This window comes from Streptococcus sp. 21.1 (assembly GCF_016648635.1).
In the GTDB taxonomy this organism is placed as follows: Bacteria; Bacillota; Bacilli; order Lactobacillales; family Streptococcaceae; genus Streptococcus.
The window spans coordinates 115,344-230,686 of record NZ_JACLQL010000001.1; the positions used below are offsets into that span (position 1 = coordinate 115,344).

Genomic DNA, 115,343 nt, shown 5'->3' on the forward strand with positions numbered 1-115,343 from the left:
GACTTGCCGTATAGGATAACTTGGCCAAACTGATAAAGAATTAAACTCACACAATAAGCTAGGCCTGTTTGAAAACCGATAGCACCAACCGTCCATTTAAGATTGGCCATTTCACGCTTAATAGCTCCAATAGCCGCAAAACATGGGGCACAAAGTAAATTAAAGACTAAGAAGGAATAAGCTGCTAGGGAAGAATAATCTCCTCGTAAAGCCGCAGCTAAACCAGCTTCACTGCTATTATGATAGAGAATACCAAAGGTGGCAACAACAGTCTCCTTGGCAGCTAAGCCTGTAAGAGCCGCAACTGTTGCCTTCCAATTTCCAAATCCAAGTGGATCAAAAATCCAAGACAAACTCCTACCGAGAGTCGCCAAAATGCTGGCTTCCGTATCTACCGTATGTAGCGTAAAGTTGTAGTTAGACATAAACCAGATAAGAACTGTCAAACTGAAAATGATGGTTCCCGCACGTTTGACAAAACTCATAGCCTTACCAAAGGCATAGCGCAAAACTGACATGGCTTTAGGCCAATGGTAAGCAGGCAATTCCATTATAAACGGACTGGTTAGGCCACCCAAAAAACTCGTCTTTTTGAGGGCAATACCTGATAAGATAATGGCAGCCATCCCAATAAAATAAGTACTTGGTGCTACTAATGAGTTACTAGGGAAGAAAGCTCCAGCAATCAAGGCAATTATTTCCAACTTGGCCGAACAAGGCATGAAGGTTGCCGTCATAATGGTAATGCGACGGTCCCTTTCATTTTCAATAGTTCGACTAGACATAACCGCTGGAACCCCGCAACCTGTCGAAATCAACATGGGAATAAAGGATTTTCCAGAAAGCCCAAAACGTCGGAAAATACGGTCCATAACAAAGGCAATACGACTCATATATCCAATGTCCTCAAGCACACCCAAACAGATAAAGAGCACAAAAATTTGAGGAAGGAATCCTAGTACTGTCCCAATCCCAGCAACGATACCATCAACAATCAAAGACTTAAGCCAGTCCTGAACTTGAAGAAAGTCAAGACCAGAAGTTACCAAATCTGGAACATACTTACCAAAAAGCACATCGTTAGCCCAGTCTGTCCACATGGTTCCAACAGTTTGGATAGATAAGAAATAAACCAAATACATAACTGCTGCGAAAATTGGTAAAGCCAAAATACGGTTGGTAACAATCCTATCAATCTTATCTGACAAGGTCAGTGCAAAATCTTCCGTATGACTTTGAGCCATCTGACAAACACGTTCAATAAAGGCATAACGCTCATTAATGACAATTGACTCCGCATCTTCTGTGAAAATTTCCTCAGTGATACGAATGATATCTTTGATTTCTTTTCGTTGGAATGGGGACAAGTCTAGCTCATCCTCAACTAAAGCATCGTGTTCAAAGAGTTTAATGGCATAAAAACGCGCAGACCTTTGTGGCACCGAATTTCCCAAGACTTCTAAAATTTGTGAGATGGCAGCTTCTAACTTATCGTCATAAATTGGAAAAGCAATGTCGGCAACTGTAGAGGTTGTCGTATGAGCCGCCTTCTTCACTACCTGATCAACACCAGTTTGCTTGAGAGCGCTAGTGGCTACTACTGGTACACCTAGATGATAAGATAATTTATCAACATTAATCTGCTTTCCCTGAGCCTCTAAAACATCACTCATGTTAAGCGCTAAAGTGACTGGAATACCTGTCTCAATCAACTGCGTTGTCAGATAAAGGTTACGCTCCAAATTTGTTGCATCGACTACATTTAAAATGCTGTCTGCCCTTTGGCTCAACAAATAGTCACGCGCCACCTTTTCTTCAGGGCTATAGGGTGACATTGAGTAAATCCCTGGTAAATCCTGGATTTCTAAATCCTTATTCTTTTTGACCATACCACTTTTTCGTTCTACAGTAACACCCGGCCAGTTACCAACACGCTGATTGTTCCCTGTTATCAGGTTGAATAAACTGGTTTTACCACTATTAGGATTACCTATTAACGCAATTTCTGTCATTTTTCCACTCCCTCATCCAGCATGACCACACTAATCATTTGCGCTTCCGACTTGCGTAAGGTTAATTCATACCCTCTCAAGCTAATTTCTAGAGGATCTCCCAAAGGGGCTACCTTACGCAACAACACTCGAGTACGCTTTGTAATTCCCATATCCATAAGACGTCGTTTGGTTTCATTTGCTGAAAAAATATCAGTAACAATAGCCGAACGTCCAACTGGTAATTCAGAAAGAGGTATCTTTTCCTGATCTTCCTCGGCAGGTGCCAAATCAATCTTATCCAGAATCGACGCATCAAAGGCTAAGCGACTCCCTTTAACGATAATAATAGCACTGTTTTTGGTCTTAGTTACCACCTCAATCGTTTCACCGGCAGCCAACCCTAGGTTAGATAAGTGTAAAAGACTATCCTTAGGGAGGTTAATGCCAAGAATCCGGTAAGGCGTTTTTAAGGCCGCATCATATATGAGCATATTTCTTGACCTACTTTATTATTTTTGATACGGCATCATTATAGCATATTTATCCATCTTTTCCGCAATATTATCCTAAACAAGAATGATTCTAGAAAAGCAGAACACAAAAAGAAAAGGCCGGAAAAGTTCCAGCCTTCACAAACAACGTATACATACTTAATGAATATCTTACAAAACCTTACTCAAGAAATCCTTGGTACGATCTTCCTTAGTATTGTCGAAGATCTCTTGTGGTGTGCCTTCTTCAACAATGACACCGCCATCCATAAAGATGACACGATCTGCCACTTCATAAGCAAAGCCCATTTCGTGGGTAACAATTGCCATTGTCATCCCTGATTTAGCAAGGTCCTGCATAACTGCAAGAACTTCACCAACCATTTCTGGGTCAAGGGCTGATGTTGGTTCGTCAAACAAGAGAACATCTGGATCCATAGCCAAACCACGTGCGATAGCAATACGTTGTTGTTGACCACCTGATAGACTTGTTGGGTAGGCATCTGCCTTATCTTTCAAGCCAACCTTTTCTAAAAGTTCCATGGCTTTTGCTTCTGCATCAGCTTTAGAAACACCTTTAGTCTTAATTGGTGACAAGGTGATATTTTCTTTAACTGTCATATTAGGGAAGAGGTTAAACTGTTGGAAAACCATTCCCATCTTCTCACGCATTTTGAAAATGTCGTTATTTTTATCTGTAATATCCACACCTTCAAAGGAAATAACACCTTTTGTAGGTTTCTCAAGCAAGTTCATTGAGCGTAGGAAGGTTGATTTCCCTGATCCTGAAGGACCGATGATAACCACTACTTCACCCTTTTTAATATCTAGATCAATCCCTTTGAGAACTTCGTTCTTACCAAAATACTTGTGAAGATTTTTAATCTCAATAATTGTTTCTGCCATTATTTACGTCCCTCCCCAAGTCGTTTTTCCATTTGTTTCAAGAGTGCCGTCATAGCTGTTGTCACAATCAAATAATAGAAGGCTGCGAACAAGAGCGGCGTCAAGGTCAAGTAGGTTGTTGTTGCAACAGTTTGTGCACCATTCCACAATTCCATAACCCCGATGGTTTGCAAGAGCGAACTATCCTTGATAATAGTAACAAACTCGTTACCCAAGGCAGGCAAGATATTTTTAATGGCTTGAGGCAAGACCACATAACGCATGGTATTCCATGGACGGATACCAAGTGAGTAGGCAGCTTCAACCTGACCTTTAGGAATAGACTCGATACCTGCACGCACACTCTCAGAAATATAAGCACCACTGTTCAAAGAAAGGACGATAATACCTGGAACGATACGTGACAAATCAAGATTCAAAATACCAAACTGCACAGTTGGAAGGTTCATGTGGATAAGGTTAAAAGCAATCATAATCTGCACAACCATAGGAGTCCCACGGAAAACCCAAACATAAAGGCTTACCAACCACTCCAAAGGTTTGATTCCAGAACGTTTGGCCAAGGATACCAAAACCCCAAGAATGGTTCCGAAGAAGACCACGCAGACCGAAATCATAATTGTTACTAAGACACCATAGTTAAAGTAAGACCAAAACTGTGGTAGAAATGAAAAATTCATCTAGATACTCCTTACTAATATTCTTCAATATTATATCAGAAGACTGTATAATAATAAAGTATTTTCTTATAAATGCGATATTTCAGTATAAAAACTAAGTTATAGACCTAGCTAGCAAAACTCTTAAGCAATACACCTCATGTATTTCCAAGATGACACCACGCCAAAAGCTTTGCCAAGAATTTGAAGTACTGCCTGTTTTGACAAGTCATACAAGCATCACCCCATGCTTTCATCCTGATAAAAATGCCTGAAACTATCGAGTTTCAGGCATTCTGATTTTTGAAACCTTGTAAAGTTCCAAAATAATTTATTAGTAAAGCAAATCGTAGATTTCCATTGCAATCAAGTCAATGCTATCAAATGAATAAGATTCACGTGCTTCAACGTCACGCAATGTGAAAACTGGACCATTTTCAGGATCGTTGCTAAATGATACCTCGGCAACAACCACTCCTTCACGTTCGAAATTACGTTTCAAATTACCACCATCAGCCGCCATCATTTCAAGACGGTTAATGATTCTCACCAAATGTGATTCCATGTTATTTCTCCTATTAATTGTGTATTTCTTACTTATTTTATCACACTTATGGGAAAAATGGGGGAATTTTAAATATTTTTCAAGGAATTGTACATAATAGCCTTGATAGAATGCATACGATTCTCAGCTTCTTGGAAGATGATATCACTGTATTTTTGGAAGACTTGATCAGTGATTTCTAACTCTGCCAAACCATATTTGTCATAGATTTCTTGCCCAATTTGGGTATTAAGATCATGAAAGGCTGGGAGACAATGCATAACGATGACATCTGGATTTTCCGTCTTGGCAAGTAGGCCTTCATTAATTTGATAAGGCAGGAGTAAATCAATACGAGATTTAAAGTCTACTTCTTCACCCATAGATACCCAGACATCTGTATAAAGCATATCCACTCCCTTAACCTCTGAAATATCATCTGTAATGGTTAAATCGGCACCATTATTATGTTTCTGAGCTAGAGCTACAATTTCATCTTCGGGTTGCAGCACCTCTGGGGCAATAATCTTAACATTAACCCCTAAAATAGCCGAAGTGACCAAAAGTGAGTTGGCCATATTATTTCTACCATCTCCAATATAGGCAATAGTCAAGCCTTCCAAACTACCAAAACGCTCCTTCAAAGTCATGAAATCCGCAATCATTTGCGTTGGATGCCAGGTATCCGTCAAACCATTCCAGACCGGAACTCCTGAGTACTTAGCCAAATCCTCGACATCTTCTTGCTTAAACCCACGGTATTCGATTCCATCAAACATAGAACCAAGCACCTTGGCTGTATCAACTACAGATTCCTTTTTACCTAACTGAATGTCTCCAGCACCAAGGTAGGTCACATTCATACCTAGGTCCTGACCAGCCACTGTAAAAGCTGAGCGAGTTCTTGTGGATGTTTTTTCAAAAATCAAGGCAATATTTAAGCCATCTAAATATTTATGCGGAATTCTCTCCTTCTTTAACTGTTTAAATTTTATAGATAAATCGATCAACTCCTCAAGTTCCTGCTTGGTAAAGTCGATTTCTTTCAAAAATGATTTAGCTTGTGTCATAGGTATCTCTCTTTCGTTCTGAATAATATAAAAACATTATATAATATTTATACATTTTAGACAAGCGTTTTTGAATTAAAATTCAACGTTAGCACTCTTGTTAAGAGAGTGCCAAACCTAGATGCTTTTTACTTGCAATCTACCTTCCGCATGCTATAATGGAGTCATAGATTTGACCTTTTTTGACCAAGATTGTTTTCAATAAAGGTCTTTCCCAATTCAGATAGAAAAGAGGTACTGATATGCTCTGTCAAAACTGTAACCTTAATGAAGCTAGTATTCATTTGTATACCAATGTAAACGGTAATCAGCAACAAGTTGACCTCTGTCAAAATTGTTATAAAATCATGAAATCTGACCCAGAGAACCCCCTCAATCAATTCAATCAAACAGGAGGTTCCAACTTCTTCGATGATTTCTTCAGCGACCTAAATAACTTCCGTTCTTCTAACGGCGATCTTCCCAATACACCTCCAACACAAGAAGGTGGTAACCGAGGAAACGGTGGCAATACACAAGGGCCAGGCCGTCCAGGAGGACCACGCCAACAAGCTCCTCAACAGCCACAAGGTCTTCTTGAAGAGTTCGGCATTAACATCACTGACATCGCTCGTCGTGGAGACATTGATCCTGTTATTGGTCGTGACGAGGAAATCATTCGTGTCATCGAAATTCTTAACCGCCGTACCAAGAACAACCCCGTCCTCATCGGTGAACCCGGTGTCGGTAAGACTGCTGTTGTTGAAGGCCTAGCTCAAAAAATCGTTGACGGTAGCGTGCCACAAAAACTCCAAGGCAAACAAGTCATCCGTCTTGATGTGGTCAGCCTGGTTCAAGGGACTGGTATTCGTGGCCAATTTGAAGAACGCATGCAAAAACTCATGGAAGAAATTCGTCAACGTCAGGATGTTATCCTATTTATTGATGAAATCCATGAAATCGTAGGAGCTGGTAATGCTGGTGATGGCAATATGGATGCTGGAAACATCCTAAAACCTGCTCTTGCTCGTGGAGAACTTCAACTGGTCGGAGCAACAACACTCAACGAATACCGCATCATCGAAAAAGATGCCGCCCTAGAGCGTCGTATGCAACCAGTTAAGGTTGACGAACCAACGGTTGAGGAAACTATCACTATTTTGCGTGGTATTCAACCTAAATATCAGGACTACCACCACGTCAAATATACAGACGAAGCTATTACTGCAGCTGCAGAATTGTCCAACCGCTACATTCAAGACCGTTTCTTGCCAGACAAGGCCATCGACCTTCTCGATGAAGCAGGTTCTAAGATGAACTTGACCCTCAACTTTGTTGATCCTAAAGATATCGACAAACGTTTGATTGAGGCTGAAAACCTCAAGGCTCAAGCTACTCGTGACGAAGACTTTGAAAAAGCTGCCTATTTCCGTGATCAAATTGCCAAATACAAGGAAATGCAAAAACAAACCATCAAAGACCAAGATATGCCTGTCATCACAGAAAAACATATCGAAGCCATTGTGGAACAAAAAACCAATATTCCTGTCGGTGATTTGAAAGAAAAAGAACAATCACAACTTCTTAGTCTTGCTGATGATCTTAAATCACATGTTATCGGACAAGATGCCGCAGTTGATAAGATTGCCAAAGCCATCCGTCGTAATCGTGTTGGATTGGGTGCACCAAATCGCCCAATTGGTAGCTTCCTCTTCGTAGGTCCTACAGGAGTCGGTAAAACTGAACTCTCTAAACAATTAGCTATTGAACTCTTTGGTTCAGCTGACAGTATGATTCGTTTCGACATGTCAGAATACATGGAAAAACACGCCGTTGCCAAATTAGTCGGTGCCCCTCCAGGATATGTCGGTTACGACGAAGCTGGTCAGTTAACTGAAAAAGTCCGCCGTAATCCTTATTCACTCATTCTTCTAGATGAGGTTGAAAAAGCTCACCCAGACGTTCTTCACATGTTCCTCCAAGTTCTTGACGACGGTCGCTTGACTGATGGTCAAGGGCGAACTGTAAGTTTCAAGGATACCATCATCATCATGACTTCAAATGCTGGTACAGGTAAAGTAGAAGCTAGCGTTGGCTTTGGAGCTGCCCGTGAAAATCGTACCAATTCTGTGCTTAACCAGCTTGGAGATTTCTTCAGCCCTGAATTCATGAACCGTTTTGACGGTATTATCGAATTCTCTGCCCTTAGCAAGGAAAATCTCCTCACTATCGTGGACCTCATGCTTGATAATGTCAACCAACGCTTGGCTAATAACGGTATCCACCTCAGTGTAACTGAGAAAGTTAAGGAAAAATTGGTTGACCTTGGTTACGATCCTAAGATGGGTGCTCGACCACTACGTCGTACCATCCAAGATCATATTGAAGACGCTATTACTGACTTCTACCTTGAAAATCCAAACGAAAAAGATCTCAAGGCAGTCATGACTTCAAAAGGCCACATCACCATTAAGTCTGCTAAAAAAGCCGAAAAAACTGCTCAGAAAGCTGAGACAGCAAAAGAAACTGATTAAATAAAGAAACCAAGTCGCAATGGCTTGGTTTCTTTATCTTTTCATTTCCTATTTTCAAATTTATCCCTAATTCTGCCTAAATCAATAGGAAAATGAGCAAAATTTTAGTATAATATAGGCAAATAAACGTAAGGAGCAACTCATGAATCCAACATTTGGTGACAAGGTTGAGGGAGCTCATTATCAAACACGTTACGGTGTTTATGCTGTGATTCCTAACCAAGAAAAGACAAAGATTATTTTAGTCCAGGCTCCTAACGGAGCTTGGTTTCTCCCAGGTGGAGAGATCGAAGCAGGCGAGGATCACTATAGCGCATTAGAACGCGAGTTAATTGAAGAACTTGGGTTTACAGCCACTTTAGGCCAGTACTATGGCCAGGCTGATGAATACTTCTATTCAAGCCACCGTGACACTTACTATTACAATCCAGCCTATATTTATGAAGTTGTAGATTTTTCAAAAATTGGCAAACCTCTCGAAGATTTCAATAACCTGGCCTGGTTTCCAATTGACGAAGCCATTGCTAAACTTAAACGTGGCAGTCATAAATGGGGAATCGAACAATGGAAAGAAACTAACACAACAACTGGCAAATCCTAGGAGGAAACTATGAAACTCATTAATACGACCCGTACACACCAAGAACTTGTTCAAAACCAACTTGACAACACGGATGCCTTTCTCGTAGAGACCTACTCTGCTGGGAATACTGATGTTGTCTTTACACAAGCACCTAAGCATTATGAACTCTTGATTTCAAATAAACACCGTGCTGTTAAAGACAATGAATTAGAAGTTATCCGTGAATTCTTCCTCAAACGAAAAATCGACAAGGATATCGTTTTGATGGACAAACTCAGAACAGTACACACTGACAAATTGATTGAGATCTCATTCCCAACAACTGTATAAGACAAAACAAGCAATGGCTAATACCACTGCTTGTTTTTTTGTATGTTACAAAGCTTTCGAAGCTTGATCCAGAACTTCCATAACCTGACGACTATGTTCCAACTGCTTGGCAACACTGTCAAAATCCTTGGTCGCCACCATCTTTTCAAAAGCCACAAATTCATCATGCATACGATGTTGTAGACTATTGAGATTGACGACTCTCTCTTTCTGACCATTGAGGGTGACGCCAATCTCAGGGAGAGTGTTGGTTGCACCAAAAATGGTAATAGCTCCCTTATCTCCTTGAATAGTTGAACGAATCTCGGCACTACAGTCTTTAGCTCCAATGGCAACAGCCTTAAAGTGACCATAGTCCAAAACTAGAATTCCTGACGTATCCACTCCTCGCTCCACATTAGGTAGATATTCCACACGATTAGGCTTACCAAAGAGACCAACCAGGAGATGGATATTATAGATATTAAGATCTCTAAGTGCTCCCCCACCCATTTCAGGGTTGAAGGCAGGAGCAATCTCTCCTCGCTTAAAGGCATCGTAACGTGAAGAATATTGAGAATAATTGATATTCACAATCTTAATATCTCCAATATCAGACAAGGCTTCCTTAATCGCTGTAAAATTAGCCAAATATTGATTGGTAATAGCCTCCATCAAGAGAAGCTCTTTTTCTTGCGCAAGCTTAGCCAGCTCTTCAAACTCTTCCAAATGTAAGGTGAAAGGTTTCTCACAAATAACATGCTTGCCGGCCAAAAGTGCTTTCTTAGCATAATCATAGTGGGTATGGTTGGGCGTTCCCACATAAATCGTATCAACTTCTGGATTGGACAAAATCTCCTCATAATCACTAGTCGCCTGAGCCAAACCATATTGCTTAGCTAAAGCTTTAGCTTTGTCAAGTGATCGTGGTGTCGACATGATAGCTTTAAGCTCAATTCCTTCAATAGTAGTTAACACAGGAAGAACCTCTGTCACAATCATTCCTGTACCCAATAGTGCAAGTTTCATCAACTTACCTCCTTAATTTCTAATCTCTCTTTACAATGGTCCAAGCCCATATAGAGACTTATAATGAAAGAGGACTCAAATCGAAGTCCTCTAAAATTTAAGAACGTCCAAGCAGTTTCTTAACTCCTTGAATCGCTTTGTATTTAAGCGGTTGTGGATAATAGCGGAAGGTTCCCATCTTGCGAACAATGTAACCATTAAAGTTTTGTTTAAATCGCAAAACTCCATCTGAACCATCAAAAATCCCCATAATCCCAAGGAAATTATAGAAAGTAATACCACGTTTGATAGCTTGTGTCATCACATACTCTTGCAAGAGCGCTGGCGCATAAAACTTATTAAACTCAGGATAAGATCCACTAAAGAGATAAACAGCTTCTTGAGGGGTATAGACGAAAAGACTTCCAGCCAGAACAATGTCTTCCTGACCATACTTATCGATAAAGGCAGTTGCCTCTCCCTTACGAACATCAAAAGTCTCAAACTGACTTGATAGTTCTCTCAATTGGTTTTGCTTTTTCTCAGACTTTGGATTAGCCTCTAAATCAGCCTGGAGTTTAACAATTCTAGCCCCCAATTTAGCTTGATCACTTTCCAAATGGTCATAGTAATCTTGAAAATTCAGGGTAGCAACCATAAAATCAGCATTGTCACCAAAAGCATCATAAAAGTCTTGATAATAATCCAACGATTTATCACTATACTCACGACGATCAGAGGTCGCTGAAGTGATTTCTTTAAAAATGGATAACTCATCACGTTTCAGTTTTTTTAATTTAATCCCGAACGTTTTGGCTTTTTTAACCAGAGGTTTTCCCTTTTTACTAAAAGATTTGATGAGATCTTTTTCTTCAATCCCTGATAAATCCTTCACATAGTGCCAGTCAGGTTCACCACCAGGATAGCCTGTCTGTAAACCATCAAAGCTATAGCCTAAATCAGTCAACTGACTAATCAATTGCTTCTGCTCATCACTAGTTGGTTCACCATTACTATCAAAAGTTTGATAAGTATCATAAGGTTTGATTAATAGTTCAAGAGAACCATTTTCCTTAGCATAATCCTTCAAACCTTGGTAAAAGTCGCTTAGATGAGCTGTATTTGAGTGAATCGGTCCACAATTCACCTCCATACGAAGCCCACCAGTCATAGGCATGCTGTAGACAATTGCTGAGACTTCTAGCTGGTCTCCTTCTTTCCAAGCGACATAGCTAATGCTAAATCCACGTTTTTCAAGAAGCTTAGCCATTTCCTCAGTTTGCATAAAAGAACGCTCAGACACTTGTTGAGCATGTGTGTTAAATTCTTCTTTAGTTACTTGAATGAAGCTCATTTTTTTCCTTCCTAAAATGGATAAAGTAAATGACGAGTGAGATAAAAAGCAAGATGGCAAGTACTGCCACTAATGGCATTCGGATTGGACGGATATTAAGCAACAAATCTCCACTAACTGCATAAACAATCGATACTGGCGTCACTCCAATAAGTATCGCCAAAATCCTCGTCCTTGTGGGTAAATTCATTTGAACACAAGCATAATTGACCAGAGCTGATGGTATAAATGGAATAGAGAAGGCCAGTGAAATCCCAATAAAGCGATGCTTAAAGTTCTCAATATAGTTTAGAAGTTTCTCCATGCGTTTGGACTTCTCTGGCTTTTCAAGTCTTCTCAGAATTTCAAAACTAGTCAAATTCCCAAAAGTATTACCAATAATATTCATCGGAATCGCAAGCAAAGGGCCATAGAGTAGCCCAACAAAAATACAAAAAATAGAACTTGAAACTCCAGGAATAGCCGATGACAGAATCATGAGACTAAGAAGGATCAGTGCATTTTGGAAATTAGCCTGCTTAAAAACTTCTCTTAAAAAGGCTTGATCATGCTTAGCGTTGGTCCATTCCTTGATTAAGGGGATGAAGTTATTTAAAAGAGGCCATAAGAATACCAGTATTAAACCGGCTATCCCTATAAAAAATAGTCTTTTTTTGGTCATTACATCTCCATAATTTTAATCGCTCCTTTTATTATAACAAAAAAATGCCTTCATTGATTTAGAAAGGCATCTTTTACTGCGATTACTTATTAATCAAATTTGCTTGTGACTTGTTTTCCAAGGCACCATTTTTAAAGTTAAGGGTAAGGCTACCTGTTTCACCCTTCTTAGCAACAAGGTTCGAAGACCAAAGCGCTTGTGTCATTGTTGCATCTGAAGAGACTGCAATCGAATAAACATCAGGTGTACCAAGCGTTTTGACAGCATCGTCATAGCTAGTTCCATTTTTGAGATTTTCGTACATCTTCAGTGTGATTTTAGGATCACGGACGTAAGAAAAGTTTGAAATTGACTTAACGACAGTACTATTGTTAAAGAGTTTCGCAGTAACCACAACATTGTCATACTGCCAATTATAAACATCAAGCTTAGCATCTCCTGCCTGCTCCTGACCAGTTGATGAGGGCTCACCAAACCAGCCCTTCAAGCTATCAAGATTTGAGCCTCCTGAGAATTCTTGAGAAGCATTTGCCATGGTGATTTTATCAAAGTTCTGGCGAACATTCCCATGCTTAACAGTTAAAATCTTTGAAGCCTCATTATCCATAGACCCCTTCGTCTCAGTCTTAGACGAAGATTTTCCACAAGCAGCTAGAGTAAAAAGTGAGAGACCTAAAACGGTCAAAGACAAAAGTTTTTTCATAATAAATTCCTATATACACAAATAAAAGGCTGACGCCTCAAGTATTTATGGAGCCGGTGGGAGTCGAACCCACGTCCAAACACCTGCCAACATATTCGTCTACAACCATAGGTTATGTCTTTCATTTAACAGATAGACGACACATAACTCAAGCCTTCTATCTGCGAGCCTATAAATCTCTTTTCAACCAGTTAGGCAATGGTCAAACGTAGCTTATAAATCAATAAAACCTCTAAACAAACATAAGCAATCTGCTAGAAGTCACGCGAGCAGGTGTTTAGGCTGCTACAGCGTAAGAATTAGTATTTTTTGCAGTTATATTTAACTGAGCGTTTACGTCGCCACACGAGTCGCAGAATATGCCTCATAATGCCTGTCGAATCCGTAACGACCCCAATATGAGATACTGAGTATTATATCAAATTCTTTAATAAATTGCAAAAGATTAGCCAAACTGTCTCCCCCAATAAATCCACTATAGAGACGCTAATACAGTAGTCAACTTTGATTTTAGGATAAGCTAGTAGCCATTCATCTGTATGTTTGCCTTTTTCCTTTCAACACTAAAAGATTTTTTGGAATACTTTCACTAAAACTTAGCAACTAAAAAACGTTGAGCGAACAAATCTTTCAACGTTTTTCTTTTTGCACCCTAAGGGAATCGAACCCCTATCTCAAGAACCGGAATCTTACGTGATATCCATTACACTAAGGGTGCTAACAGTATACTATTATAGCATACTCTAAAATATAAAAAAAGACATGTTTCCATGTCTCATTATTATCTTACAATTCGATATCTCCGAAAAGATCCGCCATTGAGAATCCAGATTGAGTTTCTGGAAGTTCGTAGTCACGTTTTTCTTGACGTTTTGGACGACGTGGACGTGATTGACGTTTTTCGTTGTTTTCGCCTTCAGCGTTAGCTGGACGTTCTTCAAGAGCTTTGATAGAAAGTGATACACGTTCTGCATCAGCGTTTACTTCAAGAACTTTAACAGTAACGTCTTGACCTACTGAAAGAACATCTTTTGGATTTTCAACACGTTTGTGTGAAATTTGTGAGATGTGAACAAGTCCATCGATTCCTGGTAATACTTCAACGAAAGCACCAAAGTCAGTCAAACGTTTAACTTTACCTTCGATTACATCACCAGCAGCAAGTTTTTGTTCAACGCCATCCCATGGTCCAGGTGTTGTTGCTTTAAGTGAAAGTGAAACACGTCCTGCTTCTTCGTCGATAGCAAGAACTTTAACTTCAACTTCATCACCAACAGATACAACTGATTTAGGTGAAACGTTACGTTCGTGAGACAATTCAGTCACGTGAACAAGTCCGTCAACACCACCAAGGTCGATGAAAGCACCGAAGCTTGTCAAACGAGCAACTTTACCAGTTACTACTGAACCAACTTCAAGTTTAGAGAAGACTTCTTTACGAGCTTCTGCAGCTTCTGCTTCAACCACTTCACGACGTGAAAGGATGAAACGATTTTCAGCTGGATCAACTTCTTTAATTTTAGCGTCAAATTCTTGACCTACGAATTGTTCAGTGTTACGAACAAAACGAGTATCAATCATTGAAGCTGGAATAAATCCACGGAGTCCTTCAAATTCAACTGAAAGACCACCTTTAACAGCACGTGTTCCTTTAACAGTAACAACTTCTTCTTCACGACCAACAAGTTTATCCCAAGCTTTGCGAGCTTCCAAGCGTTTTTTAGATACAAGGTAAGTTACAGTATCAGTATCTTTACCAACAACTTGACGAAGAACAAGCACTTCAAGTGTTTCACCAACTTTAACAAGGTCTGCAACGTTTGCGTCACGGTCGTTTGTCAATTCACGACGTGTCAAAACACCTTCGATACCAGTTCCTTCGATAACAACATTTGCTTGATCATTATCTACTGAGATAACTTCAGCTGTTACAACGTCACCTGTGTTAACTTCGCTAACACTGTTTAGCAATTCTTCAAATTCGTTCATTCTAAAAAAATCCTCCAACAAGAGCCAGCCAATTCTGACCCTTGATAACAATATATTTTTCAAGGTACCCGCAAAGACAATTATTAACATAGACGGTGCCAATGCACCCGATACCTTTGACTGGGGTAGCTGGATTCGAACCAACGCATGAGGGAGTCAAAGTCCCTTGCCTTACCGCTTGGCTATACCCCAATAGCAAAATGCTATAAAAAAACATCTAAGCACTTGATATCGAATATTCCGATTCAGTTTCTTAGACATGGAGAGAGAGGGATTCGAACCCCCGAACCCGAAGGAGCGGATTTACAGTCCGCCGCGTTTAGCCTCTTCGCTATCTCTCCTTAAGAACAAGAAATAGTATAACACAGTTTCTTGACCAAAGCAAGCCTTTACTTTGGATTTTAATGATTAAGATTGTAGGCTTCGATAATGGCAGCTATTGCATCATCCATTTTCTTGTGGAAACCTGCTACGTTTTCTTTATCAACAACGGCAAACTTCCCATCGATTTCTACAATTTGTCCGATGACTTTCTTACCAACAAGAAGCTCAAAACCTTCAATGGTTGCTTTGTTTACAATGACTTTGGCATCTTTGATTTGGATTTCAATTTTTTTATCTTTTTTACTCATAGATTTATACCCGATACTTGGCTCGAGCCATCCTTTCTTAATGTATCTCCTTAATTCTACCGAAAAAGAAAAAAGCTTGCAAGAGCAAGCCTTAAAATAATCATTTATCTATTAAGAATTAGTCAACTTTGACAATCCATCCTTCTGGTGCTTCAACATCACCAAATTGGATACCTGTCAACTCATCATAAAGTTTACGTGTTACAGGACCTACTTCTGTTTCTGAGTAGAAGACATGGAAGTCATCACCATGTTGTACCCCACCAATTGGTGAGATAACGGCAGCTGTACCGCAGGCACCTGCTTCAACAAATTTATCCAATTCAGAAATCTTAACATCACCTTGGATAGCTTTCATGCCAAAGCGATTTTCAGCCAAGTAAAGCAATGAAAACTTGGTGATAGATGGCAAGATAGATGGGCTGAGTGGTGTAATGAATTCTTTATCGGCTGTGATACCAAAGAAGTTTGCAGAACCCACTTCTTCAATCTTAGTGTGAGTTGCTGGATCAAGGTAGATCACATCAGAGAAGTTACGGTCATGTGCAATCTTACCTGGCAACATACTTGCTGCGTAGTTACCACCAACCTTAGCAGCACCTGTACCATGTGGCGCAGCACGGTCATAATCATCTTGAATAAGGAAGTTTGTTGGAGCCAAACCACCTTTGAAGTAGTTACCTACTGGCATAGCAAAAATGGTAAAGATATACTCATCTGCTGGATGCACACCAATGATATCACCAACCCCAATCAACAATGGACGGAGATAAAGTGTTGCACCTGTACCATATGGTGGAACATATTCTTCATTTGCACGTACAACTTGTTTACATGCATCTACAAATTTGTCAACGGGAACTTGTGGCATCAAAAGACGATCCGCAGTACGTTGCAAACGTTTAGCATTTTCATCTGGACGGAACAATTGAATAGAGCCATCTTTAGTACGGTAAGCCTTGAGGCCTTCAAAAGCTTCTTGACCATAGTGAAGGGCTGGAGATGCTTCTGAAATATGCAAAGTCGCATCCTCAGTCAATTGCCCCTCATCCCATTTACCGTCTTTGTAATATGAGATATAACGGAATGGAAGTTTACTGTAATTAAATCCTAGATTTTCCCAGTCTAAATCAACTGTCATGTGTATATCCTCTTTTCTGTTACTATGTGCTTTCTAGTATAGTCCTTTTCATTGAAAATTTCAAGGTTATGTTGCAAAATTCTGACAATTCTTTTTAAAACACTTATTTTGCCCATCAAAGAAAAAAACTCTGCCCTCTAATAAGAGAACAAAGCTTTCTTATCTTTATCTTTCAATAATCTTGGCAGAAAAGACTTCTTTGTCTGCTAATCCTTCAATGAAGCTACCGTTGCTAGTACGGTCTGAAAGATTTAGAAGGGACAAGTCAACCTCTGCCGTTTCACCTGTTGTAGCTGTTACAAGCAAGGTCTGAGGAGTCTCTTCCACTGGTGTTGCTAGAAGATCTATCTCGCCACCAGCATTTTCCGTAAAGACTGGACCCGCAGTGAAGACACGGTGTGGTTTCGTCTTAAGCTCACGAAGAACTTGGAGACCTCGACCAGCTCGCTTAGCCTGTGGAATATCTGCTGTAGCTACACGTTTGAGACTAGCTCTTTGTGTCAGAAGGTAGAAACTTTGAGTATTTGCTACAAAAACAGCCTGAACGGTATCATCATCCTTAAGATTGATTGTCTTAACACCTGCTGCCTTGGCACCAACTACTGGCACTTCGTCCGCGTTAAAGCGAAGGGCATAACCCTTTTGAGTGATAATCATGATATCATCCAATTGAATTGGCGTAACCGTAACAATAAAATCACTATCATCCTTGAGTTTAGCGTATTTAACCGACTTAGACTTGTAGGTACGCCATGGCGTAAATTCCTTGCGTTCGAAACGTTTAATCTGACCCAGCTTGGTAGCTGCTAGGTAAGTACCTGTTTCAAAATCATCCAGGATTTCTGCGTAAAGCACTTCTTCATCCTTAGATAAATTGGTGATAGTTTGTGATAAATGCTCTCCCAAATCCTTCCAACGAATGTCTGGTAGCTCATGGATTGGACGATAAATCACATTGGCCTGATTAGTGAAAATCAAGAGGTGTTGTGTCGTCTTAGCTTGCTGAACCAGAATCAAATCATCATCATCACGTTTTCCGACTTCGTCAATCGTTGAAGCATTGAAAGAACGTGGGCTTGTACGTTTGACGTAACCACCGCGAGTGATGCTGACATAGGTTTCTTCTTCAACAATCAAACTTGCAGTATCAATTTCAATGGTCTTGGTTTCTGCTTGCAACTCTGAACGACGGTCATTACCAAATTTCTTCTTAATGTCACGGAGTTCACGTTTCATGACATTAAACATGGTACGCTCATCACCAATGATAGCAGCCAAGGTCGCGATTTGTTCACGTAAATCAGCTTCCTCATTTTGGAGGGTGACAATATCCGTATTGGTCAAACGATAAAGTTGCAAGGTCACGATAGCTTCTGCTTGTTCTTCTGAAAAATCATAGCTGACCTTAAGATTTTCCTTAGCATCAGCCTTATTTTCAGAAGCTCGGATAAGAGCGATAACCTCATCCAAAATAGAAATAACACGGATCAAACCTTCGACAATATGAAGACGTTTTTCAGCTTTTTCCTTGTCAAATTTTGAACGAGCAACGATAATATCACGACGGTGGGCAATGTAGCTAGATAAAATCTTTTGCAAGCCAACTTGACGTGGGGTGAAATTATCAATAGCCACCATGTTGAAATTGTAGTTGACCTGAAGATCCGTATATTTCAAAAGGTAGTTAAGAATAGTTTGGCTGTCAGCATCCTTCTTAAGTTCAATAGCAATACGTAACCCTGTACGGTCAGACTCATCACGAACTTCCGCAATACCTGGAACCTTGTTATTGACTCGAACATCATCGATTTTTTTAACAAGAACTGCCTTATTGACATCGTAAGGAATTTCAGTAACGATGATTTGTTCCTTGCCACCTTTGAGTTGTTCAATTTCAGTACGTGAACGCACAACGACGCGGCCCTTACCAGTTTCGTAGGCCTTACGAATCTCATCTTTACCCTGAATGATAGCCCCTGTTGGGAAATCTGGACCAGGCAAGAATTCCATCAATTTATCCAGTTTAGCAGATGGGTGATCAATCATGTAGACAACGGCATCGATGACCTCTGACAGATTATGCGGTGGAATATCTGTGGCATAACCAGCAGAAATCCCTGTAGCCCCATTAACCAAGAGGTTTGGAAAGGCGGCAGGTAATACGGTTGGTTCCTTCTCTGTATCATCAAAGTTCCAAGCCCAAGGAACGGTGTTTTTATCAATATCTTGAAGAAGGTAGCCAGCAATCTCTGACAAGCGCGCCTCTGTATAACGCATAGCCGCTGGTGGATCACCATCCATAGAACCGTTGTTACCGTGCATTTCAACTAAGATTTCACGATTCTTCCAGTCCTGGGACATACGCACCATGGCGTCATAAATGGAACTATCGCCATGTGGGTGAAAATTACCCATAATGTTACCCACCGACTTGGCAGATTTACGATAGCCCTTGTCATGGGTATTGCCATCCTTATTCATGGAATAAAGAATACGACGTTGAACGGGTTTCAAACCGTCACGAATGTCAGGAAGCGCACGCTCCTGAATAATGTATTTGGAGTAGCGTCCAAAACGCTCCCCCATGATGTCCTCAAGGGACATGTTTTGAATATTAGACATAAGATTTCTCTTTATTTTTTTAGTTTAAGTAATGATTTGAAATAATATAAAAGACAAATAGTAGATCCCCTACTTCACTGCAACACCTCTAATTACAATGTTGTTCCTTGACTTTGTAACTGTAGAAGAATGGTTTTCACCTTCCTAGTTTCTATTTCACCAATCACAAATTGAACCACTGTGCTTATCGCAATTAAAATGAAAGATACACAAGATAGTGTCAATGAAGTAGAAAGTTCCCCAAAGAATAAAATAAGGTTTAAAATTGTTAGACCGGTCATTATGGAGCCATTGATCACGAGAACTAGAGCTAATGGCATACGGAATAGCTTATAATGATAGATACTTTTTAAAAGAGATGTGATACTACAAACAACACTTAGGGGAGAAAAAACATAGACATAGTAGAAAGCCAATAACAACCCCGTGTAGGTCCTCTGTGAGAAGGGATTATCTATCAAAGATAGAAGGAAGGTTATCACTACTAGTATAGGCAAGATCAAAAAGCGTGTTTTTAGTGGTCTCTTTTTATAAACGCTTAAATAAGCTATTGCCCCTGCACATACAGGAAACACCACTTGAGGATAGTAAAGTAAAAAACTTAATACCTTAGATAACATAGGTTTACCTCATACTGTCTTTTCCTGACTTAGCAATATAGTCTTTATTTTTTTCATTTTCCTTTCCTCCTATTATAGTTTGAACAATACCAATTATCGCTAGGAGAAGAAAAATAAGGTACATAGATGAAGCAGGGAGAAATCCCAAAGACCCTTGTAAAAAGAGCAGATTGAGGAAAGCCAGTAATGTGGCAAAGAAACTATTAATAACTAGTAAGATTGAATATTTGGTTTGAAAGCGTATTTTGAAAGCGTATTAAATGTAGAAGACTTTTTATAAAAGCTATTAGCGAGAATGGCACATAAAACACTGAAAAGATCAACATATAGTAAAAAACAAATAATAAACCTGAGTATGGACTTCCAAAATAAGAATAGAGAGGATTATCCACCACGAAGATTATGAGGGAAACTATAGATAGAAGAAAAAGGATAAAAAAGCGTGTTTTTATAGGTCGTATGCCATAAAAAATTAAGTATATGGTAGAAACAATAACCATAAGAATAATAGCAGGAAAAGCTACATCTGCATGGTAAGCTAGGTAATCGATAACATTAAAATCCATTTTTCTACCTCCATTGATTTCTAGTCAATGACACTGCAAATAGTTAATAAACGATGTAGAAAATAATCAACTTGTTTCTTTATAATCCCAAGTATCTATTGATAGTAAGCGCTCTCCCTAACTCTATCTTATTACATTCCCTACTGGCCTGCAACTTAAAATGCGCCGCTTTCTTCCAAGGTAAATTTAACGTTATCTTCAATCCATTGACGGCGTGGTGCCGCCTTATCTCCCATAAGAACTGAGACACGACGTTCGGCACGCGCTAGGTCGTCAATAGTTACTCGGATAAGCGTTCTGGTCTCTGGATCCATAGTTGTTTCCCAAAGCTGGTCAGCATTCATCTCACCAAGCCCCTTGTAACGCTGGAGAATAGCTCCACGACCAAATTTTTGACGAAGTTCTTCAAGTTCCCCATCCGTCCAAGCATATTCGACAACTTCCTTCTTACCTTTCCCTTTGGACATCTTGTAAAGAGGAGGCAGAGCGATATAAACGTGTCCTGCTTCCACTAGTGGACGCATATAACGATAGAAGAAAGTAAGAAGCAAGGTCTGGATGTGAGCTCCATCGGTATCGGCATCGGTCATGATGATAATCTTGTCGTAGTTAATATCGTCAAGGTTAAAGTCAGCTCCAACTCCAGCACCGATAGTATAAATCATGGTATTGATTTCTTCGTTTTTGAGAATGTCTGCCATTTTGGCTTTCTCAGTGTTGAGGACCTTCCCTCGAAGAGGAAGAATGGCCTGGAATTTACGATCACGGCCTTGTTTGGCTGAACCGCCGGCAGAATCCCCTTCGACCAGATAAAGCTCATTTTTCTTAGCATTTTTAGACTGGGCTGGCGTCAATTTTCCTGACAAGAGTCCCTTGTCTTTTTTATTTTTCTTGCCATTTCGACTGGCATCACGAGCTTTTCTGGCAGCTTCACGGGCATCACGGGCCTTGATAGCCTTACGCACCAAGTTCGAAGCCAAATCTCCATTTTCCATAAGGAAGTAGGTCAAATGCTCTGAAACGATGCTATCCACAATAGGACGAGCTAAAGGAGATCCAAGTTTGTCCTTGGTTTGTCCTTCAAACTGAAGGTGTTCTTCAGGAACCAAGAGCGAGATAACTGCTGACAAGCCCTCACGGTAATCTGAGCCTTCAAGATTTTTATCTTTTTCTTTGAGAAGGCCTGTCTTACGGGCATAATCGTTAAAGGCCTTGGTAATAGCTGATTTAAAGCCTGTCTCGTGAGTACCGCCATCCTTAGTACGGACATTATTGACAAAGGAAAGGATATTATCAGAGTAACCGTCATTGTACTGAAGGGCTACTTCTAGGTGAAATTCCTGCTGGTCCCCATCAATATAGATGACTGGTGTCAGTGTTTCCTTGTCCTCATTCAAGTAAGATACAAAGTCTTGAACCCCATTTTCATAGTGGAATTCTTCACGAACTTCTTCTTCGCCACGCAAGTCTGTCAATGTCATAGTGACATTCTTAAGAAGGAAGGCTGATTCTTTGAGACGTTCTGAAATGGTGTTAAATTTGAAGTCAGTCGTTGAAAAGATACTAGCATCAGGCATAAAGGTAACTTTTGTACCTGTCTTAGATTTAGGTGCCTTGCCGATTTTTTCAAGTCCTGTTACAGGGTGACCCCCATTTTCAAAACGCTGACGATAAACACTACCGTCACGGGTAATTTCTACCTCAAGCCAGCTAGATAGCGCATTAACAACTGAAGAACCCACACCGTGAAGACCACCAGAAGTCTTATAACCACCCTGTCCAAATTTACCACCCGCGTGGAGAACAGTGAAAATAACTTCAACTGTTGGTTTACCCATGGCATGCATACCTGTCGGCATCCCACGTCCAGAGTCAGAAACAGAAACGGAACCATCCTTATTTAGGGTGACAGCGATGACATCACCAAAACCAGAAAGAGCTTCATCGACCGCATTGTCGACAATCTCCCAAACTAGGTGGTGAAGTCCTGTTCCATCCGTTGAGCCAATGTACATTCCTGGGCGCTTGCGAACCGCATCCAACCCTTCTAGTACCTGAATGGCATCATCATTATAATTATTTACATTTATTTCTTTTTTAGCCAAGAGTGACCTCCAAAATTTTCATCCTTATTATTTTATAAGTTTTCAGAAGAATTTGCAAAAGAAATCAAGAAAGTCCAAAAGATATCTTAAGGCTGACTGACTTTGTCAATTACTAGGCTGTATGCTATAATTATCTCATGAAAATCTTATTGTTAATCCTAATCGCCTACTTGTTAGGTTCCATTCAGACCGGCCTCTGGATTGGGAAACTATTCTTCCATACCAATCTTCGTGAGCATGGCTCTGGAAATACTGGAACAACCAATACCTTTCGTGTTCTAGGTAAGACTGCTGGTACCATCACCTTCTTGGTTGATATGTTCAAGGGGACTTTGGCTGTTCTGCTACCTATCTGGCTTGGTGTTACAGAGGTTTCACCTCTAATCATTGGTTTCTTTGCTATTATCGGACATGTTTTTCCAATCTTTGCTGGATTTAAAGGCGGGAAGGCTGTAGCGACAAGTGCAGGGGTGCTTCTTGGCTTTGCCCCACTCTACTGTGTATTCCTACTCTTGGTCTTTGCCCTAACACTCTATCTAACCAGCATGATTTCATTTTCAAGTGTCACTGCAGCAATTGTTGGACTTATTACCTTAGCTGTGTTTCCAGCCATCCATTTCTTACTAGATGGCTATGACCTTATTTTTACTGGGGTTCTTACCATCATGGCTTTGCTTATCATCTTCCGCCACACTGAAAATATGGGGCGCATCCGCAGGCATCAAGAAAACTTGGTACCTTTTGGACTTAATTTAACCAAACAAAACCCAAAGAAATAAACAATCCAGACCTACTAACCACTAGATTTACTAGTGGTTTTCTTGTTTTTCTAATCAAGCAATGCTTTCTAAAACAATAAAAAATCCGAAGGCTACACCTCGGATTTTTTTTAGGCTTAAGCTTTGAAGCTAACACCATTTTCTTTCAATTTTTTAACTGTCGCAGGTCCAACACCCTTGAGGGCAAGAACTTCTTCTTCAGTCACAGTAGCAAAAGCCTCTACTGAAGTCAAACCTTCATTATAAAGAGTTTCTACAAGGTTTGAACGAAGGCCTTCAACCTCTGGAAGTTCTGCAAAGGCTTCAAGACTAAGGTCTGTAGCTACCACTTCTTCCTTAGCAACTGTCTTAGTTTCAGCAACAGGTTGTGGTGCTACTGGTGGCACTGGTGGAACAGGCGCAACGGGTGGAACAGGGGCTTTAACATTATTGAAAAGTCCTTGTTTTTTCAAACGGCGTTTAAAAGCTTTCTTTTTATTTTTTACTTTAGCCATGTTTAGTTTTCTCCTATTTTGATAGACGATACCTTTCTATAAAGTAGTATCGCCATTTTCTTTTTCATCCTTTATTAATAGTGACGTTCCCCGAACAAGCCATCTGGCATATCATGGAAACCTTTGCCAGCACGATAGTTGGCAAACTTACCAATTAGGAAATTGTAAGCATCCAATTTAGCTTCATAGCGGTAACTTGCATCACGTGCACGTTCATCGCCGTCTTCTTCCCAGATTTTCTTGCTAGCGGCCAAGGCCGTTTCGTTTACTTTAACTTGGGTAACAACCCAGGCTTCGAAGTCTTTTAGAAATTCTTGTTCGTAGGTCATATTTTCCTCTTCATTTTAAAAACCAGCTTAACGCTGGCTTCATTTTCTACTAATAGTGTGTAGAGCTCATAGCCTTACAGTCTCCTATTATAACAAATAATTAGAAATTTGACTAGGTTCTAAACTCTGCATATAAGGCTTTAATGTCATTTGGACGTGTGCGGCAGCAACCACCTAAAATCTTAACCCCAAACTGATCATGCCAATCCTTGCTGTGTTCCACTAAGGTCAGAGCATCCTTATCCTTAGGTTTCCAAGTCTGCGTACTACCATCATAAACCTCACCTGAGTTGGGGTAAGTAATGAGGGCTTTTCCAGTATTTTTAAGAATAGCAAGAGCCTGATTATAGAGCAGAGGCGAACTACAGTTGATTCCTAGAGCCAAGATTTGGTCTGACTGGGAAACAAGCTGGGCAATCTCATCTAGAGAAGTCCCATCACTGATAGTGCCTGGTTCTTGGACTGTAAAACTGATATAAACTTCTGCTTCTGGAAATTCTTCAGCCAGAAGTTCATTCAAAGCTTGTGCTTCCAGACGATTAGGAATGGTTTCCAAAGCCAACAAATCGACACCCTGATTTAGGAGAATTTGAATGCGAGGGCGATGAAACTCCTTGAGAGCCTCTGTGGTAATCTGACCATAATCACCACTGTACTCAGAACCATTGGCCAAATAGGCTGCGTAAGGACCGACATCACCAGAGATCAATGGATAAGGACGCTTAGCTTTCTCAGTCTCATCTAAAGCTCCCCAGACCTTATCGCGTGCAGCCTTTGCCAACTGAACTGTCAAGGCAATAATCTGCTCCGCTTCTTTCTCAGTAAGTCCAGCGTCTATCAAGCCTGGTAAGGTTGCCTGATAAGACGATGTGGTAATCAAATCAGACCCAGCAGCTACATAGGTTTCATGGATTTTTTGAATAACTTCTGGCTTGTCAAGCAGGTACTTGGCTGACCAGAGTTTCCCAGAAATATCATAACCCAAGCTCTCCATCTCTGTTCCCAGAGCCCCATGAAGAATGAGGGGAGATTTATTCTCTAAATAGTCTTTAAATATTGCCATGCAAGGCCTCCTTACCATTTCTTAAAACGAAGGTAGTGATAGAGGTAGCAGAAAATCATAAAAGGAATACCAAAATAAAGTCCTGCCCGTTGTGAACTATCCCAAGCAATCCCAAGAACAGAAATGGCCAACAGAATGATTGTGATATAAGGTAGGATTGGATTAAAAGGCGTCTTGTAATCCAACTCATCATCAGAATGTTCTAAATTCCACTGTTTACGGAAGTTGATTTGTGCCATAGGAATAGAGAGCCAGACAACAACAACTGCAAAACCAGCGATTGATACCAAAGCTAGGTAAACTGTATCTGCTGCATAGATACTTGAAAAGAGCGATAAAACTGCTCCTGCCATAGAAATCAAAAGAGCTGTCATTGGAACACCATGCTTATTAATTTTCACTAGCTTTTTATTGAGCATCCCCTCATTGGCCAAAGACCACAGCATACGACTTGACGCATAAAGTCCAGAATTTCCAGCAGAAAGGATAGCTGTCAAGATAACAAAGTTCATGATGTCCGCTGCAAATGGAATCCCCATCTTGTCAAAGACATCAACAAAAGGTGCTGAGGATACCCCTGCTTCTTTCATGGGAAGAAGCGAAGCCAAGACCACAATGGTCAAGACAAAGAAGATAACCAAGCGTCCAATGGTCGTTTTAATAGCACGCGGAACAGCCTCTTTAGGATTATCTGTCTCACCAGCTGCGATACCGATTAACTCTGTTCCCGAAAAGGCGTAGTTAACCGCCAACATGACTGACACAATGGCAAGACCACCATTTGGAAAGAGACCATTAGCCGTCAAATGCTTGAACATAATAGCTTCACGATGACCATCAAAGCTGACCAAACCAAACATAGCCCCCAGACCTAGGATGATAAAAACCAAGATAGCAATAACCTTTATAGAAGAGAAGAAAGATTCCGCTTCCGCAAAAGACCTTACACTCAGAGCATTAATTCCAAAAATCACCAAGGCAAAGAAGGCCGCAAACATCCAAGCCGGAACTGATGGAAACCAACGTTGCATCAACATGGCAGCACCCAGAAATTCTGTTCCCAAGGCTACCGTCCAACAAATCCAATAAAGCCAAGCTACCGTAAAGCCGGTTCCCGGACTGATAAATTTAGTGGCATAGGTGTGAAAAGATCCTGTTACTGGCATGGCAACAGCTAACTCACCTAATGAAAGCATGACCAAGTAAACAACGATAGCCCCCACAAGATAAGATAGGATCGCACCAAGGGGTCCTGCTTGTGCAATCGTATAGCCTGAGCTAAGAAAGAGACCAGTACCAATGACACCACCTAGCGAGAGCATAAAGAGGTGGCGTGAGGTCATCTTCCGTTGGAACTGACCTTCATTTTCATAATTATGGTTTTCCATAGATTCCTCCAATATATGTGATAAAACAAGCTTATCACAATATCATCCCCTTGGATAATAGGTGGAAACTATCAAAGAGATAGACAAAAACTATCGCAAGAAAAAACTCGGATCTCTCCGAGCTTTTCTTACAATTCTGCCAAAATCGTATCCCATGCCTCGTCATAGCCGTCACGTGTGACAGATGAAAAAACGATGAAATGGTCATTTTTGTCGAAATTGAGTTTTTTCTTAATAATCGATTCGTGCTTGTTCCATTTTCCGCGAGGAATCTTGTCAGCCTTAGTCGCTACAACGATGACCGGAATTTCATAATACTTGAGAAATTCATACATTTGGATATCGTCTTGAGTTGGTTCATGTCGGAGGTCAACCAAGCTAACAACGACACGAAGATTATCTCGAGTCACGAGGTACTCCTCAATCATTTTGCCCCATTTGGCACGTTCTTTTTTAGACACACGGGCATAACCGTAACCTGGCACATCCACAAAACGAAGCTTATCGTCAATATTGTAGAAATTAAGCAACTGAGTTTTCCCTGGTTTTCCAGAAGTACGTGCTAGGTTTTTACGACCAAGAAGTGTATTGATAAAGCTTGATTTACCAACATTCGAGCGTCCTGCTAGGGCAACCTCAGGGAGGTCATCTTGGGGATAGTGGCTCTTATTCGCCGCACTGAGCAAAATCTCAGCATTGTGCGTATTTAGGACTTGTTCTTCAGCCATAGAACCTCCTTATGCTGTTTCCAAAACTGGAGCAGCTGTGCCGTCAACGGCTTCTTTTGTAATACGAACCTTAGTCACATCTTCCTGGCTAGGAATCTCAAACATGACATCCATCATGACTTCCTCAATGATAGAGCGAAGGCCACGCGCACCGGTCTTACGTTCAATTGCCTTACTTGCAATAGCTTCAAGAGCATCCTGGTCAAACTCCAGTTCAACCCCATCATAAGACAAGAGGGTTTGGTACTGTTTAACCAAGGCATTTCTAGGCTCTGTCAAGATACGAACCAAGTCGTCAACCGTTAACTGTTCAAGGGCCGCAAGGACTGGCAAACGTCCGATAAACTCAGGGATAAGACCGAATTTTTGAATATCTTCAGCCACAATTTCTTGCATGTATGATGAGTCATCATCAATTGCCTTATTATTTTGACCAAAACCAATGATTTTCTCACCAAGACGTTGCTTAACGATATCTTCGATACCATCAAAAGCACCACCAACGATAAAGAGAATATTCTTAGTATCAATTTGAATCATCTCTTGGTTAGGGTGTTTACGACCACCTTGAGGGGGAACGCTAGCTACTGTTCCTTCGATAATCTTCAAGAGGGCTTGTTGAACCCCTTCACCAGAAACGTCACGAGTGATTGATACATTTTCACCCTTTTTAGCAATCTTATCAATCTCGTCAACATAGATGATACCACGTTCCGCACGTTCAATATTGAAGTCTGCCGCTTGGATCAGTTTGAGGAGGATATTTTCCACGTCCTCACCCACATAACCTGCCTCTGTCAATGATGTTGCATCCGCAATCGCAAATGGAACATTCAAGCTACGAGCCAAGGTCTGAGCCAAGAAAGTCTTCCCTGAACCAGTTGGTCCAATCATGAGAATATTTGATTTTTGCAAATCCACATCATTGTCTTCACGACTTTCTGTGAAATTGATACGTTTATAGTGATTGTAAACAGCTACCGCCAAGGCACGTTTGGCACGGTCCTGCCCCACGACATAGTTGTTCAAAATATCTAAAAGTTCTTTTGGCTTCGGAGTTTCAGCCAAGTCAGCCAAAACTTCTTCTGCCATTTCCTCACGAATAATTTCTTGTGACAAGGCCACACATTCGTTACAGATAAAGACGCCATTCCCAGCGATAATTTTCTTTACTTCTTCTTGGTTTTTGCCACAAAATGAACAATAAACCATTTCTTCATTACGATTTCCAGCCATTTATTCCTCACTCTTTTCTAAAATAGGGTGCCATAGAAGGCGTGAATAGTATTGACAAGGTTAGTAAAAGCATTTAAAAAGAGAAAAACTGCTAACCCATAACGTTTCTTGCGAAAGGCAGGAATGGCAGAGAGGACACAAAGCACTCCCAATAATGCAGTAAATAACCCAAAAACACTACGTTGCATGAACCTAGTCTCCTTCTTTTTCATAGCGACTTATGCTAAAGTCGTAGGCATTTTTATCATCCTTGACCGCGCGGTCACGTGATACCTCTTTAAATGCCGTCATATCTAGTTGTGGAAAATACGTGTCTCCCTCTAAATCAGCCTCAATAGTTGTCTTGATGAGTGCATCATAATGTCCATCAAAAGCCTTGTAGACACCAGCACCACCAGCAATATAGAGGTCCTTATCTTGCTGTTCGAACCAAGCCAGAGCTTCCTCAACACTCGTAACGGTCGTCACACCCTCACAGTCGAAGTCCTTGTCTCTTGTCAAAATCAAGGTTTCACGTCCTGGTAGGCAACGACGGTTCATGCCATCAAAGGTCACACGTCCCATGAGAATTGCTGAGCCCATGGTCGTTTTCTTGAAATGTGCCAGTTCAGCAGGCAAGTGCCAAGGCATGGTGTGATTCTTCCCAATAACATGGTTATGAGCTTCCGCCCAAATAGCAATGAGTTGTTTAGACACAGTATTTCCTTTTCTTTTTAAGTTTACAATCCATTCTAACAAAAAAAGAGAAAAAGAGCTTGGAAAAAACTTTGCCAGCTCTTTATGGGCTTAAATCATAAGCATTTATTAAATTGCTAAGTCAAATTTGAGTTGAGGTTTAACAGGCTCATAGTCAACCAATTCAAAATCTTCTGGTTTGATATCAAAGAAATTCGTTCCATCAGGAACATTGAGGACCAAGCGTGGTTGGCAATCAGAGGGCTGACGTTTGAGCAGTTCTTCGGCTTGCTCAAATTGATTGTCATAGATATGGAGGTTGTTGATGAAATAAAAGAATTTACCAACTTTCCAACCAAAGTGCTTGGCAATCATCATCTGAAGAGCCACATACTGCATGGCATTAATATGATGAGCCACCAGCATATCGTTAGAACGTTGCGTCAAAGTGGCGTCCAAATAAATGTCCTCGCCCACACGACGAACGTCAAACATGGTTTGGAAGGCACAAGGCTGAAGTCCTGCTGTCTCCTCGAAGGCCTCGTAATCCCAAAGGGAGATGACATTACGGCGATTCCACGGATTAGCCTCCAACTGAGCCAACAAACGGTTAATAATATCGTGCTTCTTAACGACCGCCCCATAACGCTGACCAATCGAACGCTTGTCCCCATTATTAGCAGGTACGCCTTCAACTTCCCAGTCATTCCAATAATGCACATTATACTTATCTTCAAGGACATCTAGGCTATTTGACTGGTCTTGGTAAATCCAAAGCACTTCTTTGATAGCAGATTTGATAGCAATAGGACGAAGAGTGGTAATAGGAAACTCTCCCTTGCTCAAATCATATTCAGCAAAAGACCCTGTAATATATTTGGAATTGGCTGTAGTGCCATCCTTGTATTTAGGACGTGCTTGCTCCGACCAAACACCCTCTTCCATGATTTTAGTGATATTTTCTTTAAATATAGTGTCTGCTTTTGTCATGATTTTCCTCTTTATTCAATTGAAAACAAAGTATTTTTTGAGACTTTCCTTAAGTGATTACGGACGTCTGCGAACTTCCAAGACTAATTTTTGAGCCTATGGTCTCAAAAATTCCGAGTGTCTGTAAACAAAACACTTTATTTACGGACACTTATCTCACAGCGGAAAGTCTCACTTAACGCTCGCAATGATTTCAATATATAACAACAATTTTACTTTTCTAACATAGCTAAAAAACTAGTAGAGTGCCACTTCAATTTTACCTTATTCTAGTGCAAATGAGAAATATAAGCTATGGCAATACCCAAAGTAAGTCGTTTAAAATCCCCTAGTTCCTATCAAAAAATGAGATATAACTAACTATCAAAGTTTTTTCAAGGCGAAAGCGCTCTTTTATGGTAAAATCACTATAGATTAGTATCTTCTGGATACTCTACAATGAAGAAAAAAAGGAAACATCATATGTCTATTGGAATTGATAAGATTGGTTTTGCGACCAGTCAATATGTTCTAAACATGGCTGATCTCGCTCTTGCCCGTGGGGCGGAGCCTGAAAAATTCAGCAAGGGGCTGATGCTTGATGCAACCAGTATTACGCCGATTACAGAAGATATTGTGACGCTTGCCTCTGATGCGGCGGCTGATATTTTAAATGACGACGACAAAAAAGCTATCGATATGGTCATCGTGGCTACTGAGTCTTCCATTGACCAGTCAAAGGCTGCTGCTGTCTATGTTCACAGTCTTTTGGGGATTCAACCTTTTGCCCGTTCTTTTGAAATGAAGGAAGCTTGTTATGCTGCAACTGCTGGACTTAACTATGCTAAATTGCACGTGGCAGCCCACCCAGAGAGCAAAGTTCTGGTTATTGCCAGTGATATTGCCCGCTATGGTGTCGGATCTTCTGGTGAGTCAACCCAGGGAGCTGGTGCTGTAGCTATGCTAGTCAGTCAGAATCCACGTATTTTAGAGCTTACAGATGACAACGTGGCACAAACTCGTGATGTCATGGACTTCTGGCGTCCAAACTATAGTTCAACGCCTTATGTTCAAGGCATCTATTCAACCAAGCAGTACCTTGACAGTTTGAAGACAACTTGGGCAGCTTACCAAGAGCGTCATCAGGCTGACTTTGCTGATTTTGCAGCTTTTTGTCTCCACCTTCCTTATCCTAAGCTAGCTCTTAAGGGACTTAATAAGATTATTCCCAAAGATTTGAATCCCGAGAATAAAGAGCGTTTAACAAACAACTTTGATGCTTCAATTACCTATAGTCGTCAAATTGGAAATATCTATACAGGGTCACTTTATCTTGGACTTCTTTCATTGCTTGAACAGTCGCAAGACCTTAAAGCAGGAGATAAGATTGGCTTCTTCTCTTATGGTTCTGGAGCTGTCTCCGAAATTTTCTCAGGACGTCTGGTTGAGGGCTACAAAGACCTGATTCGTTCAGACCGTCTAGATACCTTTGCCAAACGTCACCCCTTGAGCGTTGCTGATTATGAAAAACTTTTCTATGAAGAGGCGCAGTTGGATGACACTGGCTCTACTCAATTCGCTGATTACCAAACCGGAGCTTTCCGTTTAACTGAAATCTCTGAACACCAACGTATCTATAAAGGAAATTAATATGACTAAACTCTCTTGGACTGGTTTTTCCAAGAAGACACCGCAAGAACGTAAAGAGCATTTGAAAAAGAATGCTCTTTTGTCTCAGGAAAATCAAGATCTTCTGGATAAGGACCAACAACTCACCCTTGAAACAGCCAACCAAATGGCTGAAAATGTTATTGGTCGATTTACACTTCCCTTTGCCGTTTGCCCAGATGTATTGGTAGACGGTGTGACCTATCAGGTTCCCATGGTTACCGAGGAACCCTCAGTTGTGGCTGCTGCTTCCTACGCTAGCAAGCTCATTAAGCGTTCTGGTGGTTTCACGACTACAATCCATGACCGTCAAATGATTGGCCAAGTTGCCCTCTTTGACGTTCCTGATAAGGATAATGCTTCAAGCAAAATTCAAGCAGCCAGTCAGGACCTTATAGAGATTGCCAAAGAGGCTCACCCTTCTATTGTTAAGCGTGGGGGTGGCCCTCGCAAGCTCTGGACTGAGACTAAAGGAGACTTCCTCATTGTCTATCTAGCCGTTGATACCCAAGAAGCCATGGGAGCCAATATGGTCAACACCATGATGGAAGCCCTGGTGCCAGAATTAGAAAACCTGTCAGAAGGTCAAAGCCTCATGGCTATTCTCTCAAATCTAGCCACTGAAAGTCTTGTGACAGCGACTTGTCGTCTTAGCACACGCTTCCTCAGTCGTAATAAGGAAGAGGCACATGACCTGGCTAAGAAAATGGAGATGGCCAGCCAACTGGCTCAGGTGGACCCCTACCGAGCAGCTACCCATAATAAGGGAATTTTCAATGGTATCGATGCCCTAGTTATCGCGACCGGAAACGATTGGCGAGCAGTTGAGGCCGGTAGCCATGCCTATGCAAGCAAGGATGGTAGCTACCGAGGTCTGTCCACATGGACTTATAATCAGGAATCTAAGGAACTAGTTGGAGAATTATCCCTCCCCATGCCAATCGCAACCCGTGGCGGTTCTATCGGACTTAACCCTAGTGCTTCTATCGCCCATGATTTGCTTAATCATCCAGATGCCAAAACCCTAGCCAGTATCATCGTCTCTCTTGGTTTGGCACAAAATTTGGCTGCTCTGAAAGCTCTGACTTCAACAGGAATACAAGCAGGACATATGAAACTCCAAGCCAAATCCCTGGCTTTGTTAGCTGGGGCCAGTCCTGAAGAAATGCCTCAAGTTTTGGCTGAACTTCTCAAAGCCAAACATATGAACCAAGAAACTGCACAAGCAATTTTGGAGAAACTCAGAAACCATAAGTAGTGGATCAGAAACAATAAAAAAATCACTCTGCCTAATCACATAAAAAATAAAGATGTTGGAAATTTTATCTCAACATCTTTTTCATATCTCACAAGTTCTGACTTGACTTGAATTTCTATAATGTTATAATCTAGTTATGAAAACTAGATTAAGAGGTTTTTATAATTTGACAACACAACAATACCCTCTCTGGGAAGAATTACCAGAGATTGAACTCTATTTGGATCAGGTTTTGCTCTATGTCAACCAGGTCACCCAAAGCACTTTGGGACCAAACGACAAGGGGTTAACCGCCTCTATGGTCAATAATTATGTCAAACATGGCCATGTCGCAAAACCCATCAAGAAAAAATATAATGCTGCTCAGGTAGCTAGACTTATTGTCATCACTAGTCTGAAGACCGTCTTTGAGATTTCTGAGATTGCCAAAACCTTAGAAATCCTACGAACAGATGCTGAAAGCCAAAAGAGCTACTACAATGACTTTGTAGCCTGTATGAATGGTCAGTTTCCCCAAGAAGCTCCACAAGTCATACTCTCAGCCTGTCAGACGCTTCAATGTTACCGAGCTACTCATCAACTTTTGAACGACCTTGAAGGAGGAAATAATGTCTAATACTGCTACTTTTAATACTTCTCCCAACCTCAAACTCAGTAAAAAACTTAGCTTTGGTGAGGAAGTGGCAAACAGCGTGACACACGCCGTCGGAGCTGTGGCCATGCTAGTCTTACTACCAATTACTGCCGTTCATGCCAACAACGGCTACGGCATGACTGCTGCGGTCGGAATGTCTGTTTTCGTTATCAGCCTTTTCCTCATGTTTTTGAGCTCAGCCATCTACCATGCTATGGATTACAACTCACCCCACAAGATGGTTCTAAGAATTATTGACCACAGCATGATTTATATCGCCATTGCTGGAAGCTACACCCCTGTTGCCCTCTCATTGGTTGGCGGTTGGCTAGGCTATAGCATCATCATCCTCCAATGGGGAACAACAATTTTTGGTATTCTCTATAAAATCTTTGCTAAAAAAATCAATGAAAAGTTCTCCCTCTTCCTCTATCTGATGATGGGATGGTTGGTTATCTTCATTATTCCAGCTATCGTTACTAAGACAGGGCCAGCCTTTTGGGGGCTCATGCTTGCTGGAGGATTGTCATACACGGTTGGGGCAGCTTTTTACGCTAAGAAAAAACCATACTTCCACATGATTTGGCACCTCTTCATCATGCTGGCTTCGGCTCTGCAATATCTGGGTATCGTCTACTTCATGCTTCCTTAAGCTAATACTAGACTTCAAGGTGTTATGGTATAATAAGGCATACGGAGGTAAATCATATGAAAAAAGAACTCAGACGAGATCCAAACAACAAAATCATTGCCGGTGTTTGTTCTGGTATCGCTAAATATCTTGACATTGACCCTGTCATTATTCGCCTCATTTGGGCTGCAGCGATTTTCTTATTCGGAACAGGCTTTCTTTTCTACATCATTTGCTGGATTATTATCCCAGAAGAAAGCAAATGGTAAGCTATCATTGAATATACAAAAAAGTGATACGGACCTAAATTTCTTACCATTTAGGTCCATATCACTTTCTTTTTTTATTTTCTCAAGCGGAAAATCAAATAGCTGACATTAACAAGGAGTAAAACACTCCAAAGAATGAGAAAGGGAATATTTCCTCGGACAGCATTGTGCCAAATACCTAGGGCGTATAAGGCCATAAAGACTAGTGATCCTAGAATCGCTGTTCCTTTATTGTTTTGTGGTTGTTTAGACATATGAACCTCCTTTGTTTGCTTTTTCTGAATCGATTTAAAGCCATAAACCAGAGCAAGAAAAAGTCTGGCTTGGCGTTTGACATCATTTGCCAAAGACCTATGAGACTGGGCATAAATACCTTTTGGATTGTAGAAAGATTTATCAAACTGTTCAGGCGCTTGCTGTCCCAAACGTTTTTTCAATTTGTTGGGTGAACGAAAGCCCCTAGTCATTCGATTACGAAAATCAGGGTCATGTGGTTGGACCGGCTCCACATCCAGTTGCCAGTGGCGTTTGAAATTACCATAGTTAAAACTGGCACCATTAACCACCCCACTCTCAGTCACCTGCTCCGCATCGACCTCATTGAGAAAGTTTCCCTGACTATCCAGAATAAACTCAATCCGATTATAGAGAAGAATTTTTAGATTAACACTTGGAATCCCATCAGGATAAACCGCCTTGCCATCACAGATAGAAACCTTCTGGTGCAAACGTCCCTGATCAAACATGGTGAAAGGCTTCCATCTCAGATAGACAGCCAAAGCTTCTTTATCTGTCATCCCTGGCTTTTTATAATGCGTCCGCACATACTGTGCCTGTTGACTAGAAATCAGGTATCGTAGCTGATGGATTTGTCGCTCTATAGAAACATTCTTAGACAAACTATCATCAGGAAAAGCCAGATCTACCAATTTCACGACATCCTTCCAGAAGGAATCATGCGGTGCTAAGTCAGAATCGAAATAAGATAAAAGGTGTTGGGTTTCTTCAAGCTCTCCCGATAAGTCCTCTGGCATCTCTATATAAGCTAGCAATAGCTTTAGCACTTGCAATGGTTGGTAGTCCCTTTGCCAGTTCTTCCATAAGTGTCGAAAGGCTTTTGAACCAATGAGCATCACATCTCTCCTCAATAACATACGTAAATTTAATCAGTCGTCTCTTTGATGAACTCCTCTATCTTCTCGGACACCTCTTTGGTCTGATAGTGATAAAGATAATGCGGAGAATCATAAAAAGTCACTTCGATATTTTTCTGGTCCTTTGCAAAGGTAGTCGCATAATGCCGCCAGTCCTCCTGGCTAAAACCTGTACCCTCACCATTCGAGACCATCAGTAAGGTTGGAATATGTGAATCAATGCTAGAAGTAACCTTTTTCGCATTTTCCTTAACAGACAGGCTCTCATTTAACATAGCCTTTGACAATATTTGACGATAGGCTATCCGTTGGTAGAGGCGGCGGTCACTACTACTGAGATTGGCATTAGGCACATATAAGCGACTCGGTAAATACCTTAATAAGCCCAATTGACTTCCCCAACGAGCCATACGTAATATCTGGGGATGCATTTTTAAATGAGCGTAACTTTCTGGTAGGGCCCAATCTAAACCAATGATAGCTTTCACTTCACTAGGATATTTTTCCTGCCACAGAAGTGTCTCTAAGGAGGCCATCGAATGAGAAAGGATAATATAAGGACCTGAGACATGAGCCCTGGCTAGGGCTTGACGTGTCTCTGAAAGAACCTCAGAAACATCTCGGGACTTGGATGTATCCTCACTGTAACCATAGCCAGCCCTTTCAACAACGACTATCTTATACTGCTTCGAAAGCCCATCATACAAGTCTTTAAAATCTAGAATGGGAGAGGCTGTTCCAGCACCAGAAAGAAAAACTAGAGTTTGTGGCCCCTCCCCCTTTACAAAGACACTCATGTCATGACCATTCACAGACACCATTTGCCCCATAGGATTGAGAGAAGCCTTCTCTCTTTGCAAGGCTAATCTATGGTAAGTAAAGATCGCCAGCAACAAGAACAGAACTAATCCCAGCAGAAATAAAAGTCTTTTCATAAAAACGTGCATGGTTTATCCTACTAAAAAGTCAGCTAGCTTAGCTAACCGACTTTCTGATTTATTCGGCATCTGGGCGTGATTTGCGAGCAATATCAGCAAGGATATTTTCTACAAATTCTGACACAGCTTCAGTGTGTGTTTGTTTTTGTCCATAGCGACGAACGTTAACAGTTCCGTCTTCCATTTCCTTATCACCAACAATCAATTGGTAAGGAATTTTTTGTGTTTGAGACGCACGAATCTTGTATTGCATTTTCTCGTTACGTTCATCCACTTCAACACGGATACCGCGGTCACGAAGTTGTTTAGCAACTTCCCAAGCGTAATCTGTGTGGGCTTCATTTGAAACTGGGATAACAGTCACTTGTTGAGGTGCCAACCAAGTTGGGAAGGCTCCTTTATAGTTTTCAATAAGGATAGCTGTAAAGCGTTCCATTGTTGAGATAACCCCACGGTGAATCATAACTGGACGGTGTTCTTCCCCATCAGCACCGATGTATTTAAGGTCAAAGCGTTCTGGAAGCAAGAAGTCCAATTGGATAGTAGAAAGTGTTTCTTCATTACCAAGGGCAGTCTTCACTTGGATATCAAGTTTTGGACCGTAGAAGGCAGCTTCACCTTCTGCTTCAAAGTAGTCGAGTTCCATGTCATCCATGGCTGATTTCAACATGCTTTGAGCATTTTCCCACATTTCATCATTGTCAAAGTATTTGTGAGTATCTTTAGGGTCACGGTATGACAAACGGAAACGATAGTCAGTCAAGTTGAAATCTTCGTAAACGTCGATAATCAATTGAAGCGTACGTTGGAACTCATCTTTGATTTGTTCAGGTGTTACGAAAGTATGACCGTCATTAAGTGACATTTCACGCACACGTTGAAGTCCTGTAAGGGCACCTGATTTTTCATAACGGTGCATCATACCAATTTCAGCGATACGGATAGGCAATTCGCGGTAAGAGTGCACATGGTGTTTGTAAACTTCGATGTGGTGAGGACAGTTCATTGGACGAAGGACAAAGGCTTCACCATCTCCCATATCCATTGTTGGGAACATATCTTCACGGTAGTGATCCCAGTGACCTGAAGTTTTGTATAGCTCAACTGAGGCAATTGGTGGAGTGTAGACGTGTTGGTAGCCTGCTGCTACTTCCTTGTCTACGATGTAGCGTTCCAAGACACGACGGATTGTCGCACCGTTTGGCAACCAGAATGGAAGACCTTGACCAACCTCTTGAGAAATCATGAACAAATCAAGTTCTTTACCAAGTTTACGGTGGTCACGTTCTTTAGCTTCTTCAAGACGTTTAAGGTAAGCCTTGAGATCTTTTTTATCGAACCAAGCTGTACCATAGATACGTTGCATCATAGCATTATCGCTATTTCCACGCCAGTAAGCACCTGCAACATTCAAAAGGTGGAAGACTTGGATACGACCAGTTGATGGCACGTGTGGGCCACGGCAAAGGTCAACGTACTCACCTTGACGGTAGATAGTCAAACCACCTTCGTCTTCTGAGTGTTCTTCAATCAATTCCAATTTATATGGGTCATTTTTGAAGATTTCACGCGCTTCGTCTTTAGTCACTTCTTCACGGATTGATGGGAAGTTTTCTTTAACGATTTTCTTCATTTCTTCTTCGATACGAGGAAGGTCTTCGTTAGAAATTTGACCAGCTTCATTGTCAGTATCGTAGTAGAAACCATCTTCGATAGCTGGACCAACACCCAAATGAATATCTGGGAAAAGGCGACGAGCTGCTTGGGCAAACAAGTGAGCCGCTGAGTGACGCAAGATTGGAAGAGCGTCTTCGTGATCAGGTGTCACGATTTCGATGCTTCCATCTTCAGTAATCGCACGAGTTGTGTCAATCAATTTACCGTTAAATTTACCAGCAAGTGCCTTTTTAGCCAAAGAGTTGCTGATAGATTGTGCAATTTCAAAAGTTGTAACGCCAGATTCAAATTCACGAACAGCGCCATCTGGGAAAGTAATGTTAATCATCATATTCTCCTTAAAATTAATCTAAATTAATATCAATAATTGATGTTCTAAACTCTTTCATTCTTATACGCAATAGAAGAGTTGAGGAAGTTAAAAACCCTATAAGAGATAGGACTATAAAAACATGTTTCCATAAGGGGAGTGTAGTTCCATCTACAATCGGATATAGACGTATTGGATAGGTTGTCAATGCACTATAAAGATAAACCGCTGCAGTCGAACTACACAAGTATCCTATCTGAACTTTTAGTTTTGTCTTAGTAAGCATTAGGATGCTATAAAAGGGAATGCCAAAAACTAGAAGCGGTATCCCTAAGGCATAAAGGCTAATAAGAATGGTAACCGGTCCATCCCAAAACATTAGAGAGATAAATAACAACATATATGTTACCAAATAAAATAATATGGCACCTGTCTTAGAAAATAGGATTGTATTTCGACTCAATTAGCCTCCTCCCCTCAATTTTGGTTTAGCCCTTTAAATATGCTTAAGCCAAATAAAAAGCGACATCCTCAAAAGGACGTCGCAACGTGGTTCCACCTTAGTTCATGTACGACAAAAAACGAGTCTGTCCTACACCTCTGATTGGCTCTAACGTGGCCACCGTTTTATGTTTGCATAAAAAGTTAATCGAGTAGTCCCAATCATGTCCTCTGCGTGATTTCCAGCACCACACGCTCTCTGAAAGATTTCCCATGACTGATATGTCTCTATGCGTTATTATAGCATGAAACTGTAATTTTTCAAGCTAATTATCTCTTTTATTAATCAATTCTAAGATTTTATCTGACTAGGAAAATCTGGTAGCTTTCCTAATCCAAAAGTTTCGTGATATTTCTGATTTTCTTGACCTGTTTGGCTGATCCTTTAAGGATACGAACAGAGCCATTAACAGGCAAGGTAATAGCCTTAGTTGGCAAATAAGTTACCATACGCGTCAAGCGTTTCATGGTACTATCTTCACCATTCAAATCATTGTGGAAATCCTTAGAAATCGTAAGGTCCAAGTAATACTCATAGACACGTTTTCCAAAGTTTTCCGCAGAAATTTCATAAAGCTTATCAGCCCACTTAGTCTCGTCTTTTTCTGGTGTAGCAATGGCAGCTTCCAAAATGGCCCCTGCTAAATCATTATCATGATAATAAAGCGTTCCAAACATCTGGTCTGTAATCACATTATCCAAGTAAGGATTTCCATGAGCGATGATAGGGGTACCACTAGCCAAGGCTTCAAGATAGGTCAATCCCTGAGTCTCACTGGTTGATGCCGAAATGAAGAAATCAGCAGCCTTATAATAAAGCGCTGTCTCACTAGGCGCAATCATACCTGTGAAAACCACCTTGTCCTGAATACCAAGTTTTTTGGCTTGAGACTTAAGATCTGGTAGGTAAGGACCGTCACCAGCCACAACCAAACGCACCTTGTCGTCTTCCTCCAAAACAGAAGGTAGAGCAGCCAGCACAGCCTGGATGTTTTTCTCATAGGACACACGAGAGAGGCTCAACAACATGGTTTCATCCGAAGCAATACCAAGCTTGGCTCTCAAGTCCGCTACATCTTCTTCGGTAATCTCTGGACGCTGGAATTTTTCAAGTTCAATGCCTGTTGGAATGACCCGTTTTCCAGCAGCAATCTTGTACTTGAGTAAAAGGTCATAAACAATCTCGCTCGGACAGATAACCCCATCCAGATCGCTCATAAAGCCACGAACAATGTACTTAACCATGCTTGGACGGATGACCATACCTTTGGCAATATAGCGGACATAGTCTTCATACTGAGTATGATAGGTGTGCACAACAGGAATCCTAAGTTCACGCGCAATGGCAATTCCTAGAAGCCCCAAGGAGAACTCTGTCTGCGTGTGAATAATATCAAGCTTGTACTGTTTTGCAATCTCTAGAGCCTTAGAAAAGCCACGATAAGCCACTCGGCGATCCTTAAAAGCAAAGAAAGGCACACTGGGAATACGGACAATCTGCCAGTCTTCATAGCGGTCAACATCTCTATCAGTCGTGGTAAAGATAAAGACTGTATGCCCCATTTTTTCCAACTGCGTCTTCAGCGTGCGAATACTGGTCGCAACACCTGATACCTGTGGAAAATAGGTATCTGTAAACAATCCGATACGCATTTAAATCTCCAATACTTCTTTGTAGGCTTCAACAAGTTTCTGAGCCACATCATCAATCGAGCGACTTTCTGCAACCTTGTAACCTTCTTCACGTTTGTCCACTTTACCATCGATAATATCTTGTAAGGCTACTACAAATTCATCCACGTTATGCCCGAATGAAGCAGATTTGTCATCAACCCAGCCCTCATAAACAGGAATATCACGCAAAACCACATGTTGGTGACTGGCAAAGGCCTCTAGCACTACGATTCCTTCAGTTTCCTCATAGGACGGAAAAAAGAAGGCATTAGCACCACTCATAGCTCCCTGGAAGACAGCTCCCTTGAAGTAACCTGGGAAGCTGACATTATCAGGATGCTTACCATTGACAATGTCTCGAATTTTCTTAGGAATCAGCCATTTGCTGATACTACCTAACCAAATGAAACGAACATGGGGCATCTTTTCGGCAACCTTGACGAAATCTTCAATTCCCTTGCGTTGGAAATAAAGACCCGCACAAATCACCACTGGCTGTCCTTCCTTAATACCAAAGTATTCTCGGAAAACTTCTTCCTTACGTGGATCCTTACCGTATTTTTTCAAATCAATCCCATTTGAAACAGCAATAATCGGTGTGGTAACTCCGTAAGACTGAATCAATTTTTTGGAATACTCAGATGGTGTAATCACGTAATCGGCCTTTTGATACATGTGGGCCAAATATTTCCCAAAAAGTGGGGCCAAAAGGTTAGAACCGATGAATGAATTCTCAAAGTCTTCACGTGTCGAATGACCATGCATGATGACCTTCTTGCCACGGCGTTTTGCAGCATGCAACAACATCAAGCTACGTGGACCATAAGTATTAATATGAACGACATCGTAATCACCCAAGATGTCCGTCGTATAGGGAATCCCCGCCAAGTCCAAGGCATGCATCTGATGGTGGAGAGCCCGTCCGATTCCTGATTTTTCAAGAACCGATTTTCCTTCAAGATAAAGTAGAACTTTCATACTCCTCATTATAGCTTAATTTAGTAGAAATTTCATCCTGCAGTTGGCTTTATCTTGATTTCTCATTTAATGAGATAGGCATTCCAACACTAAAAAAGATCGAGCATTCTCGATCTTTTAGGTCATCATCTTAAACGTCTTTACGGCGACGATGGCTATATGCTACACCCATGACTGCTGCCATTTCTGCTGCCACACCGAGGGCAAGCAAGGCAGTATCGTTAGCTTGACCAGTCTCTGGAAGTTGAGGTCCTGATTTCTCAGAGGATTGAACTGGCTTAGCTGGTTTTGGCGTCACTGGTGGAGTAGGCGGTGTTGGTGGTGTCGGCGGAACCACTGGTGGTTTAGGTGGGACACTTGGTGGTGTCGGTGGTGTTGGCGGTGTAGGAGGTTTTGGAGGAATGTAACTATTGTTAAATTCTGTATCCAAAGGAAGGAGAACTGCTGCTACAAGCAGATTTTCCTTTTCACCCACAGTCTTGGTAACAGTCACCTGGAATTTAGCTACCATGTTATCATAAACCACATCGGCTTCATTGCCCTTGACTTCTTCAACAGTGTAGTAGTAAACACCTGGTTTGTCATAGACAATGTTTTCAAAACTAATGTTTCCTTGTGCATTATTGGTCACTGTTTGGATAACATTACCCTTGTCGTCCTTAAGAACGAAGCTAAATTCACCATCTTTGAGGTTACGGCCCGTAAGAACCTTGGTCAATTCGAATTTGGCCTTGGCTGGTTGCACTTCTTTAACATAGTTATTAAAGACAGTGTCTTTTGGATTAGCGACCGTTGATACCAAAGCATCGCCATCTCGGGTCACTGTAATCCAGACAGTCGCTTTCATACCATCATAGATGATATCTTCGTTAGTTCCCTTAACTTCTTCAACAGTATAAGTGTAAGTTCCTGCCTTATCAAAGTGAAGTTCACTAAATGCAACACGACCATCAGCTGTATTACCAACAGTTTCGACAATATGGCCTGCACTATCTTTGAGGACAAATTGGAACTCATTAGCAGTCAAAGTTTGGTGAACACCTGCCTTAGTCAATTCCTTACTGAACTGAATAGCAGCTTTAGCTGGAGTCACAAACTTGTTGTTAAAGATGGTGTCTTTTGGATTAACTACGGTTGAAACAAGAGCATCACCATCACGTGTTACCGTGATAGAAACAGCAGCTTTCATCGTATCATAGACAATTGCATCATCCTTACCTGCAAGTTCTTCAACAGTGTAGTTGTAGGTACCTACCTTGTTAAAGGTCAACTCACTAAAGGCAACCTGACCGTCAGCTGTATTTCCAACAGTCTCAAGGACTTTTCCAAAACGGTCTTTAAGGACAAATTGGAATTGATCTGCTTTTAGATCTTGCTTAACACCTGCCTTGGTCAATTCCTTACCAAATGCAATTTTGGCCTTGGCTGGTGTTACCAATTTATTGTTAAAGATAACGTCATCTGGATAAACCACTTTGGCCACTAATTTTTCTCGGCCATCTGTGGTTTCTCTAGCTACTTGGACAGTCACATCAGCTTGGAGCTTATCATAAACGACGTCACTATCATTACCAGGAACTTCTGTCACACGATAGTGGTAAGTACCTGGTTGGTTAAGTACAAGATTTGAGAAGACAATTTTACCCTTAGCATCATTAGCGGTTTCCCCTAAGTCAACAGGATTGGCACTATCCGTCACATCAACCAGTTTGAAGGTGAATTCTTTGTCTTTGAGGTCTCTACCCGCCAAGTCCTTCTCAAGCTCAAGATTGAAATACGTTTGTTGTTCACCACCTGCATTTCCACGACCTCCAACTAAACGTACTTCAGAAGTATATGTTTTTGACTCAACATCTGCATGAAGGTCAACTTTATTCGTAGGATTATTAGAATCTGATGCTGGGTTGGTCAATCGTGTCTGATACCAAACATAAACCATACGGTCCAAACGACCAAGATTTAACTCAAATTTAGTATCGTCATGAGAGAAACTCTTAATCAATTCCATAGCTGAACCCTTATCAACCCATGGCTCAGCAGAATCAATGTAACGTAACTCTAAAGAATTATCAACAAATCTTTGATTATCAGACCAAGTATCGATCAATTGAAGATTATTCAAGACACGTCTTGCGTAATTAAGACGCATTCCCCAGTTAATTAGGGTTGGATCATTCTTGTCCTGACTACCCCATTTAGCAATGACTTCGTCACTAGGAATAGGATTTGCAGAACCAACTGTCACATTAACGACATGACCATTGAAATTGAGGTGCAATTTTTCGCCACCTTTGAGAGCTTCAGAATAAAGCGTATCTAACTCTAAATTCATATATTTCCCAATAGGGTGATCTTCGAAATAATGATTAAATGTGGTTACAACACTGTTATTCTTAGGATCTACCTGAGCAATACCAACAACTTCGTTATTAGGGTTGTAAACATTAACACTATAGCTTGTCTTAAATTGCAATTCACTTGGAAGAGTGAAGATAACTTTGTCACCTGAATTAATAGCTATATCGTTAGGGAATGAAATATCATGATAAACAACCTTACTTCTTGAGTAAATACTATTTCCGTCTGGAAATTGAAGCTCAACGTTAGGGTTTTGAACATGAATTTCAGTTCCTGTCTTAGTCACCTTAACATCCGCTGGAATAGGGCGACTTAGATTGGTAACCTTAAGTCCGAAATTATCAGATGAAGTGGAACTACTATTACTTGCTGCAGCAAGTTCGCTAGCACTAGCTTCTCGTGTTTCACTAACAGTTACAGGTTTCTCACTAAGAGTTTCACTAGTCTTATCTTGCAATGAACTAGTTTGTTCAGAGCTTGCAACCGTTTGCTCTTGAAGCGCAACTTCACTAGAAACAGCAGTCACTGAGATAGCACTTGTACTTTCTGCCTGTACGGTAGGTTCAGCTGTCACTTCTTTACTTGAGACGCTAGCGCTTGTTCTTTGGCCCCCACCATCAGACTCGCTAGCTTCCTCAAGTACACTCGTCGCTGGTTGGCCTTTAGGCTCTTCAGCTTGTTCTGCATTAGCGGTACTTACACCAAAAACTGCAGACGAAAGTAAGATCGAAGCAACACCCACCGTAAACTTACGGATGGAGAAACGCTGCCTCGAATCACCGAATCGGTTATTCATGATTCTATCCTCCCATTATTACAAATCTTAACATTTTTGTAACCCTTTTCATTCTGAATTATACACTATTTTCAGAACTTTGCAAGATAATTATTTACCCCTTTGGAGGTTTTGTAAAGATTTCTAAGATATCAATAGATAGTGAAATTTTTAAACCCTTATATTATAAGCTTTCTTTCGGAGTCTCTCTTTTAATATTGTTTTTCTTTCTCATTTTATTGCCATAATTTTAATTCAAATTTTGTCTAAAAAATACTAAAATTCAGATTTTCTCTTCGAAAAATGAGAAGATTATCTTGTCTAAAGGAAGAAAAAAACTGCCATTCTTAAAGGAATAACAGTCGTCTTTAAATTTATTAAGAAAATGAGCATAAACACTCATTTAAAGTATTTTAGGCAAGCTCTTTGAGAAACTCCACTAAGATAGCAGCTGATTGTTTCCCCGCCTGAATAATGAATTCGTCAAAAGTAATATTAGCGTCATGGGCTGCTGTATCACTCATAGCACGCACAACGATGAAAGGTTTCTTGACACTGTGTGCAGCTTGAGCAATGGCTGCTCCTTCCATTTCCACGGCTAAGACTTCTGGAAAGTGCCCTTTAATAGCATCAATCTTATCCTGACCTGCAATAAAGCTATCACCAGTCGCAATAAGACCAATTTTAGAGTCGATAGAGGCTTGAGCCAAAACCTTTTCAAAAGTCTCTACAAAGGTAGAGTCACTTTCAAAGTAGAGTGGTTGCATAGACATTTGCCCATAGTCATAGCCAAATGCTGTCAAGTCAACATCGTGATAGGCCAATTTTGATGCCACAACGACATCTCCAATTTTAAGTCCAGGTGCTACTGCTCCTGCAGAACCAGTGTTAATGAGGGCATCAACGCCAAAGTGGTCTGCCAAAACAGCCACAGACATGGCTGACATAACCTTACCAACACCTGATTGCACCAAAACGACGTCGTGTTTTCCCAAGCGTCCTGTGTAGTAGGTATTGCCAAGAACAGTTTCTTCAACCTTATTTTCCAATTGCTCCACTAGAAGCACTAACTCCTGCTCCATGGCAGCGATAATTCCAATTTTCATATAGTTCCTTTTCAGCTTGTAATCTTGTCTGAATCAGTAGACAGAGCTATCTGACTCATAGACTTATTAGAAATAAAAGACAGCAATGAAGAGAATAATCAAGAGGACGACAACCCAAAAGAGGATGCGATTAAGCTTGTGCTGGAATTGATTGCGTTTAGCATTCTCAATCCGACGGCTCTTGTAAGCAGAGGGCTGATAATTAGCTTCATAGTCCTCATCATAGAACTCTTGATCATAGTCCTCATAATAAGGATGTTCCTCTAAATCGATTTCCCCACGCTTAGCCTGCTCAATGACATCGTCAGTCAAAAGTGGCTTACTCATAACTTATTTTCCTCCAAAATGAAGTGCATAGTATTGGAGAGCGATGATGGTTTTAGCATCTTGAATTGCACCTGAAGCTACGAGTTCCATACATTCCTCATAAGTCAACTCATAGATTTCAAGAAACTCATCTTCGTCAAGTGGGCGTGGATTTTCAACAGGCTTGAGGTTTGTAGCCACATAGAGCTTGATTTTTTCATTACAGAAACCAATGGCTGTGTAAAACTCATGAATCAATTCGAGATCACCCTTATACTGAGTCTCCTCTTCAAGTTCACGCGCTGCTGCAGCCATCTCTTCACCAGCCTCACCAACTTCCAGTTTACCCGCAGGAATCTCGTAAGAAACTGCCTCAATAGCCTTGCGATATTGCTTGACGATAATGATTTTTCCTTCTGGGGTAACCGCTAAAACAGCTACTGCTCCCTTGTGGAAGATGAGTTCACGACCAGCTGTCTTACCGTCTGGCAAGAGGACTTCGTCTACTGCAACTTCAAAAATATGTCCCTTAAATTTTGACTCACGTTTAAGTGTTTTTTCTTCAAACTCCATGACTTGACTCCTTTAATCTATGACCCCAATCTAAATCATCTCTCAAATAGAAGTAAGACTTAGATAGGCTTAAGCCTACTTTTGTTGGCTTGGGTGATGAGGCTTCTTAGTAGCGTAACCTTCTTTATTGACCTGACGGCCACGTCCAATGGCTACGCTGTCCGCTGGAACATTCTCTGTAATGGTTGAACCAGCTGCTGTGAGGGCGTTATCCCCAATTTCAAGCGGTGCAATCAAGGTTGAATTGCTTCCGATAAAGACGTTGTTAGCAATTTGGGTCTTGAATTTATGTTGACCATCATAGTTAACGGTAATTGTTCCAGCACCAAAGTTAACGTCAGAACCAACTTCCGCATTACCAATGTAGGTCAAGTGACCAGCCTTAGTATTTTCACCGATAGTAGAACCCTTAACCTCAACGAAGTTACCGATATGAACATCTTTTTTGAGGGTTGAATCTGGACGAACATGGGCAAATGGACCAACAGTAACACCTTCTTCAACCACTGAGTGCTCAATCATAGAGTTAGTGATAACAGTATTGGCACCGATAGTTGAATCAACAATATAAGTCCCATTGGTAAGCACTGACTCTGCACCGACTTTAGTTTGCCCTTTAAGCGTAACATTGGCTTCAATGACAACGTCTGGCTCAATTTCCACATCCACATCGATATAAGTAGCGTTTGGATTTTGGAAAGTAACACCATTAACCATGTGAGCTTGGTTGATGCGACGACGCATAACATCTTCTGCCGTAGCCAAGGCAACACGGTCGTTAACCCCGAGACTTTCTTCAAAGTCACGAAGAGTGAAGGCACCTACTTTTTCACCATTCTCACGGAAAATAGAAATAACATCAGTCAAATAGTATTCCCCTTGAGCGTTGTTAGTGTTGATATTTTTAAGTGCTTCGAAGAGACGTTTATTGTCAAAGACATAAGTCCCTGTATTGATTTCTTTGACCTGTTGTTCGAATTCGTTGGCATCTTTTTGCTCAACAATCTTAGTCACTTCGCCATTTTCGTTACGGATAATACGACCATAACCAAATGGATTGTCTGCAGTTGCAGTCAAGATAGTGGCAACATTTTTGTGATTAACATGGAAATCAATAAGGTTTTTAAGGCTTTCACCAGTAATCAAAGGCGTGTCACCGGCGATAACAAGCGTTTGCCCTTCAAGTCCAGCCAACTCTTCTTCAGCCATCATTACTGCGTGACCAGTCCCCAACTGCTCAGTTTGCATAGTGAAGGCAGATTGACCGTCCAAAACCTCACGAACAAGCTCAGCCTTGTGACCAATAACAGTAACGTTTTTAGCTGGTTCGATAGCTGAAACTGCACGGAAGACATGCTCAAGCATAGTGATGCCTGAAACCTTGTGCAATACTTTTGGAAGATCTGATTTCATGCGAGTTCCTTTACCCGCAGCAAGGATAATAGCGTAATTACTCATTTTCTTTTTCCTTCTTAAGATTTATTTGTGATGGTTTCCTTCGAGGCGGTCTTAGCCTTGAGCCCCAAATCTCAGGACCTCAACCTCCCACTGGGATAGCCTACGAAAGAAAGGGGCCTTGAAAACATAGTCTCTCATTTCTTAGCAAAGATGTCCTCATAACAGACGTTTTTTAGGGCCTCTGATTATCTATAATCGCCCTATTATACCATAAATGAAAAGGTTTTGGCAGAATGAAAGGTAATGAAAAAAGAGCTGACGCTCTTTTTCTAAGAATAGTTATCCTATAACCATTCTTTGTATTTCTTAATATAGATATGCTTCACAAAGGTAACACTAAGCATATACAAAGTAATGATGATAAACAAGAGAATGAAATAGAGACCGTTTAGATGGCTGAGTTTTAAGAGACTAGCCAATGGACTGTATGGAAGAGAAGTCACAAAGAAAGCAGCAAATAAGGTTGTCACAACAACTGATAGTGCTGGGTGACTTTGAATAAATGGTAGTTTTGGTGAACGTAACATGTGGATAACCATGGTTTGAGACCACATAGATTCGATAAACCAACCTGTTTGGAAAATAATGATAAAGGCTGCTGCTTCTGGTGAACCATGAACATAGCCATGCCCCAAAATCATTGGCACAATGATGAAATAGAGCAAGATATATGTCAAAATATCAAATACGGACGAAATAGGTCCTATCCAAGCCATGAAACGCATGATTGATTTGGCTTCCCAGATATGTGGCTCTTTAAGAAATTCCTTGTCCACATTGTCAAATGGAAGGGCGATACAAGAGATATCATAGACAAGATTTAGGACAATCAAATGCACAGGTGCCATTGGTAGGAATGGTAAGAAAATGCTGGCAAAGAGGAGAGAAAAGATATTCCCGAAATTTGAAGAAACGGTCATCTTGATATATTTGGTCATATTAGCATAGACCTTCCGTCCTTCAACCAAACCTTTTTCCAAGACCATTAAATCCTTATCAAGCAAGATAACATCTGCAGTTTCTTTGGCGATATCAACAGCTGTATCCACAGAAATCCCCACATCTGACACCTTCATGGATGGGGCATCGTTGATACCATCACCCATATAGCCTACCTTATGCCCATTTTCCTTAAGGCTTAGGATAATTCGTGCCTTTTGGTCTGGGGATAACTTAGCAAAGACTGTTGTCGTTTCCACAGCCTTAGCCAAATCTTGATCTGACATGGTATCAAGATCACTTCCAAGTAGAATGTGCGTCACATCTAGACCAACTTTTTCACAGACAGCCTGTGTCACCTTATCATTGTCTCCAGTCAAAATTTTTGTGGTCACACCATATTCCGCCAAAGCCTTGATAGCAGGTGCTGCTGATGGTTTTGGTGGGTCAAGGAAGGCAAGATATCCCGTCAAAATCATATCACTTTCATCTTCAACACTAAAGACGTCATTTTCATTAAGTTGTGATTTGTAGCTAACACCGAGAACACGCAAACCTTGTTCATTCAACTGTGCAACTTCCGCAAGGACTTCCTCACGAACATCGTCAGTCAATGGGATAATGTCTCCCTTGTATTCCACATAGTTAGAAACAGAGAGCATTTCTTCAAGGGCACCTTTTGTCACCATGCTAACAAATCCATCAGTGTCTTGAACAATGACACTCATGCGACGACGTTCAAAATCAAAAGGTAGCTCATCAATCTTGTGGAAGGTCTGGTCAAGGTCACGAACGATGTCATGTTTCTTAGCTTCTCTTTCAGTTCGGCTAATAATGGCACGGTCCATAAGATTTTTTAAGCCAGTTTGGAAATAAGAATTAAGATAGGCTCTCCGAAGTACTGATAGGTCAAGGTCACCATGGATATCAAGAGGGTACTCAAGAACGATTTCATCCTGAGTCAGGGTTCCTGTCTTATCCGTACAAAGGATGTCGATAGCCCCTAGGTCTTGAATAGCATTAAGTTTTTTGATGACCACCTTTTCCTTGGCCATAATGATAGAACCCTTGGCAAGACTGGCTGTGATAATCATCGGCAACATTTCTGGGGTCAAACCGACTCCCACACTAAGGGCAAAGACGCCGGCTTCAAGCCAGTCCCCATCTGTTAAACCGTTAATCACAAAAACAACAGGAACCATAACCAACATGAGTCGAATCAAGAGCCAAGAAATGGAATTCATCTCACGTTCAAATGAAGTTGGTTCGTCATAAGTATTGATGGTCTGCTCTATTGCTCCCATCATGGTTTCATCACCAACAACTAAAACCAAGGCTGTTGCACGACCAGAGATAACATTAGTTCCCATGAAAGCAAGGCTCTCACTTTCAAGCAGGCTCTCTAGATTTTGACCATCTGCTTTAGCCAGACAAGCTTTTTCCACAGCATCGCTTTCACCTGTCAAGCCAGACTGTTGAACAAAGAAATCACGAGAATCTAGTAAGACCACATCAGCCGGAATCATATCTCCCGCACTTAGTTTGACCACATCTCCAACCACAATTTCATCAATTGGGATTTCTTGCTCACTGCCATCTCGAAGTACTGTTGCTGTATTGACAATCATGCGAGACAAATTACTGGCAGCCTTGTCGCTACGAAGTTCTTGAATAAAACGGATACCACCAGATATCAAAACTAGAGTGACAATGATGATAGAAGTCGTTGGGTCTTCTTCACCCGGTTTAGCAAGCCAGACATTGGTGATAAAGGAAACCAGAGCAATGACTAAGAGAATAACAGTAAAGGGATTGATGATAGATTCATAAATCTTTTTGATGATAGAATCCTCTTGTCCTTTGGTTATGACATTTTCCCCATAAAGGTCACGGTTTTCTTCTACTTGGTCTTCCTTCAAGCCATCCAAATGAGTCTTGTAGCGAGTAAGGGTTGTTTCAAGTGGCTCTTGAAGAGCAGCAATAAGTCTTTCTTTATTTGTTGACATTGGAATCTCCTTATTTAATCAGGAGCCAATCACTTATGGAGTCCCTAAGACACTAATCAGCGATTGACTGGCTAGGTGCGGTTCGGGGTGATCGTCGATTAGTCTCATAGGTTTCTCCTTTCATTTTTTTACATAGTGGGTGGACCTCAGACAAAAGAAAAGAGTCCTACCCATATACAGGTAAGACTCTATAAACTCGAGGTTGATTTTTTAATAGATTCTGTCAAAAAATGGACCGTTCAAGCTTTAGCTCCGCAAGGCGATGAAATGAGCTTAGTCTTGACCTTGGCGATCAGGACTGTTGACCAACAAGTAGTGTCTCCACTGCTTTGCGGTAGTCATCCGTATCCTTGTGGTAGCCTCACCTACCGTATTTCACTGAAATAATACTCCTAAGGCGGTAACTTGTCAAGGGGAAAAGTTACTTTTTGCTTGAGTGGGTAATAAAAAAAGAGCTTCCGCTCTTTTTTGTAAGATATTCTTTTGTAAAATGGATTTTTTTAGACTTTCCTTAAGTGAGTGCGGACGTCAGCGTACTTCTTCGAAGCTCCATGACTAATTTTTGAGCCCCTTCACTTTTTAATTTCTAGGCTCAGGCTAAAACAGTTCCCCAAACTGTTTTACTCTCAAAAATTCCGAGTTCTAGAAATACAAGTATTTCTAGAACTTTTCTCACAGCGGAAAGTCTCGTTAAGTGCTCGCTTTGCTCGCTAGAAACAAATCAAATCAAGAATGTTATTATTTATCCTTGACCGGTGTTAAAATGATGTCTCCATAATATCATCGCCTAGAGAAATTGTTTTATCATCTTTAAAAATTAAAAAAGAGCACTTGGCTCTTTCCTACTTTCTTTGCTTGACATAAGTCCCTTGTAACTTACCGTGGAGGATGTAATCCACAGACTTGAGCTTATCAACAGTTCGACAATCAAGGGCACACATGATGAGACGAAGGTCATCTTTCCAGCCATTAACAATAGCCACAACCTTATCCACAGGGTAGCGTTCTACCAATTCAAGCACTGTTCGTGAGAGGCCAACGCCTTTTGCTCCTAGGACCAGACATTTGACCATATCAAGTGGGTTTCGCACGCCACCTGAGGCTAGGATTTCCACATTATCACGAAGGTCTTGGGCTTGCAAGAGGGTCTGAACGGTGCTTTGTCCCCAGTCATTGAGGTAATCACGGTTACCACCTCTACTATTTTCAATATAGGCGAAGCTAGTCCCACCACGACCTGAGATATCCACAGTTTTGATGCCCTGAGACATGGCGTAACGAATGGTTTCCACATCCATACCAAAGCCGACCTCCTTAAGCACAAGAGGAACCTCTATTTTCTGTGCATAAGCCACCACATTTTCCTTCCAAGTGTGGAAAATACGCTCTCCCTCAGGCATGAGAAGCTCTTGCATAAGGTTGACATGAAGTTGTAGAAAGACTGGATTCATTGCTCCCACAGTCTTAATCCCCAAGTACACAGGCTTATCCACACCGATATTGGTTGCAAGGTCTAAGTCTGGAAACTCTTGGCGATAGTCAAAGGATTCTGGTGCCTCCCCCTTTAGAGCAGCACTGTAGGAACCTGTCACCATGAGAATACCTGTTCGACTGGCCACCTCAGCTAGTTTTCGATTGACAGCCCCACCCTTGGCAGAACCACCTGTCATGGCATTAATATAAAAGGGAAAATCCCAATCTCGTCCCGCAAAATGTGTGGACAAGTCAATCTGATTTAAATCATAAGTCGGTAGAGACTTGTGGATAAGTTCCATATCGTCAAAACTATTGTAGGGCGACTGGTACTTGAGGGCATAACGGATGTGATCGTCTTTACGATTTGTCATAGGTTATTTCTTTACTTTCTTGAGTGATAATGTCTACTTAGCTGACCCCTAAACCTCATACAAGAGCTCTATTCCTTCCTCTTGCCAGCGCTCAACTAAGGTATCTCGGCTTGCTTGGTCAAAAGCAAAGGCAATACCACAGTCGCCACCTCCTGCTCCAGAGGACTTAGCGATAGCATCGAGTCCTTGCTCAGCTTCTTTGAGTTTTTTCAGCTTGGCCACATAAATATCTGGACTAAGTGATTCCAACTGGTCACTGACAGCCTGAAGGCTGCTCTTAAGTAAATTCTTATTTCCTGTTTCCAGTGCCTTGAGGGCATCTTGGACGGCAACTTCTGTTTCACTTAAATACTTGCTTGATATGCGAGATTTGGCCATTTTAACCATGTCTTTTGAGATAGCAGCTTGCTTGGTCCACCCCACCAAAAAGTGAGCTTTGAGAACTGGCACTATAGGACTGATACGATAGCCCCAATCTTTTTCCAAAAGCTCTGTTAGAGTTATTTGATCTATAAGCTCTGCTATTTTTGCACGGTCAAAGGAACGATAGGAAATCAGATCCTCGTATACGATACAAGCTAAATCTCCCATAGAACCATTATCTCCCTGCTTGAGAAGGGTGTAGCTAGCTAATTTAAAGAGAATGTCTTTGGATAAGTCTTTCTGAAGGGCTGCTGCCAAGGCCTTGAGGGTCAATACCACAACAGAACCCGAAGAACCGATACCAAATTTAACCCCATCTCGTTCCAACTTTCCAGTGATGGAAAGGTCCAGAGCGGGTAACTTCTCACCACAAAAGGCCTCAAAAGTATTCAAGGCCTCTTGAATGAGGGCGTAATTTGCGTCTGGCTCACGACTAACACTATAGTCAAACATGTCTGAGGACAACTGGGTAGTTTGTGCTTCCTTGACCTCTGCTGACATGAAAATGGGAATAAATTGGATTAGGGCTGTCTGCCCAGCTGTTAAGACTGAGTATTCTCCAGCAATGTAGAGTTTCCCACCTGTTTTTACTGTGACCTGAATGACCGACTGCTTAGGCATCTGGCAACTCCTTGGTGCGTGAAACAATGACCTGATAGTCCTTACGGAAGTGGTCTGCTAGGCGGTCTAGGTCTTCTTCCAGACAGAGCACCTTAACATTTGGTCCTGCATCCATAGTAAAGTAACACTGCTCACCAGAGGCACGGAGTGCCTTAACCTTGTCCATAGCCTGATAAGAGGCTTCCGTTAGATATGAAAATGGTGGGTTAGCCGTACTTGTTGTTTGGTGCATACGAAGGGCATTGGCTTCTGTAAGCTCACCGACCGCTTGGAAATCATTAGCCTTGAGGTAGTCTAACATATCCTTGTAATCCTGCTCAGACTGTTTAATCCACTCTGGGAAAGAAGTAGATGTTTCGGTACACAATTTCATACCGTCCCGGCTTGATACGGGTTTCTTTTGATCTGTCAAAACCAGCATAATCATGGCCAATTTAAGGTCTGTTTCAACCGGGTAAACCTCACCACTATCCTTGTCCCAGGCTGCCAATGGTCCAAAGAAGGACCGTGATGACGAGCCTGAAGCAAACTTGGCAATTTGAGCTAATTCAGACTGCGTTTTTCCGACTTGGAAGAGCTCGTTAGCTGCTTTAACTAGGGCAGAAAGTCCTGAGGAACTTGAGGATAGACCCGCTGCTGTTGGCATGTTGTTCCAAGTTTCAATCTTGACATGTTGGTTGGGATTAGTACGGAAGAGATCTAAAACCTTGCTGGCCTTGGTTGTTTCTTTTTCCCCTTGGAGCTCATCATCGATATACATGACATCACCAGTCGTATCCTCAGGCAGAAAAGATAACTTGGTTTCCGTATACATATTTTCCAAAGTCAGTGAGATACTACTGGTTGAAGGAATCATACGCTCCGCATCCGCCTTACCCCAGTATTTGACAATAGCAATATTTGCGTACGATTTGACGCTTACAGGCTTTCTATCCACGTGTTTACGGCTCCTTTTTCTTGAAGTTTTTTAGCAATCGTTCGGGCTTGGTCTTTAGTACTTGTCAGGGCAATAATACAGCCACCAAGTCCTCCGCCTGACATCTTGGCTCCCAGTGCACCATGCTCCAGAGCAGTTGCTACTAGAAGATCCGACAAATCACAAGACACCCCTAAAGATTTAAGGTGATTATGGGCTTGAGACATGAGCTGACCAAGAAGCTTTTGATCCTTGGCTTTGAGGGCGCGTTCTGCCTTCTGACTTAATTCGCCCAGTTGGTTGAGATCTGACAAGGCATCTAAACCAATGGCCTCAACCTTTTCCACAGCCTCACGGGTATTTCCATGGATACCCGTATCAGCAATGACCAGATAGGCACCTAAATTGACCTCGATTTCCTTGAAACCGATATTACGCGTAAAGCTAATAGCTTTGTCACTCAAGCAGGTCTTTGCATCTAAACCACTAGGTTTACTATGGGCAATGGTCTCCGCCTGATGGACTAGCATTTCCAAGGTCTCCTGGCTAAGCTCCTGATCAAAATAATCAAAGACCGCTCGAATTGCCGCAATGGCTACAGCCGCAGACGACCCCATGCCACGCTTTTCAGGGACACTAGACTTAATAGCATAGCTAATAGGCTGATTCTTGATTTCCAGATAATTAAGCGCTGAAAAAATCGCTGTCGTCAAGGGATCTTGAGCCTTGAGCGTCAAAGGAGTCGCAGCCGCCTGAATCTGACAGACAACCTCAATATCCTTAAGAGGGAGGGCAAGGGCAGGATGACCATAAACGACCGAGTGCTCCCCCATCAAAATAATCTTACTGTGAGCCTTGCCCACTCCTACTTTCTTAGTCATAAATTACACACACTCACAGACGAATTTGCAGGCGAGTGTCTTTCTAGATTTTTCATACAGATTCTAGTGGTGACTCAAGGTCAATCAAGCATTCAAAGGAGACAAAGAGCACCAATCTAAAGAATTTTCTTATAGCACTTCTATCTTATCATCAAAGCGCAAAAAAAGCGACATCTAACCTAGAGTGTCGCTTTGTATTAGAGATATGTTTTCAAAAAAAGAGCCTCTCGGCTCTTTTCATTTTAAATCGCAAACAAATCGTTTAAGTTCTCAGCCATAGTTGGGTGAGTAAAGATTTGTTTAGCCAAATCTGTGTATGGGATACCATGGTTCATAGCTAGGGCAATCAAATTAATAATTTCATGAGATTCTTGACCAAAGAGGGTCACTCCCAAAATTTCCTTAGTTTCAGGATTTACCACAGCTTTGAAAGCACCGCGCAAATCACCGTTAACATGACCACGAGGCATGCCAGCAACTGGAAGTTCCTTGACAGCAACTGGTCCACCTGCTGCTCTGGCTTGATCTTCAGTAAGACCAACTTGAGCTAAAGGTGGGTTGAGGAACATGGCAGTTGGAACTGCTCCACGTGTTTCAAGGTTATAGCTACCATCCCCTGTCAAGTAATTAAAGACAATACGGAAATCATCTAGTGAAATGTAAGTGAATTGGAGACCACCATTAACATCCCCCACCGCAAAGACACCTGGAACACTTGTTTCCAAATGCTTATTGACCTGGATACCGCCACGTTCTGTCAAGGCAATATCTGTATTTTCCAAGTGAAGAGGTTCGATATTAGGCTTGCGTCCTGTCGCATAGAGGAGTGCATCAAAACGGAACTCGCCTTTGTCAGTAACAACGACAACTTCATCACCGTCATTTTTCACTTCGGAAGTTTTAACACCTTGCTCAAAGACAATGCCGTCCTCTTCCATGTATTCCTTGGCCAACTTAGCAATAGATGGCTCCACACGTGGCAAGAAGCTAGTCGCTGCATCCAAGACAGTCACTTGACTTCCCAAACGGTTATAAAGGCCAGCAAATTCAAGACCGATATTACCACCACCTAAGACACCTAAACGTTTTGGCAAGGCTTCAAGCGTTTGAATACCAGTTGAATCGTAAACATGCTTAGTTGTTGTCAAGCCAGGAATAGGCAAGACATTAGACACGGCACCTGTATTGATGACAATAGTCTCAGCTGTTAGCTCTTGGCGGTCATCACCAGCCACTACTTCAATAACCTTATTTGACACAAAATGTGCCTCTGCATCAATGACATCAACGCCATTGTCTGCCAACATTTTATAATTCTTAGCATTAAGACGACCAGTCACTGCACCACGTTCCTTCATGGTATCGTCAAATGACCAGCCCTTCTCAGCCGCTACAATCATAGTCTTAGTTGGGATACAAGCAATATTAATGCAAGTACCACCATACATCGCTTTACTTCGCTCGATGACAGCAACTTTCTTACCAGCTGCATTCATCTTAGCAGCCAGAGTTTTACCGGCTTTACCAAAACCGATAACAATCAAATCATAGTTTAACATTTCTGTATCCTCCTATCTACCGCCATTCTATCATTTAATTTTTCAGACTGCACACAATTGAACCGGAAATAAAAAGAGGCTACAAGCTCCACTGTAACCCCTTTCTCATTCTATTTTAATAGGTTTCTATCAGTCCACTGCCTAAGCATTCTTTCGCAGAAATTCTAATATCATTTTATTAAATTGATTACTTTCAATAAAGGCCGCGTGCCCCTGTTTGCTAAACTCATAATAGGAGGCTTTTGGAATGCTATTTGCAAGTTCCCTTGCACCACCCACACCCAGAACTAAATCGTTTTTGGCTCCCAGAACAAGGGTCGGACAAGTGATTTTATCAAGCGACTTATAGCAGTCAAACTCAAGAATAGACTTGGCTAAACAGACAAAGCGATTGCGTTTTTCCTTGCTTACAGACTTCAAAAATAATCTGTTAATCACATATAATTTCTTTAAAACAGGTGACGAAAATGATTTACTCATCGAATCCTTATTTAGTTGGTCCATATCGTTATTTTCAGTCATCTCTATCCACCCTCCGATGGTTTCTCTACTGACGGCATTATTGCGAGAAAGTGTCAGAGCTAATACTAGCTTCTTCACCTTTTGAGGATACTTGATAGCAAATAGCTGAGCAATCATGCCTCCCTGTGATATGCCTATGATAGAGGCATTAGCAATATGCAATTCTTGTAAAGAATGGTAGAGGTCATCAGCCATATTTTCAATTGAAATACCTTCTTCGATATGGTTCTTTCTATCAAAAATATAGACCTTGTACTCCCTAGCGTATCGAGAAAATAGTGAGTAAATAGTGAGGTTGGACATATCACCTAATCGTTGCAAACTTAACCCCGTAATGATAATGAGAGTTTTGTTCCCCTTACCAAAAGTGATATAGTCAACGCCCTGGTCTGATAAATGATTTCTTTGAATGCTAAACATTACCTTCACTCTTTCATTGCATTATCTAAGTACTATCGTGATTCCGGTGCATCATTTGACGCCAAAATGATAGTAGTCACCAAGACAACAAAGAAAACTTGCCAAATCATAAAGGACACGAAATCCCCACCTTTGAAAATGATGTGGTAAAAAACTAAAAAAAAGAAGAGCACAGCATTTTTTCTAAAAAGTTGGTCGCAATTTTTCCAAAAAGTTTCAAAAGAAATATCGGCTCCTATCTTACGAACAAGCCTCACATGATAAATAATTTCAAGCAGGGATGCCACACCTACTGTAAATATAAGCTCGGACAATGATACATTCATTTGAAGACCAAAATAAAAGACGACAAGCTGCGAGAAAATAATTGCTGTGAAAACACGAATATGATTGGCCACGATAAAACCTCCTAATGGCAAGCATTATAGATACTCATTACTCCCCTTAATATTTCTACTCATTATAGCATAAAATAAGACCAAAATTAGAAAAAATTCATCCTTTGTGAGAACTCACCCATCAACTAGCAAAAAAATGATTCACTTCTTGTCTCAGACCACAAAAAAAGAGCCAACCAAATCATGGTGCGACTCCTCTTTGTTTATGCTAAATAATCTATTTATGCCAATTCGTCAATTGATGTATACTCTCTGTTTAGACCTTTTGCAACCGGTTTGCTAGTAATATGACCTTGGTAGGTTGTAACCCCTTGACGAAGACCTTCGTCGTCGTTAATGGCTTTTCTGAATCCTTTTCCTGCAAGGGCTTCGATATAAGGCAAAGTGACATTGGTAAGGGCAATGGTTGATGTACGTGCCACAGCTCCTGGGATATTGGCAACGGCATAGTGAAGGACACCATGTGTTTCATAAACGGGCTCATCGTGAGTGGTCACGCGATCCGCAGTTTCAACAACCCCACCTTGGTCAACGGCAACGTCAACAATAACTGAACCTGGACGCATTTGTTTAACCATATCGTCAGTAACGAGTTTCGGCGCTTTTGCCCCTGGGATAAGAACTGCACCGATAACCACATCAGCATCACGAACACTCGCTTCAATATTGAGCGGATTTGACATAAGTGTTTGAATTTGGCTACCAAAGACTTCCTCAAGGACAGACAAACGTTTGGCACTGATATCAAGAATAGTCACTTGAGCCCCAAGTCCAAGTGCGATACGGGCTGCATGTGTCCCTACGACACCACCACCGATAATAGTTACTTTACCTTTAGGAACTCCAGGCACACCACCTAGGAGAACACCAGAGCCACCTTCTTGTTTGGTCAAGAAATGTGCACCGATTTGAACGGCCATACGTCCTGCTACTTCACTCATTGGAACCAAAAGTGGTAGGTGACCTTCTTGGCTACGTACTGTTTCATAGGCCACACCTGTTGTCTTAGCATTGACCATAGCATCTGCCAATTCTGGCGCTGCTGCCATGTGCAAGTAAGTAAAAAGTAAAAGGTCCTCACGAAGGAAGCCATATTCTGCTGCAAGAGGTTCTTTCACCTTAACCACAAGCTCAGCTGCCCAGGCTTCTGCAGCAGTTGCAACGATTTTAGCACCTTGATTGGCATAATCTGCATCCGCAAAACCAGAGCCAAGGCCTGCATTTGTTTCGATTAACACGACATGTCCCTTAGCTACAAGACTTTGCACACCAGCAGGCGTTAGAGCCACACGGTTCTCGTTATTTTTGATTTCTTTTGGAATACCAATTAACATACGTTTCTCCTTATTCGGAAGTTATAAAGTCAAACATCAAAAAGATGACTTGACCACTCCCTATCTATTTTTGAAATGATAACGCTTTCATTTTATCTAAAAAACTTAAAAATAGCAAGTGAAAAATCTTCCCTCCCTTTTTAAGGCCTGAAATCTTGCTTCAAAAATACGACAAAAGAACCCAACCAATCGGTTGGGTTCTTAAGTGTAAACTAAATGATCAAAAGATTTTTTCTCCTTAAGCACGTCCTCCTTTTCAATATCAAAAGTAGTACCAATTTAAAGTCCTTAAGCTTTATTCAAAACTCTTAACAAAATAATCAAAGAGTCCTTGGTCTTTTAAGAGCTTATGTCCTAAGAGAAACTCAGGATGCCACTGAACACCTATAAATGGGGCATCAGTGAAACTCTCAACCCCCTCTATAACATCATCCTCGGAACTCCTTGCTGTAACTTTCAAATGTGGAGCTAGTTTTTTCAAACTCTGACGGTGAACAGAATTAACTTCCTGCTCTCTTCCATAAATCTGCTGCAACTGACTCCCATTTTCAGTCACAATCTTGTGAGTAATCTCAAAAGGACCTTTTTCCGCATGGCCGTCAATCGCCTGATTGAGACTACCTCCTGTCACAGCATTGTAAAGCTGTAACCCACGACAAACACCTAGAACTGGCTTTCCTTGGGCAATAGCTTCCTTGACTAGAGCCACTTCCCAAATATCTCGAGCCAAAAAGTAGTCCTTGCTATCTATCGTTTTTTCTTCACCGTAATAGCTTGAATCTACATTTTGTCCGCCACTTAGAATAAGCTTGTCAATACGATTAACGTACTCACGGGCAAAATCTGGGTTGCTGATAGGAATATAGAATGGAATGCCTCCCGATCTCTTAACGCCATCCGCAAATAATGTACTCACAGACAGATGGATGATGGGACTTCCTTCTTCGACAGGTTTTTCATTACTGGTAATACCGATTAAGGGAATGGTCATTTGCCTTCCTCCTTGAAATAATCAAGTAGGAAAAGGGCGTTTTCCACATAGTAATTAACAGCTATTGGCAAGGCCTCATCTTTCACAAGGAAATCATCATGGTGCCAGTCTGGTGCATTCTTTTCACCATTTGAACCAACAAAAGCAAAGACTCCTGGTATTTCCTTTTGATAAGCCGCAAAATCTTCGCCCCCTGTTGATGGCAAGGTTTCAATCACTTCAGCGAAGGCTTTTGAATTTTCAAAGATGAGTGGTGTGAGCGTATGATCATTATAAGTCACGTAAGGCGAATTGCCCCAAGTAATGTCAACTTGAGCACCAAACTGGTCTGCTGTCGCCTGAACGACCTTTTCAAAACGAGCAATGACATCTTCACGAACCTTAGGCTCAAAGGTACGGATCGTTCCTTCAAAAAAGCCTGCTGCTGGAAGAACATTCCAAGTATTTCCAACTTCGATATGAGTAACTGACAATACTGCTGATTCAAAGGGCGATACCGTACGAGCCACAATCTGCTGTAAGTTGTTGATGATAGTCGTAGTGACCAAGACAGTATCCACACCTAAATCAGGACGGGCTGCATGGGACGAAACACCCTTAACATCAACCCTAAATTGTTCCACTCCGGCCATGATAGCACCTGAACGAAGTCCAATCTGACCAGGTTTCAAGTGAGGATTATTGTGATAACCGATGATAGCTGACACACCGTCAAGGCCACCCGCTTCAATGACCTGATAGGCCCCTTGGAAGTTTTCCTCAGCTGGTTGGAAAATCAATCGAACGGTCCCCTTAAGCTCTGCTTCTCTTTCTTTTAAAAGCTGAGCAGCTCCAAGCAGAGAGGTCTGGTGAAAGTCATGACCACAAGCATGCATGGCCCCATTGTTGCTGGCATAAGGAAGTCCTGTCTTTTCCTTAATCGGTAGGGCATCAATATCAGCACGCAAAGCAATAATCGGATGACCTGACCCAATCTCAGCAATGAGTCCCGTCTTCAAGGGATAATTTAAAGGCTCAATACCTAGATTTCTCAAATAGCCTTTCAAAAAGACTGTCGTCTCGTGCTCCTCCTCAGAAACCTCTGGATGTTGGTGAATCTGTTGACGTGTCTTTGCTAAATGATTATAAAATGCTTCTGTCATAATGAACCTCCCTCTCTGATTAGACTTGGTCATTGCTCCTGACTTACTTCAGTTCTCAATCGAATTGATACCATCATACCACCAGAAACAAGGCTTGAGAAATTAAAAAAACTTATATAATGTCATAAGTTTTACTTATACCCATAGAAAAGACCGTCGTTATGGACCTTACAGTATTAAGCCTAGTGATAGGATAGACCTATCAGGAGATTGAAAGTTCCTATCATACCTTAATAATAAGAAATGACTAGCCAAGATAAGTACGTAAAATCACTTTTTCCGCCTCCGTTAAGGCTCTGTAGGAACCTACTGCTATCTCTTCATCAAGCTTAAACGCTCCAAAAGAAATCCGCTTAAGATAGGTCACCTTGACTCCATAAGCCAAGAACATCTTTTTCACTTGATGAAATTTTCCTTCCGAAATTGTGATATGAGCACTACTCTTATCACTTGCAGTACTTAGAATTTCTAGCTGAGCTGATTTACAAACAGTACCATCCTCAAAGACTACACCTGACTCAAAAAATGCAGGTGCATCAGGCCCAAGAACATCATTGACCTCAACATAATAAGTCTTAGCCACATGATAGCGGGGGTGAAGCATGGCAAAGCCCAGAGGGCCATTGTTAGTAATCAGCACCAAGCCCTCCGTGTCTCTATCCAATCGCCCAACAGGATAAAGCCCCTCTCGCTGATCTTCAGGCTTAATCAAATCAATGACTGTCTGGTGTTCCTTGTCCTTTCGAGCTGACACTACACCTGCTGGCTTATTCATGAGATAGTAAACTTCTGGCGTATGCTCCAGTTCCTTACCAGAAACCGTGATGGTTTGAAGACTAGCATCCACATTAAGATTATCTCGATCCGCCAAGGCACCGTCTACATAAACTTGACGACTACGAATGAGCTTCTTAACCTGATTTCGAGAACCATAGCCTGCCTGTCCTAATAATTTGTCTAAACGCATAACCTTATTGTACCACGGATGAGCATCATCTATCAGACTAAAACGAAAAGAAAGGTCTCAAAAGAATTCTGGATAAAACAAAAAGTCTACCTCAAAAGATAGACTTATCACATTATTAAGACTTACACATTCACATGGAAGATATGCCCGACCAAGAAGGTCACAAGCATGGTCAGGAGTCCTACTGTCAAGTTACGCAACATCGCTTGTTTAACAGGTGCTTTTCCGAGCTTGGCACTGATATAACCAGTCAAGAGTAAGGTAAGGGCAACCACGACCACTGTTACAGGAATACGGTAAGGCTCTGGGAACAGCATGATAGCTAGGGCTGGTGGCAAGGAACCAACTGAAAAGGCCAGAAAACTAGATACAGCAGCATGCCATGGATTGGTAATTTCATCTAAATCCACCCCATATTTTTCCTCAACTAAGACCTTAATCGGATTCTTATTGAAGGCTTGATTAACCTTAACTTCAGCTGCCGTTTCACAATCCCCCTGACTGAGGAAGGTTTGATACAAACTCTCTCTAGCTGCCTCAGGAGAGCGGTCCAAGAGGGCTTGTTCCTTAGCGATAGCAGCTTCTTCAGTATCTTTTTGCGTTGACACACTGACATATTCGCCACCTGCCATCGAAAAGGCACCGGCAAAAATCGCTGACAAGGCAGAAATCAAGATGAACCAAATGTTAGATGTCGCACTGGCCACACCGATAACCACTCCTGCAATGGAAATGATGCCATCATTGGCACCCAAAACACCAGCTCTCAAAATATTTAAACGTTCTGCAAAATTCTTATCTTCCAATTTTCTTACTCCTTATTTAGAATGATTCTAAAAAGTATTATAACAGTTATTTAGAATGATTACAAATAAGAAGTTTAAAAAGTAGAATTTTTAAGGTGTACTCCAGTCACACGCAAACTCCAAAGCTAATAAAGCCACCTTATCTTTTTCATCTAAATCCTCATGACTAGATAAGTTTCGGATATCCCATTTTTCTTCAGAGAGGTGGTCTGCCGCGTAGAAGAAATGGCAGAGCTCAAAGTCCCGAAAAGCTGCTAATGCCGCCACGGCAGAGCACTCCATATCGACGCAGATAGCTCCGGCTTCCTTTCGACGCTTCATCTTGCCGATGGTTTCCCGATAGGGAGCATCTGTCGTCCACACTTTTCCTTTCTGATAGGAAACCTTGTGACTATCCAGAAAAGATTGGAAGAGAGGAAGGCTTTCCTTATTTACTTCCACTTCATCACTAGCCGGAAGATAGTGGTAGCTGGTCCCTTCGTCTCGAAGAGCTGCTGTTGGAATGATGATGGAGGTCGCCTCAATATCTTGGTCCAAAACCCCACAAGTCCCAAAGAGCACTAGTTTTTCCATCCCAAATTGAATCAAATCCTCTATAATCCCCACACAGGAAGCAGCCCCAACTGGTGCATTAAAGACAGCAATCTGTTGGTCTCCAATCGTAATCCCATAGACCACGACTTCAAAATTAGCCATAGAGGTTCTTGCAATGACCTCATGGTCATAATTCTCAAGGAAGCGAGCAAAAGTTACTCTTGAAAAGCAAGAGATGACAACTTTGGGAAATCCTTCAATTGGTTCGTGTAAGTCTTGTGGATTGATAATCGCTTGTCTATTATCATCAAATTCAGTTAGTAGCATACATGACCTCCTTAGTTTTAGGACCCATTATAACACAAAAAAATCAGACCAAAAAGAACGGTCTGATTCTCTCACTATTTATTCTTCATTCTCCAAATCGTCTAGCTGTTTTTCAAGACATTTTCTCTCATATCTTCCCAGTGCTGTGAGAGCCCAATTCATAAAAAAGACAAAGGGAACATAAATGATATAAGTAATTGGCCAAGCCATGAGATATCTAGGATCCAAGGGATTATTATGATAGACATTGTGGTATGACTGATAGTTAACTATCATTATTTCAAGTGTGATAAGCCCAGTCACCAGTAAACAACCTAGGACTGTCATACTAGAACCTCCAAAAGCATTTACAGCAAGACGTTCAGCTCTATAAATAGACCAAATCCATGCTATCAACAATGGATAAAGTAAGTAATTAGCAGAGATGACACCCTTGTTAAAGAGGGAGCCATAGAACAAGCACGCCATTGTCCCGGCAATCATTATGTAAAAACATTCAGCACCAACTTTATTACTTAGAGCTTCTTCGCGTTCATCTGTAACTTTATTATTAACAAGCTTAAATTTCATCATCTTTACTTCCTTCCTAAATCTCCCAAAACAGTTGATCCAAAGTCCTGTCAAGTGTTTTGCAAATGGCAATGCATAAACCTAGGCTGGGATTGTACTTTCCAGCTTCAATCAACCCTATGGTTTGTCTTGTTGCACCTACCGCTTCTGCCAAGTCACCCTGGGTCATATCATGCTCTGCTCGAGCTGCTTTTAAGCGTAAATTCTTTGCCACATGCCCCCTCCTTTTCATCTTATCTGATATTATCGTCGACATTGATTAGGTTCACCATCCGTTTTCATCTTAATTATACACTATATGTTTCTAATTGCAATATATATCTGTCATTATTTTAGAAATAAATTGCAAAAAAAGCCGAGATTTCTCTCAGCTTCTTCTATTTTTAAACTTAAGCAGGCGTTACATCCAAGCTCTCACCAATTGCCGCAAGACGTTTGACAACTTCTTCTTGGTTCAAACCATTTTCAGAGACATAACGGTTGCGTGGGTGAACACGGCATTCGTGTGAGCAGCCACGAAGGTACTTGTCTTCATTTTCCTCTGAAGCAAGCATACGACGGTTACAGAATGGGTTACCGCAGTTGACATAGCGTTCGCAAGGCGTCCCATCGAACCAATCCTTACCGACAACGACAGGGTCTACATGGTTGATATCAACGGCAATACGCTCGTCAAAGACATACATCTTACCATCCCAAAGCTCCCCTTGAACCTCTGGATCTTTTCCGTAAGTCGCGATACCACCGTGCAATTGACCAACATCTTTGTAGCCTTCACGGACCATCCAACCTGAGAATTTCTCACAGCGGACACCACCAGTACAGTAAACAACCACGCGCTTGTCCATGAACTCTTCCTTATGGTCGCGGACCCATTGTGGCAATTCACGGAAGTTGCGAATGTCTGGACGAATGGCTCCACGGAAGTGACCAAGGTCATACTCATAGTCGTTACGTGTATCGAGGACAACAGTGTCCTCATCTAAAAGAGCGTCTTTAAACTCTTTTGGTGACAAGTAAGCACCAGTAGTTTCAAGCGGATTGATGTCGCTGTCAAAGTTATCATCCTCTAAACCAAGGTGGACGATTTCCTTCTTGTAGCGAACAAACATCTTCTTGAAGGCTTGCTCTTCTTCCTCATCAATCTTGAACCAGAGGTCCTCCATCCCTGGAAGGCTGTGAACGTAGTCCATGTATTTTTGAGTGGTTTCATAGTCACCAGAAACCGTTCCATTGATTCCTTCGTCAGCGACCAAGATACGTCCTTTCAAACCGATTGACTTACAGAAAGCCAAGTGGTCAGCCGCAAATTGCTCAGCATTTTCGATGGGAAGGTATTTATAATAAAGCAATACTCGAATAGGTTTTGCCATTGTATGTCCTCTTTCTTTATGAAATATCTATATCTGTTGTTTGATAGTCAAAGTCAACTTAACTATTATAGCGTTATCAAAGAGGACTAGGCAATTGATTTGTTTGGAGAAGAATTGTCATAAAAGAAAAAGGCTGAGTGCCAGATGCCTCAACCTGAGTTTAAATAACTTAACTTCTTATTACCTTTTCCATAGGTCTCCCCTTAGCCAGCTCATCTACTAGCTTATCCAGATAGCGAATATCTTGCATAAGAGGTTCTTTAATTTCGGTCAACTTAACCCCACAGATGGATCCCGTAATCAGATGACGCTTAGGATTGAGGGCAGGAGCTTGACGAAAGAAATCTCCGTAACTAACTTCAAATGATAGAGCCTCCTCAATAGTCGTTGACGAATAGCCGGTCAACCACGTAGTTACCTAATCCACCTCTGCTCGACTCCTGTCTTTCCGCTCTGCCTTGGCCACTAGCATAGGATAGACCTTTGAAAAGCTCATATTGTAAATTTTACGACTCATATTTTCTCCTACAATTTCGCTGCAGCAGCCTCATCTAAGATAAGAGTCACATCTGGATGATGTTGCAAGACACTGGCCGGTACTTCCTCTGTTACTGGACCCTTGACCATCTTGAAAATGGCATCTGCCTTCTTGTCACCATAGGCAAACAAAATAATCTTCTTGGCAGCCATAATGGAAGCAATCCCCATTGAAATAGCCTTTGTAGGAACTTGGTCTCGACTGGCAAAGAAACGGCTATTGGCTTCAATAGTGCTGTCAGTCAAGTCGACCACATGGGTTTGACTATCAAAAGGCGTACCTGGCTCATTAAATCCAATATGCCCATTACTTCCGATACCTAAGATTTGCAAGTCAATGACATGTTGGGATAGGATATCATCGTAATCCTTGGCCGCCTGTTCTAAATCTTCAGCCATGCCGTCAGGTAAGAAGCTCTCTTTAAATGGCTTGGCATCAAAGAGTTGAGCTTTCATAAAGGCATGGTAGCTCTGCTCATGGTCTGGTGCTAGTCCGACGTATTCATCCAAATTGACGCTGTAAAGTTCCGAAAAATCCACGTCACTCTCAACCATCTCTTGGTAAAGGGCGATAGGTGAACTACCTGTCGCCAATCCCAATGTCTGAGCACCCGCTGCAAGGCTCTCTTTAAGAAGATCAAAGGCAACTTTGCCTCCCTCAACTTGATTTTCAACTAAAATCTTTTTCATTCTATTCACCTCGATATTGGTATATACCATTTTTATTTATTATCTCTTTTTTTAACCTTTTTGTCAAGCGCTTTCACTCGATAAGTTTAATGACGGTCGCCCTATATCGTGCTATAATAAAAAGGCTGAACATTTTTAAACGAGGAAAGAAATGAATACAAACGATTTTGATTTTGAACTGCCAGAGGAACTGATTGCTCAAACCCCATTGGAACAACGTGATGCCTCTAAACTCTTGGTCATTGATCCTGTAACCAAGGAAATGACTGATACCCACTTCGACCACATCATTGACCAGCTTAACCCTGGAGATGCCTTGGTCATGAACAATACACGCGTGCTTCCTGCCCGCCTCTACGGTGAAAAACCTGATACACACGGCCATGTGGAATTTCTCCTTTTGAAAAATACCCAAGGGGATCAATGGGAAGTATTGGCCAAACCAGCCAAACGCCTTAAAGTAGGTGCTAAAGTCAGTTTTGGCGATGGCCGCTTGACTGCCACTGTCACTGAGGAACTAGATCACGGTGGTCGAATCGTAGAATTTAGCTACGACGGTATCTTCCTCGAGGTTTTGGAAAGCTTAGGCGAGATGCCACTGCCACCTTATATCCATGAAAAATTGGAAGACCGTGACCGTTACCAAACGGTCTATGCCAAGGAAAATGGCTCCGCCGCTGCTCCAACAGCTGGTCTCCATTTCACACCTGAATTGCTTCAAAAGATTGAAGCCAAAGGCGTAAAATTGGTCTACCTCACCCTCCACGTTGGACTGGGAACCTTCCGACCTGTTTCTGTTGAGAATGTCGACGAACATGAGATGCACTCAGAGTTTTACACCCTCAGTCAAGACGCTGCCGATACCCTTAATAGCGTCAAAGCCGCTGGAGGCCGCATCATTGCAGTAGGAACTACTTCAATACGAACACTTGAGACAATCGGCAATAAATACGATGGTCAACTCCAAGCCGACTCAGGCTGGACTAATATCTTTATCAAACCAGGCTACCAATTCACAGTCGTAGACGCCTTTTCAACCAACTTCCACCTTCCAAAATCAACTTTGGTCATGTTGGTTTCAGCCTTTGCTGGCCGTGAATTTGTCCTCGATGCCTACAAACACGCCGTCCAAGAACGCTACCGCTTCTTCAGTTTCGGAGATGCCATGTTCGTCACACGACCTGCTGAGAAATAAATATTAATTTTGAGACTTCTCTCACTGGGGAAGTCTCTTTTATTGCTCGTTAAAATCAGCAAAAATCCACCAGTTATGAACTGATGGATTATTTTGTTTATTTCTCTGCAAACTGGCTATTATACAAATCGTAATAGAAGCCTTTATCTGCAAGAAGGGATTCATGGTTCCCTTGTTCGATGATTTGACCATCTTTAAGGACCAAAATCTTGTCTGCCTCTTGGATAGTTGACAGACGGTGAGCAATGACAAAGCTTGTTCGACCCTGCATGAGAGTCTTCATAGCCTTTTGAATCAAGAGTTCCAGACGGGTATCAACTGATGAGGTTGCCTCGTCCAAAATCAAGATTTTAGGATCAGCCAAAAGCGCACGCGCAATGGTCAAAAGTTGCTTTTGTCCCAGTGAAATGTTACTTGATTCCTGGTTCATTTCCATGTTGTAACCGCCAGGTAGCGTACGGATAAAGTGGTCCACATTGGCAGCCTTAGCGGCTTCAACAATTTCTTCATCAGTTGCCTCAAGATTACCAAAACGAAGATTTTCCTTGATAGTTCCTTCAAAGAGCCAAGCATCCTGAAGCACCATACCAAACTGTTTACGATAATCCTGACGTGATAAGTTACGAATATCATGACCATCAACCGAGATAGAACCAGCCGTCACATCATAGAAACGCATGAGAAGATTGATAATCGTTGATTTTCCGGCACCAGTTGGGCCGACAATAGCGACCATTTCGCCAGGATTGACTTCAAGATTAAAGTCACGAATCAAAGGTTTATCAGCCACATACTGGAAGTCTACATGCTTAAAGCTAACCTGACCGGTCAAATCTCCTTCAAGCACTTCAGTAGCATCATTAGCCTCGTCTGGTTCATCCATCAGTTGGAAAATACGGTCCAAAGAAGACTTAGCACTCTGCAATTGTCCAGCTAACTGAGTCAAGTTCTGAATAGGTTGATTAATCTGCCAAACGTACTGAACAAAGGCCTGCATATTACCAATCGTCAAGCGACCAGCCAAAACTTGCAAACCACCTAGAACAGCGACAATGAGATAGGTCAAGTCAGATAAACCATTAAGGACAGGCATCATGAGGCCTGAAATGAAATTGGCCTTAAAACCTACCTTCTGAAGGTCTTCCGTAATCTCTTTAAAGTCGTCTAAAGATCTATCCTCACGGCCAAAAAGTTTAAGCACATTGAAACCAGTCAGATTTTCCTGAACAAAACCATTAAGAGTACCTAGAGCATCAGCCTGCTGCTTAAAGTAAGGTTGAGACTTACTCATGATAAAACGGGCACCAAAGAAAGTAATGGGAATAGTGACGACAACTATAGCTCCCAATTGAAGATTAAGGTAAAGCACTGTTCCAATAACTAAGACTAGAGTAAAGACGGCATTAACAATCTGCAAGAATGACTGCTGCAAGGCATTAGATACTGTCTCAACGTCACTAGTAAAGCGGCCCAAGAGGTCCCCAAACTGGTGCTTATCAAAGTATGACACTGAGGTACGATTGATTTTATCGGTCATCTCATTTCGCATATCTTGAACCGTTGCTTGCACAGCATTGGTCATGAAATAGTTGGAATAGTAGGCAGCCAACTCATAAATAAGACCACGCAAGAGATAAACAACCAGAACCAAACCAACATAGGATACATTGATATGGGCGCCTTCTACCCCCTTAATGATATCCAGCGTATTTTTGGTCAGCTCTGTAATAGCTAAACCAATGACTACGGGTTCAATGACACTCATGATGACACTAACAATTTTCAAGAAAATGGCTAGGTAAAGTGGGAAACGATAAGCCTGCAAGTATGACCAAAGACGGCCAAAACTTGAGGAATGGTTTGTTTTCTTTTTATTATTCTTCATTTTGACCTCCTTCTAGTCTTCCGTAAGACTCTTTTGATTCAATTGTGAATTAGCAATTTCACGGTAAATATCATTGCTTTCCATAAGCTCTTCATGACGGCCACGACCAACGATTTCACCTTCATCCAAAACAATGATTTGATCAGCATCCATGATAGTTCCCACACGTTGGGCTACAATCAGGACTGTCGCATCTTGAGTCACTTCTTTTAGACGACGGCGCAAGGTCGCATCAGTCTTGTAGTCCAAGGCAGAGAAGGAATCATCAAAGATATAAAGATCAGGACGTTTAACCACCGCACGTGCAATTGACAAACGCTGCTTCTGTCCACCAGAAAGGTTGCTACCACCCTCAGCCAAATGAGAATCATAGCGTTCTTCCTTACTTTCGATAAATTCCTTGGCTTGAGCCACATCAGTAGCTTGATTCAATTCTTCATGACTGGCATTTTCCTTACCATAACGGATATTTTCACCGATAGTCCCTGTAAAGAGTAGGGCTTTTTGTGGAATAAAGCCAATCTTACGACGAAGAGCCTTAAGATTGTAGTCACGGACATCTACTCCATCAACAAGAATGCGTCCAAGTGTTACATCATAAAAGCGTGGAATCAACTGCACAAGTGATGATTTTCCTGAACCCGTTGATCCGATAAAGGCAATGGTTTCACCAGGTTTTGCCTTGAAAGAAATGTTGTGTAGGACAGGACTTTCAGTTTCACCAGGATAGGCAAAGGTCACATTGTCAAACTCCAAATATCCCTTAGTCTCGGTTTCTGTCACGCCATCTTCATTTGGATTGATAGAAATCGGCATGTCCATAATTTCCTGCAGACGTTCACTAGACACCGCCGTACGAGGATACATGGTAAAGAGATTGGCTAGGAAAAGGAAGGACAATAGTGCATGGAAGCTGTACTCAATAAAGGCAACCAAGTCACCGATTGCCAAAGTCCCAGAACCTAATGGCTCAAGAGCAAACCAAACAATTGCCACAATCATGGCTATGATGATTTGCACAAAAAGTGGCTCGGTCAAACCAGTCAATTTGAAAAGTTTGTTTGAATTATCCGCATAGACAGCATTTTCAGAAGCGAACTTCTTCTCTTGAAAATCTTCTCTAGCGAAAGCTCGGATGACACGAAGTCCAGTCAGATTTTCACGAGCATACTGGTTAATCTTGTCGAGAGTTGCCTGTTGCTTTTCAGAAAGCGGACGCGTTTTTACCGCCACATACCAGACAACTACGGCTAGGAAAGGTAAGGAGATTGCCACAATCCAAGCCAAAGATGGACTTGTCGTCAAAATCAAAAAGACACTGGAAACCATCATCAAAGGAGTGATAACCCCTAGCTTGAGAAGTTGATCCGCAAACTGCATGAGAACAAAAGCATCTGATGTAATACGAGTCACCAAAGAGGATACCCCAATCTGCTCATACTCGTGGTGGGAATACTCCTGAAGCTTAGCATAAATGTCATTACGCATGACCTGCACCATAGTGGTGGTCAACTTACCAACCGCATAGGACAGAAGTATACGACCAACAATCCCAGTCAAAACTACACCAAACATGACCCAAGCATAAGCGTAAAGCTTATCAACATCACCACGGTTTATTCCCTCATCAATCATTCTGGCAAGAACCGTCGGCAAACCCAAGTTAGCAATAACAAATAAAATGGCTGCCGTAAAATTCATTGCTAGCCACTTAGGATAACGTCTGAGATAAGACCAAATATAAGCCATAAATTTCTCCTTTTCTTTTTAGCATTTACCATGCCTTTAAGATTTTTATAGTTATTTACAACCACTAAAGCCGTAAAAGACACAGAAAAAAGGGCGTGACAAGCACGCACATTACCTACATTCTAACAAATGAAAATATTAAAAGCAATAGAAAAAACCAGAGCTGATGCCCTGGTTTTCTTTATTAAGCGACTTGATATGTTCACGGATAAAAAGAGGTTCACCAAGTTCCTGCTCCAAATCTTTTAACTGACGACTGAGTGTCGGCTGAGTAATCATCAGCTTCTCAGCTGCCTTGGAGATACTCCCCTCCTCAGCAATAGTAATAAAATAACGAAGCACTCTTAACTCCATGCCATCCTCCTAATTTTCCTCATAAGATTTAAACGGTTGATTCTTCTCAGGATATCGGTCTGGTGTAATGGCGAGTCCCATTTGCTCTTTTTCGTGATATAACTCTTTCATAAGCGACCACATCATCAACACTAGTACTATAGAAAATGGAAAAGCGACAATAATGAGCGTGTTTTGTAAAGCTGTCAATCCACCAGAAAACATGAGTGCAATAGCAATCAAGGCCAGCATGACACCCCAAATCACCTTTTTACGATTACTTGGATTTAGATTGCCATCTTCAGACAACATGGCCAAAACATAGGTGGCAGAATCCGCCGAGGTCACAAAGAAGGTTAAAACTAAAATAATTGCCAGGAGTGAAAGGACACTTCCCAGAGGATATTCATTAAAAGAGGCAAAAAGAATTTCTTCTGTGGCAAAACGTATCAAATCAACCCCCGAATCTTGTAGTGAAGTAGATAAGGTACCAAAAGCAGAAAACCAGATAAAACTAAGGACTGTTGGTGCCAAAAGCACTACTGTCAAAAATTCGCGAATAGTCCGACCTTTTGAGATACGGGCAATAAAGACGCCCACAAAAGGTGACCAGGAAATCCACCATGCCCAGTAAAAAATGGTCCATTGGTTAATCCAAGCCCGCTTGGTCTCATCAAAAGCCGCCGCCCGAAAACTCATACGGAAGAAGTTTTGAAAATAAAGGCCGATAGAGTCTGTCATGGTGTCAAATATCTTAACCGTTGGCCCCAAAACTATGACTCCAGCAAGCAAGACAATAGCTAAAATCAAGTTTGTATTAGATAGGATTTTAACACCCTTTCCTAAACCTGATAAGGCAGAAATAAGAAAAAGAATTGTCGCAATGATGATAATGATGACTTGCACAAGACTATTATTAGGAATACCAAAGACATAGGAGAGACCACCATTGATTTGTGAGGCACCAAAGCCGAGCGTTGTCGCTACCCCAATCACTGTCGCAATAATGGTGATGGTATCGATAATGGTTGCTATTGGTCCGTCCGCATATTTTCCAAAAAGAGGCTTAAAGACGACTGAGAGCTGATATTTCTCCCGTTTACGAAAGCCAAAATAAGCCAAAGACAATCCCACCAGGGCATAGACCGCCCAAGCATGAAATCCCCAGTGAAAAAAAGTAAAACGAAAAGCATCTGCGAGAGCATCCGCACTGCCTATTTCTGCATTGGGCGTCGAGATAGCAAAGTGACTCAAAGGCTCTGCTGCCCCATAAAAGACCAGACCAATCCCCATTCCAGCAGAAAACATCATGGCAATCCATGACGTCGTCGAATGCTCTGGCCGACTCGTGGGATTACCCAAGCGAATCTGCCCTATCGGACTTACAATTAAAAAGACACAAAAAATTAAAATCCCCGTAACCAATAACAAGTAAAACCAGCCAACACTAGTTGTCAAGAGATTTTTTAAGTAAAAACTAATATTTTGAAACTGCTGGGGAACAAAGAGCCCTAACAAGACTAAAATAAATATGATGACGAGTGAAAGCTGAAAAACTTTTGTTATTTTAGAATGCTTCACCATTTTACCTCCTTATGTGTTCTTAGTTATAGAAAGTTTTTGAGAAAACTTAAAATTCTATATGGTTTCATTGTAACACAATTGTTTAATTTATACATATAACAACCGAATACATCCAACATATTCGCACCGTATTCTTCAAATATTTGACTAATCTTTTGAGAAAGAGATCCCTTTTTCTTTTGCAATATTCTTGATTTTAGCTTTGAAACTATTAGCATTTGAAAATTTCACGACAAGACCTCCACATATGATTGTAGTTTTTCGGTTACTTTAAATAGTTGTGCATAGTGATACAACTTGGCATAATCAACAGCTCCTTTTTTAAAGTAAGCTTGAAAAGCTGGAGCAATAACTTGAATATCGACATGATAAGCTGTTCTCAAACACTCCACTAATGTTCGTTCCATATCATATACTGAGATAAACTGTCCAGCCTGTCGCTCCAGTCTAATAATACCGATTTCATGATACTTTCTAGCGACAATTGGCTTGACACCAGCTTCTTTCATTGGCCTCGTATTTGTCCCGAAAGGAAAAGTCATCACAGGCTCAAATGGAATGGTAAGGGACAGACCATGTAACCAAAGTGCTATTTCTAAGGAATAAATTCCTTTTGGAAAACGGTACTGTAAACTAAAATAGTCATCGATATAGGTATCTGGCAGATGATAGATACCTCTTTCAATTGATTCCACTTTCCCTTTTGAGACTAATTGATTCAGTTGTTGATAAGAAAAGTTAAGCTCTTCCATATCACGAAAAGTTATTACTCCATGATTATTTTTAATATAATTACAAACGGGTTTCTCTAACAAATCCATATCACCACCTCCAAAACAATATGCTAACAAATCAAGTCATTGTTAGCATATCCTTTTTTATTTCGTCGTATACGCAAAACTCAAGTTACTATCCACTCCAGATAATTTACGAAAGGTATAGTTTGGATTGCCATTGTAATTGGTTTCGGAGATAAGGAATGAGCCATTTGGGTAGAGTTTTTCGACGAAAGCCACATGTCCGTATTCTGCTGGTGTGCCATGTCCTCCTCCCGCAAAGGAAATAATAGCTCCTGCTTGTGGACTTGTCCCTGTCTCCCCACCGAGACTTGCGGCTGTTCGTACCCAATCTTGGCCATTGCCCATGGTACTGATAATTGGAATCTTCTCACCGTTTTTTCCTTTGAGTTTTAGACCCAGTTGGTTAATACGGGCTGCGACTCCCCAAGTACATTGGCCGTAAGCGTAACCCATACCATCACCACCTCCTGGAATAGAGTTTTCAAAAAGGTCTCCTCGTACAGCTTCAAGTGCTTTTAGATCACTTTGTGCTGTCCCGCCGTTGGGTTGACTAAAGCCTTTTTCAATTTGGTAATACCACTCACTGGCTCGTGTCTGACGTTCAAGTAGTTTATCACCACTATTTCCTTCCCAGTAAATGAGAAAGAGTTGGGCGATATTTTGCAAGATTGGTACTAGACTCATATTCCAAGAGCTAACTGTTGAGGTTTATTCGGCGAAGTCTGGGATTTCTCCGACATTAGCAAACTCATCCAGATAGCTTCTAACATGGATAGGCAGTTGCCCTTTAAAGTCCACATCAGCCTGTCTGGTCAAAGTGGAGAAAACCATAGAGAAAAATAAAGCAGATAGAAAACGAAAGGTAGTATCATTATCTGGAATAACAAGATAGACCATAGTCTTCTGAGTGCCCCACGTTTTCAAGTCCATAGAGTCTTTTTGCGTCAAATCAATCACCGATTGGATATTAAAAAGGGTAAACTTCGCTGTTGTGACCGCAATCACCAAATCCAACGTCTTATCCTTATAGTATTGAAAATCTGCCCAGTTTCTCATGGTAAAGTTCTCGTGACCGTATTTTTTAGCGTAATCTTCAAACAAGACTTTTGGGAGTTTATAATAACGCTCTGATGTCTGAAATTGATTAGCAGTAATACATTTCATGATTATCCCTCCGAGACTAAAATTCCAAAATTCCCGAATTCATCAAATCAGATTAAACCTGTTTGTTCCATTTCATTTACCAGTTGAGTTGCTTTTAGATTATCAACTCCCATGATGGTCATGATATGGCTTTTCACGATTTGACGTGATGACTGTTCTTCCTTTTGCATAATTACCTCCGAAACGCAAAAAAAAGGGTAGACACTAGATTGTCTACCCCCGAAAGTTTATTAAAACAAAAATCCTGCCAAAGAATTTTTGGCAGGAAACCAAATCAATTTATCAGTTTCTCATAATCGCTTATCGTAAAAAAAAAACAGAGCTTATGCCCTGGTTTTCTTTATTAAGCGACTTGAGTCGTTACCTTATTATTTAAGAGTAACTGAAGCTCCAGCTTCTTCAAGTTTAGCTTTGATTTCTTCAGCTTCAGCTGCAGCAACACCTTCTTTAATAACTGATGGTGCACCGTCAACGATAGCTTTAGCTTCTTTAAGACCTTCGCCTGTGATTTCACGTACAACTTTGATAACGCCAACTTTTTTGTCGCCTGCAGATGTCAACTCAACGTCGAATGAATCTTTAGCAGCACCAGCGTCAGCAGCACCAGCTGCAGCAGCAGCTACAGGAGCAGCAGCAGTTACGCCAAACTCTTCTTCGATAGCTTTTACAAGGTCGTTCAATTCAAGGATTGAAGCTTCTTTAATTTCAGCAATAATGTTTTCAATGTTCAATGCCATTGTGATTTCCTCCAAATGTGTTTTTTAATATAGTGTTTTAAACGTAGCTTAGGCTACGAGTTGTGAAGATGGGCTTATGCAGCACCGTCTTCTTTGCTTTCTGCAACCGCTTTGACAGCGTATGCAACGTTGCGCACTGGCGCTTGAAGTACAGAAAGGAGCATAGAAAGCATACCTTCTTTGTTTGGAAGTGATGCAAGAGCGTTGATTTCTTCGACTGAAGTGAACGCACCGTCAACAACACCACCTTTGATTTCAAGAGCTTCTGCGTCTTTAGCAAATTCGCTAATAACTTTTGCTGGTGCGATAACATCTTCGTTTGAGAATGCTACTGCAGATGGACCAACAAAAAGTTCTTTAAGGTCTTCAAGACCTGCTTCTTCAGCTGCACGGCTCAAGATAGAGTTTTTGATAACTTTAAATTCAACGCCTGATTCACGAAGATTACGACGAAGAACTGTATCTTGGTCAACTGTAAGTCCACGAGAGTCAACAACAACGATAGATGCTGCTGCTTTCATTTTCTCAGCGACGATAGCAACCTGTTCAGCTTTCTTAGCAATAATAGCTTCACTCATTAGTAGTTTTACCTCCGTTTTTATTTTTGGGCTAGGCACAAAAAAATCGTACCTAAACCTAGACACGAAAGTACAATACGTTACAAAAAAATAGTTACGTTTTGTGCCTCGGTTGGATGTTTACGAGTCTTGCTCCCCAACTGTCTTAGGTCAGTTTTTTCAAACCTTATTTATAATATCATGACCTAAATCAGACGTCAAGAAAAAAATACAATTTTTTTTATTTTTTTCTCTATCTTTTTTTGAAGACCATAAAACCTCTCAAAATCTAAAGATTTCAAGAGGTTATTTCTAATCATACCTAAGGGCTTCGATAGGATCGAGTTTCGAAGCTTTATTAGCTGGTAGGAGACCAAAGATAATCCCTACAGCTGCTGAGAAGGCAATACTTCCCATGGCTACGCCAAGAGAGACTGTCGCTTTAAGGTCCATGGCATTCCCGATTGGTCCAACGACTAGGGCTGCAAAGCCCAGCCCAATCAAACCTCCCAGGATGGTCAAAACCATGGACTCAATCAGAAACTGTGTCAAGATTTTACGACGTGTGGCACCTAAAGCCTTACGAAGACCAATCTCTCGTGTCCGCTCAGTTACCGAAACCAACATGATGTTCATAACACCGATTCCACCAACTAAGAGTGAAATCCCAGCAATAGCTCCGACAACGGTGGTAATGGTTCCAAAGATTGTGTTGACCTGATCTAAGGCCGAGCTCATATCTGCTGCCTTATATTCTCCATTGTCATCTTGGGTCAACTGGGTCAAGCGTTTGGCGGCATCCTTAGCGACACTACTACTATTTTTCACATCGGTCACATGGAAAAAAATCTGGCCAATAGCATCAGTGTTATTTTCAGCTGCTAACTGGGTATTGGCCACAAGAGCTGTTCCAATTTCACCATAGGCACCGATTGCTGTGTCTTTATTCTTATAAACACCAATCACACAATAATCATTTTTCCCAATAGTAACCACTTGGTTAAGGGCATCCTCATTCGTCTCAAAGAGTTTTTTAGCCACCATCTGATCAATGACAATGACTCGTGAAAAGTTTTTATAATCATTGTCTTGCAAGGAACGTCCTGTCAACATCTCTAACTTTTTAGCTTTAAAGTAGCCCTGGCTGGCACCTGTGATATTAACATTCTTCACAGTCTTTTTCTGGAGGGAGATAGAGGAAGTTAGGCTGTTGGTCACAAAATAACTATCGATACCAGGCGTCTGCCTAGCCACTTGCTCCAACCAAACTTCTTTAACCGGTTTGGTCGGATGTGACAGGTCCGCATAGGCAGGATCTAGCTCCTCACCCTTTGCTTCATAGTAGACTTGAACAGTATCCTTATCACCTGTCACACTATCGGTAACACTCTGACGCATCCCATTTCCTAGACCCATGATAAGTACTACCGCAGCAACACCAATGATAATCCCCAACATGGTCAGGAAGGACCGCATCTTGTGAGAACGAATAGAACTAAGAGCAAATTTCCAATTTTCCATTCTTACCTCCTAGTCTATCCGAACGCTGTCCGTTGTGTCTTGGGTGATTTCCCCATCACGGATGACAATCTTACGTCGGGCATAATCCGCAATCTCAGGTTCATGGGTAACCATGACAATGGTCTTTCCTTCACGGTTTAGCTGGGTTAAGAGATCCATAATCTGGGTTCCTGTCTTGGTATCAAGCGCACCCGTAGGTTCATCCGCCAAAATGATTGCTGGATCGTTAGATAGTGCACGCGCAATAGCCACCCTTTGCTTCTGTCCACCAGACAGCTCTGATGGTAGGTGATGGCTACGGTCTGACAAGCCGACTTTTTTCAAGAATTGCTCTGCCCTTTGCTTACGTTCACGTGGAGATTTCCCTGCATAAATCAAGGGAAGCTCTACATTTTTTTGGGCACTTAACTTTGGCAAGAGAAAAAACTGCTGAAAGATAAAACCAATCTGGTCATTTCTTACCTTGGCCAAACGATTTTCAGAGAGATCAGCCACATCCTCGCCCTCGAGTTGATAGGAACCTGTAGTTGGTTGATCAAGAAGTCCAATAATATTCATGAGGGTTGATTTACCTGAACCAGAAGGGCCCATGATTGCCACGAAGTCACCTTCATCAACTGATAAGTCAATCCCCTTAAGGACCTGCAAGGACTCTTGGCCATTTTTGAAAGACTTGGTGATCCCCCTTAAAACCATAAGAGCTGGCTTAGTCACTAGACTTCACCTCTTCTCCACTAGTCTCTTTTGATTTTTTGCTATCGGCATCCGTCACATCCTTTAGTGTCTCACCATCCTTGAAGGATTTTTCAGCCTTAGTAATAACCTTTTGACCTTCTTTAAGCCCTGATGCAATTTCTTGCTGCTTAGCATCTGCATTACCAAGTTTGACCTTGACTTGCTTGATTTTTTGACTCTCGTCATCGTAAACCCAGACGTAGTTGTCAGAGCCTTTCTTGGTCACAGCAGTTACTGGAACTAACAGGGCATCATCATCTTTGGTCACTTCAAGAGATACATTGAAGCCTTGTTTGAGCTTGCCGATTGGACTGGTCAGTTGAACCTTGTATTCATACTGAGAACCTGACTGACCTGAGTTGCCAGATGTCCCCGTTGACTGACTAGCATTTTGCTTAGGATAATTGGAAACGTAGCTAACTTTCCCTGTCCAAGTTTGATCTGGGTATACTTTGGAAGTAATCTTGACCTTTTGACCTACTGAAATATTTGGAATGTCATATTCCGTTAAGGTTCCTTGAATCTCAAATTGGCCTTCACTGGTCACATGAACTAGAGTCTGGCTCTCTTTTGAAGCAGGGTCCACAGAGTCCGCAACTTCTACGACTGTCCCATTAGCATCTGAAACAATGACCGTTTGGTTGAGGACATCTTGTGCCTTTTCTAGCTCTGATGCTGCGTTAGCAACAGCATCATTATAATCTTGCAAGGTTTGGTAATTACTTGCCTCGGTTTGCTGACGCTGTTGAGGGCTAACGGTAGCCGTCGAATCATCCTCATCCGAATCACTACTTGTTTGTGCCGAAGCCGCAGGAGCTGTCCCATACTGTTGGAAATAATTACGGTCACGAACTGCCTTATTGTAGGCACGACTAGCCGTATCATATGCTGCTTGGGCTGAGGTGCTATCGTATTGGACCAGTTGCTGACCGACGCTAACTTCCTCACCAACAGAGACTGTCACAGTGGCATTGCGTCCAATGGTATTGTCAAAATAAACATACTGTTCCGACTGAGCCTTCACCATGCCAGTCAGAAGGGTCGACGAGGCCAGCTGCCCCTTAGTTACCTTACTTGCTGTAGGGGACTTAGAAGCCTTATCATTCTTGCCACCACCTGCAAAAAGGTTAAAGCCTAGGACCCAAAGGACAAGGAAACCAATTCCTCCAATAATCCAAACTCTTTTTTTATTTTTAAATAACTTTGGACTGATTTTCTTTCGCATATGTCTCTCTTTTCTTTTTTGTATCACATAGATAAAACAATTGTAATACTTTTAACTTTCAGTGTCAATGGCCTTCGCTTACATCCATGACACCATAATGTAGCTTTTGATTGGGCCGAACCTGGCGTTCAAAACCAAGTTCTTCAAAAACGGTATCTCGAAAATGTGCCTTGATGATAATTTTTTCCCGTGCAACACGTTTAGCTTCTTTTAGCCATTCTTCTGTCAGACGGCTACCATTGGCCAGAGGCTTGATAGCCTCTAGATTTTCCGATTCCTTGATAATCTCTGAAAACATAGGATCGGCATAGATGATATCAAAGGAATTGTCAGCTTGAGCTTTCAAAAAAGACAAGCTATCGCTCTTAATAGCTTTAATAGAACGCATGGCCTTTTCAAGCTGCTTATCATCCGTCTGATAAGAGGCAAGACCACGAGAAACCACCTGAAAAATCACATCTTGACTCTCAAGGGCTGTCACCCTATTTCCCGCTACTGCCATCACTAGGCTATCAGAAGCCAGACCCATGGTCGTGTCAAGAATAGCCTTGGGAGACTTACCTAAAAGACTGACTAAAGCGTCATGGGGGGCCTTAATCCTGAGAGCAGCCGTATCTGGATGGAAGGTCAACTCACTAGCATCCGAATTGATAAAAGACAGTCTGTCTTTATATAGGAGATAGAAAGGTCCAAAGCGCTCTAAACATTTCGCCAAGGACAACTTGCGACGAGGCTGGTAGTCAGCTACGAGCTCGTGGGCTAGTTCTTGGGCACGCGCAATTAATTCCTCATTTTCCCGTAAAGATGTCGTAATAATCATGTTTCTAGTATAGCAGAATCTTAGGAAACAAAACCATTGTCTTAGCTTTCATTTTAATTTGTTAACTTACATTTGTGTAAGAAAAAAGCCCCAGCAAAGCTGAGACTCAGAACATAATTAAACTATTTTTAAATATGAAATAGATTTTGCGAACCTAGTAAGCTTATACCGAGACTTTTCGCAGTGATAAAAAAGCCCCAGCAAGGCTGAGACTTTATTTGGTGATTAGATAGCTTCTGTTGTAAAGCTACGGCTTTCAAGCACACGCACCATAGCATCTGCTGTATCAAGCGCTGTGAAGAGTGGAATTCCAGCTTCAATAGCTGAGCTACGGATAGCTGCTCCGTCTTCGTCATAAGTACGTTTGTTACCAACTGTATTGATAATAGCTTGCGCTTTACCTGTACGAACGAGGGCTGGAATGTCGTTATCATCATTTTCACCCAATTTGTTAACAAGCGTTGCGTGAACCCCGTGTTCATTCAAGAACTTAGCTGTTCCCTCAGTTGCGTAGATACCATAACCGATAGCATCGAAACGACGGGCCAAGTCAAGGGCTTCTTCTTTAGTATCATCATGAATAGTAAAGATAACGTTACCAAAGGTAGGCAAGTGGAGGTAAGATGCTTCAAAGGCTTTGTAGAGCGCTTTTTCAAGAGTCGCATCTGTACCCATAACTTCACCAGTTGATTTCATTTCAGGTCCAAGGAGGCTATCTACCTTAGCCAATTTTGTGAATGAGAAGACTGGTGCTTTGACATGAACATGGTTGCTTTCTGGGTAAAGACCATCTTTGTAACCTTGCTCAGCCAATGATTTACCAAGAATCAAGTTTGTAGCAACTTGAGCCATTGGGATATCAGTAACCTTAGACAAGAATGGTACGGTACGGCTGGCACGTGGGTTAACCTCGATAACATAGACCGTTTCATCCTTAATAACGAACTGAATGTTCATCATACCGATACAGTTAAGACCAATAGCCAAACGTTTAGTGTAATCAGCGATAGTCTCTTGGATTTTCTTAGAAAGGGTTTGTGGTGGGTAAACTGCCATTGAGTCCCCTGAGTGAACCCCTGCACGCTCGATGTGTTCCATAATACCTGGAATCAAGACATCCTTACCATCAGAGATGGCATCCACTTCACACTCACGTCCGATGATATAGCTATCAACAAGGACTGGGTGGTCTGGACTTGCCTTAACGGCTGTGCGCATGTAAGAACGAAGGTCTTCTTCATTTTCAACGATTTCCATGGCACGTCCACCCAAAACGTATGATGGACGAACAAGAACTGGGAAGCCAATCTTACGAGCTGCTTCAACCGCTTCTTCTTCATTTGTCGCTGTTTGTCCTGGTGGTTGTGGAATGTCCAAATCTTTAAGGGCTTGTTCAAAGAGGTCACGGTCTTCGGCACGGTCAAGGTCGGCAACCTGTGTACCCAAGATTTTCACACCAGCTTTAGACAATGGCTCTGCCAAGTTGATGGCTGTTTGGCCACCAAACTGAACCACGACACCCTTAGGTTGTTCCAATTCGATAACGTTCATCACATCTTCGAAAGTCAATGGTTCGAAGTAAAGTTTATCTGAAACTGAGAAGTCTGTTGAAACCGTCTCAGGGTTAGAGTTCATGATGATAGCTTCGTAACCTGCAGCCTGGATAGCTTTTACAGAGTGAACTGTCGCATAGTCGAACTCAACCCCTTGTCCGATACGGATAGGACCTGAACCAAGAACGATGACAGATTCTTTATCAGATTTGATTGATTCATTTTCCCACTCGTAAGTTGAGTAGAAATATGGTGTTGATGACTCGAACTCAGCTGCACAGGTATCAACCATCTTGTAGACAGGAACAATATGATTTTCCAAACGTGTCGCACGAACTTGGTCGGCTGTTTGATTCCAAAGATCAGCAATCTTACGATCAGAGAAACCGTTACGTTTAGCTTCTTTCAGAACATCAACATCGCCTACGTGAGTAGCCAATTCTTGTTCCAATTCAAAGATATGGAGCAATTTGTCAAGGAAGAAGATATCAATCTTAGTCAACTCTGACAATTCTTCAATAGTGTATCCACGACGGATGGCTTCAGAAAGGTAGAAGAGACGGTCGTCTTGAGCTTTGACAATCTTTTCAACCAAGGCATCGTCTGTGACATCCGCAAGCTCAGACATTTCATTGTGGTAAACACCGATTTCAAGTGAACGGCAGGCTTTAAGAAGTGACTCTTCGATGTTACGACCGATAGCCATAACTTCACCTGTTGCTTTCATCTGAGTACCAAGGCGACGTTCACCATGTTCAAATTTATCAAATGGGAAACGTGGAATCTTAGCAACCACATAGTCAAGAGCTGGTTCAAACATGGCATAAGTTGTACCAGTGACTGGGTTAATCATTTCATCAAGTGTCAAACCAACAGCGATCTTGGCTGCCAATTTGGCAATTGGGTAACCAGTTGCTTTTGAGGCAAGGGCTGATGAACGTGATACACGAGGGTTTACTTCGATAACATAGTACTTGAAGCTATTAGGGTCAAGAGCCAACTGTACGTTACATCCACCCTCAATTTTAAGGGCACGGATAATCTTCAAGCTGGCATCACGAAGCATTTGGTTTTCAATATCTGACAAGGTTTGCGTTGGGGCAAATACGATTGAGTCCCCTGTGTGGATACCCACTGGGTCGAAGTTTTCCATGTTACATACCACAAGAGCATTGTCTGCGGCATCACGCATAACTTCGTATTCTATTTCCTTGAAACCAGCGATAGAACGCTCAATCAAACATTGTGTTACTGGTGACAATTTCAAGCCATTTTCAGCGATTTCACGAAGTTCTTCTTCGTTGGCACACATACCACCACCAGTACCACCAAGGGTAAAGGCAGGACGCACGATAACTGGGTAACCAATTTCTGTCGCAAAGGCAACTGCTTCTTCAACCGTATTGACGATTTCAGATTCTGGAATAGGTTGTTCCAAATCTTCCATCAATTGTTTGAAGAGGTCACGGTCTTCGGCTTGGTCAATGGCAGACAATTTTGTTCCCAAAAGCTCTACTCCAAGCTCTTCAAGAATACCAGCTTTTGACAATTCCATTGCCATGTTCAAACCAGTTTGTCCCCCAAGTGTTGGCAAGAGAGCATCAGGACGCTCTTTACGAAGAATACGTGTAACAAATTCAAGCGTAATTGGTTCAATGTAAACCTTGTCTGCGATTTCTTTATCAGTCATGATTGTCGCAGGGTTAGAGTTGACAAGGACAACACTGTAACCTTCTTCTTTCAAGGCCAAGCAGGCTTGCGTACCAGCGTAGTCGAACTCAGCAGCCTGACCAATGATGATAGGACCAGACCCGATAACCATAATTTTTTTAATATCAGAACGTTTAGGCATAATTTATGATACAAAGCCCGTTAAGGACCCAGTGAAAATAGGAAACGTGACGACGCCTAAGCGTCTAGTCACCGTTTATCTTTTTCACACAGTCCTTAGGGCATGTTCACTTCCGTGAACCTGTATCTTCTCCTTTCTATTTGACAACTCTCTGGTTGTCATTAAATAAGGTAGTAGACTGGGGCGAACAAGAGTCACACCCCACTATAGTCACTAGACAGTTGCAATTAACGACGTGCTTTTTCAGCTTGGAAAGCATCAATCAATTCCAAGAACTCATCAAAGAGATAGCTAGCATCGTGTGGACCAGGTGCTGCATCTGGGTGGAATTGCACTGAGAATGCAGGGAAGTCACGGTGACGAACACCTTCAACTGACTTATCGTTAATTTCTTCATGTGTTACCATGAGGCAATCTGGAAGTGACTCACGGTCAATGGCATAACCATGGTTTTGGCTGGTGAAATCAACACGACCAGTCGCAATTTCACGAACCGCATGGTTAAATCCACGGTGACCAAACTTCATCTTGTAGGCCTTGGCACCATTCGCCAAACTAAACAATTGGTGACCCATACAAATACCAAAAATTGGAATTTTACCTTGGATGCCACGAATCATATCAAGTGCATACGGTACATCTTCAGGGTTACCTGGACCATTTGACAACATCACACCATCTGGATTAAGGTGGAGAATTTCTTCAGCAGTGATATCATGTGGCACAACAGTCACGTTACAATCACGTTTTGAAAACTCACGCAAGATAGAGTGCTTGAGACCAAAGTCAACCAAAACGATATTTTTACCAACACCTGGTGCTGGGTAGGCTGTCTTAGTTGATACCTGCTCAATATTGTTGGTTGGCAAAACAGTCGCACGCAATTGGTCTTGCAAGTGCTCGATACTGTCACCAGGGTTGGCCAAAGTGGCTTTCATGGTACCGTGTTGACGGATAATCTTAGTCAAGGCACGTGTATCAATACCAGAGATACCAGGGATGTTTTTCGCTTTCAAAAACTCATCCAAGGTCATTTGGTTACGCCAGTTGCTGGCACGACGGCTAGCCTCTGACACAACGACACCCTTAGTCGTTGGCTTAATTGACTCATAGTCGTCACGGTTAACACCATAGTTACCAACAAGTGGATAAGTAAAAGTCAAAATTTGACCATTGTAAGACTGGTCTGTGATAGATTCTTGATAACCTGTCATACCAGTATTAAAGACGATTTCACCCGTCACATCCACATCAGCACCGAAGGCCTGACCTTCAAAAATAGTGCCGTCTTCCAAAATAAGTAAACGTTTTGCCATTATAGTAAATTGTTCCTTTCACTAAGATACAAGGGCGTTAAAATCTGAATGAAAATCAAATCTGACAGAGAGGCTCTAGCCTCTAGGAAGATATGTCTCTTTTCAAAGATTTAGCCCATGTTCTTTTTCGTCTGATTCTCTCAGGAATCGGTTAACGTAGTTTACGCTTTGCCATTTAAAATAGCTTCAATAATTGCCATACGGACAAAGACCCCGTTTTGCATCTGAGCAACGATACGAGCCTTAGGCGCCTCAACCAGGCTATCAGCAATCTCCACATCACGATTAACCGGAGCAGGGTGCATGATAATCGCCTGATCAGCTAACTTGGCATAACGTTCTTCAGTCAAACCATAGAGAGCATGGTAGTCTTCTTTTGAAAATCCTTTATCGTCCCCATGACGTTCGTGCTGAACACGAAGCAACATGAGCACATCCAAGTCCTCAATGACGTCGTCAATAGCCACATGCTGACCATAGACATCGAACTCATTCGAGTACCACTCTGCCGGACCAGCAAAATAAAGCTGAGCACCCAAACGCTTGAGAATCTGCATATTTGACTTAGCGACACGCGAATGCGTAATGTCACCTGCAATACAAATCTTAAGATCTTCAAAGGTTCCGAACTCTTCGTAAATGGTCATCAAGTCAAGCAAACACTGACTTGGGTGTTGCCCTGAACCATCACCACCATTGACAATAGAGGTCTGAATAGTTCTACTATCAATCAACTGCTTGTAGTAATCGACTTCCGAGTGGCGGACCACACAGATGTCCACACCCAAAGCAGACATGGTTAAGATCGTATCATAGAGGGTCTCACCCTTGTTCACCGAGCTAGTTCCTGCATCGAACTCAATCACATCCAAGCCAAGCTTTTTCTCAGCCACTTCGAAGGACTTGTGCGTTCGTGTTGAATTTTCAAAAAAGAGATTGGCAGCGAAATACTGTCGATCCAGCTGGAAATCAGCTCTGCCATTTTTAAAATCTCCACCTCGACGAATCAGGCCCAAGACCTCTTCATTCGTGAGGGTTTCCATTGTCACCAAATGTTTCAGTGACACTTTTCCATCTGCAATCGCCATAGTTTTTCCTTTTAAATTGATTGACTAATCTTTGCTACCTTTTTTAGGATCTGGCAAGATTTGGTAAAGCAAGATACCAAGAATGGTTGAACTTGCCACACCTGTGATTTGAAGACCACCAAGGTCAATCATCAAACCACCGATACCAGATACCAAGATAACACTAGCAATCAAGAGATTCTTTTTATTATCAAAATCAATCTTATGTTCAACTAAAATTTTCAAACCGCTAGCAGCGATAACCCCAAAGAGGGCAATAGATAATCCCCCTAATACAGGAGTTGGAATAGAATGCAAGAGTGCTGACAGCTTACCAATAAAGCTCATCAAGACCGCAATCACTGCTGCGCCCGCAATAACGTAAACTGAGTAGACCTTACTGAGGGCCATAACCCCAATATTTTCACCATAAGAAGTTACCGGAGGAGCTCCAAAGAATCCAGCGATAATCTGTGCCAAACCATCACCAGTAAGGGTACGGTCAAGACCTGGATCTTTAAAGTAATCACGCTCAGTCAAACTGTTTAGAACCATGACGTGACCAAAGTGTTCAGTCATCGTCACAAAGGCAATCGGAGCCATGGTCAAAATCGCACTTGGATAGAGCTTGAAGCTATAATCCACAAATGGAATGTCAAAGTTTGGAACCTGAATCCAATGTGCCGCTGCTACCTCTGAGAAATTGATAAAGCTATGTCCTGTCAGCAAACCAAGAACCGCTGAGAAAATATAGCCCACAATTAAACCAAGTAAAATTGGGATAACACCGATAATCTTCTTGCCATACATGTTAAAGAGGATAACCGCAAAGAGGGTCACCATCGAAATCAAGAGAGCATAGATACTATAGCTTTTGTTCAAAGTTGTCGCATCATTGACTGCATTGGCTGCAAGGTTCAAACCAATCACCATGATAATGGGACCAACCACAATTGGCGGAAGGACCTTATCAATCCAGTCTTTACCCGCATACTTAACAATCAGAGCCACAAGCAAGTAAACCAAACCACCAGCCATGGCACCTTGAGCGACCGCTGCAATCCCATCAGTCTTCATAAGTGTCTGCATAGCCGCAATATAGGCAAAGCTAGACCCCATGTATGCTGGAATTTTGTACTTGGTCACCGTCAAGTGAGCCAAAGTTCCCAAACCAGATGAGAAAAGAGCAATAGCGGGATCAATCCCAACCAAAATCGGCACAAGCACCGTCGCACCAAACATGGCAAACAAGTGCTGGAATGACAAACCAACCAATAAACCAGGTTTCGGCATATCATTCACATCATATTTTACGTTATTCACGATATCAAAGGACTCCTTAAAATTAAGATACAAAGGGCATATAAAGAGCAAAGTAAAATTAGGAAATCCGACGCAGAAGCTTTAGCTTCCAGGAAGATTTATCTATTTTACACAGCTCTTAGCCCATGTTCAATTAACAAGATACAAAGGGCGTACAAAGAGCAAAGTAAAATTAGGAAATCCGACGCAGAAGCTTTAGCTTCTAGGAAGATTTATCTATTTCACACAGCTCTTAGCCCGTGTTCAATTAACAAGATACAAAAGGCGTTTCACCTTATCTGTCAGCTAACTTAGCTTGGATCGATAATGTTGACGCTATCTTTGCCATCAACTTCTGCGACCAAAACTTCAATTTCTTCTGACTCACTAGTTGGGATATTTTTACCAACATAGTCAGCACGGATTGGCAATTCACGGTGACCACGGTCAACCAAGACAGCCAAACCAACACGCGCCGGACGTCCATGGCTAACGATATTATCAATAGCTGCACGAATCGTACGACCTGTGTAAAGCACATCATCCACAAGGATAACATCTGTACCATCAATTTCAATAGGGAAAACAGATGTGTCTTGCTCAGCCTTAACATCATCACGGAAAGCTTTAGTGTCAAGCTCAATCAATGGCACATCAAGGTTTTCCAACTGTTTCAAGCGCTCTTGGATACGCTGTGCAATATAAACACCACGTGTCTTAATACCAGCCAAGACAATCTTGTCGAGATTTTTGTTACGCTCAATAATCTCATAAGTGATACGTGTAATGGCACGTTTCATGGTTACGTCATCGACGATCTCTTTTTTCTTCATAAAAAGAACCTTTCTAAATACAAAAAAATCCCCTCGAAAACAAGGAGATACACAAAAATATGAGTACAGTTCACCCGTACACTTCTCATGGCTCCTTGCCTGCCTCTCTGGACAGTGATTAAAGGACTTATTTAATTAGGTAAATTATAGCAAATTTCAGACTCTTTTACAAGAAAAAAACGGATGCCCCTCCCAAGAAAGACTATCCGTTTAATAACTGTTACGCTTCTCTCAACTTCTCCAAGGTTTCCTTGAAAATAGCAGGTTCTTCCGCTGTAAATTCGACCAATTCTCCAGTCGTAGGATGCGTGAAACCAAGGGTCTTAGCATGTAGAAATTGACCATGGCCCTTGAGTGTCTTGCGTGGCCCATAAAGAGGGTCTCCTGCCACTGGGTGACCAATATAAGCCATGTGCACACGAATCTGGTGCGTACGACCTGTTTCCAGCTGCAACTCTACCAAGGTATAGTTGCCAAAACGTTCAAGAACAGTAAATCGTGTTACTGCAGGTTTTCCTTTAGCTGTAACTGCCTGCTTCTTACGATCCTTGTCCGAACGCCCAATTGGAGCCTCAATCACGCCTCGATCATTAGGTAGATTGCCATGCACGATAGCCACATACTTGCGAAGCGACTTCTTATCCTTAAGCTCAGCCGCCAAAGCATTGTGGGCCTTATCATTCTTAGCAATCATAAGGAGACCAGACGTGTCCTTGTCAATACGGTGGACAATCCCTGGACGAACCACACCATTAATAGACGAGAGGTCCTTGACATGATACATCAGGGCATTGACCAAGGTACCAGACGTGTGACCAGCTGATGGATGGACCACCATACCTTGAGGCTTGTTGACCACTGCCACATCCGCATCTTCGTAGATAATATCCAAAGGAATATCTTCAGCCTTGTATTCCAAGACCTCTTCTTCTGGCAATTCATAGGTGATGACATCACCCTCTTTAACCGCATACTTGGCCTTTGCCGACTTACCATTAACCAAGACCGTTCCAGCCTTAATCGCTTCATTGGCCTGACTACGTGACAATTCTGTCAAATCTGCCAGGGCCTTGTCCAGACGGTTTCCCGCCTCTTTAATGATGACTTCCATTTTCCTCTTTCCATAAGATTAAAATCAAGAGCAGTACGCCCACCGTTAGATAGGAGTCTGCCACGTTAAATATTGCAAAATCAATAAAATCAAGCTGAACCATATCAACCACGTAACCCAAGTGCACACGGTCAATAAAGTTACCAATACCACCTGAGATAATCAAAACCAAAGATAGCACCAGCCAAAGGCTCTTCTGGTAATTCTTAACCAGATAAACCAAAGCCGCACCAATCACCAGAACCGTCAAAATCACAAAGAAATATTTCTGATCCTGTAAAATCGAAAAGGCAGCACCACGGTTCTGTAGATAGGTCAAGCTGAAGAGTCCAGGAATAGCCTTGATAACTTGGTTAAGGGCAATATTTGCCACAACCCAATGCTTAACCCACTGATCCAAACCAATCAGAGCTAGAATAACCAAAGGAATCACAACCTTACGCATAAATCCTCCTATGGTTTGTATGTATCAAAGTAGTCAAACATAACATTGACAAACTTGAGAGCACAAGACGACAAGTTAATCCCCTTACGACGGACATAAACCATCTTGTTATCCAAATTATCCTCAAGCGGAATCACCGTAATCCCATTCACACTTTGTGCATCCAAGAAGCCAGACCCCGTCGCATAAGCATCCGTCCGTTCCAAGATACCGTTCAAAGTCGCACGGTCTGTCACGTTAAACATAAGAGACGAATCTGACGTATCCACAAAGTTCTCAGAATAGTAAAGGTACTCGTCCTTCTCCTGAGTGAAACGTACCGTAGGCAAGGCTGCCAAGTCCTCCATGACCAGACTTTCTTTTTTAGCCAGAGGATGCCCCTTACGGAGATAAATGTGCGTCTTAAATGGAATCAAATCAATAGCCTCAAGCCCAAGCTTGTCCATATTTTGCTGGATTCCCTTGCTATTTTGACGATTCAAATAGATAATCCCAATCTCACTGTGTCCCTTGGCTACCTCATCCAAAATCTGAATGGTCGTAGACTCAAAAATACGGAAATCCTTGTAATCAGGGTAACGCTCTGAAAAAGTCGTAATCAAAGGTGGCAAAAAGTCATAGTGCTGGCTGGCAATCGAATACTGGTTACCCTTTTCAGAAGCATTGAGATAGCGATTTTCAAAACTATCAAAACTGCGTACCACCTCAAGCGCACGCTCATAAAAGGTCATACCCTGACTGGTCAAGACAGCCCCCGTCGTTGTACGGGTGAAAATTTGAAAATTCAGCTCCTGCTCCAAATCCTTGATAGCCACTGATAGGCTAGGCTGGCTCACAAAGAGCTTGCTGGCTGCCTCACGGAAGGTTCCGCTGTTGGCAATGGCTACGACATAACGTAGTTGTTGTATGTTCATCTGTGACACTTCTTTCTTGAAAAATCAATCAATTTTATTATACCAGATTTTATCCTCTTTTGTTGATACTAAAAAGCCCAGGCAACCCTGAGCTTGAATGACTAACAAAGTAGTCCTATTCGTCTGATTTATCTGTCAAGAAGTACTTGTTTTCACGTTTGTCATAGTCGAAGGTCAAACGAACAGTATCTACCTTACCATTTTCTGGATTATAATCACGGTAGCTAAGACTCACTGACTGAGTGAGATCGCCCTGTTCAGTTTGTGTCATTTCATGATAAGTGAAGCTAGCCTCTGGGTGTTTTTCAACCACTTCAGAAAGTCGTGTCCCCTTAAGCAAATCAGCTTGTGTACCTACAGACAACTTTTCATAGTCATCTTTTGTCCAGTTGCTATGATAGTCATCGACTTCTTTGACCTTATCATAGTCGAAGGTTGCTGAGGCAGATTTCAAAACATAGACACCGTCTTTTTGCTCAAAAGTCAAACGCACATAGTTGTTTCCATCTGTGTTTTCTTTTCTATAGGTGAGGTCTAGCAAATCTGGTTTATCTTCCTCGTAAGCGTCACTATACTCGGCATCAGTCGCCTTACCGTGAGCATCCAAGACCTCGTCCAATGTCAAAGTACCAACCTTCAACTCCTTAAACTGATCCTCAGTCCAGTCAAACTTATAATTCTCATCGATGTACAGATAAGCTCTATCGTGACCTTCACTTTGGAACTGTTCAGCATGGTTCATGACATATTTCACCGCTTGATAACCTACTCCAGCAAGCGAAGTCATGAAGAAGATAATTGACATGACTAGGGCAATAATAGATAGTGCCTTGCGTGTCGATTTCAGACTCAAAACCAAAGTCACAATAGCCAAAATGATAAGGAAGAAAGCAAGGAAGGTAAAGATGAAACCGATTGGAAGTGTCCAAGCCAAAACGGCAAATAGAAGCCCCAAGACTAGAATTATGATTGGCAAAGCAATATTAACAAAAGCATTATTCTTGGTTACTTTTGGCTTGTAATAAGGGTTTTCCAAAGGTATCTGACTTGTCTTTGGAGTTTCTTTTTCTTGCTCTTTCTCCATATTCAACTCAGGCATTGGCTTAGGAGCTTCCTCCTCTAATGCCACCTGAACTTCATCTGATTGCGTATCTGCTACTGAGTCAGCTGTCACCTCTTCAGTAGATTCAGAGCTATCCACCTGCTGAGCCTCAACCTGCTCAGACACTTGGACACTTGGTTCCTCCGAAGCGATGACAAAGCCCTCTTTCTTAGCTTCCATAAACTCCTCAGGACTTGGTTTACGACCATTGACGTCCTCAAAGTGACGCACCCATTCTTCTCTAGTTGCCATAGCTGACTCCTTTATCTCTTTTTCTTTATTTTATCATACTTTAATCTGGTCTTATGAAAATAAGGTCGGATATAAGAGAGAATTTTTTGAGACTGCCTGATGTGCTTTAGTGTCAAGCCATCTCATGAAAATAGACGAAAGTCGAAAAAAACTGCACCCTAAAGTTTGATTTTCTCTGTCACACTTTTGGGGGCAGTTCAGATATTAGTATGACTAGTTTTTATACTTGTATAGTTAAGTATCTAATCCTTTTTGATTTCCAAACTAAGCTTATAAAAACTATAAAGGCTATAAGATATTGCAATAATTCCCAAGAAACCAAAGTATACATTATCCTTTAAACTCTTCATATAAATGCCAATTATTACAAAGAGAAAGGTATTAATCAAAATGACTAATCTTTTATTTTCTATCTTGCCTATTTTAACTACCAATAGTCTAATAATAAGTATCGATGGAGAGAATAAAACGGCAATTATTGTAAGTAAAATATTTTTTCTGCTAATTAAATTAGCTTTAATGCCTTTTTGAGATTCTTTTTCAATATTCATCTCTTTAAATAATAAATCCAGTGAAACATTATCAGGTTCACTTTTTCCTAATTCCCATTTAGAAATGGTCTGACGAGTAACAAATACTTTATCTGCAAGTTCTTGCTGAGTCATACCCGTTTTAGTTCTATATTCTTTAATCAACGTAGCAATGTCCATTTTAATACCCCTGTCTTATTTTTATTCTTTTATAAAAGGCTCTGCTAGAAAAATCGTCATTACTATAATAAAGAGAGGATTTTTATGAATAAAGTAAACGGCAATAAGTAATAGAAACAATAAAATTCTCGTAACCCATGGATATTTGTTTGATAAACTGACCGATAAATTAACTAAAGGTTTCAGTATCAGCCCCATTAAGCCAAAAGTAAGTACCCATATAAAATTAGTTTTGTTTTTCTTAATAAATTGTAACATTAAGAATACCTCCTTAAATTTGTTACTTTAAATTTATCAAGACCCATGAGTAAAAGCACGCAACGAATAGTAAAATATGCGCAACTCCCTTAAAAACTAGGGTGCAACGCCCCATTTCATTATGCAACGAGGAGAATATTACCTCTTAAAAGTGCGAAATGGCAGTACATTAGAATCTAAAGACAGTAAAATTTTATAATAATTAAGCCGTACTATTTTAAAGTCTATATTTACATAAACTTCTGTTTGTCTTCGAGACCAAAACGTTGGACTGCGACCATCATATTTTGAAGTATATACTTTTGTAGTTACACTTTCATTAACTTTGAGTATCCTTTGCTACGTTTCCATCAATCTTATAAATAGCGTCAAAGCTTGTTGGGCTTCTCGAAGTACCCTAACCCTGCATCCTCCTATACTCCTTCGACTTCTCTCCATACCAATCCTTAACTGAGTAGCCAAACTGCTCTCTATATTGCTCGGAGTATTTGAAGAGGTAATAGCCTCGTAGCAAATCAATGGAAAAGACATAAGTCGCAAAGACAAATATGGCAGGCATGATAGGCATCAATACCGCATCAATACCGCATCAATGCTCCCTCTAACGTCACTTCCAGTAGAGCGGTCAAAAAGCACCAGTCCAGCTGTAATCCCTGTACCACTTAAAAAGACCAAACCATCCGAAATCTTTTCAGTCACAAGAGCTACCATAGGGCTAAACTCTGTCTGATTTTGAACGGCTTCTTTCAGTTTACGGGGAACCGTTCGAATCAAGTAATAAATGGAAAGAAGAAACATAGCTCCCGATAGTATACTGACAATATTTCGTCGTGTCATCATCATTATTCCGGCACTTACTGTAAAGATAGCGAGTAAGACTACCGTGTAAAAGTAGGTGCAAAATTTTAGTTTCATCGGGCTTCTTCTGTGCTTTATTGAAAAGAGCAGATAGACCAGATACATGACCACATACAAGATAATCATGGGCCACTGAATCCAAGAAAATCTTGGATTTTGATCAAGCGTCAATCCTTTTATAAACATGGGCATAGCAATAGAGAAGAAATAAATAACAATTGAAGTGATTAACAAGCCAATAAATCGTTTCCAGCTTCCTTTTTGATTGAGCTTTTCTACGGTCTCCTTAGTGACAAGAGACTGACTTTGCTCGAATGTATAATTTAAGAATTTCAATAGCTTTCTCCTTTTATCAAGAAAAAACAGGAAGGTTTCCCCTCCTGTCCCTTAATTAATCCTCATCTGGACCTGATTTATAAGTAAGGTAGAATGTATCTTCACCTTCTTTGGTATCAAATGACAAGTAAACACTCTTGAGTTTGCCATCTTCAGCCTTATAATCACTATAAGAAATAGTCATTTCTTTTTTGAATTCACCTTGACGAGATGTTGAAATCGTGTATTCTGCACTTGAAGCTTTAGGGTGATCCTTAACGACATCTTCAAGTTTTGTACCGTTTGATGGATCAGTGTAATCCCCCTTATTGAGAGCATCAAACTGTTCTTTTGTCCAGTCAGCTTTATAAGACTTATCAACTTCTACCTTATCTTGAGGGAATCTACCTGAAGCATATGACAAGATAAATGTACCATCATATTGTTTCGTAAAGGTTAGGTAAACACTTTCACCATAGTCTTTACCAGAGTAGTTCAACTTCATCTCATCGCCAGAGATTTGTGCATCAGAAGCCTTACCATAAGTCTTGATGATAGACTTAACGGTATCTTTACCGACTTTCAATTTCTGGAACTTAGATTCATTCCAATCAAATTTAGCATTTTTGTCAATGTAATCGTTGACGTCAGTGCTATCACCTTTTGAATCAGATTTAGAGTCAGATTTTGAATCGCTGTCATCATCTTTTTTGTCAGCATCATCGTCTTTATCAGCAACTTTTGATGTCTTGCTTGAGCTTGTGTTGTTGCTAGCATTTTGAGAGATTTGGAAAATCAAACCACCAATAGACACAAAGAGCATGAGACCAGCAACACCTGTTGCGATGATTGAAAGCAATTTCTTGCTTGATTTAAGGCTAAAGACAAGTGAAACAACTGCCACCGCAACTGCGAGGACTGTCAAGATGATGAAGAGCCAAGCAGGACCTACAAACCATGCCAAGACTGCAAAGATTACTGAAAGTGCAATCGCAACGATTGGCAAGATAAGATTGAAAAGAGGTTTATCTGCTGAGCCAGCTGCTGCTGGATTAGGAACTGTTCCAAATCCTTGAGCTGATGAGATAGGTGCCTTTTCAAACATGCTTGAATCAAATTGTGGTGTTGGTTGTTGCACAGGTGCTTCTGAGAAAGCTTCTGCACCAAATGGTGATTCACTGCTTGCTTGTTCTGCGACGGCATCCTCAGCTGTTTCAGCTACATCTGCGATGTCATCTTGTTCTGTGACTTCTTCAGTAGCAACTGGTTCTGGAGCTACTTCTTCAGCGACAGGTTCATTAGCTGGTGCTTCTACAGATGCTGCTTGAGCAGCCAAAGCACTTGTATCAAAGTCAGCTGCTTTAGCATCCAAAAATTCTTGGGGGCTAGGCTTACGCCCGTGTACCGACTCAAAGAGTTCAGCCCATTCTGCTTTAGTTGACATAAAAATCTCCTTTTTTCAAGAAATCCAAACAAGAGGTTCCTTCGGCTTAGCGAAGTTTTCTATAGTTAGGATTCAGACACCTGTCTCTGATAAGAGCAAGTAGCATGCGTCCTTCCAAAAGTCAGCCCTCACTTTTTAGCCTGAGGCAACCTTTCCCTATATCTAGTCCCATGTTCATTTTCTTGTTGATAGTTCCATTCTACCATATTTAAAGACCTCTGTTAACCGTTTCCCAAAAGGTTTTTTTCTGCTACAATAGTAGGTATAATGCACCAAAGGAGTTATATATGAAAAACATTAAAAAGTACATTCCATTAATTATTGTACTTGTTATCGCAGGCCTAGGTTTTGCCTTTCGTGAGAACATCGCACGCGCCGTTCGTGGAGATGCTTATGTTGATAATAAGATATTCACTAAACAATTAGAAAAAGCCCAAAAATCTGGAAAAGATGCCTTTCCACAGTTGTCAGACAAGGTCAGTAAGGACGAAGCTGAAGTTATTCTCCATACTTCAAAGGGTGATATCACAGTCAAACTCTTCCCTACACTTGCTCCAAAGGCTTCTGAAAACTTCTTGAAACATGCCAAGGACAAATACTATGATGGACTCACCTTCCACCGTGTCATCAAGGATTTCATGATTCAAAGTGGTGATCCTAAGGGTGACGGTACTGGCGGAGAATCTATCTGGAAGAAAGGTTTCGCTGTTGAGCCTACACCATTCCTCTACAACATCCGTGGCGCACTTGCTATGGCCAATACTGGTGCTAAAAATTCAAACGGCAGCCAATTCTACATTGTTCAAAACAAGGACGATCAAAGCAAGCAATTAGGAAATGCTGGCTATCCAAAACCTATCATTGACGCCTACAAAAAAGGTGGTTACCCAGCTGGTGATACCAAATATACTGTCTTTGGACAAGTCATCAAAGGTATGGATGTTGTTGATACCATTGCTAACCTTGAAGTCGATGACAACAGTAAACCAAAAGAGAATGTAACGGTTAATTCCGTTGAAGTCGTTAAAGACTACAAATTCAAATAAACAAAAATCCGAGAAGTTGATTCTCGGATTTCTTTTTATTTAACAGCAGTGAGGAGATAGTCACCAGTGTTAACACGAGCTTCTTTAGTCGTTAAGACATCATCAAAGTCAGCTGTATTGGTCACAATGACTGGCGTGATAACTGGTAATTTAGCATCTCGGATAGTTGCTAGGTCAAATTCTATAAGTTTTTGACCTGCTTCTACAACTTCACCTGCTTCCACATAGGTCTTGAAGCCTTTACCAGCAAGAGAAACAGTGTCCATACCAATATGGATGAGAAGCTCTGCACCATTTTCAGTCGTCAAACCAATCGCATGACCAGTAGGGAAGACTAAATTAACGGTTGCCTTAGCTGGTGCGACCACTACCCCATCAGTAGGGTCAATAGCGATTCCTTTACCCATAGCTCCTGAAGCAAAGACTTGGTCAGGTACTTGGTCAAGTGGTACGACATTCCCGATGAGTGGGCTAGCAATGATTTCTTGTTGAATTTCTTTAGGAGCAGGTGCAGCTTCCTCAGCTTTTTCTTCAACCTTAGCTACTCCACCACCGTATAGGTTTGGTACTCGTACAAAGAGTTGGATGAGGAAGGCAAGAACACCACCCACAATGGCAATGATAATGGCAAAGATAACTTTAGAAAGATTACCGTCAGGCCCAATAAGGCTTGGGAAGACAAAGACACCCAGAGCACCCGTTGAATACGTCTTAATATCTAGGGCCATCGTGGCAGCTCCCATCAATCCTGAAACACCACATGATATGTAGAATGGTGTTTTCATTGGCAGTGTCACACCATAGATAGCCGGTTCTGTAACCCCAAAAATAGATGAAACAAATGCTGGCATAGAGATGGTACGTACTTTTTCTTCTTTTGTCTTAAGCATGATAGCTCCCAATACACCTGTTTGCGTGAAACATGGGAAAAGTGCTGCTGAAAGAATACTTGAACTTCCGTTTGTTGCCACATCTAAGATTGCAAGAGGAACAAGTGCCCAGTGCATTCCGAACATAACCAAGACTTGCCACAAAATACCAAGTATAAAACCAAAGACAATCGGATTAAAGTTCATGATTGCTTGGAAAAGGCTTGTCAATCCATTAGAGAAAGTATTGGCAACTGGTCCTACCACCAAGAATGTTAATGGGACAGTAATGAGTAATGTAAAGAAAGGCACTACGAAGACTTTAATGACATCTGGAGTAATCTTAGTAAAGAATTTTTGAATGTATGAAGCCACCCAAATTGCCAAGATAGAAGGCATTACTGTTGAGAGGTAACCTCCTGCAGGAAGTGCAAATGGAATAACTCCTAGAGCATGACCTTGACCAGCCTTTTGAAGAGCAGTCACCAGCGTAGCAATATCAGGGTAAACAAGCGCTCCTGCAATCGCAATAGCTGTAAACTCATTAACCTTGAAACGACGGGCAGATGTTAATGCAATCAAGATTGGCAAGAACTGGAAGAAACCATCTCCTGCTGCATTAAAGATGACATACATAGGACTCGTTGCAGCTGACAAGCCACAAGCTGCCATGATAGAAACTATCCCTTTGATAATCCCCGCCGCAGCCAAAGGTCCAAGAAAAGGTTGGAAAATACTTGAAACCAAAGATACAAAGCGGTCAAAAAGATTCCCTTTAGGCGCATCACCTTCATCAATATCAAGACTACCACCTGCTGGAAGACCGCCAACTTGGAGAACCTCCGCATAAACATCAGGGACATGGTTACCGATAACGACCTGATATTGACCACCTGCCTTAACAACAGTAACAACACCGTCACGGTTCTTAAGGTAGTCATCATCTGCTTTAGACTCATCTTTCAAATCAAAGCGTAAGCGTGTCACACAGTGTTTCAAGCTATTGACATTTTCTTTACCACCGACGTGTTTGAGAATGTCTTCAGCTAATTCAGTATATTTAGCCATAAGGGCTCCTTTCTTTTCTAGGATTTTAGTTCTTTCGAGGCTTTTTCAACGAAAAAAACCTAAATAAATACCAAGAACCAATTAGGATGAGTATACACTACTCCCATTAGTTTTTCGTATTTATCTAGGTTTTGCCTGCTGACCAGTAACAATCCTTTTGCTATGGTTATATAATATCAGAGTTCAAATATTTTTGCAAGCCCTTACAAAAATATTTTTTGTTTTTTGAGGTAAAATCTTGACCAAGATAATAAGTCATGATAAACTATTGTTAGTTTATAAACTAACAGAAAGAGAGTTACACGATGAAAACAAGTGCAATTATTGAATTTAAAGATACATACGCTAGCATGGAATGCCACGAGCTTGGTTACCAAACCAAGGAAACTGCCTTAGCTATTATTTCTCCTACTGGACATATTCTATCAAGTACACCGCTTTTCAGAAAGGTATATGGTTCAAATACTGCTCACATCGACCAACTTCCTTTCAATATAGATAACCTCAGTATCACAGCGAGAGGTCTTAGTAAAAAGGCTAAAGCCAACTTGGAAGATTGGATTACCCATACTATCATTCTTCCAATGGACTATGATAAGTCCTTTACTAAGCATCAAGAACTTTTGCACCTCTTAGCAGATTCACCTATCGTTGAGTCTGTCCAATCTTTAACTTATAAGACAGTAAAGATTCATTTTTCCGAAGCACTCAATGATGAACATATTCGCCAACTGCAAGGTTTTATTCTCGCTCAGGCAGGCATCTACAGCTATATTGGGACATCTACAGTCTCAGACCGAAATGCCCACCAGGCTCTTGAATGGGCTAAACTTGATGTTAATGGTCGTTCGCACAACGATCACAAGCCTGCTATTTTCCATCGTAGTAAGGGACTCTTAAGTGGTTTCTTTCACCATGGAAGCCAAGAAAGTATTGCATAGATAATAATTGGGACACCTTGTGTCCTTTTTTGGCAACTAAAAAACCCACCATAAAGGTGAGCTAAATTGATTTATTTACTGTGTTTCCAGTTACTATAGATACTAAATACGACAATCCAGATGGCTGCCCCAATAGCTCCGACAACTGTTGACTTTTGCAAGAAGAGACAAACAAAGACGAAGATGAAGAAAAGGATAGTCAATGGATTAAGAATCTTATAGGCTGGCATAAGGAAGCCATCTGCCATAAACTCTTGAGACTTACGGTACTTGAGATGAGCAAGCATGGTCAAAATATAGATGGCAATGTAGACACCTGATGAAGATGCGGTAATCAAAGCGAAGGCGTCAGATACACCAGGTAAGACGTTGATGAAGGCTGAAACACAAACTACAATGGCTGAAACAATGATAGCACGTGAAGGAATACCATTACGGGCCAAGGTATCAAGTTTCAAAGCTTTCATAACCTTACTGTTTGGTGTTTCCCTAGCGATTTGGAAAAGGTGACGGCCAGTTGAATAAAGTGTTGAATTCAAAGAAGAGGCTGCTGCTGTCAAAACGACAAAGTTAATGAAAGCCGCTGCCCACTTGATACCAGCCATTTGGAAGACCGTTACGAAGGGTGATTCATTAACTGGAAGTTTTTGCCATGGGAAGATAGCCATGATGGCAATGAGGGCACCCACATAGAAAATGACAATACGAATCGGAATCTCCTTGATTGCCTTTGGTAAAACCTTACGTGGATTTGCTGTCTCAGATGTTGTAATCCCTACAAATTCGATGGCTTGGTAGGCAAAGAAGACCATTTGGAAGGTCATGACAAAGCTCACCCAACCTTTAGGGAACATCTGGAAACCTTGTGTGATATTGTTAAGACTAGCATATCCAGCTGGCGTTTCAAAGTTAGTTGCTACCATAAATATCCCTGTAGCTATCAAGGCAAGAATGGTGACAATCTTGATCATCCCAAACCAAAACTCAACTTCCCCGAAAATCTTAACCGCAATCAAGTTAACCGAACTCAGGATAATCAAGAAGACAATCTGAATCTGCCAGGCAGGCCAACTTGGAAACCAAAACTGCACATAGTTCGATACAGCCGTAATTTCTGCCATACCAAGAAATACCAGTGATACCCAGTAAGACCAACCTGAGAAGAATCCCCAGCCTTTACCAAGGTATTTCGTAATAAAATTAATAAAGGTATGTTGGTCCGGGTCCATGTAGAGCATCTCACCGATAGCTCGCATCATGAGGTACATGAAGACACCTGTCAGCATATAAACAAGTATGATTGAAGGGCCTGTTAGGGAAAGGGAACGCCCTGCCCCAAGGAAGAGACCTGTACCGATTGTACCAGCGATGGCAATCAGCTGGACGTGACGGTTTTGAAGACCACGCACCATCCCATTCTCAGTCTGGTTGTCGTCGTCTTTATGATGTTGCTTTTGCGACATTTTTTTCACTCCAATTCTATTAAGCAAGACTCATTGAGTCCTGCAATTTTTAACATAACTTATATTGTACCATTTTTGAAATAATTGGTCAATATTATACAGAATATTCAGAATTTTATACTTCAAAACAAGGGCTTGGAAAACTTCCAAACCCTTGTTACTAGTTATTATGATTCAGGATCATCAAGGCTACGACCATGCAAGCCTTTTTCACGTTGGACTTGACGTAGTTTTTCAGGTGTCACATCGTTACCTTCTTCGTCAACCACTTTAATTCCTTCGATGTGGTGACGAACTGAGCGACGATAACCCTCAATGTATTCTTCACGAAGTTTTGCTTGTTCTACCTCTTCTTCTGGTGTCAAGCCTTCTGTTTTTTTCTTTTTGGCAAGCTCATTGATACGAGCAATTTTTTCAGGTGTCATAATAAGACCTACTTTCTACCTGTCAACAGGTACTTATTTTGTATTCAATTGATTAAAGGCTGCAACAGCTTTGGCTTTAGCCACAAGACCCGAAAGAAGGGCCAAACGGTTGTTTTTAACAGCCTCATCTTCTGCCATAACCATGGTATTGTCAAAGAAGGCATCGATGACTGGGCTAAGAGCAAAGAGCTGAGCCAATTTGTCACTAGCTGAACCAGTCAATTCTAATTCTTCAATCGCCTTAGCAAGAGCCTTTTCTTGATCATTTTCAAAGAGACTAGCATCGACTGCTACTGAAGCATCTGCTTTTTCTGCCAAGTTGAAGGCACGTGAGAGTGACTCAACAGCCGCCTTGTAACCCTCAGCCTTAGCAGCTTCTGAAAGGGCGTCAGCAGCTTCAAGCATATCTGCCACGACAAAGTTTGAACCAGCAAGAACGGCTTCCTTGATATCTTTAGATGTGCGTCCCATCATCTTATCCACACGCGCTTTGATGAAGTTGATGACTTCTGCTTGATTGTCATAAGAAAGACTATCAAATGAAAGGGCGTAAAGGCTGTCGATCAACTCATCCATAGGGATGTGCCAACCAAAAGCATCCAAGATACGAACAATCCCTTGTGTTGCACGACGAAGCGCATAAGGGTCATTTGAACCTGATGGAATCAAGCCAACTGAGAAGAAGGAAAGGAGGGTATCCAATTTATCTGCAAGCGCAAGGATAGCACCAACCTTAGTCTCTGGAAGAGCTCCGTCTGCTGAATCAGGAAGGTAATGCTCACGGATAGCTGTCGCAACCGCAGCATCCTCACCAGCAAGGAGGGCGTATTTTTCACCCATGATTCCTTGCAATTCATCGAACTCTCCGACCATACCAGTCAAGAGGTCAAATTTATAGATTTCAGCTGCACGCGCTACGGCTGCCCTTTCTTCAGCAGTCAAACCAGCTTGCTCAGCCAATGATGCGGCAATAACACCAGCACGGGCCATGTGTTGTGAGAGAGAACCGATTTTTTCATGGAAAGTCACGTTGGCCAATTTAGCAACCAGGTCTTCAATCTTGAGTTTTTGGTCTTCACGCCAGAAGAATTCACCATCTTCAAGACGGGCCACCAATACTTTTTCATTTCCTCGGATAACATTTTCCAAGTGCTCAGCGTTACCATTACGGACTGAGATGAAGTTTGGTTTAAGCTTACCGTCAAGGTCACGTACAACAAAGTAACGTTGGTGCGTTTCCATTGATGTCACCAAGACTTCTTCTGGAACGTCCAAATATTTAGTGTCAAAACTTCCCATAAAGGCAGTTGGATATTCGACCAAGTTCAAGACTTCGTTCAAAAGTCCTTCTTCGATTTGGACTTGAACACCTTGTTCTGCTTCGATAGCTTTGATTTGCTCACGAATCATGTTTTCACGTTCTTTGCTATCCGCAATCACGTAAACAGTACGAAGGTCTTCCTCATAAGAATCCGCATTGGTAATTTCCACTTCATGTCCAAGGAAACGATGTCCACGACTCACACGACCTGACTTGATATCCAAGAAGTCAAGGTCAAGCGCTTCGTCGCCCAAAAGAACTGTCAAGGTGTGAACTGGGCGAATGTATTCAAATGTGTTGTTAGCCCAGTGCATGCTGACAGGGAAAGTCAATGAAGCAAGTACTTCTGGAACGCCAGCCAAGACTTCTTTGGCAGGTTTTCCAGCTTCGTGTTTAGTAACATAAACGTACTCTTCACCTTTGACTTCACGGAATTCGATATCGTCAACAGTCAAGCCTTTCCCACGGACAAATCCTTGTGCTGCTTTTGAGAAGTTACCTTCTGCATCCAAAGCGATTTTCTTAGAAGGGCCTTTAAAATCTTCGGTCAAATCGGATTGTTGATCAGCCAAACCAATCACACGGACTGCCAAACGGCGTGGTGTAGAGAAGGTTTGAATGCTTTCGTATGAGAGACGGTTATCATCCAAGAAGGCTGCCATTTTCTCCCCGAGTTGTTTTTCACTTGGTGTGACAACGTAGGCTGGCAACTCTTCAAGTCCAAGTTCTACTAATAAGTTTTTTGTCATGTTTCTTCCTTTACAAAATTCTTTTTTTGATAGGCGCCTTAGGTACTGGGGACGTTGCTAACTAACTTTGTGAGGCTGTATGGAAATCTGGTGTCTCCTTGACATAGATTTCCAACAGTCTCATCAAAGTGGATTTAGCTAACTGATTTTTGAACCTAACGTTTCAAAAATCCCCATATACCAGTACGGTGGCGCCTATCCCTTTAGCAAGTCTTCGACTTGCCTCTGGGTAGCCATGTGGGCTCACTTTGTTTGCCCATTTTCCATTCTTGTAACGCTTATTATTCTTCCTCTTCTGCTAGGAGTTTTGCGCGTGTGGCTTCATCAAGAAGTGGGTAACCAAGTTTCTTACGTTCTGCAACGAAGGTTTTGGCTACGACACGGGCCAAGTTACGGATGCGGGCAATGTAACCGGCACGTTCTGTAACAGAAACAGCGCCACGAGCATCTAGCAAGTTAAAAGTATGTGAACATTTCAAAACGTAGTCATAGGCAGGGTGAACAAGACCCAATTCCAAAGCACGTCCTGCTTCTTTTTCAAATTTTTCGAAGTTTTCAAGAAGCATGTCTTGGTCAGAAACTTCAAAGCTGTATTTTGAGTGTTCGTATTCGGGTTGAAGGAAGATTTCTCCGTATTTAACGCCTGGAGCCCACTCAATATCGTAAACAGAATCTACTTCTTGGATGTAAGAAGCCAAACGTTCCAAACCGTAAGTGACCTCAGAAGTTACCGGACCAGTTGCCAATCCACCAACTTGTTGGAAGTAGGTGAACTGAGTGATTTCCATACCGTCAAGCCAAACTTCCCAACCAAGACCAGCTGAACCAGTTGATGGGTTTTCCCAGTTATCTTCAACGAAACGAATATCGTGTTCCAAAGGATTGATGCCCAATTTTTCCAATGACTCAAGGTAGAGCTCTTGGATGTTTGATGGTGATGGTTTCATAACCACTTGGAATTGGTGGTGTTGGTAAAGGCGGTTTGGGTTTTCTCCGTAACGACCATCTGCTGGACGACGAGATGGCTCTACATAAGCCGCATTCCATGGCTCAGGACCAATGGCACGAAGGAAGGTGTAAGGACTCATAGTTCCCGCACCCTTTTCATTATCATAAGCCTGCATGAGCATACAACCCTGGTCATTCCAGTATTGTTGCAAAGTCAAAATTATTTCTTGAAATGTTAATTTCTTAGACATTGAATACTCCTTGATTAAAAATGATTTCTTGCGACACGAGTCTGCCTCGTCGATTATACGAGGCAAGACGAGTTAGTACTGCGTTTAGCTCAGGCACCCTAGTGCTGAGCGTGGGGCAGTCCGACTATAAGGAGGTCTCTGCCACTGACGCAGTGGAAAGTCAATTTTTTAGACATGTTGTACTCCTTATTCATAAAGTTTCTTGTGACTCAGGATACAAAAAGAACCGTGTCTCTGCTCCTAAGTCGTTCGACCTAGGGGCGTTAGAAACGCGGTTCCACCCTAATTTATTACTTCATTTTATCTGTTTGTCTTCAGCCATTTGCTGAGAGAAAGCGCCACTTGCCTACTTTGCTCTACTTGGCTTTCACTATCCCAAGCTCGCTAGAAAAACGCCATAAGCCCTTCTTTCTTGTCAGTATTATAGCAGAAATAGGGAAACTTGTAAAATAAAATTCTAATCCTTCTTACTGATTCCCATTTTCTGACGAACATGCGCATGGGAGTCATCATGGAGAATATCATTATCAAGAATTGAGGCTTCTCGAAGTTCTTGGGCCTTTTTCTTGTCCCGATGGGTCAAGTCTTGATTGGGATCATAAGCTTTCTCAACGATAGATAAGAGATGATTTCGAATTTCCTTTTCCTTACGAATCTTAGCTTTTTTGCGGTAGCTAGCAACAACCAGCACGACCAACATCAGCATTCCCAGATAACCGATAATAGGATACATAACCGCTACCAGTTGACGGAAGCCCATGTAGGAAATAGCAAAACCAGCAAGGGCAAATGCAGCCACAAAGAACTTGAAGCGTTTCTCACTACCTGCTGAAAAGCGTTTCCCAAGGGCATAGTAGAGACTAAAGACGGTATTAAAAATCAAACCAAATATCACCAAGGCGTAAAGTGTCGCAAAAATAGGATTCACTTCCTTAGCAATAGCCAACATAGGAACATCCGAGCTAGCAATTTTATCACTGTTAGCAAAGAGGATCAAGGTTGTGACAAAGAAAATCACACCGACCATAAATCCTCCCCAGGCTCCGCTCTTTTCAGCTTCATTGATTTTGAGAATAGAGCCACCCATGACAAAGGCAATCGCGATAGCTGACATGACACAAACGGCAAAATAGTTAACCACAGACAGCCAAATACTCGGAAAAGGAGATTGAATGGTTTGCGATACCTTATCCATCTCAGCAAAATCCCAATGACGTCCTAAAACATTGATCACGAATATCATGGCAATCATAACCAAAATCATAGGGGTAAAAACTCCAATAACACCAATGATTTTTTTGAAATCTAGGAAACTCACAAAGATAGTCAGAGCTGTACACAGGAAGGCACCTACCCAAATCGGAAAGCCGAACTGTTGGTTTAGGTTAGCCCCTGCCCCCGCTGTCATCACAAAGCCAAACAGGAAACAAGTGATAATCAAAGCGATATCTAAAATACGGTAGATAACAGGATGACTGATTTCTGCCAGGACTACTGAGTGATCGTCTGAGCGATAATAACTTCCCAGAGCAATCATGAGTCGCCCAAAGCCAACATGCAAGATTCCTAGAACTATGACACCTATCAGTCCCCAGGCTCCAAAACTAACAAAATACTGTAAGAGGTCCTGGCCTGAAGATACCCCTGCACCAATCATCACACCGACATAGGCCAGGGCAATGCTCCAAATACGTTTTGACATATTACCTCCTGTAAAATACAAAGTATTTTTATTTTACACTACTCTAACACCTTTGTAAAAATCAATAAAAAACAGCACCTTCATAAGAAAGTGCTACTCATACTCTTATTTTTCCCAACCTTTTCGTCCATCAACAAAGGTTGCTTGTAATTCCAAGGAGTCATCTAATACAATAAAATCAGCTGGTAAACCTGCTTTTAGGCTTCCGCAAGTATTTTCAAGCCCAACCGATTTAGCTGGAACACTAGTTGCCATTTGTAAGGCTTGAGCAACTGTCACAAGTCCCCAATCAACCACATGTTTGACACCGTCTTTAAGTTGTAAGATAGATCCAGCTAGATTACCACCTTCTTTGAGGCGGGCGGTACCATTTTCAACAATAACAGGAAGTTCGCCTAACATATAGTCGCCGTCCGGACAGCCTCCCGCTGACATACAGTCTGTAATTAGGGCAACTCCTTGAGGTGTCTTTTGCTTGATAAGAACTTTACAAGCTGCAGGGACCACGTGATGACCATCTGCAATCAGCTCACCAATAGTTTCTGGACTATCGAAGGCTGCCCCAACCATACCTGGCTCACGGTGGGTAAAACCACGCATCCCATTGTAGACGTGAACCCAAACGGACGCCCCAGCTTCCACTGCTGCCATGGCTTCTTCATATGTGGCATTGGAATGACCTAGAGCGATTGTCACGCCTTGCTTGGTCGCTTCTTGGATAAATTCAGTCACTCCCTCACGTTCAGGAGCAAGGGCCAATTTAATCAGTTTTCCTTGAGTCGCCTCCTGCCATTCCTTCAATTGTTCCACACTTGGATTGCCCATATACTTAGGATTTTGAGCTCCCTTGTAGGTTTCAGTGAAATAAGGTCCTTCAAAGAATAGCCCTTGAATTTTGGCACCAGTCTCCTTACCAACCGTATTAGCTGTTGTTTGGCAAATTGCCTTCAACTCTTCAAATGGCGCTGTTAAAGCTGTCGGTAAGAAGGAGGTTACACCTGCTGAAAGCAAGGCTTGACTCATGCCTAGAAGACTTTCCTCAGAATTATCCATGACATCATAACCCGCAAATCCATGAATGTGAGTATCTACAAGACCCGGAGAAATCTGATAATCACTGTAATCTAGCACCTCTGCACCTTCTGGTACATTTTCCGTCCAGTCACCAAAACGGCTATCCTCAACCGCTAGGTAGCCACCTTCCTTGATTTTATGTTCAAAATAAAAACGTTTGGCTGAAATATAATAGGTCATAGGACCACCTCTCATCATTTTTCTATATTCTTAATACGCTTTCATTATATCAAAAAAGCCGAGAATTTTTCTCGACTTTCTCTATTAAATCACACCTTCTGTAACCTTTTCAACAAGGTTAATCGCATGGTCTGCGATACGTGTGTAATGTGAGAGGTAATCAACATAGTTGATACCTGCTTGCGCAGTACACTCACCATTGTTAAGACGTTTGGTATGTATTTTACGCAATTGTTTTTCAAGTTTTTCCAACTCTTCATGGCGAAGGATGACTTGACCTGCAAGTACCTTATCGTCATCTACAACAACACGAATACTATCAAGGGCGATACGGTGAGTACGGTTGTAAACATCCGCAAGCTCAGCCTTGGCAGTATCAGAAAATTCAATTCCCTTATTATGAATGTGTTGTGAAAGGTTTGCACTTGCAACTGCAAGGTCACCAATACGCTCCAAGTCACGAACAGAGTCAAGCACACTTGCCAACACTTCATTTTCAGAAACGCTTAGAGATTCGTTAGAGATGTCAATCAAGTAAGTTGTCAACTCTTCGTCAATACTATTAACTGCTGTTTCATACTTCTCAACCTTATCGAAGTATTTTTCATCTCCCTTAGCAAAGAAAGCATAGGAAGCTTCCAAAGACTGGATGGCGTACGATGCCAAGTGCACCAATTCTTTCTTAGCATTACCAAGGGCAATAGCTGGTGCTTGTGTGATAAGCAAACGGTCTAAGTAGAGTGCTTCGTACTTGTTAATCTCATCTTCACCAGGAATAATCTTAGTCACAAGGTAAGCCAAGAGTCCGATGAATGGGAATTGAACAATAGTATTTGCGATGTTAAAAGTACCGTGAGCAAAGGCGATGGTCATCTCAGGTGTCAATCCAAGTACAGACTTAAACCATTGAATCAAGGCTGTGAATGGTACCAAGAGAATCAAACACAAGACCGTCCCAATAACATTGAACAGGACGTGAGCCCCTGCCACACGTTTAGCAGCAATGTTTGAACCAAGAGCTGCTAGAACCGCTGTGATTGTTGTTCCGATATTATCCCCAAAGAGGATTGGAAGGGCACCTTGCAGGTCAAGCAAACCACCTGAGTAGAGACTCTGAAGAATACCGATAGTCGCTGCTGACGATTGAATCAACATGGTCAAGCCAGCACCGATGATAACCCCCATGACTGGGCGATCACCCAAGGTTGCCAAGTAGTCCTTAAAGGCTGTAACTGACTTCAAAGGCTCTACCGCATCTCCCATAAGGTTAAGGGCAAAGAAAATTCCCCCTACACCAAACAAGATACGACCTAGGTTATTGAGCTTCTTATTGCTTGTAAAGAAGAGAAGCGCAGCCCCCAGGAAAATCACTGGAAGGGCATAGTCACCAAGCTTGAAACCAATCATGAAGGAAGTTACGGTTGTACCGATATTTGCCCCCATGACAATACCAATAGCCTGACGAAGACTTAAAAGCCCTGCCGAAACCAGACCGACGACAATAACGGTAACCCCTGAACTCGACTGAATCAAGGCCGTCATGACAATACCAATCAAAACCCCTAAAAACGGGTTGCTAGTATACTTATCGATGTAAAAACGCAACTTATCTCCGGCTGCTTGTTGAAGACCATCTCCCATGTACTTGATACTAAAGAGGAAAAGCCCCAAACCACCGAGGAAAGAAAACGCAATATCTTGCCAATTTACTGACACATTTTTGTCCTCATTATTTAAAATTTTTCGGTAAAACCGACCTTTCTATTGTATCTATTTATTAAGGAATTAACAAGACCTTTCCCCAAAATAATAGAAAGATCAGAAGAAAATCTGACCTTTCTAGATATCTCAATTAATCCACTTGAACATAACGGCGAACACCACTATAGCTGATGTAAGAAATCCAACTATGACCATCTTGAGTAACCTTCATATCAAAGTTAATCTGATCACCTGCTTCTAAGTAAAATTCAACTGGAGCCTTATCACTAGGAGTATTTTTGACAGCCGTACGTTTGGTAAGCTTGTAGCTGCCAGATTCTGCTATGCCACCATCAATTGGAAGTTGATTGTCAGTAACTGTCACGTCTTTAGGTAGCGTCATATTATCTGATTCTTTTAAGTAGACCTTTGTTCCACCAGTACTGGTTACTTGAATGGTATCCTGTTCGTAGCTTGGACCAGAAATAGCTGCCTTTTTAGAGACAAAGCTAATATCTCCAACAATACCAGAAGTGTCTCCTCTATCTCTTGAGAGGGTGGCATCATACTTACCTGAACCCTCTTGATAATTATCTTTCGGGTGCACATAATTGTGAACTGTCGCTTGACCTTGGGCAGTAATATCTCCTACTAGGCTAGTATTGTTAAAGACCAGACGACTGCCATCACTAGACTTCCAAGTTCCGGCAATACTATCAAACTGACCACGCGCTACCGCACTCACATCCATATCTACAGTGGTCACTTGCGTATCCGTTTTAGCTTGAGCTTGGCTGCTAGATTGACTACTTGAAGCTTGACTATCACTTGAGCTCTTTGGCGCTTGGGATTGACTCGCTGAAGATTGATTCTCGTTTGAAGATTTAGGAGCCTGTGACTGACTGCTTGAGGGAACTGATGAACTATTTGAAGATGATGACTGAGCCTGACTACTGCTTGAACTTGGTGCAGAAGACTTTTTGCTACTTGGTGCACTTGAAGATTCAGTATTTGAACCAGAAGACTCCTTGACTTTAGCACTAGGCTTGCTGGTCTTACCACTATCTTTATTGGATGATTTAACTCTACTTGATGAGGTCACCTGGCTACTCTTAGGCGTCTTATCTGCTGAACTCGATTCCTTATGGCTGGAACAGGCCGTCAGCAAAGCCATTGAGGAAAGGGTAACCATTGAAAGCACGATTGCTTGGGAAAATTTGTTTTTCATAGTCATTTCCTCATTTCTAGTCTTTCATAAAAAGTAAAGATAGGGCCTATATTATAAGGAAACATCAGGTTCTCTCTACTTTTAAGGGAAGAATATCTTCTACACTTTTATTATATCATTTTCTAATGTAAACGCTAACATATTAGCCTTGTAAATCCTAAAATAGAGATGAAAATATCTTGAATCCTTGTGATATAATAGAGACAAAAAATTGAAAGTTATACCATGACATTCTATCTTCTAGCACAAGTATTCTCAGCCATAGGTGCCCTATGTGTCGCCATATCCTCTTTTGCAAAATCAAAAAATAACATGCTCGTCTGGCAAATTACCGACTATATTTTTACTGCTATTGCCAACCTGCTTCTCGGAGGATATACCGGTGCTTTAACCATTAGTATTTCCATCATACGTAATAGCCTGATGGTCAAAAAGAAGATGACCAAGACTATCTTGACCATCCTCATCATTATTCAAATCATCGTCGGAACCTATCTCAATCAACTTGGGATTATTGGTTATTTACCTATCATCTCTTCAGTTTCCTATAGCCTAGCTATTGCTGCCACACCAAACCTTCAGTGGCTTCGCTGGGTCATTATTGAAAATATGTTACTTTGGCTAATTTACGATTTGACCATTCAGGCTTACCCAGCTGCCATCACTGATGTCACTATCACACTAACCACTCTCATTGCCATTATCCAAAATCGAAAAACCTTTAGCAGATAGAAGCTAAAGGTCTTTTTCTTATAAAGCCCAAGTACGAATAGCGTGAGCTACGCCTGCCTCGTCATTTGTCAAGGTCACATACTTACACAACTCTTTAATGTCGTCACTAGCATTACCCATGGCAACACTTTGACCGACGAATTGAAGCATTTCAAGGTCATTAGCAGCATCACCCAGAGCCATGATTTGATCTGGAGCAATTCCAAGTTTTTCCGCTAAATGCTTAAGTCCGCTGGCCTTAGTTGCCCCCTGTGGCATGATTTCAAAGATATATTCTTGGCTACGAACTGTGCTATAGCTCTGATCAAGTCTGTCTTGCACAGCATTTTGGAAGGCATCCAAAGGTTCAGAATCAGCCATATACATGGCTTGGAAAATCACTTGCCCTTCCGCAAAGATTTCTTCCAAACTCCTAGCTTTTGCTTCTGTGAAAACAGTCCCAGCATCATATGCTACTAGCTCAGGCACCTCATCGCCCACAACATAGTAAGTTTTTTCACCAGTAAAGGTTAGAGCCACCTCTGGGAAGTCTTCGCAAGCCTGCAAGAGTTCTTCCATCTCGGAGCGAGATAAACTTTCATATTGAAGCAACTTCCAATTTTTTGTCTCATAAGTTGAACAGCCATTATTCATGATAATGTACTCTTCTTCACTCAGTCCTAATTTCTCAAAATGCGGAAGAATGCCTGAACGTGGGCGTCCTGTACAAAGGACAATTTTGATACCTGCCGCAGCTGCTTCTTGAATAGCTTTAATATTCTCTGCAGGAATCTCTTTTTGGCTATCTAAGAGTGTTCCGTCCATATCTATTGCAATGAGTTTCACTTGATTCTGATTCATTTTACTCTCCTTCGACCCTAATAAGTGTCATAAATGGTTAACTGATATTGTTCAATGATGCTGTTTAATTTGTCTCCGTAGGTTGTGTCCGTAGCGTAGACCCCTGTTAGGGCAGCTGTCGCATCCTTATAATTCTTAGTATTGGAACGGTGCACCCCTACATAGTAGCTTCCCTCAAGGAAATCCACATAGTCCTGTAAAGAATTTTCCACAGAACCATAAGAACGAAAAGCCGCATCAATATAGTAAGGATTGCCCTTACCATCATCCTCCCAGGTCGGTAGGGTCACACTTTGACCATTGTAGTCCCCCTTAATCCCAAAGAAGTTATAGGACGGCTTCTGACTCAAAGTAGATTGTCCAGAGTCAGATTCCAAGATGGCCTGAGCTATCATAACAGATGCATAAAGATCATTTCTAGCTGCCAAATAGCGCGACGTCTCACCAATCTCGGCAATAAATGCAACCGTCGTCTCATCCGTAGATGTCATGTTCTTTTCCATAGTCAACCTTGGAAAATTTAAACTAGCTAGGAGTCCCAATAAGGCAAATAGGCCGATAAAAATCAGACTCCACTTTTGGAAAAATTTAGGAAAGAGCAAGAAAGACTTCTGTTTCTTTTTAGTTTTCTTAGGTCTAGCTTTAGACTTACTTTTCTTTTTTCCTTTCGCCAATCGGTCACCCCCTCAAATCATACTAACTCTCCTAAGTATATCAAAAATCACTAAAAAAGACCCAAACCAACTGGTTTAAGTCTCTATTAATCCTATATTGCATCTCCACCACGTTCACCAGTACGGATACGGATAACATCATCAATGGGAATGATGAAGATTTTCCCGTCACCAACATCTCCAGTCGCCACGGCGTTCCGAATGGCATCAACAACCTCGTCAACAGCTAGATCTTTGACCACAATTTCAACCTTAACTTTAGCTAGTAGGGTGGGAACAATACGTTGTCCAC

100 protein-coding genes, 3 tRNA genes, 1 other RNA gene, 4 pseudogenes, 1 riboswitch and 1 other annotated feature (2 of these 110 cut by a window edge) are annotated in these 115,343 nt (G+C 41.6%); of the genes and pseudogenes, 13 read left to right on the forward strand and 95 right to left on the reverse strand.

Features of this window, described 5'->3' with window-relative positions:
* The 6 genes from feoB to argF all read right to left on the reverse strand — a co-directional run.
* On the reverse strand, positions 1-2,012 hold the 5' portion of the coding sequence (gene feoB / locus H7U01_RS00620; RefSeq protein WP_201040887.1) for a ferrous iron transport protein B. 127 nt of this gene lie to the left of the window's left edge; the window shows 2,012 of its 2,139 coding nt (coding positions 1-2,012); the start codon lies at positions 2,010-2,012; its stop codon lies beyond the left edge, outside the window.
* The gene (locus H7U01_RS00625; protein WP_002885908.1) at positions 2,009-2,485 is read right to left on the reverse strand and encodes a ferrous iron transport protein A; all 477 of its coding nucleotides are present in this window, start codon (positions 2,483-2,485) and stop codon (positions 2,009-2,011) included. The genes feoB and H7U01_RS00625 overlap by 4 nt, the downstream gene beginning before the upstream one ends.
* Positions 2,486-2,656: 171 nt before the next feature.
* Positions 2,657-3,391, reverse strand: a complete 735-nt coding sequence (locus H7U01_RS00630; protein ID WP_002886191.1) for an amino acid ABC transporter ATP-binding protein — start codon at positions 3,389-3,391, stop codon at positions 2,657-2,659.
* Positions 3,391-4,071 (reverse strand): amino acid ABC transporter permease, encoded by a 681-nt coding sequence (locus H7U01_RS00635; protein ID WP_002886081.1) that lies wholly within the window; start codon positions 4,069-4,071, stop codon positions 3,391-3,393. Before H7U01_RS00635 ends, H7U01_RS00630 begins: the two co-directional genes overlap by 1 nt.
* Before the next feature lie 313 nt (positions 4,072-4,384).
* Positions 4,385-4,615 carry a DUF1797 family protein gene (locus H7U01_RS00640; protein ID WP_002885970.1) on the reverse strand — a complete coding sequence of 77 codons (231 nt, stop codon included), beginning with the start codon at positions 4,613-4,615 and terminating at the stop codon, positions 4,385-4,387.
* 68 nt (positions 4,616-4,683) lie between these two features.
* Complete coding sequence (gene argF, locus H7U01_RS00645; protein ID WP_201040889.1) at positions 4,684-5,664, reverse strand: ornithine carbamoyltransferase; 981 nt, start codon at positions 5,662-5,664, stop codon at positions 4,684-4,686.
* A 242-nt stretch (positions 5,665-5,906) separates the two neighbouring features.
* On the opposite strand from argF, the gene H7U01_RS00650 reads away from it, so the two are divergent.
* The 3 genes from H7U01_RS00650 to H7U01_RS00660 all read left to right on the forward strand — a co-directional run bounded on the left by H7U01_RS00650 (position 5,907) and on the right by H7U01_RS00660 (position 9,090).
* On the forward strand, positions 5,907-8,177 hold the full coding sequence (locus tag H7U01_RS00650; RefSeq protein WP_037620401.1) for an ATP-dependent Clp protease ATP-binding subunit: 2,271 nt from the start codon (positions 5,907-5,909) through the stop codon (positions 8,175-8,177).
* Positions 8,178-8,319: 142 nt separating this feature from the next.
* A complete protein-coding gene (locus H7U01_RS00655) occupies positions 8,320-8,778 on the forward strand; it encodes an NUDIX hydrolase (protein ID WP_002885978.1) in 459 nt (152 codons plus the stop codon).
* Positions 8,779-8,787: 9 nt separating this feature from the next.
* Positions 8,788-9,090, forward strand: a complete 303-nt coding sequence (locus H7U01_RS00660; RefSeq protein ID WP_002885967.1) for a DUF1827 family protein — start codon at positions 8,788-8,790, stop codon at positions 9,088-9,090.
* A gap of 45 nt (positions 9,091-9,135) precedes the next feature.
* Here the strand turns inward: H7U01_RS00660 and H7U01_RS00665 are convergent, their stop codons facing one another.
* From H7U01_RS00665 to parE, 13 genes and pseudogenes are all read right to left on the reverse strand, one after another.
* Entirely contained in the window at positions 9,136-10,098 is a 963-nt protein-coding gene (locus H7U01_RS00665) for a Gfo/Idh/MocA family protein (protein ID WP_021144497.1), read from the reverse strand.
* Between the two features lie 97 nt (positions 10,099-10,195).
* On the reverse strand, positions 10,196-11,431 hold the full coding sequence (locus H7U01_RS00670) for an aminoacyltransferase (RefSeq protein ID WP_080611478.1): 1,236 nt from the start codon (positions 11,429-11,431) through the stop codon (positions 10,196-10,198).
* Entirely contained in the window at positions 11,409-12,092 is a 684-nt protein-coding gene (locus H7U01_RS00675) for a TVP38/TMEM64 family protein (protein ID WP_073686444.1), read from the reverse strand. The genes H7U01_RS00670 and H7U01_RS00675 overlap by 23 nt, the downstream gene beginning before the upstream one ends.
* Before the next feature lie 82 nt (positions 12,093-12,174).
* A complete protein-coding gene (locus H7U01_RS00680; RefSeq protein ID WP_073687519.1) occupies positions 12,175-12,795 on the reverse strand; it encodes a DUF3862 domain-containing protein in 621 nt (206 codons plus the stop codon).
* A gap of 45 nt (positions 12,796-12,840) precedes the next feature.
* Positions 12,841-13,190: a transfer-messenger RNA gene (gene ssrA / locus H7U01_RS00685) on the reverse strand.
* A 251-nt stretch (positions 13,191-13,441) separates the two neighbouring features.
* Positions 13,442-13,513, reverse strand: a tRNA-Arg gene (locus H7U01_RS00690).
* A 68-nt stretch (positions 13,514-13,581) separates the two neighbouring features.
* Complete coding sequence (gene rpsA / locus H7U01_RS00695) at positions 13,582-14,784, reverse strand: 30S ribosomal protein S1 (RefSeq protein ID WP_201040891.1); 1,203 nt, start codon at positions 14,782-14,784, stop codon at positions 13,582-13,584.
* A gap of 120 nt (positions 14,785-14,904) precedes the next feature.
* Positions 14,905-14,976, reverse strand: a tRNA-Gln gene (locus H7U01_RS00700).
* A gap of 68 nt (positions 14,977-15,044) precedes the next feature.
* Positions 15,045-15,125, reverse strand: a tRNA-Tyr gene (locus H7U01_RS00705).
* A gap of 60 nt (positions 15,126-15,185) precedes the next feature.
* Entirely contained in the window at positions 15,186-15,416 is a 231-nt protein-coding gene (locus tag H7U01_RS00710) for a DUF2969 domain-containing protein (RefSeq protein WP_002950172.1), read from the reverse strand.
* 118 nt (positions 15,417-15,534) lie between these two features.
* Positions 15,535-16,566, reverse strand: a pseudogene (locus H7U01_RS00715) (branched-chain amino acid aminotransferase); the annotation flags it as partial.
* 156 nt (positions 16,567-16,722) lie between these two features.
* A complete protein-coding gene (gene parC, locus H7U01_RS00720; protein ID WP_021144501.1) occupies positions 16,723-19,179 on the reverse strand; it encodes a DNA topoisomerase IV subunit A in 2,457 nt (818 codons plus the stop codon).
* 1,341 nt (positions 19,180-20,520) lie between these two features.
* Positions 20,521-22,470 carry a DNA topoisomerase IV subunit B gene (parE, locus tag H7U01_RS00725; RefSeq protein WP_107372750.1) on the reverse strand — a complete coding sequence of 650 codons (1,950 nt, stop codon included), beginning with the start codon at positions 22,468-22,470 and terminating at the stop codon, positions 20,521-20,523.
* A gap of 137 nt (positions 22,471-22,607) precedes the next feature.
* Here parE and plsY point away from each other — a divergent pair, with 137 nt between their 5' ends.
* Complete coding sequence (plsY, locus tag H7U01_RS00730) at positions 22,608-23,249, forward strand: glycerol-3-phosphate 1-O-acyltransferase PlsY (protein ID WP_002890350.1); 642 nt, start codon at positions 22,608-22,610, stop codon at positions 23,247-23,249.
* Positions 23,250-23,365: 116 nt separating this feature from the next.
* Here the strand turns inward: plsY and H7U01_RS00735 are convergent, their stop codons facing one another.
* From H7U01_RS00735 to H7U01_RS00775, 9 genes are all read right to left on the reverse strand, one after another.
* On the reverse strand, positions 23,366-23,743 hold the full coding sequence (locus H7U01_RS00735) for a helix-hairpin-helix domain-containing protein (RefSeq protein ID WP_002890347.1): 378 nt from the start codon (positions 23,741-23,743) through the stop codon (positions 23,366-23,368).
* Positions 23,744-23,817: 74 nt separating this feature from the next.
* Complete coding sequence (locus H7U01_RS00740; protein WP_002886199.1) at positions 23,818-24,072, reverse strand: DUF1912 family protein; 255 nt, start codon at positions 24,070-24,072, stop codon at positions 23,818-23,820.
* Positions 24,073-24,184: 112 nt separating this feature from the next.
* Positions 24,185-25,135, reverse strand: a complete 951-nt coding sequence (mmuM, locus tag H7U01_RS00745; protein WP_037597554.1) for a homocysteine S-methyltransferase — start codon at positions 25,133-25,135, stop codon at positions 24,185-24,187.
* A gap of 11 nt (positions 25,136-25,146) precedes the next feature.
* Positions 25,147-26,523, reverse strand: coding sequence for an amino acid permease (locus H7U01_RS00750; RefSeq protein WP_002886136.1), 1,377 nt, complete (start codon positions 26,521-26,523; stop codon positions 25,147-25,149).
* A gap of 128 nt (positions 26,524-26,651) precedes the next feature.
* Positions 26,652-27,251, reverse strand: a complete 600-nt coding sequence (gene yihA, locus H7U01_RS00755; RefSeq protein ID WP_002885996.1) for a ribosome biogenesis GTP-binding protein YihA/YsxC — start codon at positions 27,249-27,251, stop codon at positions 26,652-26,654.
* 9 nt (positions 27,252-27,260) lie between these two features.
* A complete protein-coding gene (clpX, locus tag H7U01_RS00760; protein ID WP_002890340.1) occupies positions 27,261-28,487 on the reverse strand; it encodes an ATP-dependent Clp protease ATP-binding subunit ClpX in 1,227 nt (408 codons plus the stop codon).
* A 17-nt stretch (positions 28,488-28,504) separates the two neighbouring features.
* A complete protein-coding gene (locus H7U01_RS00765; protein WP_002886174.1) occupies positions 28,505-28,675 on the reverse strand; it encodes a hypothetical protein in 171 nt (56 codons plus the stop codon).
* Positions 28,676-28,679: 4 nt separating this feature from the next.
* Positions 28,680-29,183 carry a dihydrofolate reductase gene (locus tag H7U01_RS00770; protein WP_073950795.1) on the reverse strand — a complete coding sequence of 168 codons (504 nt, stop codon included), beginning with the start codon at positions 29,181-29,183 and terminating at the stop codon, positions 28,680-28,682.
* Positions 29,184-29,291: 108 nt separating this feature from the next.
* Positions 29,292-30,152: a thymidylate synthase gene (locus H7U01_RS00775; protein ID WP_060971323.1), complete on the reverse strand. Its 861-nt coding sequence runs from the start codon at positions 30,150-30,152 to the stop codon at positions 29,292-29,294.
* 462 nt (positions 30,153-30,614) lie between these two features.
* Between H7U01_RS00775 and H7U01_RS00780 the strand changes: the two genes are divergently transcribed.
* From H7U01_RS00780 to H7U01_RS00800, 5 genes are all read left to right on the forward strand, one after another.
* The gene (locus H7U01_RS00780; RefSeq protein ID WP_201040895.1) at positions 30,615-31,781 is read left to right on the forward strand and encodes a hydroxymethylglutaryl-CoA synthase; all 1,167 of its coding nucleotides are present in this window, start codon (positions 30,615-30,617) and stop codon (positions 31,779-31,781) included.
* A gap of 1 nt (position 31,782) precedes the next feature.
* Complete coding sequence (locus H7U01_RS00785) at positions 31,783-33,057, forward strand: hydroxymethylglutaryl-CoA reductase, degradative (RefSeq protein WP_201040897.1); 1,275 nt, start codon at positions 31,783-31,785, stop codon at positions 33,055-33,057.
* Positions 33,058-33,223: 166 nt separating this feature from the next.
* Entirely contained in the window at positions 33,224-33,673 is a 450-nt protein-coding gene (locus tag H7U01_RS00790; protein WP_002885964.1) for a DUF1836 domain-containing protein, read from the forward strand.
* Positions 33,666-34,343 (forward strand): PAQR family membrane homeostasis protein TrhA, encoded by a 678-nt coding sequence (trhA, locus tag H7U01_RS00795; protein ID WP_002886236.1) that lies wholly within the window; start codon positions 33,666-33,668, stop codon positions 34,341-34,343. The genes H7U01_RS00790 and trhA overlap by 8 nt, the downstream gene beginning before the upstream one ends.
* A gap of 56 nt (positions 34,344-34,399) precedes the next feature.
* On the forward strand, positions 34,400-34,591 hold the full coding sequence (locus tag H7U01_RS00800; protein ID WP_002886147.1) for a PspC domain-containing protein: 192 nt from the start codon (positions 34,400-34,402) through the stop codon (positions 34,589-34,591).
* Positions 34,592-34,665: 74 nt separating this feature from the next.
* Here H7U01_RS00800 and H7U01_RS00805 read toward each other — a convergent pair whose 3' ends face one another.
* The 29 genes and pseudogenes from H7U01_RS00805 to H7U01_RS00945 all read right to left on the reverse strand — a co-directional run bounded on the left by H7U01_RS00805 (position 34,666) and on the right by H7U01_RS00945 (position 68,202).
* Positions 34,666-35,724 (reverse strand): DUF3114 domain-containing protein, encoded by a 1,059-nt coding sequence (locus tag H7U01_RS00805; protein WP_070576405.1) that lies wholly within the window; start codon positions 35,722-35,724, stop codon positions 34,666-34,668.
* A 29-nt stretch (positions 35,725-35,753) separates the two neighbouring features.
* The gene (locus tag H7U01_RS00810) at positions 35,754-36,692 is read right to left on the reverse strand and encodes an alpha/beta fold hydrolase (RefSeq protein WP_064524894.1); all 939 of its coding nucleotides are present in this window, start codon (positions 36,690-36,692) and stop codon (positions 35,754-35,756) included.
* Between the two features lie 49 nt (positions 36,693-36,741).
* Entirely contained in the window at positions 36,742-38,688 is a 1,947-nt protein-coding gene (gene thrS / locus H7U01_RS00815; protein WP_002890325.1) for a threonine--tRNA ligase, read from the reverse strand.
* A gap of 813 nt (positions 38,689-39,501) precedes the next feature.
* On the reverse strand, positions 39,502-40,824 hold the full coding sequence (locus tag H7U01_RS00820) for a glycosyltransferase family 4 protein (RefSeq protein WP_201040899.1): 1,323 nt from the start codon (positions 40,822-40,824) through the stop codon (positions 39,502-39,504).
* The gene (locus H7U01_RS00825; RefSeq protein ID WP_201040900.1) at positions 40,825-41,823 is read right to left on the reverse strand and encodes a glycosyltransferase family 4 protein; all 999 of its coding nucleotides are present in this window, start codon (positions 41,821-41,823) and stop codon (positions 40,825-40,827) included.
* A 130-nt stretch (positions 41,824-41,953) separates the two neighbouring features.
* On the reverse strand, positions 41,954-44,977 hold the full coding sequence (locus tag H7U01_RS00830; RefSeq protein WP_201040909.1) for a Spy0128 family protein: 3,024 nt from the start codon (positions 44,975-44,977) through the stop codon (positions 41,954-41,956).
* A gap of 392 nt (positions 44,978-45,369) precedes the next feature.
* Entirely contained in the window at positions 45,370-46,062 is a 693-nt protein-coding gene (locus H7U01_RS00835; protein WP_002886153.1) for a 5'-methylthioadenosine/adenosylhomocysteine nucleosidase, read from the reverse strand.
* A gap of 66 nt (positions 46,063-46,128) precedes the next feature.
* Positions 46,129-46,389: a cell wall synthase accessory phosphoprotein MacP gene (macP, locus tag H7U01_RS00840; protein ID WP_037602071.1), complete on the reverse strand. Its 261-nt coding sequence runs from the start codon at positions 46,387-46,389 to the stop codon at positions 46,129-46,131.
* Positions 46,390-46,392: 3 nt separating this feature from the next.
* The gene (locus H7U01_RS00845; RefSeq protein ID WP_002890318.1) at positions 46,393-46,941 is read right to left on the reverse strand and encodes an NUDIX domain-containing protein; all 549 of its coding nucleotides are present in this window, start codon (positions 46,939-46,941) and stop codon (positions 46,393-46,395) included.
* A 75-nt stretch (positions 46,942-47,016) separates the two neighbouring features.
* Entirely contained in the window at positions 47,017-48,399 is a 1,383-nt protein-coding gene (glmU, locus tag H7U01_RS00850; protein ID WP_080610341.1) for a bifunctional UDP-N-acetylglucosamine diphosphorylase/glucosamine-1-phosphate N-acetyltransferase GlmU, read from the reverse strand.
* Positions 48,400-48,683: 284 nt separating this feature from the next.
* Positions 48,684-51,344, reverse strand: coding sequence for a magnesium-translocating P-type ATPase (gene mgtA / locus H7U01_RS00855; protein ID WP_002890316.1), 2,661 nt, complete (start codon positions 51,342-51,344; stop codon positions 48,684-48,686).
* Positions 51,345-51,568: 224 nt separating this feature from the next.
* Positions 51,569-51,724: riboswitch (M-box (ykoK) riboswitch) on the reverse strand.
* Positions 51,725-52,186: 462 nt separating this feature from the next.
* Positions 52,187-53,191 (reverse strand): type 2 isopentenyl-diphosphate Delta-isomerase, encoded by a 1,005-nt coding sequence (fni, locus tag H7U01_RS00860; protein WP_201040910.1) that lies wholly within the window; start codon positions 53,189-53,191, stop codon positions 52,187-52,189.
* A gap of 48 nt (positions 53,192-53,239) precedes the next feature.
* Positions 53,240-54,235 (reverse strand): phosphomevalonate kinase, encoded by a 996-nt coding sequence (locus H7U01_RS00865; RefSeq protein ID WP_201040912.1) that lies wholly within the window; start codon positions 54,233-54,235, stop codon positions 53,240-53,242.
* Complete coding sequence (mvaD, locus tag H7U01_RS00870) at positions 54,228-55,172, reverse strand: diphosphomevalonate decarboxylase (RefSeq protein WP_201040914.1); 945 nt, start codon at positions 55,170-55,172, stop codon at positions 54,228-54,230. Before mvaD ends, H7U01_RS00865 begins: the two co-directional genes overlap by 8 nt.
* Positions 55,154-56,032 carry a mevalonate kinase gene (gene mvk, locus H7U01_RS00875; RefSeq protein ID WP_049554105.1) on the reverse strand — a complete coding sequence of 293 codons (879 nt, stop codon included), beginning with the start codon at positions 56,030-56,032 and terminating at the stop codon, positions 55,154-55,156. The genes mvaD and mvk overlap by 19 nt, the downstream gene beginning before the upstream one ends.
* 242 nt (positions 56,033-56,274) lie before the next feature.
* Positions 56,275-57,591, reverse strand: a complete 1,317-nt coding sequence (locus H7U01_RS00880; RefSeq protein ID WP_201040916.1) for an FAD-containing oxidoreductase — start codon at positions 57,589-57,591, stop codon at positions 56,275-56,277.
* Between the two features lie 141 nt (positions 57,592-57,732).
* Positions 57,733-58,533 carry an alpha/beta fold hydrolase gene (locus tag H7U01_RS00885; RefSeq protein ID WP_073950747.1) on the reverse strand — a complete coding sequence of 267 codons (801 nt, stop codon included), beginning with the start codon at positions 58,531-58,533 and terminating at the stop codon, positions 57,733-57,735.
* A gap of 32 nt (positions 58,534-58,565) precedes the next feature.
* Positions 58,566-58,931, reverse strand: coding sequence for a hypothetical protein (locus H7U01_RS00890; RefSeq protein ID WP_073950745.1), 366 nt, complete (start codon positions 58,929-58,931; stop codon positions 58,566-58,568).
* Positions 58,932-59,152: 221 nt separating this feature from the next.
* Positions 59,153-60,265, reverse strand: coding sequence for an alanine dehydrogenase (gene ald / locus H7U01_RS00895; RefSeq protein ID WP_073950743.1), 1,113 nt, complete (start codon positions 60,263-60,265; stop codon positions 59,153-59,155).
* Between the two features lie 295 nt (positions 60,266-60,560).
* Positions 60,561-61,256, reverse strand: a complete 696-nt coding sequence (locus tag H7U01_RS00900) for a gamma-glutamyl-gamma-aminobutyrate hydrolase family protein (RefSeq protein ID WP_201040918.1) — start codon at positions 61,254-61,256, stop codon at positions 60,561-60,563.
* A complete protein-coding gene (locus H7U01_RS00905) occupies positions 61,253-62,398 on the reverse strand; it encodes an amidohydrolase (RefSeq protein WP_201040921.1) in 1,146 nt (381 codons plus the stop codon). Before H7U01_RS00905 ends, H7U01_RS00900 begins: the two co-directional genes overlap by 4 nt.
* 247 nt (positions 62,399-62,645) lie before the next feature.
* Positions 62,646-63,365, reverse strand: coding sequence for a 16S rRNA pseudouridine(516) synthase (locus H7U01_RS00910; protein WP_073687498.1), 720 nt, complete (start codon positions 63,363-63,365; stop codon positions 62,646-62,648).
* A gap of 122 nt (positions 63,366-63,487) precedes the next feature.
* Positions 63,488-64,171 carry a VIT family protein gene (locus tag H7U01_RS00915; protein ID WP_002890291.1) on the reverse strand — a complete coding sequence of 228 codons (684 nt, stop codon included), beginning with the start codon at positions 64,169-64,171 and terminating at the stop codon, positions 63,488-63,490.
* A gap of 90 nt (positions 64,172-64,261) precedes the next feature.
* Positions 64,262-65,032, reverse strand: coding sequence for a nucleoside phosphorylase (locus H7U01_RS00920; RefSeq protein WP_073687497.1), 771 nt, complete (start codon positions 65,030-65,032; stop codon positions 64,262-64,264).
* 78 nt (positions 65,033-65,110) lie between these two features.
* Positions 65,111-65,605, reverse strand: coding sequence for a DUF6773 family protein (locus tag H7U01_RS00925; protein WP_060973335.1), 495 nt, complete (start codon positions 65,603-65,605; stop codon positions 65,111-65,113).
* Positions 65,606-65,618: 13 nt separating this feature from the next.
* Positions 65,619-65,816, reverse strand: a complete 198-nt coding sequence (locus H7U01_RS00930) for a helix-turn-helix transcriptional regulator (RefSeq protein WP_002885991.1) — start codon at positions 65,814-65,816, stop codon at positions 65,619-65,621.
* 175 nt (positions 65,817-65,991) lie between these two features.
* Positions 65,992-66,975 (reverse strand): rhodanese-related sulfurtransferase, encoded by a 984-nt coding sequence (locus H7U01_RS00935; protein ID WP_022496434.1) that lies wholly within the window; start codon positions 66,973-66,975, stop codon positions 65,992-65,994.
* A 169-nt stretch (positions 66,976-67,144) separates the two neighbouring features.
* Positions 67,145-67,492 (reverse strand): annotated as a pseudogene (locus H7U01_RS00940) (DUF2200 domain-containing protein).
* 8 nt (positions 67,493-67,500) lie between these two features.
* Positions 67,501-68,202 carry a glucosamine-6-phosphate deaminase gene (locus H7U01_RS00945; RefSeq protein WP_060973334.1) on the reverse strand — a complete coding sequence of 234 codons (702 nt, stop codon included), beginning with the start codon at positions 68,200-68,202 and terminating at the stop codon, positions 67,501-67,503.
* A gap of 151 nt (positions 68,203-68,353) precedes the next feature.
* Here H7U01_RS00945 and queA point away from each other — a divergent pair, with 151 nt between their 5' ends.
* Complete coding sequence (gene queA / locus H7U01_RS00950; RefSeq protein WP_060973333.1) at positions 68,354-69,397, forward strand: tRNA preQ1(34) S-adenosylmethionine ribosyltransferase-isomerase QueA; 1,044 nt, start codon at positions 68,354-68,356, stop codon at positions 69,395-69,397.
* 97 nt (positions 69,398-69,494) lie between these two features.
* Here the strand turns inward: queA and H7U01_RS00955 are convergent, their stop codons facing one another.
* The 26 genes and pseudogenes from H7U01_RS00955 to H7U01_RS01080 form a co-directional block, all read right to left on the reverse strand.
* A complete protein-coding gene (locus H7U01_RS00955) occupies positions 69,495-71,282 on the reverse strand; it encodes an ABC transporter ATP-binding protein (protein ID WP_060973332.1) in 1,788 nt (595 codons plus the stop codon).
* A gap of 12 nt (positions 71,283-71,294) precedes the next feature.
* Positions 71,295-73,031, reverse strand: a complete 1,737-nt coding sequence (locus H7U01_RS00960) for an ABC transporter ATP-binding protein (RefSeq protein WP_201040923.1) — start codon at positions 73,029-73,031, stop codon at positions 71,295-71,297.
* A 186-nt stretch (positions 73,032-73,217) separates the two neighbouring features.
* Positions 73,218-73,385 (reverse strand): annotated as a pseudogene (locus H7U01_RS00965) (LysR family transcriptional regulator); the annotation flags it as partial.
* 9 nt (positions 73,386-73,394) lie between these two features.
* On the reverse strand, positions 73,395-74,948 hold the full coding sequence (locus tag H7U01_RS00970) for a BCCT family transporter (RefSeq protein ID WP_195435902.1): 1,554 nt from the start codon (positions 74,946-74,948) through the stop codon (positions 73,395-73,397).
* Positions 74,949-75,175: 227 nt separating this feature from the next.
* Positions 75,176-75,769 carry a type IV toxin-antitoxin system AbiEi family antitoxin domain-containing protein gene (locus H7U01_RS00975; RefSeq protein WP_195435899.1) on the reverse strand — a complete coding sequence of 198 codons (594 nt, stop codon included), beginning with the start codon at positions 75,767-75,769 and terminating at the stop codon, positions 75,176-75,178.
* Between the two features lie 57 nt (positions 75,770-75,826).
* Positions 75,827-76,900: pseudogene (locus H7U01_RS09945) on the reverse strand (CHAP domain-containing protein); the annotation flags it as partial.
* Positions 76,901-76,959: 59 nt separating this feature from the next.
* The gene (locus H7U01_RS09950; RefSeq protein ID WP_002269975.1) at positions 76,960-77,082 is read right to left on the reverse strand and encodes a hypothetical protein; all 123 of its coding nucleotides are present in this window, start codon (positions 77,080-77,082) and stop codon (positions 76,960-76,962) included.
* Positions 77,083-77,280: 198 nt separating this feature from the next.
* Complete coding sequence (gene rplL, locus H7U01_RS00990; RefSeq protein WP_004183006.1) at positions 77,281-77,649, reverse strand: 50S ribosomal protein L7/L12; 369 nt, start codon at positions 77,647-77,649, stop codon at positions 77,281-77,283.
* A gap of 74 nt (positions 77,650-77,723) precedes the next feature.
* Positions 77,724-78,227, reverse strand: coding sequence for a 50S ribosomal protein L10 (rplJ, locus tag H7U01_RS00995; RefSeq protein ID WP_003095623.1), 504 nt, complete (start codon positions 78,225-78,227; stop codon positions 77,724-77,726).
* 31 nt (positions 78,228-78,258) lie between these two features.
* Positions 78,259-78,395: a sequence feature (ribosomal protein L10 leader region), on the reverse strand.
* A 123-nt stretch (positions 78,396-78,518) separates the two neighbouring features.
* Positions 78,519-79,727: an ABC transporter permease gene (locus H7U01_RS01000; protein WP_201040925.1), complete on the reverse strand. Its 1,209-nt coding sequence runs from the start codon at positions 79,725-79,727 to the stop codon at positions 78,519-78,521.
* Positions 79,728-79,736: 9 nt separating this feature from the next.
* A complete protein-coding gene (locus H7U01_RS01005) occupies positions 79,737-80,423 on the reverse strand; it encodes an ABC transporter ATP-binding protein (protein ID WP_207184709.1) in 687 nt (228 codons plus the stop codon).
* Positions 80,424-80,433: 10 nt separating this feature from the next.
* Complete coding sequence (locus tag H7U01_RS01010; protein ID WP_201040927.1) at positions 80,434-81,687, reverse strand: efflux RND transporter periplasmic adaptor subunit; 1,254 nt, start codon at positions 81,685-81,687, stop codon at positions 80,434-80,436.
* Positions 81,688-81,751: 64 nt separating this feature from the next.
* Complete coding sequence (locus tag H7U01_RS01015) at positions 81,752-82,507, reverse strand: class I SAM-dependent methyltransferase (protein WP_064524841.1); 756 nt, start codon at positions 82,505-82,507, stop codon at positions 81,752-81,754.
* A 225-nt stretch (positions 82,508-82,732) separates the two neighbouring features.
* Positions 82,733-85,912 carry a carbamoyl-phosphate synthase large subunit gene (gene carB / locus H7U01_RS01020; protein ID WP_201040935.1) on the reverse strand — a complete coding sequence of 1,060 codons (3,180 nt, stop codon included), beginning with the start codon at positions 85,910-85,912 and terminating at the stop codon, positions 82,733-82,735.
* A 227-nt stretch (positions 85,913-86,139) separates the two neighbouring features.
* A complete protein-coding gene (locus H7U01_RS01025) occupies positions 86,140-87,228 on the reverse strand; it encodes a carbamoyl phosphate synthase small subunit (protein ID WP_014634037.1) in 1,089 nt (362 codons plus the stop codon).
* A gap of 161 nt (positions 87,229-87,389) precedes the next feature.
* Positions 87,390-88,316, reverse strand: coding sequence for an aspartate carbamoyltransferase catalytic subunit (locus H7U01_RS01030; RefSeq protein ID WP_002885976.1), 927 nt, complete (start codon positions 88,314-88,316; stop codon positions 87,390-87,392).
* 24 nt (positions 88,317-88,340) lie between these two features.
* Positions 88,341-89,618 (reverse strand): uracil-xanthine permease family protein, encoded by a 1,278-nt coding sequence (locus H7U01_RS01035; protein ID WP_048676126.1) that lies wholly within the window; start codon positions 89,616-89,618, stop codon positions 88,341-88,343.
* A gap of 290 nt (positions 89,619-89,908) precedes the next feature.
* On the reverse strand, positions 89,909-90,430 hold the full coding sequence (gene pyrR, locus H7U01_RS01040; RefSeq protein WP_002886175.1) for a bifunctional pyr operon transcriptional regulator/uracil phosphoribosyltransferase PyrR: 522 nt from the start codon (positions 90,428-90,430) through the stop codon (positions 89,909-89,911).
* 220 nt (positions 90,431-90,650) lie between these two features.
* Complete coding sequence (locus H7U01_RS01045) at positions 90,651-91,541, reverse strand: RluA family pseudouridine synthase (protein ID WP_002886027.1); 891 nt, start codon at positions 91,539-91,541, stop codon at positions 90,651-90,653.
* Positions 91,525-91,986 carry a signal peptidase II gene (gene lspA / locus H7U01_RS01050; RefSeq protein ID WP_060972499.1) on the reverse strand — a complete coding sequence of 154 codons (462 nt, stop codon included), beginning with the start codon at positions 91,984-91,986 and terminating at the stop codon, positions 91,525-91,527. The genes H7U01_RS01045 and lspA overlap by 17 nt, the downstream gene beginning before the upstream one ends.
* A gap of 8 nt (positions 91,987-91,994) precedes the next feature.
* Positions 91,995-92,900, reverse strand: a complete 906-nt coding sequence (locus tag H7U01_RS01055) for a LysR family transcriptional regulator (protein WP_004183016.1) — start codon at positions 92,898-92,900, stop codon at positions 91,995-91,997.
* Between the two features lie 115 nt (positions 92,901-93,015).
* On the reverse strand, positions 93,016-94,254 hold the full coding sequence (locus tag H7U01_RS01060) for a CD20-like domain-containing protein (protein ID WP_201040937.1): 1,239 nt from the start codon (positions 94,252-94,254) through the stop codon (positions 93,016-93,018).
* Positions 94,255-94,496: 242 nt separating this feature from the next.
* Positions 94,497-94,964 carry a helix-turn-helix transcriptional regulator gene (locus H7U01_RS01065; protein ID WP_060972501.1) on the reverse strand — a complete coding sequence of 156 codons (468 nt, stop codon included), beginning with the start codon at positions 94,962-94,964 and terminating at the stop codon, positions 94,497-94,499.
* Between the two features lie 21 nt (positions 94,965-94,985).
* On the reverse strand, positions 94,986-95,222 hold the full coding sequence (locus H7U01_RS01070; RefSeq protein ID WP_060972502.1) for a hypothetical protein: 237 nt from the start codon (positions 95,220-95,222) through the stop codon (positions 94,986-94,988).
* A 567-nt stretch (positions 95,223-95,789) separates the two neighbouring features.
* Positions 95,790-96,137, reverse strand: coding sequence for a hypothetical protein (locus H7U01_RS09955; RefSeq protein WP_231724196.1), 348 nt, complete (start codon positions 96,135-96,137; stop codon positions 95,790-95,792).
* Positions 96,138-96,471: 334 nt separating this feature from the next.
* Entirely contained in the window at positions 96,472-97,839 is a 1,368-nt protein-coding gene (locus H7U01_RS01080; RefSeq protein WP_060972503.1) for a hypothetical protein, read from the reverse strand.
* Positions 97,840-98,126: 287 nt separating this feature from the next.
* Here H7U01_RS01080 and H7U01_RS01085 point away from each other — a divergent pair, with 287 nt between their 5' ends.
* Positions 98,127-98,885, forward strand: coding sequence for a peptidylprolyl isomerase (locus tag H7U01_RS01085; RefSeq protein ID WP_060972504.1), 759 nt, complete (start codon positions 98,127-98,129; stop codon positions 98,883-98,885).
* Between the two features lie 35 nt (positions 98,886-98,920).
* Here the strand turns inward: H7U01_RS01085 and H7U01_RS01090 are convergent, their stop codons facing one another.
* Entirely contained in the window at positions 98,921-100,822 is a 1,902-nt protein-coding gene (locus H7U01_RS01090) for a beta-glucoside-specific PTS transporter subunit IIABC (protein ID WP_201040939.1), read from the reverse strand.
* Positions 100,823-101,127: 305 nt separating this feature from the next.
* On the opposite strand from H7U01_RS01090, the gene H7U01_RS01095 reads away from it, so the two are divergent.
* Positions 101,128-101,763, forward strand: coding sequence for a nucleotidyltransferase (locus H7U01_RS01095; RefSeq protein ID WP_175061669.1), 636 nt, complete (start codon positions 101,128-101,130; stop codon positions 101,761-101,763).
* 71 nt (positions 101,764-101,834) lie between these two features.
* On the opposite strand, the gene H7U01_RS01100 is transcribed toward H7U01_RS01095, so the two are convergent.
* The 8 genes from H7U01_RS01100 to H7U01_RS01135 all read right to left on the reverse strand — a co-directional run bounded on the left by H7U01_RS01100 (position 101,835) and on the right by H7U01_RS01135 (position 112,805).
* The gene (locus H7U01_RS01100; protein ID WP_201040941.1) at positions 101,835-103,226 is read right to left on the reverse strand and encodes an amino acid permease; all 1,392 of its coding nucleotides are present in this window, start codon (positions 103,224-103,226) and stop codon (positions 101,835-101,837) included.
* Between the two features lie 167 nt (positions 103,227-103,393).
* A complete protein-coding gene (locus tag H7U01_RS01105; RefSeq protein WP_002886085.1) occupies positions 103,394-103,651 on the reverse strand; it encodes a DUF896 family protein in 258 nt (85 codons plus the stop codon).
* A gap of 33 nt (positions 103,652-103,684) precedes the next feature.
* Positions 103,685-105,721 carry a glycine--tRNA ligase subunit beta gene (gene glyS, locus H7U01_RS01110; RefSeq protein WP_201040943.1) on the reverse strand — a complete coding sequence of 679 codons (2,037 nt, stop codon included), beginning with the start codon at positions 105,719-105,721 and terminating at the stop codon, positions 103,685-103,687.
* Positions 105,722-106,002: 281 nt separating this feature from the next.
* Positions 106,003-106,920, reverse strand: a complete 918-nt coding sequence (gene glyQ, locus H7U01_RS01115; protein ID WP_002886077.1) for a glycine--tRNA ligase subunit alpha — start codon at positions 106,918-106,920, stop codon at positions 106,003-106,005.
* Positions 106,921-107,377: 457 nt separating this feature from the next.
* The gene (locus H7U01_RS01120; protein ID WP_201040945.1) at positions 107,378-108,622 is read right to left on the reverse strand and encodes a hypothetical protein; all 1,245 of its coding nucleotides are present in this window, start codon (positions 108,620-108,622) and stop codon (positions 107,378-107,380) included.
* Between the two features lie 105 nt (positions 108,623-108,727).
* Positions 108,728-109,876, reverse strand: a complete 1,149-nt coding sequence (nagA, locus tag H7U01_RS01125) for an N-acetylglucosamine-6-phosphate deacetylase (RefSeq protein WP_201040947.1) — start codon at positions 109,874-109,876, stop codon at positions 108,728-108,730.
* Positions 109,877-109,960: 84 nt separating this feature from the next.
* On the reverse strand, positions 109,961-111,592 hold the full coding sequence (locus H7U01_RS01130) for a Na/Pi cotransporter family protein (RefSeq protein ID WP_002890237.1): 1,632 nt from the start codon (positions 111,590-111,592) through the stop codon (positions 109,961-109,963).
* A 136-nt stretch (positions 111,593-111,728) separates the two neighbouring features.
* On the reverse strand, positions 111,729-112,805 hold the full coding sequence (locus tag H7U01_RS01135) for an SH3 domain-containing protein (protein ID WP_048676183.1): 1,077 nt from the start codon (positions 112,803-112,805) through the stop codon (positions 111,729-111,731).
* A gap of 225 nt (positions 112,806-113,030) precedes the next feature.
* Here H7U01_RS01135 and H7U01_RS01140 point away from each other — a divergent pair, with 225 nt between their 5' ends.
* Positions 113,031-113,537 (forward strand): YgjV family protein, encoded by a 507-nt coding sequence (locus tag H7U01_RS01140; RefSeq protein WP_073685595.1) that lies wholly within the window; start codon positions 113,031-113,033, stop codon positions 113,535-113,537.
* A gap of 18 nt (positions 113,538-113,555) precedes the next feature.
* On the opposite strand, the gene H7U01_RS01145 is transcribed toward H7U01_RS01140, so the two are convergent.
* The 3 genes from H7U01_RS01145 to H7U01_RS01155 all read right to left on the reverse strand — a co-directional run.
* Positions 113,556-114,377, reverse strand: coding sequence for a Cof-type HAD-IIB family hydrolase (locus H7U01_RS01145; RefSeq protein ID WP_201040949.1), 822 nt, complete (start codon positions 114,375-114,377; stop codon positions 113,556-113,558).
* A gap of 17 nt (positions 114,378-114,394) precedes the next feature.
* Positions 114,395-115,051, reverse strand: a complete 657-nt coding sequence (locus H7U01_RS01150) for a glucosaminidase domain-containing protein (RefSeq protein WP_002886075.1) — start codon at positions 115,049-115,051, stop codon at positions 114,395-114,397.
* Between the two features lie 92 nt (positions 115,052-115,143).
* Positions 115,144-115,343, reverse strand: the 3' portion of a protein-coding gene (locus H7U01_RS01155) for a P-II family nitrogen regulator (RefSeq protein WP_048790594.1). Its footprint extends 142 nt past the window's final position; 200 of the gene's 342 nt are visible here — the last part of the coding sequence; its start codon lies beyond the right edge, outside the window; it ends in the stop codon at positions 115,144-115,146.

Bases quoted from the DNA above. Each gene is read 5' to 3' on its own strand.
- H7U01_RS00625 (WP_002885908.1), bottom strand. From the start codon at position 2,485: ATGCTCATATATGATGCGGCCTTAAAAACGCCTTACCGGATTCTTGGC.
- H7U01_RS00630 (WP_002886191.1), bottom strand. From the start codon at position 3,391: ATGGCAGAAACAATTATTGAGATTAAAAATCTTCACAAGTATTTTGGT.
- H7U01_RS00635 (WP_002886081.1), bottom strand. From the start codon at position 4,071: ATGAATTTTTCATTTCTACCACAGTTTTGGTCTTACTTTAACTATGGT.
- H7U01_RS00640 (WP_002885970.1), bottom strand. From the start codon at position 4,615: ATGGAATCACATTTGGTGAGAATCATTAACCGTCTTGAAATGATGGCG.
- argF (WP_201040889.1), bottom strand. From the start codon at position 5,664: ATGACACAAGCTAAATCATTTTTGAAAGAAATCGACTTTACCAAGCAG.
- H7U01_RS00650 (WP_037620401.1), top strand. From the start codon at position 5,907: ATGCTCTGTCAAAACTGTAACCTTAATGAAGCTAGTATTCATTTGTAT.
- H7U01_RS00655 (WP_002885978.1), top strand. From the start codon at position 8,320: ATGAATCCAACATTTGGTGACAAGGTTGAGGGAGCTCATTATCAAACA.
- H7U01_RS00660 (WP_002885967.1), top strand. From the start codon at position 8,788: ATGAAACTCATTAATACGACCCGTACACACCAAGAACTTGTTCAAAAC.
- H7U01_RS00665 (WP_021144497.1), bottom strand. From the start codon at position 10,098: ATGAAACTTGCACTATTGGGTACAGGAATGATTGTGACAGAGGTTCTT.
- H7U01_RS00670 (WP_080611478.1), bottom strand. From the start codon at position 11,431: ATGAGCTTCATTCAAGTAACTAAAGAAGAATTTAACACACATGCTCAA.
- H7U01_RS00675 (WP_073686444.1), bottom strand. From the start codon at position 12,092: ATGACCAAAAAAAGACTATTTTTTATAGGGATAGCCGGTTTAATACTG.
- H7U01_RS00680 (WP_073687519.1), bottom strand. From the start codon at position 12,795: ATGAAAAAACTTTTGTCTTTGACCGTTTTAGGTCTCTCACTTTTTACT.
- rpsA (WP_201040891.1), bottom strand. From the start codon at position 14,784: ATGAACGAATTTGAAGAATTGCTAAACAGTGTTAGCGAAGTTAACACA.
- H7U01_RS00710 (WP_002950172.1), bottom strand. From the start codon at position 15,416: ATGAGTAAAAAAGATAAAAAAATTGAAATCCAAATCAAAGATGCCAAA.
- parC (WP_021144501.1), bottom strand. From the start codon at position 19,179: ATGTCTAATATTCAAAACATGTCCCTTGAGGACATCATGGGGGAGCGT.
- plsY (WP_002890350.1), top strand. From the start codon at position 22,608: ATGAAAATCTTATTGTTAATCCTAATCGCCTACTTGTTAGGTTCCATT.
- H7U01_RS00735 (WP_002890347.1), bottom strand. From the start codon at position 23,743: ATGGCTAAAGTAAAAAATAAAAAGAAAGCTTTTAAACGCCGTTTGAAA.
- H7U01_RS00740 (WP_002886199.1), bottom strand. From the start codon at position 24,072: ATGACCTACGAACAAGAATTTCTAAAAGACTTCGAAGCCTGGGTTGTT.
- mmuM (WP_037597554.1), bottom strand. From the start codon at position 25,135: ATGGCAATATTTAAAGACTATTTAGAGAATAAATCTCCCCTCATTCTT.
- H7U01_RS00750 (WP_002886136.1), bottom strand. From the start codon at position 26,523: ATGGAAAACCATAATTATGAAAATGAAGGTCAGTTCCAACGGAAGATG.
- yihA (WP_002885996.1), bottom strand. From the start codon at position 27,251: ATGGCTGAAGAACAAGTCCTAAATACGCACAATGCTGAGATTTTGCTC.
- clpX (WP_002890340.1), bottom strand. From the start codon at position 28,487: ATGGCTGGAAATCGTAATGAAGAAATGGTTTATTGTTCATTTTGTGGC.
- H7U01_RS00765 (WP_002886174.1), bottom strand. From the start codon at position 28,675: ATGCAACGTAGTGTTTTTGGGTTATTTACTGCATTATTGGGAGTGCTT.
- H7U01_RS00775 (WP_060971323.1), bottom strand. From the start codon at position 30,152: ATGACAAAAGCAGACACTATATTTAAAGAAAATATCACTAAAATCATG.
- H7U01_RS00780 (WP_201040895.1), top strand. From the start codon at position 30,615: ATGTCTATTGGAATTGATAAGATTGGTTTTGCGACCAGTCAATATGTT.
- H7U01_RS00785 (WP_201040897.1), top strand. From the start codon at position 31,783: ATGACTAAACTCTCTTGGACTGGTTTTTCCAAGAAGACACCGCAAGAA.
- trhA (WP_002886236.1), top strand. From the start codon at position 33,666: ATGTCTAATACTGCTACTTTTAATACTTCTCCCAACCTCAAACTCAGT.
- H7U01_RS00800 (WP_002886147.1), top strand. From the start codon at position 34,400: ATGAAAAAAGAACTCAGACGAGATCCAAACAACAAAATCATTGCCGGT.
- H7U01_RS00805 (WP_070576405.1), bottom strand. From the start codon at position 35,724: ATGCTCATTGGTTCAAAAGCCTTTCGACACTTATGGAAGAACTGGCAA.
- H7U01_RS00810 (WP_064524894.1), bottom strand. From the start codon at position 36,692: ATGCACGTTTTTATGAAAAGACTTTTATTTCTGCTGGGATTAGTTCTG.
- thrS (WP_002890325.1), bottom strand. From the start codon at position 38,688: ATGATTAACATTACTTTCCCAGATGGCGCTGTTCGTGAATTTGAATCT.
- H7U01_RS00820 (WP_201040899.1), bottom strand. From the start codon at position 40,824: ATGCGTATCGGATTGTTTACAGATACCTATTTTCCACAGGTATCAGGT.
- H7U01_RS00825 (WP_201040900.1), bottom strand. From the start codon at position 41,823: ATGAAAGTTCTACTTTATCTTGAAGGAAAATCGGTTCTTGAAAAATCA.
- H7U01_RS00830 (WP_201040909.1), bottom strand. From the start codon at position 44,977: ATGAATAACCGATTCGGTGATTCGAGGCAGCGTTTCTCCATCCGTAAG.
- H7U01_RS00835 (WP_002886153.1), bottom strand. From the start codon at position 46,062: ATGAAAATTGGAATTATCGCTGCCATGGAGCAGGAGTTAGTGCTTCTA.
- macP (WP_037602071.1), bottom strand. From the start codon at position 46,389: ATGAGTAAGCCACTTTTGACTGACGATGTCATTGAGCAGGCTAAGCGT.
- H7U01_RS00845 (WP_002890318.1), bottom strand. From the start codon at position 46,941: ATGGAGTTTGAAGAAAAAACACTTAAACGTGAGTCAAAATTTAAGGGA.
- glmU (WP_080610341.1), bottom strand. From the start codon at position 48,399: ATGAGTAATTACGCTATTATCCTTGCTGCGGGTAAAGGAACTCGCATG.
- mgtA (WP_002890316.1), bottom strand. From the start codon at position 51,344: ATGTCAACAAATAAAGAAAGACTTATTGCTGCTCTTCAAGAGCCACTT.
- fni (WP_201040910.1), bottom strand. From the start codon at position 53,191: ATGACAAATCGTAAAGACGATCACATCCGTTATGCCCTCAAGTACCAG.
- H7U01_RS00865 (WP_201040912.1), bottom strand. From the start codon at position 54,235: ATGCCTAAGCAGTCGGTCATTCAGGTCACAGTAAAAACAGGTGGGAAA.
- mvk (WP_049554105.1), bottom strand. From the start codon at position 56,032: ATGACTAAGAAAGTAGGAGTGGGCAAGGCTCACAGTAAGATTATTTTG.
- H7U01_RS00880 (WP_201040916.1), bottom strand. From the start codon at position 57,591: ATGTTAAACTATGATTTGATTGTTATCGGTTTTGGTAAAGCCGGTAAA.
- H7U01_RS00885 (WP_073950747.1), bottom strand. From the start codon at position 58,533: ATGTTTAGCATTCAAAGAAATCATTTATCAGACCAGGGCGTTGACTAT.
- ald (WP_073950743.1), bottom strand. From the start codon at position 60,265: ATGTTAATTGGTATTCCAAAAGAAATCAAAAATAACGAGAACCGTGTG.
- H7U01_RS00900 (WP_201040918.1), bottom strand. From the start codon at position 61,256: ATGACCATTCCCTTAATCGGTATTACCAGTAATGAAAAACCTGTCGAA.
- H7U01_RS00905 (WP_201040921.1), bottom strand. From the start codon at position 62,398: ATGACAGAAGCATTTTATAATCATTTAGCAAAGACACGTCAACAGATT.
- H7U01_RS00910 (WP_073687498.1), bottom strand. From the start codon at position 63,365: ATGCGTTTAGACAAATTATTAGGACAGGCAGGCTATGGTTCTCGAAAT.
- H7U01_RS00920 (WP_073687497.1), bottom strand. From the start codon at position 65,032: ATGCTACTAACTGAATTTGATGATAATAGACAAGCGATTATCAATCCA.
- H7U01_RS00925 (WP_060973335.1), bottom strand. From the start codon at position 65,605: ATGATGAAATTTAAGCTTGTTAATAATAAAGTTACAGATGAACGCGAA.
- H7U01_RS00935 (WP_022496434.1), bottom strand. From the start codon at position 66,975: ATGGCAAAACCTATTCGAGTATTGCTTTATTATAAATACCTTCCCATC.
- H7U01_RS00945 (WP_060973334.1), bottom strand. From the start codon at position 68,202: ATGAAAAAGATTTTAGTTGAAAATCAAGTTGAGGGAGGCAAAGTTGCC.
- queA (WP_060973333.1), top strand. From the start codon at position 68,354: ATGAATACAAACGATTTTGATTTTGAACTGCCAGAGGAACTGATTGCT.
- H7U01_RS00955 (WP_060973332.1), bottom strand. From the start codon at position 71,282: ATGAAGAATAATAAAAAGAAAACAAACCATTCCTCAAGTTTTGGCCGT.
- H7U01_RS00960 (WP_201040923.1), bottom strand. From the start codon at position 73,031: ATGGCTTATATTTGGTCTTATCTCAGACGTTATCCTAAGTGGCTAGCA.
- H7U01_RS00970 (WP_195435902.1), bottom strand. From the start codon at position 74,948: ATGGTGAAGCATTCTAAAATAACAAAAGTTTTTCAGCTTTCACTCGTC.
- H7U01_RS00975 (WP_195435899.1), bottom strand. From the start codon at position 75,769: ATGGATTTGTTAGAGAAACCCGTTTGTAATTATATTAAAAATAATCAT.
- H7U01_RS09950 (WP_002269975.1), bottom strand. From the start codon at position 77,082: ATGCAAAAGGAAGAACAGTCATCACGTCAAATCGTGAAAAGCCATATC.
- rplL (WP_004183006.1), bottom strand. From the start codon at position 77,649: ATGGCATTGAACATTGAAAACATTATTGCTGAAATTAAAGAAGCTTCA.
- rplJ (WP_003095623.1), bottom strand. From the start codon at position 78,227: ATGAGTGAAGCTATTATTGCTAAGAAAGCTGAACAGGTTGCTATCGTC.
- H7U01_RS01000 (WP_201040925.1), bottom strand. From the start codon at position 79,727: ATGGAAAATTGGAAATTTGCTCTTAGTTCTATTCGTTCTCACAAGATG.
- H7U01_RS01005 (WP_207184709.1), bottom strand. From the start codon at position 80,423: ATGGTTTTAAGGGGGATCACCAAGTCTTTCAAAAATGGCCAAGAGTCC.
- H7U01_RS01010 (WP_201040927.1), bottom strand. From the start codon at position 81,687: ATGCGAAAGAAAATCAGTCCAAAGTTATTTAAAAATAAAAAAAGAGTT.
- H7U01_RS01015 (WP_064524841.1), bottom strand. From the start codon at position 82,507: ATGATTATTACGACATCTTTACGGGAAAATGAGGAATTAATTGCGCGT.
- carB (WP_201040935.1), bottom strand. From the start codon at position 85,912: ATGCCTAAACGTTCTGATATTAAAAAAATTATGGTTATCGGGTCTGGT.
- H7U01_RS01025 (WP_014634037.1), bottom strand. From the start codon at position 87,228: ATGGCAAAACGTTTACTTATTTTGGAAGACGGCACTATTTTTGAAGGT.
- H7U01_RS01030 (WP_002885976.1), bottom strand. From the start codon at position 88,316: ATGGCGATTGCAGATGGAAAAGTGTCACTGAAACATTTGGTGACAATG.
- pyrR (WP_002886175.1), bottom strand. From the start codon at position 90,430: ATGAAGAAAAAAGAGATCGTCGATGACGTAACCATGAAACGTGCCATT.
- H7U01_RS01045 (WP_002886027.1), bottom strand. From the start codon at position 91,541: ATGGAAGTCATCATTAAAGAGGCGGGAAACCGTCTGGACAAGGCCCTG.
- lspA (WP_060972499.1), bottom strand. From the start codon at position 91,986: ATGCGTAAGGTTGTGATTCCTTTGGTTATTCTAGCTCTGATTGGTTTG.
- H7U01_RS01055 (WP_004183016.1), bottom strand. From the start codon at position 92,900: ATGAACATACAACAACTACGTTATGTCGTAGCCATTGCCAACAGCGGA.
- H7U01_RS01060 (WP_201040937.1), bottom strand. From the start codon at position 94,254: ATGGCAACTAGAGAAGAATGGGTGCGTCACTTTGAGGACGTCAATGGT.
- H7U01_RS01065 (WP_060972501.1), bottom strand. From the start codon at position 94,964: ATGGACATTGCTACGTTGATTAAAGAATATAGAACTAAAACGGGTATG.
- H7U01_RS01070 (WP_060972502.1), bottom strand. From the start codon at position 95,222: ATGTTACAATTTATTAAGAAAAACAAAACTAATTTTATATGGGTACTT.
- H7U01_RS09955 (WP_231724196.1), bottom strand. From the start codon at position 96,137: ATGAAACTAAAATTTTGCACCTACTTTTACACGGTAGTCTTACTCGCT.
- H7U01_RS01080 (WP_060972503.1), bottom strand. From the start codon at position 97,839: ATGTCAACTAAAGCAGAATGGGCTGAACTCTTTGAGTCGGTACACGGG.
- H7U01_RS01085 (WP_060972504.1), top strand. From the start codon at position 98,127: ATGAAAAACATTAAAAAGTACATTCCATTAATTATTGTACTTGTTATC.
- H7U01_RS01090 (WP_201040939.1), bottom strand. From the start codon at position 100,822: ATGGCTAAATATACTGAATTAGCTGAAGACATTCTCAAACACGTCGGT.
- H7U01_RS01095 (WP_175061669.1), top strand. From the start codon at position 101,128: ATGAAAACAAGTGCAATTATTGAATTTAAAGATACATACGCTAGCATG.
- H7U01_RS01100 (WP_201040941.1), bottom strand. From the start codon at position 103,226: ATGTCGCAAAAGCAACATCATAAAGACGACGACAACCAGACTGAGAAT.
- H7U01_RS01105 (WP_002886085.1), bottom strand. From the start codon at position 103,651: ATGACACCTGAAAAAATTGCTCGTATCAATGAGCTTGCCAAAAAGAAA.
- glyS (WP_201040943.1), bottom strand. From the start codon at position 105,721: ATGACAAAAAACTTATTAGTAGAACTTGGACTTGAAGAGTTGCCAGCC.
- glyQ (WP_002886077.1), bottom strand. From the start codon at position 106,920: ATGTCTAAGAAATTAACATTTCAAGAAATAATTTTGACTTTGCAACAA.
- H7U01_RS01120 (WP_201040945.1), bottom strand. From the start codon at position 108,622: ATGTCAAAACGTATTTGGAGCATTGCCCTGGCCTATGTCGGTGTGATG.
- nagA (WP_201040947.1), bottom strand. From the start codon at position 109,876: ATGACCTATTATATTTCAGCCAAACGTTTTTATTTTGAACATAAAATC.
- H7U01_RS01135 (WP_048676183.1), bottom strand. From the start codon at position 112,805: ATGAAAAACAAATTTTCCCAAGCAATCGTGCTTTCAATGGTTACCCTT.
- H7U01_RS01140 (WP_073685595.1), top strand. From the start codon at position 113,031: ATGACATTCTATCTTCTAGCACAAGTATTCTCAGCCATAGGTGCCCTA.
- H7U01_RS01145 (WP_201040949.1), bottom strand. From the start codon at position 114,377: ATGAATCAGAATCAAGTGAAACTCATTGCAATAGATATGGACGGAACA.